This window comes from Halorubrum ezzemoulense DSM 17463, assembly GCF_002114285.1.
GTDB classification, from domain to species: Archaea; Halobacteriota; Halobacteria; order Halobacteriales; family Haloferacaceae; genus Halorubrum; species Halorubrum ezzemoulense.
In genome coordinates this window covers 1-82,920 of record NZ_NEDJ01000006.1, presented here as the reverse complement: position 1 = coordinate 82,920, position 82,920 = coordinate 1, and the positions used below count along the sequence as shown (strand labels likewise).

The window sequence follows — 82,920 nt, the reverse complement described above, 5'->3', positions numbered from 1 at the left end:
AAAAAAAAAACTTACAGCCTGACGCCGCCGATATCCGGATCGTAGACGCCGGGCTCGACGGTGACAACGTGTCCCGGACGCAGTTCGCCCGCGCCCGACAGCGACGGCCTCTCGTGGAGGCTCACGCCCACGCCGTGGCCGGTGCCGTGGGTGAAGCCGGCCTCGCCCTCCCCGGCGTTCGGGTCGAAGCCGTAGGCGGCGAGTTCCGCCGCCGCCTCGCCGTGAACGGTCTTCGCCGGGACGCCCGGCTCGACCTCGTCGAGCGCGGCCTCGCGCGCGGCCTCGACCGCGACGTACGCCCGCCGCTCCCAGCCGCCGTCGCCGTCGACGACGAACGTCCGGGTCGCGTCGCCGTAGTACCCGTCGGGACCGCGGGGCGAGACGTCGAGCAGTACGATCTCGCCCGGCCGGACCGGGTCGTCGCCGACGTAGTGAAGGTCGGCCGCCGAGGGACCGGCGCCGATCACGGTGTTGCCCGCGTCGCGGACGCCGCGCGCGGCGAGGGCCGCGTTCACCTCGCGGCGGAGTCGCTCCGTCGTCAGCGGCTCCCCGTCCCACCGGAGCGGGGGTCGGCGGTCGTCGTCGGCCCGCCCGGCCGCCGTCTCCTCGCTCCCCTCGTCGACGGCCTCGCAGTCGGCGAGGACGGCCTCGGCGCGGGCGATCCCGGCCACCGTTGCGCGCTGGACGCGCCGGATGCGGTCCCGCTCCGCCGGCGTCTTTCGCGCCCTGGCGGTAGCGACCGCCTCCGTCGACGCCGGCTCGAACCCCGCCCGTTCGAGGTACACCGCAGCGTCGTGCGGAATCGACGCGGGCGTCAGGCTTCCTTCCCCGTCGCCGCTCGCTCCGCCCGCGAGATCCGCGGCGGCCGCGGCCGCGCGCTCGCCGGCGTGGTCGCCGACGCGCTCCGTCCGGACCTCGCGGGCGACCCCGTCGTGGAAGCCGACCTCGTCGTCGGTCGGCCCACCGCTCCCCGATTCGTGGGACGCCCGCGCGCTCGCGACGAACTCGCGTTCGGCCTGCTCGCCGAACAGGGCGGGCGCACAGAGGACGGCGCGGCCGACGGTGTCGGCGGTCGCTTCGCCCGTCGGGACGACGACCAGCGCGGAGGGCCTGTCCGGGCCGGCGAAGCGGGAGAGGTAGCGCAGGTCGCCGTCGAAGCGGTCGCCGACGGCGACGAACGCGGCCGCGTCGGCGTCGCGGACCGCCTCGACGATCGGTCGGAGGTCGGTCCGGAGCGGGCGGGGATTTTTTTCGCGGTCGGTGGCGGTCGCGTCGTCCTCGCTCACGGCTCGGGCTCTGGCACCGCCAGCTCCGCCTGGACCTCCTCGACGAGTTCCTGGGCCGGCTCCTCCCGGAGCTCGTTGAACAACAGGACGCTGATCGGCAGCGTCGGCGCACCGCTGATGAGGCTCTCCATGATCACGAGCCGCTCGCGGGCGCGGGACATTCCGACGTAGAAGACGCGGCGCTCGTTGTCGGTGAGGACGGGCACGGGACTCGTCGACTTCGTGAACTCCTCGACGCCGTCGACGTCGGTCGGGTCGTCGATGGAGGCCGCCATCTGCTCGACGACCTTCTCCGTGAGGTCGGTAGCGACGAACACGTGGTCGGCCTCGCGGCCCTTCGCCGAGTGGATTGTGCCGACGCGGACGCGGGTCGGGTCAGTGCCCTGGTACTCGCCCTCGAAGTACGCGCCCATCGACTTGCGCTGGAAGCTCGTTACCTTCCGGACCATGTCGTCGGCGCTGGCGGTGTCGGGCATGAACGGGATGTACTCGTCGAGCGTGTCGGCCGCGATGTCGATGTCGGCGACATCGTCGGAGTCGGCCGCCTCCTCGCGGTCGTCGAGGAAGTCGTAGAACTCCTCGCGGTCGTGGGTCCCGAACGCCGACTCCTGGAGCATGTCCGCCAGCCGCCGCGCCTCCAGCCCGGTGACCGGGTCGCCGGCCTCGGCCTTCTCGATCGCGCTGACGTAGTCCTGGACGCGGTCGGTCCACATCCGCCCGTCGGTGAGCATCGTGAACGGGATGCCGTGGTCGATGAACTCGTCGATGAAGTCGAACATCTGGTACCGGGCGCGGAACAGGCACATCACGTCGCCCTCGTCGTCCTCGACGGTGTACCGGACGTTCCGGACGAGCTCGATCATCGACGGCGACTCGATCGCCTCGACGGAACCGCCCTCCGTGCGCGGGTGGAGGTCCTTCTCCTGCCGCTTGTCGATGTGGCGGATCTCGGCGTTGACGACGTTGAGGATCTCCGAGGGGAGCCGGTAGGAGTTCGGGAGGACCACGTCCTCGTCGACGTCGGTGTCGAGGAGGAGGTCGGGGTCGGCCCCCTGCCACGCGTAGACGACCTGGTCGTCGTCGCCGGCGATGAGCACCTTCTCCATGTGCGGGCGCCACTCCTCGAAGACGTTGTACTGGAGCGTCGTGATGTCTTGGAACTCGTCGATGATCAGGTAGTCGACGCTGGGGACGAGCGAGCGCTGCGCGACCCGTTCGAGCATGTCCGCGAAGCCGACGAGGTCGTTTTCCCCCTTGTACGTCCGCCACGCCCGGATCGTCTCGGGGATGTCGATCCGGTCGTCGTCGGAGGGCCACGTCGGCGTGTACTTGTTCCCCTGCTGGGCGTTGGGGTCCTCCTCGGGCGGGAGCCGGACCTCCTCGACATTCCACTGGAAGGGCACGTCGTACCAGTCGGCCACGTCGCGCTCGGTGCGCTGGAGCCACTGCGAGGTGGCGATGATCTTGTTGCCGATGGTCGTCGACCGCGCGGTCCGGCGACCGGCGCCGCCGTGCTGGTCCTCGAACTCGATGCCGTACTCCTCGCAGAACGCCTCCTTGTCGTCCTCGCCCACCACGTCGCCTCGCGAGAGGTCGAGCAGCTCGTACGCCTTCGCGTGCATCGTGCTCACGTTCCCTTGGAGGCTGCGCGGGGAGATGTCGAGCCGCTCGGCGAGCCGTTCGCGGATCTCGGCGGCGGCCGCGCGCGTGTACGAGACGACGAGCACGTCGCGCACGTCGGCGCCCTCCTCGTCGAGGATCTCCTCGACGCGGTCGAGGAGCGCGGTCGTCTTCCCGCTCCCGGGCCCCCCGAACAGCCGCGTCACCGTGGTGTCAGTCATTATTACCTCCAGATTCCGGTTCTCCTTAAACGCCGTGGCTCGGTTGCCCTCGATGCGCGCGCCGGACCGCGGCGGCAGAGCGTCGCGTCATCGTCCGGTCGGTCCGTCAGCCGCTCCGCGTCGCGCGCGCTTCCCGCACGTCGGCGCCGTCGCGGACCAGGTCCTCGCAGGCCGGACAGACGCGGGGCCGATCGACCTCGTTCGGGGTGAACACCCGAACGTAATCTGTCGTGACGAAGGAACCGCAGTTCTGACAGGTCGGCATGATAGTCACTATCGAGTAATTCCACATAATACTACCGGGGGGTATGACGGAAAGAAAATTCGCGGAACGCGGCGCGCGTCAGTTCGGCCGCCAGTCGCAGACCGAACACGTCGCGGTTCCTTCCTCGTGGAGCGCACCGCACTCGGGACACTGGAGCTTGTTATAGGATCGCTCCCAGCCTACGATCTCCGTCTCGTGGCCGCGGTCGGAGAGGAACTCGTCGAACACGTCGTCGTCCGAGCTGGGTGCACTACTAGACATGCGTGTCATCGTATGCCACACCAATATATATGTCTTTCTGCCGTTCTCGTCGCTGCGAATTACGCGGACAATCGATCAACAAGAGATACAAAAAGAGTCGAAACCAAACATCAGGGCAGACCGAACGCCGCGGGCGGAAGCGTAGCGTCGCTCACCACGGCTCGTTTTTGACTCCGAGCGCGTACGCGCCGACGTTCGTGACGACGTGGAGGACCGGAGTCATCACGAGGACGACGGCGAGGACGCCCGGTGTGAACGCAGCGAGCGCCCAGTCGGTGTCGACGAGGAAGACGAGCCCCAGCGCGCCGACGACGAAGTCCAGCTGGTCCAGACCGGGGAACGCGGCGCCGCGCTCGCGGCCCGAGCGACGCTTGAGGAACGAGGCGCCGATGTCGCCGCACATCGCGCCGAAGGCGAGCGCGAACGCCGCCGGGAGCGCGAACGTCGGCAGGTCGCTCCCGAGCGCCGCGCTCGCTGGGGCGGCGAGCGCGTTGAGCGCGAGCGCGAGCAGGACGCCGACGAGAGTGCCGACCGCGGTGCCGCGCCATGTCTTCCCGTCGCCGAGCAGCCGCGCCCCGCGCCACTCGCGGCCGCCGTCGATGGGGCGTCCGCCGCCGGCCAACACCGCGGCGTTGTTCGGGACGTACGCCGGGAGCATCGCCCAGAACGCGGTCGCGACGAGCGTACCGATCATGTCCCCACGGGCGGCGCGCGGCGTGTTATAAACCCCGGATCCGTCGCCGCCGGTCGCCGCACCGCACACGCGATTGCGGTCGTCGCCGCCGACTCGACAAAGGTAAAGTTCGCGCCGGCCGGAACGCTCAGTATGATCCCCCCAGTCGCTAGCCGGTTCGTCGCCGGCGAGAGCGTCCCGGCGGCCCTCGACCACGTCCGCGCCGCGAACGAGGACGGCGTCGCGGTCATTCTGAACCTGCTCGGCGAACACTACGACGACCCCGCGGACGCCCGCGCGGACACCGACGCCTACCTCGGGCTGCTCGACGACATCGCCGACAGCGGCCTCGACGCCTGCGTCTCGGTGAAGCCCTCGCAGATCGGGATGGACGTCTCGACCGACCTGTTCGAGGAGCACTACCGAGAGATCGTCGCTCGTGCCCACGAGGTCGACGCGTTCGTCTGGTGCGACATGGAGGACGCAGACACCACCGACGCCACCCTCGACGCCTTCGAGTCGATCGCCGCCGACTACCCGTGGAGCGTCGGGCAGTGCGTCCAGTCGAACCTCAGGCGCACCGCGGACGACCTCGACCGCCTGATCGACGTTCCGGGGAAGCTCCGGCTCGTGAAGGGGGCCTACGACGAGCCGTCCTCGATCGCGTACACCGACAAGGCTCGCGTCGACGAGGCGTACCGCGACGACCTGACGACGCTGTTCGAGCGGCGCGACCGGGGGATCGCGGTCGGCAGTCACGACCCCGAGATGATCTCGCTCGCCGACCGGCTCGCCCGCGACCGCGGCGCCGACTACGAGGTCCAGATGCTCATGGGGGTCCGCGAGGACGCCCAGCGCGACCTCGCCGCGCAGGGGGTCGACGTCCACCGGTACGCGCCCTACGGCGACAAGTGGCTCTCGTACTTCTACCGCCGCGTCCGCGAGCGCAAGGAGAACCTGACGTTCGCGGCGCGGGCGGTGCTGGGGCAGTAGTCGACGCGACGCCTCGCGACCTCGCCCGCGCCGCCGGCGCGTGGAAGCCCTCTTAAGGATTGCCGACACATACCGATCCGATAGATGTCCACGTGGAAACGCGACTTCGCCAGCGGGCTCATCGTGCTGGCGCCGCTCCTCGTCCTCCTGTTAGTCCTCCGCTGGATCTACCAGTACATCGCCTCGATCCCGCTCATCGAGGGGCTCCAGCCCGAGGTCATCCCGGCGCCGCTAGAGCCCGTCTCCCGCGTCGTCATCGCGTTCGCGGTGTTCGCGACCGTGGTGCTCGCGGTGGGGTACTTCATGCGGACGACGCTGGGTCGGCTGGCGGAGTCGGCGGTGGACGACGCGATCAACCGGATCCCGGCGCTCCGAGTCGTGTACAACGCCTCGAAGCTCGCGATCGAGACGGCGATCTCCGGCACCGACGAGCTACAGAGCCCGGTGTACATCGAGACGTGGCCCGGGATCCGGATGACCGCGTTCCGGACGGGGAAGAAGACCCGAGACGGAAAGATCGTCCTGTTCATGCCGACCGCCCCGAACATCACCACCGGCTTCGTTATCGAGGTCGAACCGGACCGGGTCGAGGAGACCGGCGAGACGGTCGAGGAGGGGATGACGCGGGTCCTCTCCGCCGGATTCGCCGAGTCCGCTCATCAGGTCCCCGTCCACGAGGAGGCGCCCACGGAGGGCGACGGTGACGGGACCCCGGGCGGCTTCGGACGCGTCCGGACGGACGGGACCCCGAGCGACGGCGAGGGGTCGGCGACCGACGGGAGCGGTTCGAGCGAGTAGCGGCTCGAGCGGCCGGCAGTTCGAGTGACTAGCGGCTCTTCGCGCGCGGCGATTTAAAAAGATCGAGAGAAAGCAGGCGAGGCGAGCTACAGGTAGGTGAACCACTCGTCGTGGTCGTCGGTCCGCCGCTCGACCAGGTCGAAGAACGCGTCCTGAAGCTCCTCGGTCACCGGGCCGCGGCTCCCCGAGCCGATCTCCGTGTCGTCGACCGAGCGGATCGGGGTGACCTCGGCCGCGGAGCCGGTGAAGAACAGCTCGTCGGCGGTGTACAGCTGTCCGCGGGAGATGACCGCCTCGTCGTGGACCTCGTAGCCGCGCTCCTCGGCGAGGGCGATCACGGTGTCGCGGGTGATCCCCTCGAGGATCGACTGTGCGGGGCCGGTGGTGTATATCTCGCCGTCGTTGACCATGAAGATGTTCTCGCCCGGTCCCTCCGCGACGTTCCCCTCCTTATTCAGGACGATGGCCTCGACGTAGCCGTTCCGGCGCGCCTCCTCGCCCGCCAGCATGGAGTTGACGTAGAGCCCGGTCGTCTTCACGTTCGTCGGCACCTGCGAGGAGGCGTGCTTCCGCCACGAGGAGACCATCACGTCGACCCCCTCCTCGAGGGCCTCCTCGCCGAGGTACGCCCCCCACGGCCACGCGGCGAGGACGAGGTCGGTCGGGCAGCCCTTCGGCGAGACGCCGAGCGAATCGTACCCGTAGTAGGCGATCGGTCGGACGTACGCGGAGTCGAGGTCCTGCCGATCGAGGAGTTCGAGGGTCGCCTCGGTGATCTCCTCGCGCGAGTGCTCGATGTCCATGTCGTACATTTTCGCCGAGTCGAACAGCCGGTCGAGGTGTTCCTCCCACCGGAAGATCGCCGGCCCCTGCTCGGTGTCGTAACAGCGGACGCCCTCGAACACGCCGCTCCCGTAGTGGAGCGCGTGGGTCAGAACGTGGGTCGTCGCGTCCTCCCAGTCGAGGAACTCCCCGTTCTTCCAGATCGTGTCGACGTCCATCTCGTCGAATCCCATACTCGGTAGTTGCGGCCGGCGGGCTTAAAACTGTGACAACCGGTCGGGGTTGTCGGGACGGACCGAGTTTCGATTCCTCTGACGGGACAACGACAACCACTTACAAAGCCCCAGCCGCTCGGCGAAACAGAGACGATCCCGACACGAACACCGCCAGAGCCCCAGCCGTGAGGGCGACGTACGCTCGCTGCGCGCTTCACTCGGTCGCTCACTGCGTTCACTCCTTCGTTCCAGTGCTTGCGTCGCCTACGTCGCCCTCACGGCTGCCCCTTTGAGTCCCACCCCGCACCGCTCCGTACAGCACCTCTCACCTCCCCAGCCTCGTCAGTCGCCCCCGCTTCGCTCCGGCGACTGACTCCCTCGCACGCGCTGACTCGCGGTCGCCGAGGGCGACCGCTCGCAGGCGCGCGCCGACAGTAGCGGCGGTCGATTATTTCAGCGCCTCGACGAGGGCCGCGCCCTCGACGTACGGGATGTCGCGGCGGGCCGCGTAGGCGGCGGCGTCCGCGGGCGAGAGCGCGTCGCCCGTCTCGTCGTCGAGCATCTCGCAGACCACGGCGGCGGGCGCGGCGCCCACCGCCTCGGCCATCGCGAGGCCGAGTTCGGTGTGACCGGTGCGCCCCGAGAGCCCGTCGCGGTCGCCGCGCAGGACGTGAACGTGACCCGGCGCGCGGAACTCCGCGGCGAAGTCCTCCGGGCCGTACCCGCCCGGGTCGCCGCGGACGCGGCCGGCCGCGTTCGCCACCTCGGCGATGGTCTTCGCGCGGTCCGCGTCGGTGATCCCGGTGAACGTCTCGCGGTGGTTCACGGGCAGCGAGAACGAGGAGCGGTCGTCGTAGTCCGGGTCGTCGTCGACCGCGGGGTGGTCGAGCGCGTCAGCGAGGAACGGCAGGTCGAACGCGTCGCCCACCGCGTCGCTCACGGCCACGCAGATCAGGCCGCCCGCGTCGTTGCGCATGTGCGCGACCGCGGCCTCGTCGACCGCGCCCGCGGGGTAGACGATGTCTGTCTCCCCCTCGCGGTCCGCGAAGTCGTGGACGCAGACGGGGTCGCCGGCGCGGAAGGCGTCAAGCGCGCGCTCGACCGCGTCGGCGTCGTCCGCGGGCTCGGTCCCCTCGGTGGCGTCGGCTGATTCAGCTCCGCCCGCGCTCGCCTCCGGGTCGGCGTCGACGTCGGCGCGCATCAGGCGACCTCCGTCTCGGCCGCGACCGATCCGGGCTCGTCGGCCCGGCTCGTCGGCTCGACGCGGACCTCCACCGCGTCGCCGTCGGCGAGGTCGAGCGCGTCGCGCAGCCGGTCCGGCGCGATCAGTTCGAGCTGGTCGTCGTCGTGGTGGGTCCGATCGGGGACGATGGCGTGGACCTCCTCGTAGCGCTCGTCGCCCGCGACGAGGGTGACCCCGTAGCAGGTGGCCGCGCCGTAGGTGCGCTCCTCGCTCTCCCACGCGTCGATGGGCACGGCGTCGATACCGGCCATCTCGCCGCGTCGGCGGACGCTCTCCTCGGTGAGGTCGACGTTGAGCGTGCCCGGGAACGGGTCGTAGCCGAGGCGCTCGCGGAACTGCTCGGCGTAGCCCGAGAGCGTGATGTAGTGGCGCCCCTCGCCCATCCCGCCGGTGACCGACCCACGGAGCGAGAGTCCGACGTCCGACTCGAACAGCCGGCGGTAGTCGGCGTACTCCGCGCGGAGCGCGGCTTCGCCCGCGTCCGTCACGCGGACCCACTGCCCGTCACTGACCACGTCGCGCTCGACGTAACCCGCGGATTCGAGGGTCTGGAGGCGCCGAGAGGCGGTCTGCGTTGAGGCGTCGAGCCGGTCACCGAGCGCCGCACACGACACCTTCGTCTCGGAGAGCCCGCCGACCAGCCCGACGTGCTTGAGGGCCGCGAGCGCGGCCGAGTCCACGTCGGTGTCCGCGTCGGTCGCCGTCGCGTCTGACATACCTTACAGTCGGTCGTCCGCGGGCAAAAGAGTAACGAATGTGGTACGCATCTCAAAAACGTTATGTGGTCGTAGAGCCGACCAAGAACCGTAGGATCAAACAGTTCGCCCGCTGGACATGTAACCCCGTCGGTGCCGGCCGGCTTCGCGATGTTTCGGTTCCTCGACCGAACCGATTCGGCCGCCGGATGCGAGCGACTCCCGCACGGGTCGTCGAAAGGTAAGGTACAAATACGAACGGCGATTGATTCGTCATGAGGGCTCGTAGATCAGTGGCAGATCGCTTCCTTCGCAAGGAAGAGGCCCGGGGTTCAAATCCCCGCGAGTCCATGTTTTCCGCCGCGAGCAAGGTCGCGAGCGGCGCAACCCGCGCAGCTCGCTCGGTCCCGTTCGTTGATCCTCACGAGACCCCTGTGAGCCCCCTCGACTCCCGTTTCGGTCGTTCCGACCCGGTTCGCACGCTGGATCTCTCCCGTTGGAAGCGATTAAATACCCTCGGCGAATCCGTCGGCGTATGAGCGTCTCTGAGATACTCGAGGGAACCAACCTCACGCACCGTCAGATGGGGGTAATCATGGTCGGGTGGATCCTGTTGGTCTCGGTGATCGCCGTCGGTCTGCTCCTGTACACGTCGACGCTATAACCGGCTTCCCGACCGGTCCGGCGGGCGCGGCCCGAGTGCGAGGCGCTTTCTGCGTCCCGTCAGACCTCTCGGAACAGCGTTCGTCGTCGTTGTCGTCGTCCGCCTTGGGACGCCGCCGACGCCCCGCACTCTCGGCAACCGCGGCGGGTACCCCCGGGGTTATGAACGGACCCGCCGAACCCGCGACTCACATGGACGCCGCCGAGCGACGGATAGTCGGATTCACCGCGGGATCGCACGGGCTCGTCCACACATACGAGCTGTCGATCCCCATCCTGTTGACGGTGTGGGTGGGTGAGTTCTCGACGACGGCGGCCGCGCTCGGCGTCGTCGTCACGCTCGGCTACGGGCTGTTCGGGGTCGGTGCGCTGCCGGGCGGTATCCTGGTCGACCGTTTCGGGTCGAAGCCGCTCATCCTCGCCTGCCTCGCCGGGATGGCGGGCTCGTTCCTCGCCGTGAGCCTCGCGCCGACGCTCCCCGTCCTCGCCGTGGCCGTCGCGATATGGGGACTCACTGCGAGCGTCTATCACCCCGCGGGGCTGTCGCTGCTCTCGACCTCGGTCGACCAGCGCGGGACCGCGCTCGGCTACCACGGGATCGGCGGGAACCTCGGGATCGCGCTCGGTCCGCTGGCGACCGCGCTGCTGCTCTTGGCGTTCGACTGGCGGCTCGTCACGGCCGCGCTCGCGCTCCCCGCGGTCGCCGTCGCCGCGTACGGCGTCACCGTCGACGTGGACGCGGCGCTCTCGTCCGCGGACCCCGAGCCGGGAGCGTCGGCCGCCGACGGGGGTCCGAACGGGGACTCGACCGGCGGCGCGAGCGGCGAGGTCTCGCTGTCGTCGGTCGCGACGGACACTCGGATCCTGATCGCCGGGGGGTTCCTGCTCGTGTTCGCGTTCGTCACGTTCAGCGGGCTCTACTACCGGACGTTCCTCACGTTTCTGCCGGACCTCCTCGGCGACGTGCTCGGCGGGCTCGTCGACCTCCAGTTGGTCGACCCGGAGAGCCCGTACGCCGATCAGTTCGACGCGGGACGGTACCTCTACGTGGCGGTCCTCACGGTCGGCGTGTTCGGCCAGTTCCTCGGCGGTCGGATCGCCGACCGCGTGCCGCCGGAGCGCGGGGTGATGGCGCTGATGGGTATTCTGTCCGCGCTCGCGCTGCTCTTCATCCCCGCGACGGGGACGATCGCCACGTTCGTCGCGGTGTCGCTCGCGCTCGGCGTCGCGCTGTTCACCGTCCAGCCGCTCTCGCAGGCGACGGTGGCGGCATACTCGCCCAGCGAGGCGCGCGGCATCTCGTTCGGCTACACGTACGTCGGGATCTTCGGGATCGGCGCGCTCGGGTCGACGCTGGCCGGAACGATACTCACCCGGGCCGGCCCGTCGGAGCTGTTCGTCGTGCTGGCGATCATCGCGGCGCTCGGCGCGGTGTCAGCGACGGCGGTGTCACGCTTTGCGACGCGACGGGCCTGATCCGGGGCGCCGCTGGTCAGTCCGCGCCCCCGTCGCGGTCGCCTTCGTCCTCGGCTGAGTCGTCGTCGCGCGCCCGTTCGCCGGAATCGTCGTGATCGTCCGCCCCGTGGCCGTTCGCTTCTCCTCCCCCGTCGTCCGCCTCGCCCTCCCCGTGGTCGCCCGCTTCTGCCGCTTCGTCGTCCGCCTCGTACTCCTCGTGATCGCCTCTTTCCCCTCCGTCGTCCGCATCTCCGTCGTGCTCTCCCTCCGACTGGACGTCGATCGTGACGGGCCCGCTGTCGGTCTCGGTCGCGTCCGGATCGGCCTCCGTCGTCTCGCGTCCGGCTTCGTCGTGCTCGAACGGCTCGTCCTCCGCCGACTCCATCTCGCTCAGTGCGTAGCCGACGGCGTAGCCCGTCGACCCGCCCAGCAGCGCGCCGATGCCGGCGCCGACGGGGCCGCCCCGAGCGCCGAGGACCGCCCCGGTGAAGCCGCCGACCGTCGCCGCGCGCTCCGCGTCGCGCTCGGGATCGCCGGTCGGTTCGAGCGGGTCCCCTTCGTGCCGGTCCGCGTTGTCGTGGTCGTGTGCGTCCATACCACGCTTTGCGGCCGCACAGGTCTATATCTCTCGCCGCTCAGGCGGTGTGTTTCGCTTCCTCTGAATCCTCGACGATCTCGACGCCGCGGTTGTTGACCGCGTAGGGGTCGAGCCCCTGTTCTTGGAGGAACTGCTTGTACAGCCGCTCTGCGGTCTCGCCGTCCTTTTGCTTGTCGCTGGCGTGGTCGCAGAGTTCGACGAGGGTCTCGGGCACGTCGTTCTCGTGGACTATCCAGTGGTTGATCGTGTCCGACAGGCGGCGGATCGGCGAGGTGAAGTGGCCGTAGATGTCGAAGTTGAGCGCGTGGTGGCCACCGAACGGGTCGTTCATGTACTTCGCGCGCGGCATCACCTTCAGCACGGCGCGCTGGATCTTGTTGAGCTGGCGCTCGGGCGACTCCTCCAAGGCGGCGTTGACCGCCTTCCGGGGGTCGTCGCCCCACGCCTCGCCCGGGATGGAGACGCCGTCGAGCTCCTGGATCTCTTTGAGCGCCTCGTTCCACTGGTCGGGGGTCGGCTGCGGGTGGACGCGGTACATCGCCTCGACGCCGCGGTCCCACATCAGCGTGTGCGTCACCGCCTTGTTCGCCTTCAGCATCGACTCCTCGATGATGGTGTGCGCGCGGTCGCGCCGGGGATTTAAGACGAGCGAGCCGTCCGCCTTGCGCTGCTCGTGCATGCGGTCGGCGAGCTCGAAGGCGAGCGCGTTCTCCTCGCCGAGGGGGAGCGAGGGGTCCTCCAGCCGGTTCTCGCACTCCTTGTAGGTGAGTCGCTCGTCGGAGTTGATGACGGACTTGTAGATGTCGATGTCCTCGAAGGATAGCGTCTCGTCGTCGATCTCCATCTCGACGGTGTGCGCGAGTCGGTCCTCGTTCGGGACGAGCGAGCAGACCGTCTCGGCCAGCACCGGCGGAAGCATGTGGATCGTGTAGTCGGGCAGGTAGACGGTGTTGGCGCGCTCGACCGCCTCCTCCCACATCGCGGTGTCCGGGGTGACGTAGTGGGTGACGTCGGCGATGTGGACCCACAGCCGGTAGGCGCCCTCCTCGCGTTTAATCGAAATCGCGTCGTCAAAGTCCTGCGCGTCGACCGGGTCCGTGGTCCACGTAGTGAGGTCACGGAGGTCCTCGCGCTCGTCGATCTCGGCCTCGATTTCCTCGTAGACGCCCTCGGTCCGCGCCTCCGCCTCGCGGAGGACCTCGCTCGGGAACTCGTCGCGGATCTCGAACTCCTCGAACAGTTCCTCGCGCTTCTCCGCGAGTCGGTCCGCGAGCTCCGGCGTGATCGTCACGGGGCCCTGGTCCTCGGCGGACCCGGGCTTCGGCTCGTCGTCTGACATACCTCCACCAACGCGGGTCCGTTAGAAAGGCCTGTCGGGCGGGCTGACGGGGACTCGATCCGGCGACGGGGCTACCGGTCTCGGTCGCGGTCGCGATCGGAGCGCCGCCTGTCCGACTGGCCGCGGTCCGAGCGCGCACCCGATCTGTCCTCGTCGGTGCGGTCACCGTCGCCGCTCGTCACCGCCTCGACGTAGCGGTCGAGGAACTCCTCGTCGGTGAGCCCGTCCGCCTCGATGGAGCGCAGTAGCGATTCGAGCCCGTCGCGGGGCTGGTGACAGATCTCGTCGTCGCAGTCGGCACAGAGGTACTCGAACTCCTTGTCGCGCCGGCTCCAGCGGTCGCCCTCCTTGTCGTACTCGCGGGCGTCCTCCCGCAGCACCGAGTCCCCGCACGCGATACAGACGACCGTTCGCCGGTCCCGACTTCCCCGGGAGCCCCACATACCGCGCATCTCGTTCCCGCCCCACTTAGCGTTTGGTGCGCGGCCGACGCGCGTTCGACGCGGGTGGGACTCGGGATGACCACCCGCGGCGAGTTCTCGCTGATCATCGCGACTGTCGCGGTCACCGGCGCGAACGCGGGGACGTTCGACCCGGCGCTCGCGGGGACGATCAACGCGTTCGCGGTCGGCTACGTCCTCGTGATGGCGGTGCTGGGCACGACGCTGATGAGCTACTCCGCGCCGTTCGAGTCGATCGCGACCGCGTGGCTGGACCGCGACGGAGCGGACGGCAGTGGGGTGAGTGGATAGGATTTCGGCGCAGCGGGCGTTTATTTATAAACAGTCGGCTCTGTTGAAACACTGTTCTTCAGATACGTTTTCGCCTGAAACAGCCGATCGCTGAAGAGTGCGAACGTATCGGCTATTCTCCGCTACGGCTGCGCTCGTGGACGTAGCTGAAAATCAGGCTGAGTGGGACGGCTATCCAGATCGTCCACACGACCACTGTCAAGACGGTAAGGGGGTACAGCTCGAAGAACGCTCCGAGGAACTCGGTGAGCGAGGTCGGCGGGTCGGCCCCCACGTACGGGTTCAAAACCTCGTAGCCGTACACCGGAGCCAGTAGCAACCACACGGCAGTCCCGGCGAGGTAGTTCCCGACGACCGTGACCAGCGCTGCGACGGCCCTGTAGTACGGGACACTTGACGACAGGAAGCGCCACGTGAGCGCCCCGACCACGAATCCCGTGGCGAGGTACACCGGGATCGCAGACAGAACCACCCCTGCGGAAGCCGCCGTACCCGAAACCAGCGTACTCACCGGAGCAAACACGATTCCACCGGCGAGGACACCGGCCGCCATACTGTAGCCAGCCCCCACGTCTTGTCGGTCTCCGAGCGGCAACCGTGACGGTCCGTATCGACCGTACAGCCGCACAACTCGGTCCAGCCTGGCTACCATGACACTTACCCCCTGATAAATCGTATCTGAACGTACTTCGTTCCGCCGGCTGGACAGTGGCTCGCTGTCCATCTCCTTATCTGGGGCAGCCTCGACTCCGGGATAGACCAGATACACAGGTAGAACAGTCTACTCGCCGAATAATCGAAGACAGCTCAGTCGACATATTTCGACTCTGTACTTGGCGAAACCGGGTGAGTACATGTTATTTGTCGAGGATTTCAACAGAGCCAAATAGCCGATTTCAAACCGGTGGCGAACACCTCCAAAGCCCCAGCCGCTTAGTTATAAACAGTCGATTGCTGATCGACCGATGAAACTGCCAAAGTCCCCGTCGCTCGTTTATAAATAACTGACTGTGGATCGACAGCAAACACTTCTAAAGCCCCGGTCGTGAGGGCGGCGTACGCTCGCTGCGCTCCTCACTCGGTCGCTCACTTCGTTCGCTCCCTCGTTTCGGTGCTTACGTCGTCTACGCCGCCCTCACAACTGCCCCTTTGAGTCCCAGCCCGACCGCAACCGCCCCGCACCTCACGCCGCCCCAGCCTCGTCGGCCTCCCTCTGGTCGGCCGACTCCCTCGCGCGTGCTGGCTCGCGGCCTATCGGCCGCTCGCAGGCGCGCGCCGACCGCCAATTTATAGGCGTCCCTCCTCGTCTCAGCTGCTGTTTATAAATAGGTCCGGCGCGCTCGACGCCTACTCGGTCGCGACCGGGCCGCGGCCGACGACGTCCTCGACCGCCTGGACGAAGTCGCTCCGGCTCTCGAAGAGGGGGACCTCGCTCTCCGCGAGCACCTCGTCGAGTTCTCGGGGGCCGTCCGGCGTCCGGAGTTCGGCGTCGCCCTCCTGTTCGCGGACGTCGCTGCGCGTCGCGGGCCAGGTGAGCCGCGACGCCACGCGGGCGACCGGCTCGCCGGCCACGTCCGGCCCGTCGCCGAGTTCGACGGCCGGCTCCGCTTCCGCCTCCTCGTCTTCGTCCGCATCGGTGTCGCTCATGCCCCGCGGTTCCGCTCGGGCGACACTAATGGTTTCGATGCCGCTCGGGCCGCGCGGGGACGGTCCGCGCGTTCGGTCCGCCGGGTGAAATACACCGAAATAATTCGGTGATACTGTTATGTTATCCGGCCGTAATTTCCGGTTGGGGGAATAGCACACGACTCCCGAATCTGCGATTCGACGCTCGCAGCGCCTGTCGCTGCGCTTTTCCGACGCGTTCTCCCTGACGACGAGGTGTTCCGCCGCCGGCAGCCGGGACACCCTCGCCCGTCACTCCCAGCCGCGGTCGGTCCGGTTCAACCGCTCGCAGCCGTCCTCGGTGACGACCACGAGGTCCTCGATCCGGCAGCCGAACCGTCCGTCGAGATAGATCCCGGGCTCGACGGAACACACCATTCCCGGCTCCAACTGGCGGTCGTTTCCGGCGACGAGGTACGGCTCCTCGTGGACGTCCAAGCCCACACCGTGGCCCGTCCGGTGGACGAACGCGTCGCCGTACCCGGCCGCCTCGATCACCCCCCGCGCCGCGCGGTCGACGGCGGACGCGGGGACGCCGGGCACGACCGCCTCGACCGCGGCCGCCTGCGCCTCGCGCACGACCTCGTGGACCCCCGCGTACGCCTCGTCTGGCTCCTCGCCGAAGACGAGGGTCCGCGTCTGGTCGGACGGGTAGCCGTCGACGCGCGTCCCGAAGTCGAGGACGACCGGCCCGCCCGCGCCTATCTCCCGGTCGCCGTGGCCGTGGTGGGGTTTCGCGCCGTTCTCGCCCGCCGCGACGACCGTCTCGAAGCTGACGCCGCGGCCCCCGCGCTCGGCGAGTCGGTCCGCGCTCCACTCGGCGAGCGCGGCCTCCGTCATGCCCACCGCGCCCGGGCCCAGTTCCCGGAGGTCGCCGACGACCGCGTCCGCGACCCCCGCGGCCTTCCGCAGCGCCGCCACCTCGGCCTCGTCCTTCCGAACCCGGAGGTCGGCGAGCGCCTCGCTCGCGAGCCCCCACGTCGCGTCGGGGGCCGCCGCCCGGAGGTCCTGCGAGAACCGCGCCCACATGGTGTCGTCGACGAGGAGCCGCCCGCCGTCGAGCCCCCGGTCCGCGAGCAGCTCGCGCGTCGCCGCGACCGGGTCCTCGCCGTCGGCCCACGTCCGGACCTCACTGACGGTCGTCGCCTCGCGGACCTGCGTCTCGTACAGCGCCGGCACGAGCAGCGCCGGCTCCGGGTCGGCGGCGCCCGCCGCCGGCACGACGAGGAAGAAGTGTCGCTCGCCCGGCTCCTCGGCGAAGCCGGTGAGGTATTCGAGGTTGCGGCTCGGGAACGCGACCAGTCCGGCCGCGTCGACCGCGTCCAACCGGCGCGCGGTCCGCCCGCGTCGTCGCTCGTGCGGGCGGGTCGACCTCTCCGCTCCCGCCCCGCCCGCGTGTGCGTCGTCGGTCACGCGCCGACGTTCGGACTCGGTATATAAGTAGGGTGGCGTTGACGGGGCAGCAAGCGGCGCATAACTACTGGTGAGCGGTTGTTACGTAATACCATGTCGACCGAGAACGCGGCGACGTTCGACTGCCCCGAGTGCGACGTGAGCGCGCCCTCGACGTCGGTCCCGTACGACTCGCTCGGCTACGTCGTCTGCCCGGTGTGCGGCTACGCGGCCACGCCGGAGCGGTCGTCGAGCGCGGACCGCTCGCCGAGCGCGGGCGACTGACTCGCGGGGACACAGGCTTCCAAGTCGGGACGCATCCGCGCCACCGCCCCGGAACCGCACCGCTTTCGCCGCGGGGCGCGTCGGGTCCGATATGGGCTGGTCGCTGGAGCGCGACGACGGCACGGTCACCGAGTGGGCGCGATCGGACGGGTACGCGACCGTCAGGCTCCGGGAACGAACCGACGGGGAGTTCGTCGTCCGCCTCGACGTGATGGAGCAGGCGGCCGACGACTCCGCCTACGAGCGGGAGCGGTTCGACGACCGCGATGCCGCCGAGGAGCGCGCGGTGGCGTGGCGCGACGCCCGCGATCCCGACGCCTGACGCTGGCCGCTCCGACAACCGAGCGCGGTTCGCCTGCTCTCCAACTTACTCGATGTCGACTTCCTCGTCGAGAAACACCTGACACTCGACGGTCCGGCCCTCGGGGTCCTCGGCGAAACACTGGTAGATGTCGTACGTCTCGTTCTCACGCGGCGGCGTCACGACCGCGTCGCCGAGCCGCTCGCTCGCGGCGTCGACCGCGTCACGGTCCGGGTAGACGAACGTGAGGATGCCGCAGTCGTCGACCTCGTCGCGCTCGCAGAACCCGAACAGGAAGCCGCCGAACGCCAGGATCGTACAGTCGGGCTGTTCGACCCGCACCGTCGCGCCCAGTCGCTCGCGGTAGAACTCGACGACCGCCTCGCGCCGCTCCGTCGCGTGGAAGACGATTCCGGTCACGTCGGCCCGCTCGCGCGGCGAGCACTTTATCGCTCCGGGTGGGTCGGCGCGTCGAACCCGCCCCGGACGAGTGGCTTCGCGACGTGTCGGCGCGCGCTCGGCGGGACCTCGTACCAGCCGGCCTCGAGGTCGCGCTCGATCGGCTCCGCGACCTTCCCCGGCGCCTCAGTCCCGCAGTCGCGGCACCGGTACCCCTGATCGCTCCCGGCCGACGACATCGAGCGACCGCAGTCCGGGCAGGTCGGCACCGCGGGCGCGGTCCGGACGAGGTCGCGGACGGCGAACTTCTCCAGCTTCAGGGTGCTCGCCGGCTCGTCCGCGTTGTCCCGGACCTCGTGCTCGCCGCAGAGCGTGACCCGGTCGCCGGGGCGGAGCGCCCGGACGCGGTCGCGGAACCGGCCCGTCGGGGCGAACGCGACGGCGCGGAGGCGGTCGGCGTCGGTCTCACCGTCCAACCCCACTCCGGCGGCGTCGCTCGCGACGTCGACGTGGACGTGGCCACCCCGCTTCGTCTCCGGCGCGCTCGCCACCGCGCCGGCGACCCGATAGCCCGCGCCGTCGCGGAGGTCGCCGATCCGGCTGGGTGCGAGGTGGGCGTCGGTGCCCTGATTCGTCAGGAACGTCGCGGCCCGCTCGGTCGGCTCGCCGTCGACGGCGGCCGCCACCGCTCGACACGCGGCCGCGTCGTCCCCCCGGATCCCGTAGAGGATCGGGCCGGGCGCGTTCGGCACGCAGACGGTCTTCCCCGTGCCGCGGTCGACCGTGTCCCACACCGCCGGATACCCCTCGTCGGCGGCGGCGAAGACGCTCTCGGCGTCGACCTCGCGGGGCGTCCCGCAGCGGTCGAGTTCGCGGTAGGTGATGCGCTCGAACGTCCAGTCGTCGAACGCGGCCGGCGCGCCGACCGCGGCGAGCGCGCCGATCCGCCCCCGGCCAGCGACCGCGTCCGATTCGCCCGCGCCGCCCGCCGACCCGACCGCGACGTGTCGGAACCCGTGTTCGTCGGCCAGCCCGACGGCCTCGGCGACCGAGAGCCGCTCGCGGAGCGCGCGCCGCGCGAACGCGGCCACCGCGTCGGGGATCGGCGTTCCGGTCGGATCGAAGGGGTCGCCGGCGACGTCGAGGTCCGCGACCACTACGCCGGGCGAGGTACGCGGGTCCGCGGCCGCGGCGAACGCTTCGACCGCCTCCGCCGCGACCGACCCGGCCGACTCCGCGTCCGTCCCGGTGACGTGGAGCGCGACCGCGGCGTTCCCGCGTGTCTTGTGTTTCACGGCCGGATTGAGGCGGACGAGCAGCCGGCGCCGGACCCGAGCCCCGGCGTCAGCGAGGCGCTCCGCGATCTGCGTCGCCACGTAGGTCGTACACATCCCGCGCTCGCGGGAGTCGGTGTCGTCGACGGCGACGATCGGCATGTCGCGACGTTCGCGTCGCCGAGGCAAGCCCCTTTCGAGGCCGGTCGAGGCTGCTCCGGGCCGGCTGAGGCGATACAGCGACCGCTCGGGTATATAACCGTTTCCCGCCGCGGGAGGAAGAAATCGCCCGCGGGCGGTGGGTTCGCCGGCGAACGGGCGACACAACGCATATATACGGCGAGACGCTTGTTCCGGCTATGTCCCGGACTGCGCTCATCGGGAACGTCACCGCGATGCTGGAGGACGCAGGGTTCCTCGTCAGCGACCGGTGTGCGGTCCGGCCCAAGAGCTTCGACGTGGCGGCCCGCCGTAACGAGGACCTCCTCCTCCTGAAGATCCTCGGCAACGTCGACGCGCTCGACGCGGAGACCGGCGCGGAGATGCGCCGGCTCGGCGAGTACCTCAGGGGGACGCCGATGGTGATCGGGATCCGGACCCGCGACGAGGAACTGAAGCCCGGCGTCGTCTACTTCCGACACGGCGTCCCGGTGATCAACCCGGACACCGCCTACGACCTCTTCGTCGAGGGGATGCCGCCGCTCATCTACGCCGCCCCGGGCGGGCTGTACGTCAGCCTCGACGGCGACCTCCTCGCCGACGAGCGCGAGGAGCGCGGCTGGTCGCTCGGCCGGCTCGCGAACGAGCTGGGCGTCTCCCGGCGCACCGTCTCGAAGTACGAGGACGGGATGAACGCCTCCATCGAGGTGGCGATCCAGCTGGAGGAGCTGTTCGACCAGCCGTTCTCCAGCCCGGTCGACGTGCTCGACGGCGCGGACGAGGTCCGCGACTCGGAGCCGACGCCGTCGGCCCCCGAGGCCGACCCGGACGACGAGCACGTCCTCCACGTGCTGACGAGCGCCGGGTTCACGGTCCACCCGACCGCCCGCGCCCCGTTCAAGGCCGTCTCCGAGGACGAGGACAGCCCCGAGACGCGCGTGCTCACCGGCCACTCCGCGTTCACGGCCGCGGCCGAGAAGCGCGCCCGGATCATGTCCTCCATCGGCGAGGTCGCCCGGACCCGATCGGTGTACTTCACCGAGGAGAAGGAGAAGCGCGAATCGGTCGACGGCACCGCCTTGGTCTCCTGCGAGGAACTCGCCGACGTCACCGACCCCGAGCAGATCCGCGAGCTGATCCGCGACCGGGCCCGCGCTCCCTCGGAGGCCTGACGAGCCGCCGCGCTCCGCTCAGCGACCGAGTAGCCGACTGAAAAATCCGCCGTCGCCCTCTTCCTCCTCCTCGTCAGCGGACGACGCGTCGGCGTCGTCTGTCGCCTCTCTGCCGGCGTCGCCGTCCGGCTCGTCCTCGTCCGATAGCACGGTGTTCATCGTCCCGGTGTCGTCGTCGCGGAACGGGATGCTCCCCGCGAGTTCATCGTCGATGTCGTCCGCCGCCGGGTCGGCGCTCGTGGTCCCCTCGCCGTCCGCCTCTCCGCGCTCGGTGGCCGCCTCGCGTGCCGTCTCGTCCGCGTCGGGGATCGCGTCCGGCTCCTCCTCCGTCTCGGCCTCGGGGCCGGTGGCCTCGAGCTCGGCGGCCGCCCTCCCTCCAGCCATGGACTCGTCACCGGCGTCGGTTCCGCCGGCCTCGTCGTCGCTCGCCGCATCGCCGACGGCCTCGCGAGTCGGCTCGTCGTTCTCGACGCGCTCTTTCGGGTCGCCGCGGGCGTCGCGTGTTTCCCCGTCGGTATCGTCGCTCACGTCTCCGTCCGCGCCGTCGTCACCGCCTTCCTCCGTATCGTCGCCCACGTCTCCCTCCGCGTCGTCGCTCACCTTTTCGTCCGCGTCGCAGTCCGGCGGTTCGCTCTCGCTCGCGACGATGATGTCGTCGCCGTCGCCCGGCTCGGCCACGCCGCTCGCGTCGGGGTCCGCGACGATGATGTCTTCGTCCGACTCGGGCTCCGTGCCCTCGTCTTGGTCCGCCTCGGCCTCGGCGGCCGCGTCCCCATCCGTTTCCCCGGCAGCGTCCCGCTCGCTCACCTCGCTCGGGCCGCCGTCGTCCGCGTCGTCCGCCGCCGGTCCGTCGTCGACGATCACGGCGTCGTCGTCCGTCGCGGTCGGCTCGCCGTCGCCCTCCGCGTCGTCCGCCCCGGCTCCGCTCGCGGCGCCGGCCGCGGACCCGTCGAGTCCCGCCCCCTCCACCTCGGCGCCGGTCAGCGCTCGGGTCAGGTCGCGGTAGGCCCGCGTCGCCGGCGCGTCGGGCGCGGCCTCCGGCAGGGACCGGCCCGCCGCCGCGGCCCGGGCCACGGCCTCGTCTTCGGGGATCCGTCCGAGGACGGAAGCGTCGAGCAGCGCCGTGACGACCTCGTCGGCGTCGGCCGTCACGCGGGTGATCGCGGCGCCCGCGACCGTCCCGCCGAGTCGCTCCGTCAACTGCCGCGTCTTCTCGGTGTCGCCGAGGGCGCTCCGCTCCGGCGTCGAGACGAGCAGCGTCTCGTCGGCGATCGCGAGCGGGAGCGTGGAGTCGTGCGACAGTCCCGCGCCCGCATCGACGAACACGTAGTCGGCGCCGTCGAACGCCTCGACGACCCCGCGGAGCCTGGAGGGGTCCGCGGCCGCGTACGCGTCGAGGTCGGCCGCCCCCGGCACGACCCGCAGCCCGGACGGTCCCTCCCGGACCGCCGCCGCCGGGTCCGCGTCGCCGGCGAGTACATCGTGAATCGTGATCTCGCCGGGCGTCACCCCGACAGCGTCCGCGAGGTTCGCCATGCCGAGGTCGGCGTCGATCGCGACGACGTCGGCGCCCGAGTCCGCCAGCACCGTCGCCAGCGCGGCGGTCGTGGTGGTCTTCCCGACGCCACCCCTCGCCGACGCGACCGCATACACCGTTGCCATACGGTGACGGTCCGGCGACTGCTACTTAAATGTAGGCGGCGGCGCGCGACTGCGGCCGACGCGTTCGGCTCGAAGTACCGCCGAATCGCCTCAGAATCCGGTCGCACCCCCGCGGGCTTTCGCAAACACCTTATACGTCGCTTCTAGAGTTTCAGGCGATTAGTAGCATGGCGAGACCAGAGGTGCTCGAATCCATCAAGCAGGCCGAACGGGAGGCGGACGAGATCGTCGCGGAAGCGGAGTCCGACGCCGAAGAGCGCCTCGCCGAGGCTCGAGAGCGCGCGGACGAGATCCGCGCCGAAGCCGAGGAGGAGGCGGAGTCCGAGGCCCAAGAGCGGCTCGACACGGCCCGAGCGGAGATCGAGGAGCGGCGCGAGGAGATCCTCGAGTCGGGGCGTGCCGACCGCGACGAGCTCGAACGCGAGGCCCGCGACCGCGTGGAATCGGCCGTCGACTACGCCGTCGAGCGGTTCGAGGCGGCGGTTCACGAGCAGGCCGAGGAGGCGGTGGATGCTCAGGCCTGAGCAGATGAGCCGGGTGTCGGTGACGGGCTCGAAGCGCGTCATCGACGACGTCATCGAGGCGGCGTACGCCCACCACTCCCTGCACGTCACCGACTACGACGACCGGTACGAGGGGTTCGACCCCGGAACGTCGCTCAACGGGGCCGAGACCGTCAACGAGCGGCTCGTGACGGTTCGGTCGCTGGAGAGCATCCTCGACGTCGACGAGGACGACGCCGAGGTCGCGCGGTCGCTTGACGACGACGAGCTCGAAGCCGAGCTCGACCGCGTCCGCGACCGCGTCAACGAGCTCAACGACCGGCGCGACGAGCTACAGGGCGCGATCCGCGACCGACAGGAGGAGATCGACCGGATGGAGCCGTTCGCGGAGCTCGGGATCGACCTGGACTACCTGCGCGGCTACGACTCGGTCGAGGTCGTCGTCGGCGAGGCGAAACCCGCCGCCGTCGAGGCGGCGCTCGGGGACGCCGAGACGGTCGACGCCTTCGACGTGTTTGTCGGCGGCGACGTGCTCGCCATCGTCGCGAGGCCGACCGACGGCGACGCGGAGGGCGTCGTTCAGGACGCGCTCGTCGGCGTCGACATCGCGCTGCTCGACGTGCCGGACGCCGACGCGAGCCCGGAGGAGTACGTCGCGGAGCTGGAGGCCGAGCAGGCCGACCTCCGCGACGAGCTCGACGGCGTCGAAGCCGAGCTCGACTCGGTGAAGGAGGAGGCCGCGGGCTTCCTGCTGCGCGCCGAGGAGAAGCTCACGATCGAGGCCGAAAAGAAGGAGGCGCCGCTCTCGTTCGCGACCACCGAGAACGCGTTCGTCGCGGAGGGGTGGGTGCCGACCGAGTCGTACCCCGACTTCGAGGCGGCGGTCGTCGACGCGGTCGGCGACCACGTCGAGGTCGAGGAGCTCGAACGCGCCTCGTTCACCCCCGACGGCGACCACCACTCCGAGCCGGTCGACAGGAGTGGCGGCACCGAGTCGCCGTCGGCCGACGACGGCAGCGCGTCCGCCGAAACGGAAGCGGCGGTCGCTACCGACGGCGGCCACGCGGCGCACGGCACCGACGACCCGCCGGTCGTCCAGGACAACGGGAGCGCGGCCGGCCCCTTCGAACTGCTCGTCCAGGCGTTCGGGCGGCCGAAGTACTCCGAGTTCGACCCGACGCTGCTCGTGTTCCTCACGTTCCCGGCGATGTTCGGGTTCATGATCGGCGACGTGGGGTACGGCGTCCTGTACGCCGCCATCGGGTTCTTCATGTACTCCCGGTTCGACGGCGCGTTCCGCGAACTCGGCTCCGTCGCGATGTGGGCGGGCGGCTTCACGATACTGTTCGGGATCTACTTCGGCATCGACCTGTTCGGCTACCACGCCTACCAGCTGCTGCCGGGCGATGTCCACTGGCCCGTCGCCGGGAAGGGGCTCTCGCCGGCCGACCTCGACTGGGGGCTCTCGTTCCTCGTCGTCAGCGTGGTGTTCGGTATCGTTCACCTCAACATCGGCCACGTGCTCTCGTTCGTGAGCACGCTCCAGCAGCACGACGTGAAGCACGCGCTCTACGAGGCCGGCTCGTGGCTCCTGATCCTCAACGGCGCGTGGATCTGGATCTTCAGCCAGCACGTCCCCGGCCCGAAGCCCGACTTCCTGTTCGAGTCGGTGTCGCTCCTCACGTTCGGCACGGTCTCGTTCAGCGGCTTCCCGGTCGTCGTCGGTATCGCCGGCGCCGTCGCCGCGGGTCTTGGGCTCGTCCTGCTCGGGCTCGGCGAGCCGCCGGAGCTCGCGGAGTTCCTCTCGCCCATCGTCAACGTCATCTCGTACGCCCGGATCATGGCCGTCCTGCTCGCGAAGGGCGGGATGGCGCTCGCGGTCAACCTGCTCGCGTTCGGTGCGTACATCGACAAGGGGGGCGAGGGGAGCTTCCACTTCATCTTCTCCGCGGAGCACCTCCATCACGTCCAGGAGACGCCGAGCGAGGAGCTGGTCTTCGCGGGGATCACCACCGCGTTTGACCCCGCCTCGATCGGTCTCGTGGGCATCGTCGCCCTCGTGGGCGGCATCGTCGTGGCGCTCGTCGGCCACCTCGTCGTCCTGCTGCTCGGCGTCACGTCCGCCGGCATCCAGGCGGTCCGCCTCGAGTACGTGGAGTTCTTCGGGAACTTCTACGAGGGCGGCGGGCGGGCGTACCTCCCGTTCGGCCGCGACCGGAAGTACACCCGCGACGACTGACGGTCGACCCGACCGTCCGTCGTCCGCCGGTCTCGCCGCTTCGCAGCCGGTTGAAACGCGACGGTTCCGTCGGGTTTCGACGCGATAGCGTCCGCTCTCGCCTCCGTTCTTCCGTCTTCTGTCCGGTCGTTTTGGGAAGCTTTATGACTCCTCTGGGGGCAAATAGCAACCGTTCGGAGACGAGCAACCGCAACTACTACCAATGCTTGAAGCTACCAACGAACTCGGGAACCTCGTACTGTCGACTGGTGGAACGCTGACTGACCCCAACGCCGCGGCGGCGCTGGCCGTCGGGCTCGCGGCGCTGGGCGCGGGCTACGCGGAGCGCGGTATCGGGTCGGCCGCCGTCGGGGCGATGGCCGAGGACGACGACCTCTTCGTCAACGGGCTCATCCTGACCGTCCTTCCCGAGACGATCGTCATCCTCGCACTCGTCGTCGTCTTCATCGTCTAAGCGGTACTTCCTTCCACACCAATGAGTTTGGAAACCGTCGTTGAGGACGTCGAAGATGAGGCCCGCGCGCGTGCGGAGGAGATCCGCGAACAGGCCGAGGCGGAGGCCGACGAGATCGTCGCCGAGGCGGAGGCCGACGCGGAGCGCATCCGCGAGGAGCGGCTCGCCGAGGTCGAAGACCAGATCGACCAAGAGCGCGAACAGACGCTCTCCTCGGCGAAGCTCGAGGCCAAACAGGAGCGGCTCGGCGCTCGACGTGACGTCTTGGAGGACGTCCACGACGACGTCGAAGCGGCCATCGCCGCCCTCGACGGCGACGATCGCCGCGAGCTCACCGAGGCCTTACTCGACGCGAGCCTCGCGGAGTTCGACGACGACGAGGCCGTCGCCGTCTACACCCGCGCCGAGGACGTCGACCTGCTCGAAGACCTCGTCGCGGACCGCAACGCCGAGGTCGACGGCGAGGTCGACTGCCTCGGCGGCGTCGTCGCGGAGAGCGACACCTCCCGCGTTCGCGTGAACAACACGTTCGACTCGGTCCTGGAGGCAGTCTGGGACGACGAGTTGAAGAACATCTCGGAGCGGCTGTTCGACCAATGAGCGCCGCCGGCAGCCCGAACCCCGAGTACGTCGTCGCGCGGGTTCGTGCCCGCCGCGGCAGCCTCTACGGGGACGAGGAGTACCGCAAGCTCACCCGGATGGGCCCGGCCGAGATCGCCCGGTTCATGGAGGAGTCGAGCTACGGCGAGGAGATCAACGCGCTCGGTAGCCGCCACGGCGGCGTGGACCTGATCGAGTACGCGCTGAACCGGAACCTCGCCGAGCAGTTCGACGCCATCCTCGACTGGAGCGAGGGGTCGCTGTACGACCTGATCGCCCGGTACCTCCGGAAGTTCGACGCCTGGAACGTGAAGACGGTCATCCGCGGCGTCTACACCGACGCGGAGCAGTCGGCCGTCGAGGTCGACCTGATCCGCGCCGGCGAGTTCGACGACCGCCGGATCCGTCGCCTGCTTGAGGCGGACTCGATCGACGGCGTGATCGAGGTCCTCGAAGACACGATCTACGGGGAGCCGCTGCGGGAGGCGTACGCCGAGTTCGAGGAGACGGACGTGCTGGTGCCCTTAGAGAACGCGGTCGACCGCGCGTTCTACGAGCGGCTCCTCTCCGGGCTCGGCGGCGACGAGCCGACCCGGCAGTACGAGTCGTTCCTGGTGGCGGAGGTCGACTTCCGGAACGCGACGAACGCGCTCCGGCTCGCCCGCTCGGGCGCCGACATCGACCCCGCCGCGTACTTCATCGCGGGGGGCGACCTGTTCACCCGCCCGTCGCTCGCGCGGCTGGCGCAGAACCTCGACGAACTGGTCGAGTACATCGGCGACAGCCAGTACGGCGAGGAGCTCGGGCCCGCGCTGCGCGAGCTCGAGGAGGCGGACAGCCTCATCGCGTTCGAACACGCGATCGACGGCGCCCTGCTGGCGTACGGCGACCGGCTCGGCACGATCCACCCGGTGTCGGTCACCCCGGTCATCTCGTACATCCTCGCGAAGGAGCGCGAGACGGAGAACATCCGGGCGATCGCCCGCGGCAAGGAGGCCGGCCTCTCGGCCGACGAGATCGAATCGGAGCTGGTGATAACATGAGCCAGGAGATAGCGGTCGTCGGCAGCCCGGAGTTCACGACCGGATTCCGCCTCGCCGGCGTTCGGGCGTTCGAGAACGTGCCGGACGACGAGAAGGACGAGAAGCTCGACGACGCCGTCGAGCGGACGCTCGACGACGAGGGCGTCGGCATCATCGTGATGCACGACGACGACCTCGACCACCTCTCGCGGGGGACCCGCGAGGCGGTCGAGGGCAGCATCGAACCGGTCCTCGTGACGCTCGGCGGCTCCGGCGCCGGGAGCGGCGGGCTGCGCGACCAGATCAAACGCGCCATCGGCATCGACCTGATGGAGGAAGACGACTAATATGAGCAAAGCAGACACAACCGACGCCGTCGAAGACAGCGGCGTCATCCAGAGCGTGAGCGGTCCGGTCGTGACCGCCCGCGATCTCAACGCCCGCATGAACGACGTCGTCTACGTCGGCGACGAAGGGCTCATGGGGGAAGTGATCGAGATCGAGGGCGACCTCACGACGGTTCAGGTGTACGAGGAGACCTCCGGCGTCGGCCCCGGCGAACCCGTCGAGAACACGGGCGAGCCGCTGTCGGTCGACCTCGGCCCGGGGATGCTGGACGCCATCTACGACGGCGTTCAGCGCCCCCTGGACGTGCTGGAGGGCAAGATGGGCAGTCCGTACCTCGACCGCGGGGTCGACGCGCCCGGCATCGACCTCGAGGAGGAGTGGGAGTTCGAGCCCGAGGTCGAGGCGGGCGACGTCGTCGAGCCCGGCGACATCGTCGGCGTCGTCGAGGAGACGGTCACCATCGACCACAAGGTCATGGTGCCGCCGGACTACGAGGGCGGCGAGGTCGTCGCCGCCGAGTCCGGATCCTTCGACGTCACCGAGACGGTCGTCGAGCTCGACAACGGCGAGGAGGTCTCGATGCACCAGGAGTGGCCGGTGCGCGAGGCGCGCCCCGCCAACGACAAGAAAACGCCCCGGACGCCGCTGGTGTCCGGCCAGCGCATCCTCGACGGACTCTTCCCCATCGCGAAGGGCGGGACGGCCGCGATCCCCGGCCCGTTCGGCTCCGGGAAGACGGTCACGCAGCACCAGCTCGCGAAGTACGCCGACGCGGACATCATCGTCTACGTCGGCTGCGGCGAGCGCGGCAACGAGATGACCGAGGTCATCGAGGACTTCCCCGAGCTCGAGGACCCGGCCAACGGCAACCCGCTGATGGCCCGCACCTCGCTCATCGCGAACACCTCGAACATGCCGGTCGCGGCGCGTGAGTCCTGTATCTACACCGGGATCACGATCGCCGAGTACTACCGCGACATGGGGTACGACGTGGCGCTGATGGCCGACTCCACCTCGCGGTGGGCGGAGGCGATGCGCGAGATCTCCTCCCGGCTGGAGGAGATGCCCGGCGAGGAGGGGTACCCCGCGTACCTCGCCGCCCGGCTCGCGCAGTTCTACGAGCGCGCCGGCTACTTCGAGAACATCAACGGGACGGAGGGCTCCGTCTCGGCGATCGGCGCGGTGTCGCCGCCCGGCGGCGACTTCTCCGAGCCGGTCACCCAGAACACGCTGCGGATCGTGAAGACGTTCTGGGCGCTCGACGCGGACTTGGCGGAGCGGCGCCACTTCCCGTCGATCAACTGGAACGAGTCCTACTCGCTGTATAAAGACCAGCTCGACCCCTGGTTCGAGGACGAGGTCGCCGACGACTGGGCGGAGCGCCGCCAGTGGGCGGTCGACGTGCTCGACGAAGAGACGGAGCTCCAGGAGATCGTCCAGCTCGTCGGGAAGGACGCCCTGCCCGACGACCAGCAGCTGACGCTGGAGGTCGCGCGCTACCTGCGCGAGGCGTACCTCCAGCAGAACGCGTTCCACCCGGTCGACACGTTCTGTCCGCCGGAGAAGACGTACCTGATGCTGACGACGATCCAGACGTTCAACGACGAGGCGTTCGACGCGCTCGACGCCGGCGTCCCGGTCGAGGAGATCATCGACATCGAGTCGGCCCCGCGGATTAACCGTATCGGCGTCCAAGAGGACTACGAGGAGTACGTCGAGGATCTCAAGTCGGAGATCACCGAGGAGCTCCGGAGCCTCTACTGATCATGAAAGAGTATCAAACCATCACCGAGATCAGCGGCCCCCTCGTGTACGCCGAGGTCGACGAGGCGATCGGCTACGACGAGATCGTCGAGATCGAGACGGCACAGGGCGAGACGCTGCGCGGACAGGTGCTCGAATCCTCGGAGGACGTGGTCGCGATCCAGGTCTTCGAGGGGACGAGCGGTATCGACAGAGACGCGTCCGTCCGCTTCCTTGGCGAGACGATGAAGATGCCCGTCACCGAGGACCTCCTCGGGCGGGTGCTCGACGGCTCCGGCCGCCCGATCGACGACGGCCCGGAGATCGTCCCCGAGGAGCGACAGGACATCGTCGGCGCGGCGATCAACCCGTACTCCCGGGAGTACCCCGAGGAGTTCATCGAGACGGGCGTCTCCGCCATCGACGGGATGAACACGCTCGTCCGCGGGCAGAAGCTCCCGATCTTCTCCAGCTCCGGCCAGCCGCACAGCGAGCTGGCGATGCAGATCGCCCGGCAGGCTAGCGTGCCGGAGGAGGAGGAAGGCGGCGACGACGAGGAGGGCTCCGAGTTCGCCGTCATCTTCGGCGCGATGGGGATCACCCAGGAGGAGGCGAACGAGTTCATGGAGGACTTCGAGCGCACCGGTGCGCTGGAGCGCTCCGTCGTCTTCATGAACCTCGCGGACGACCCCGCCGTCGAGCGGACGGTCACCCCGCGCATGGTGCTCACCACGGCCGAGTACCTCGCCTTCGAGAAGGACTACCACGTCCTCGTCATCCTGACGGACATGACCAACTACTGTGAGGCGCTCCGCGAGATCGGGGCGGCCCGCGAGGAGGTGCCCGGCCGCCGCGGGTACCCCGGGTACATGTACACCGACCTGGCGCAGCTGTACGAGCGCGCGGGCCGGATCAAGGGCCGCGAGGGCTCGGTCACGCAGATCCCGATCCTCACGATGCCGGGCGACGACGACACTCACCCGATCCCGGACCTGACCGGGTACATCACGGAGGGGCAGATCTACGTCGACCCCGACCTCAACAGCCAGGGCCTCCAGCCGCCGATCAACGTCCTCCCCAGCCTGTCGCGGCTGATGGACGACGGGATCGGCGAGGGGCTCACCCGCGCCGACCACGCCGACGTGAAAGACCAGATGTTCGCGGCGTACGCGGAAGGTGAGGACCTCCGCGACCTCGTGAACATCGTCGGTCGCGAGGCGCTGTCGGAGCTCGACAACAAGTACCTCGACTTCGCGGACGCGTTCGAGTCCGAGTTCATCGACCAGGGCTTCGAGACGAACCGCGACATCGACGAGACGCTCTCGATCGGCTGGGACCTCCTCTCGATGCTGCCGAAGGACGCCCTCAACCGGATCGACGAGGAGTTCATCGAGGAGCACTACCGCGAGGACGACTCCGAGCGCAAGGTCGTCGAAGCGGCCGACTGATCCGCCTCGACTCACCTTTTACCCGCGGTCGATACCCCTCGCCAGCGACCGCGCCGCGGTGACCGCGCTCGGGGGCCGATCCGCGGCGGCTGCCCGGCCGATCCGGCGCGTCTGAAAAGAATTAACCGCCTCGGAGCGGAACCTACCCTCAAGATGGCCAAGGACGTCAAACCGACGCGCAAGAACCTGATGGCGATCGAGGACCGCATCGAGCTCTCCGAGCGCGGTCACGACACGCTCGAACAGAAGCGCGACGGGCTCATCATGGAGTTCATGGACATCCTCGACCAGGCGCAGGACGTCCGGTCGGAGGTCTCCGAGAACTACGAGACGGCCCAGCGGAAGATCGACATGGCCCGGGCGATGGAGGGCGACGTGGCGGTCCGCGGCGCGGCCGCGGCGCTGAAAGAGCACCCGGAGATCACGACCCAGTCGAAGAACATCATGGGCGTCGTGGTCCCGCAGATCGAGTCCTCGAAGGTACAGAAGAGCCTCGACGAGCGCGGGTACGGCCTGCTCGGCTCCTCGGCGCGGATCGACGAGGCGGCCGACGCCTACGAGGAGCTGCTCGAGTCGATCATCCTCGCCGCCGAGGTGGAGACGGCGATGAAGAAGATGCTCACGGAGATCGAGACCACGAAGCGCCGCGTGAACGCCCTGGAGTTCACCCTGCTCCCGAGCCTCTACGAGAATCAGGAGTACATCGAGCAGAAGCTCGAAGAGCAGGAGCGCGAGGAGATATTCCGCATGAAGAAGATCAAAGCGAAGAAGGAGGAAGAGGAGGCTGCCGAGGAGGCCGAGGCGGCCGCGGAGGCCGCGGCCGCGGAGACCGAGGAACCCGAGCCCGCCGACTGACCGTCCACCGCGCGTCGGCCGTTCTTTCTGTCGATCGCTCTGTCCGTTTTCCCTCGCCGCTCTCGCCGCACCGAAGACGGCCGCGTTTAAGTTTCGAGCGCCGCCTATCTCCGGTCGTGCCCTGTCCTCACTGCGACGCCGACGCCGTCGGGTTCGCCGTGCCGCCCTCGATCCGCGAGTACGCGCCGGCCGACGCGGTCGCGATCTGTACTCGGTGCCTGCGGGTCGTCCCGGCCGCGGAGGCGGGGGTCGCGGGCGACGCGCCCGTCGACCCGGACCTGTCGGTTATCGATCCTGCCTTCCCCTCCGGCGAGGCGGGCGTCGCGCTGGCGCTCTGCTGTGGCAAGCTGGAGTCGTTCGCGCTCAACCGTGCGGCGATCGAGGCGCTGATCGGCCACGCCGAGCGCGCCGGCGCCGACGCGTTCGCGTTCTTCGACCGGCTCGACGCACCTGACGCCGCGTTCGACCTCGACCGTCGGCGAACGGCGCTCCGCGACGCGATTTAGTACTGGTACGATTGATCGCTTCTGTCGAACGGTGACGCCGACCGTAACTAAATCGTGGCGAGTACATCGGCAGCGAAACCCGCTAAAGCCCCGCGGCTGCCCTTTTGACTCCCGCCCCGCCCAGTACGGCACCGCACACCTCCCCAGCCTCATCGGTGATTGCGTACCGTCTCACTCACCGCCGTCTCGGTACTGACCGGGGCCTGTCCCGATCGTCCCGTCAGAGGTCGACGCCGTCCGGGTCGTTCCACTCGTCGTCCGCGTCGTCACCGTCGTCCGCCTCCGTCCCCGCCGGGCCGAGCCGCTCTTCGCCCTGCCGCGACTCGTGGACGGCGAAGCCGCCGGTCCGCCCGTCGCTCCCGCCGGCGTACGGGTCGGTGTCCGGATCGTAGTCGCGCTCACCCCGCTCGAAGACGTACGCGAAGAAGCCGAACAGCGGGACGACGAACGAGATGAGCGCCCACTGGCGCGGGTCCATTCCGTACTTGGGCGCGTCGACGTACGCGTAGGCGGCGAAGCCGACGAGCCACATGAGCGGGACGCCGACGAGGATGACGGCGACGAGCGGTCGCATACCGACGCTTCGCCCGCGCGGTAATAAGGCTGCGGGCGGGCCGGCGCCTCTGCGGCCGGACGCCCGCAGACGGGTCGCCGCTCGGTCGCGAGCTAGAGGAACGGCCGCCAGTAGTACGGACTGACGAACCCCTCGATAACGGCGGCGACGGTGATCAGAATCCCGATCCCGACGGTCACCCAGAACGCTGTCTCCAAGGCGTCGGCGAACCGCTCGCGGCTCGCGCGGCCGCGAAACGTCCGCCACGAGACCGCGCCGAGGCGGACGCCGAGCGCGCCGGAGACGACGAGCGCGGGGATCTCGAAGATCCCGTGCGGGACCACGAACGCGACGAGCGCGGAGAGGTTCTCCTCCAAGGCCGCGGTGGCGCCGAGCGCGAGGCCGTTGAACGCGAGCGACGAGAGCGCGGGGAGGGCAAGCCCGACGCCCGAGAAGGCGGTCGCGATCGCGACCCCCCAGTTGTTCCCGAAGTACGTCAGCGCCGCTACGGGCGGGATCTGTCCGGCGATCCGACCCTCGATCGAGGTCGGGGCCATCTCCGCGAACGGCGCGGCGGCGACCCACCCGAGCGCGCCGAACCCGACGGCCACTCCGAGCGCGAGCGCGTGGGAGCCCGGCGTCGACCGGACGAACCCGCGCAGCTCCCGCCACCCGCGTCGGAGGCCGCCGCCGAGCTGGGCCCGGAGGCCGGCCTCCGTCGGCGAGAGGGGGTCGACCGTCCCGCGGTAGTCGCCGTAGAGGACCGTCTTCAGCAGGTCGAGCGCGGGCGCGACGACGACGGCGCTGGCGAGCGCGACGACGGGGCCCCCGCCGACGAACGCGATTCCGGAGGCGACCGACGCGACGGCGACCAGCGCGCCGATCGCGACCACGAGGTACGCGGCGGCGTCGACGGGGTTCGAGCGAACGAAGCCGCCGGCGCCCTCGACCCCGCCGACGACGCCGGCGTCGTCGACGACGACGGCCGCGGGCGCGAACGCGAAGAGGATCCGAACGAGCGCGAGGGCAACGAAGCCGGCGAGCAGGGCGCCGATCGCCACCGCCGCCCCGAGGAACGGGTTCGCGAGGAACGCCGCGCCGACCGCGATCAATCCGAGCGCGACCACGCCGATCCACAGGATGAGTTCGGCGACGTACAGCCCGAGGAACGTGAGCCACGGGGATCGGGCGCCCGCGATCCCGGCGACGAGCCCGCGGTCGTCGCGGAGGCTCGCGGCGACCGCCGAGAGCTGGCCGGCCGAGACGACGGCGTACGCGAGGACCGAGAGGGCGACCGCGAGGAGGACGCCCCCGGCGAAGAGGACCACGACGGTCGGCGTGAGCAGCGGTTCGAACGCGGGGCCCAACCCCTCGGCCCACGCCTGAAGCGCCTCGGGGTCCTGCGTCTCCGGCGGCGGCTCGACCCCGGCGAGCGAGTCGCGGGCCGCGGCGAGGCGGCCGTTCAGTTCGAGGTGGAGGTAGATCCCCGCGAGCGCCGCGAACGGGCCGAGCCGAGCGATCGCCGGCACCGCGGTGCCGAGGAGGTAAAAGGGGAGGACGTCGGCGGGGCGTCGACGGAGGGTCGCAGTCGTTGCCGTGACGGCGGCGGAGAGGTCCATACGGTCGGTTCGGTCGTCCGCAACTTAAAAACGGGAGTCCGGACGGGGGAGCGGTTCGGCGCGGTCCGGGCCGCCGTTGGTCAGTCCCAGAACGACTGCGTGCGCGCGTACTCGCGCTCCTGGCGGAGCACGTCGCGGTAGAACTCGTCCTCATCCTCGCGGAGCTTATTGATGATCCGCGCGGCGTTGTGGGGCCCGACACCGCGCGCCGCGAGGGCTATCACCGCCCGCTTCCCGTGCGTCTGGACGAGGCTCGCGGCGCGGTGCGCCCGCTCGGTGCGGCGCTCCTGCTCGTCGTCCTTCTCGGCCGCGCGCACCGCGGCGACCGTCTCGTCGTCCCACGGGTTGAGTGCCGCGACCCGGGTGGACCCGCACTCGGGGCACTCGGGCTGGCCGCGGACGCGCCGGACCTTCGTCGTGTGCTTCCAGTCCGTACAGTGGAGACAAAAGAGGATCACTCGGTCGTCCCGGATGCGCTCTTTGACCGTCTCGATCACGTCGGCGTCGGCGTTGTCGGGGACGAGGAACTCCGTGCCGGCGGAGCGACCCGCGGTGCCGAGCGGGGTGCGCTCGCGGGCGATAGTGAGGTCGAGCGGGCCGTCCCGTCCCCCGTCGTCCGGCTGGAGCGCCGCGAGCAGGTCCGCGGTCTCCGGCACCGCGAGGTCGGCGTGGAACACCTCACGGAGCGCCTCGTCGTAGACGGGAGTGTCTTCGAGGGCCGCGAGCAGGCGGTCGCCGCCGAATCGGCCGCGCCCCTCCTTGTACCGCTTGACGGCGCCGAACTTCGCCGCGACCTGCGCGAGCGTGAACTTCAGCGCGTCCGACTTCTTCACGGCGAGTTCGAGGTACGCCTCCAGCCGGTCGGGGTCCGTCGTCTCCAGCACCTCGCGGAAGGTTCCGGGACTGACGCCGTTCGGCACCTCGAACTCGATCCGGTACGGGTCGACGTCCATCCCGACGGACGAGCCGGCGCGCTGGCCGACGAGCGCAGCGAGCAACCGCGCGAGCGTCTCGTTGACCTCGTGGCCGAAGGCGGCGTTGACCGCGACGGTGCGGGCGCTCCCCTCGATCACGATCCGCTCGTCGGTCGGGACGGGGTGGCCGGCGTCGACGTGGTCGACGACCGCCTTCAGCGCGGCCGCGACCGTCTCCTCGTCGGTCGGGTAGCGCTCGGCGAGGTCGGCGGCGACCGCCGTCGGCGTGGAGCCGGCCGCTAGGGCGGCCGCGGCCTCGCCTCGGATCCGGCCGACCTCCTCGGCGACCGGCTTCGGGACGGGGATCTCCTGGCCCACCCACGAGGGGACCTCGCCGGTCGGGTCGGGGATCGGCGTGACGTTCACGCGCTCCTCCTCCTCGTCGACCTCGGTGATCCGCCACATCTCGCCGCGCTGGACGAACGTCTCGCCCGGCCCGGCGAAGTTGACGACGAACTGCTCGTCGAGGGTGCCAATACCCCGCCGCGAGGACATGTCGTACACCTCGTAGGTGGACTCGTCGGGGATCATCGAGAGGTTCGCGTAGAAGTACTGCCAGGTGCCGCCCGACTTTTCGAGAGTGTCCGTCTCCTCGTCGAGCCACAGCAGGCGGTTCCCGTCGAGCTCGCGGACGACCTCCTGGAACTCGGGCTCCGAGAGGTCGGCGAACGGGTAGGCGTTCGTGATCGTCTGGTACGCCTCCCGGGCGTGGACCTCGCCCTCGTCCATCACGAGCCCGACGATCTGGTTGGCGACCGTGTCGAGGCTCCCGTGGTGGATGTTCGCGGGCTCGACGAGCTCCTCGCCGGCGCGCCGCGCGATGGCCATCGCTTCGAGCGTGTCGTCGCCTCCCTGCGTCACGACGGTCCCCTCCGAGACGAGGTCGCGGCGGTGGCCCGCGCGGCCGACGCGCTGGAGCAGCCGGGCCACCTCGCGGGGGCTCCCGTACTGGACCACGTGGTCGACGCGCCCCACGTCGATCCCGAGCTCCATCGAGGAGGTGCAGACGAGCCCGTCCAGACCGCCCGACTTGAACCGGTCTTCCACGTCGACCCGGACCTCCTTCGAGAGCGATCCGTGGTGGAGCTCGATCTCGGTGGGGTCCGCGGCGTCGTCCCGCCCCTCGCGTTCGGCGGCCTCCCGCTCGTTCTCGGCGAGCGTCTTGAACCGCGAGCCGAGCGCCTCCGCGGTCTGGCGCGTGTTGACGAAGATCAGCGTCGACTCGTTCTCGGCGACGATCTCGCGGATCGTCCGGACGTGGCTCGCGGTCGTCTCGTCGACCGCGAGCTCGCCGGCGAGCGTGGTATCGCGGTCCGTGATCGCCGGATCGAGGACGCGCACGTCGGTCCGCGTCCCGGCCGCGACCTCGACCGTCTCGAACGCGCGGTCGCCGGGGCGGTCGGGGTCGCGCTTGCCGGTGCCGACGAGGAAGCGCCCGACCTCCTCGGGGTCACCGACCGTCGCGGAGAGGCCGACGCGCTGGAACGGCCCCGCGACGCGGCGGAGGCGCTCGAGGCCGACCGTGAGCTGGGCGCCCCGCTTCGCCGCGGCGAGCTCGTGGACCTCGTCGATGACGACGTGCGCCACGTCCTCCAGGGCGACCCGCATCTTCGAGCCGGTGAGGATCGCCTGGAGGCTCTCCGGGGTCGTGATGAGCACGTCGGGCGGGTCGTCGGCCTGCTTCGACCGCTCGTACTGCGTGGTGTCGCCGTGGCGCACCGCGACCTCGACGCCGAGGCGGTCGCCCCACCACTCAAGCCGGTCCATCATGTCGCGGTTGGGCGCGCGCAGCGGGGGGATGGACAGCGCGGAGATACCCTCCCGCGGCGGGTCGCCGGGCGCGTCGCGGGCCGCGACGATCGCGTCGAAGACGGGGAGCATCGCCGTCTCCGTCTTCCCGGTCCCCGTCGGCGCGAGGACGAGGGCGTTCCGCCCGTCGGCGAGCGGCGGGATCGCCTCGCGCTGGGGCTCCGTCGGCGTGGAAAAGCCCCGGTCGGAGAGCGCCTCGCGGATATCGCTCCCGAGGTGCGCGAACGCGTCCATGCCCGACGATTCCGCCATTGTCTGATCGTCGGACCTTGGGCGCTCGGGCGATTAAGCCCGTCGCCCCGCGCGACGCGCACGGTCGACGTGAGGCGGCGGCGACGCGCGGCGACGGCGACGCGCTGAATGGAGACGCGCGGGACGGCGACGCCCTGGATGGAGACGCGCGGCGACGGCGACGCGCGGCGACGGCGACGCGCGGGACGGCGACGCACGGCGCCCGCCTCGCGCGCGCCGATCAGTTCGCGAGGGGCAGTTCGACGGCGAACACGCTCCCCGTCGGCTCGTTGTCCTCGACCCACACGTCGCCGCCGTACTTGTCGACGAGCGTCTCGACGAGGTACAGACCGATCCCCGTCCCGCCGCTCTCGAGCCCCTTCGCGCCCTCCTGGAAGATGTCCTCCTTGTGGTCGTCGTCGATCCCGGGGCCGTTGTCCGCGATCGACACGCGCACCGAGTCGTCCGAGACGCGCGTCGAGACCGTGATCTCGGCCCTCTCCTTGTCGTTGTGGACGACCGCGTTCGTCAGCAGGTTCCGGAACACCGCCTCCAGCAGGTCGTCCGCCGCCACCGTCACGTCCGGGATCGACTCGCTCACGGTAACCGTCGCCCGGTCCTGCTCCGACCGGACCTGTTCGATCTGTCCGTTGAGCTCGGCTCGGAGGTTCATCGGCGTCAGGTCGGAGCCGGCCTGTAGCAGCACGTCGGTGACGTCCCTGGCGGTCTCCGTGATGTCCGCCGCCTGCTTCGCCGCCTCGATGACCGTCCGCGCGTAGGTCCGGCTCTGGTCGTCGACGAGCGCGTCCTCGAGGAGTCCGGTGTACGACTCGACCACCATCAGCTGGTTTCTGATGTCGTGGCGGACGACCTGATTGAGCAGCGTGAGGTTGTCCCGCTGCTCTTCGAGCGTCCGCTCGTACTGCTTGAGCTCGGTCACGTCGCGGGCGTATCCAAGGACGGCGTCTTCGCCCGTCTCGGCAACCTCGTAGGGTATCTTCGTCGTCTGGAGGATGCGCGTCTCCCCGTCCGCCGTGGTCAGCGTCTCCTCGTCTATCGTCCTCGGCTCGCCCGACTCGATCACGGCGAGGTCGTCCTGCCTGAACGCCTCGGAGTCCTCGGCGCTGGGGATGATCTCCGCCTCGGACTTGCCCTCTACCTCCTCCGGCGTCTTCCCGTACGCCGCCGCGGTCGCCTCGTTGGCCAGCAGGTACTCGCCCTCCCGGTTCTTCACGAACACCAGGTCGGGCACGAGGTCGATGATCCGCCGGAGCTCCTCTCGCGTCGCCTCGATGGCCCGCTCGTACTCCTTCCGCTCCGTGACGTCCTGGAACAGCCCCAGCACCCCGACGACGTTCCCCGCGTCGTCGTACTGCGGATCGCCGATCGCCCGCACCCACTTGGTCCGATCGGACTCCGTCACGATGCGGAGTTCGAGGTCGTACGACTCGCCCGCCTCGGTCAGGCGGTCGAACGCCGCCTCGATGGCGTCGCGGTCGTCCGGGTGGTAGAAGCTGAGCCCGTCCTCTAGGTGGATCGTGTCGTCGGGCGGAACCTCGTGGATCCGGTACACCTCGTCGCTCCACGTGAGCGAGTCCTCGACCAGATCGGCCTCCCACCAGCCGATCGACGCGCTCTCTTGGGTGCGCTCGATGACCGATCGCGTGCGTTCCAGTTCCGCCTCCCGGCGCTTTTGGTCGTCGATGTCGAGGCGGACCCCGACCGCGCGGACCGGCTTCCCGTCGTCGTCGCGCTCGACGACCTTCCCGACGTCCCGGATCCACTTCCAGTCCCCCGCCGCGGTGCGCATCCGGTGTTCCGTGTCGTAGAGCTCCGTCTCGCCGGCCATGTGGCTCGACAGGGCGTCTTCGACGGGCCCGAGGTCGTCGGGGTGAACGCGCCGCTCCCACGCGTCGAGGTGCGGTTCGATCTCGTCGGGCGCGTGGCCCAACATCCGGGCCCACCGGTCGTTGAAATCGACCTCGTCGGTGGCCATGTCCCAGTCCCAGACGCCGATCTGTGCGCCCTCGACCGCGAGTTCGAGGCGGTCTTTGATCTGTTGGAGCGCTCGCTCTCGCTCCCGTTGTTCGGTGATGTCGGTCGACACACCGCACACACCGCGTATCTCCCCCTCCTCGTCGTACACGGGGGACTTCCGCGTCAGCCGAACGCTCTCTCCGGCGGGCGTCGGCACCGTCTCCTCGACTTCGATCCGTTCGCCGTCTTCAACGACCCGGCGGTCGTCAGCGCGGGCCTGCGCCGCGACGGCCTCCGGGAAGAGTTCCTCGTCGGTCATCCCGACGGGGTCCTCGTCGACGTCGAACACGTTGCGGCACGCCTGGTTCATCAGCAGGTACCGCCCCTCGGTGTCCTTCAGGAACACCGCCGCGGACATCGTCTCCAAGACGGTCTGGAACCGCCGGTGCGTGCGCCGGTGTTCCCGCTCCCGCTCCTTCTGTCGCGTGACGTCGCGGGCGACGCCGACGATCTGCGTCACCGTTCCGTCGTCGACGACCGGGGTAAGCTTCGTCTGCCAGTCGGTCGCCCCGCCCGGGAACTCGAGCCGCTCCTCGTACTCGATCGTCGTCCCCCGCTCGACGCAGAGCCGATAGTTCGCCTCGACCGCGGCCCCCTGTTGCTCTCCGAGGAGTTCCCGGGGCGTCTTCCCGAACATCGCGTCCTCGGTCAGCCCGGTCTGTCGCTGGTGTGCGGTGTTGTTCTGCCTGAACGTGAACTCGTACTCGCCGTCCGTCCGCGCCACGTCAACGAGAAAGATCGCGTCGTCAGCCTCCTGAAACATCGCCTCGTAAACGCTCGTCACCTCATCGCCGTCCGATCCGAACCGATCGGCACCGTTCGTAGATGAACCTCTTCCCATGATCTCGCTCTTTTCTCTTTACGTTACTGAGAGTAATAATACTGCGGATGTCAACGCGGGGAACAGACCGCCCGTCGACCCCGCTCGCGGCCCCTCACGGCGCCGCGCCCGCTACGTTACGCCGCCCTCGCCCGTCGCGTACGCCTCGTGGGCCCCCGAGTCGAGGATCGCCTCGATCTCGTCGACGACCTCCAGCACGTCGGCAAAGGAGGTGTAGGGGGCCGCGGGGCAGACCCGCACCACGTTCGGCGGTCGGAAGTCGACGACCGCGCCCCGGTCGTTGAGCGCCTCGCTCAGCCGCTCGGCCTCGGGGTGTTCGAGGGCGACGTGACCGCCGCGCGCGGCGTGTTCGCGGGGCGTTCCCACCGAGACCCCCGGGAGCCGGTCGTCGACGAGGGCGATGAGGAAGTCGGTGAGCGCGAGCGACTTCGCCCGCAGGCGGTCGATCCCGGCCTCGCGCAGGAGTTCGACCGACCCTTCAAGCGGCGCGGCCGAAAGCAGCGGCGGCGTGCCGATCTGCCACGCGCCGGCGGAGTCGGCCGCGGTGAAGGTCATGTTCATCTCGAACTGCGGCGCCTTCTCGTGGCCCCACCACCCGGCCAGCGCGGGGTCGAGCCCGTGGTGGCGCTCGGCGACGAACAGCGCGCCGATCGACCCCGGTCCGGCGTTGAGGTACTTGTACGTACACCACACCGCGAAGTCGACGCCGGCGTCGCCGAACGCGTGGGGGACGGCGCCCGCGGAGTGGGCGGCGTCGAAGCCGGCGTACGCGCCCGCCTCGTGGGCCGCCGTCGCGATCCGCTCGACGTCGAACAGCTGGCCCGAGCGGTACAGCGCGGTCGGCATGAACACGATCCCCACGTCGTCGTGCGCCGCCAGCGCCGCCTCGATGTCCCGGGGATCGATCGTCCGCCCGTCGCGGCTCGGAACGACCCGGAGCTTCTCGTCCGGGTCGATCCCCCGCTGCCGGAGCTGCGCCCGGAGCGCGTAGTGGTCGGAGGGGAAGTCGAGCTCGTTGACGAGGACCGCGGGGTCGGCGTCCGGGTCGCCGTCCGGCGCCCACTCTCCGTCCGCGGCCGCGACGTCCTCGCGTTCGGGCCCGTTCCCGGCCAGCAGCTCGTCGAGGAACGTGCCGATCAGGGTGTGGATGTTCACCGTGATCGAGTTGCCGACGACCACCTCGCTCGGCTCCGCGCCCACCAGCGGCGCGAGCGCGTCGCCGAGTCGTTCGCCGACATCGAACCACGGCGGGTCGGCGTCGGTCCACCCGGAGATGAGCAGCTCGCGCCACTCGTCGACCACGCGGTCGAGGCTCGCGAGGGCGGCGTCGCTCGCGGGGCCGAGCGAGTTCCCGTCCATATAGAGAACACCGTCAGGGACCCGGTAGCGGTCCGCGAACGACGCGAGCGGATCGTCCTCGTCGAGTCGCGCGGCGAGCACCGCGGGGTCGGCGTCCTCTCCGTCGTCGGCGCCGAGTCCCTCGCCCGCGAGGGCGTCGCGCGCGGGAGCGTACGGGTCGTCCATACACGAGGGCGCCGCGCCGGCGACTAAGCGTTTCCGGGGTCCGGCGAGGGCCGCGAAACGGTCGGGTGACCTACTCGACGATGTCGATCGCGGGTCGGCCCGGCTCCGCCTTGCTGACGACGGCCTCCTCGGCGTCCGCGGCGCGCTCGACGCGGACCGGGGCGTCGAACTCGCGCTCGATCAGCCACGCGGCCGCTCGCAGGGCGTCGTGTTCGGCGTCGCCGTCGAGCGTCTCACGGAGCGCCTCGCGGTTCGCCTGGAGGTCCTGCCCGTACGAGGCGGCGTCGTCGCCCCGCTCGCGGATGTGGCTCTCGGCCATCAGCTCGGAGATCAGGTTGTCGGCGTCGCTGTCGATCGCGATCTCCAGCGCGTCGTACTTCCAGTCGGGCGCGACGACCACGTCGATCCGCTCGGGGTCGTCGATCCCGGCGACCTCGACGATGTCGCGCACGTCCTCGCGGGTGTTCTCGACCAGCCGGCGCCGGCGTTCGACCGTCTCGCGGTCGACGCTCGCGGTCGGCCAGTCGGCCTCCGCGACGAACCCGCCGCGGCCGAGCGACTCCCACAGCTCCTCGGCGAGGTGGGGCGCGACGGGGGCGAGCAGGCGGACCGCGACGTCGACGCCGCGCTCGAAGACGGCGGGGTGCGGGTCGGCGTGCTCGCGGTAGCTCCGGAGCGTCCCCACGAGGTCCTGCGCCTCCCGCAGCGCCACGTTGAACGTCAGGTCGTCGTACTCCGCGCCGGCGATGGCGACCGCGGCGTCGGTCTCGTCGGCGACGTAGTCGTCGATTTCATCGCGGTCGGCGTCGGGGTCGGCCGTCGCCACGTCGCCCGCGGCGTGCGCCTCGACGAGGTCGCTGAGCCGGGTCAGGAACCGGTGGGTGGACCGGACGCCCTCCTCGGACCAGTCGAAGTCGCGCTCGGGCTGGGCGGCCTCCATCATGAACAGCCGCGCGGTGTCGGCGCCGTACTCGTCGACGATCCGCTGCGGCGAGACGACGTTCCCCTTCGACTTGGACATCTTCTCGCCCTCCAGCTGGACCATCCCCTGTGCCAGCAGGTTGGTGAACGGCTCGCGGTGGTCGAGGTCCTCCTCGTCGGCCAACACCTTGGTGAAGAACCGCGAGTACAGCAGGTGCATCACGGCGTGTTCGATGCCGCCCACGTACTGGTCGACCGGCATCCAGTCGTTCGCGCGGCCGAGGTCGAACGGGGCGTCCGCCAGGTCCGGCGAGACGTACCGAAGGAAGTACCACGAGGAGTCGACGAACGTGTCCATCGTGTCGGTCTCGCGGGTCGCCGGCCCGCCGCACTCCGGACAGGTCGTCTCCTGCCACTCGTCGGCGGCGTCGAGCGGGTTCCCGGTGGTGTTGATGAACTCGGGCAGCTCGACGGGCAGGTCCTCGTCGGGCACCGGGACCGCGCCGCAGTCGTCGCAGTGGACCATCGGGATCGGCGTCCCCCAGTAGCGCTGCCGGGAGATGCCCCAGTCGCGCAGCTGGTACTGCGTGGCCGGCTCGGCGCTCCTGATATCGTCCGTGATCCGCTCGCGCGCGGTCTCGCTGTCCAGTCCGGTGTACTTGCCGGAGCCGATTAGGACGCCGTCCTCCGTGAATGCGGCCTCCTCCACGTCCGGTGCGTCCGGGACCGCTTCGCCGTCGGGGTCGTCGGACTCCGGCGCGATCACGGGTCGGATCTCGACGCCCTTCTCCGTCGCGAACGCGTGGTCGCGCTCGTCGTGGGCGGGCACGGCCATCAGCGCGCCCGTCCCCACGTCCGAGAGGACGAAGTCGGCGACGTACACCGGGATCTCCTCGCCGGTGGCGGGATTGGTCGCGGTCAGTCCGGTCTCGACCCCGTTCGGCTCGTCGCCGTCGGGGTCGGCCTCGTGGTGGACGAACTCGTGGATCTCGTCGTCCTCCTCGGCCAGCTCCTCGGCGATCGGGTGATCGGGGGCGATCGCGAAGAAGGTCGCGCCGTATATCGTGTCGATCCGGGTCGTGAACGCCGTCACGTCCCCGTACCCGTCGATCGAGAAGTCGACCTCGCTGCCGTGCTGTCGGCCGATCCAGTTGCGCTGCATCTGCCGGACCGAGTTCGGCCACCCCTCTAGGTCGTCGATGGCGTCCAGCAGCTCGTCGGCGTACTCGGTTATCTTCAGGAACCACTGGTCGAGCTCGCGGGTCTCGACGGGGGTGTCGCAGCGCCAGCACAGCTCCGCGTCGCCCTCGACCTGCTCGTCGGCGAGGACGGTCTCGCAGGAGGGACACCAGTTCACCTCCGCGTCGCGGCGCTCGACGAGTCCGGCCTCGTGGAAGCGGCGGAACAGCCACTGGTTCCACCGGTAGTAGTCGGGGGTACACGTGGTGACCTCGCGGTCCCAGTCGTAGCCGAACCCCATCGACTTCATCTGCCCCTTCATCGTGTCGATGCAGTCGAACGTCCAGTCGCGGGGGTTGGTGTCACGCTCCTTGGCGGCGTTCTCGGCGGGCAGTCCGAACGCGTCCCACCCCATCGGGTGGAGCACGTCGTCGCCGCGCATCTGCCGGTACCGGGCGTACGCGTCCGTGATCGTGTAGTTGCGGACGTGACCCATGTGGAGCTTCCCGGACGGGTACGGGTACATCCCGAGGACGTACGTCGGGTCCGAGGCCTCGTCCGGGACGTGGTACACGTCGGCGTCGTCCCACGCCTCCTGCCACCGTTCTTCGACCGCCGCGTGGTCGTATCTCTCCTGAGACATCTGCTTATATACTCGTGGTCGGTTCTGCGTCGTATAGCTTTCCATCCAGTGGTGCGCCGTGACACGGGGCGACGCGGCCGTTGCGCGCGCCCGCGCGAGCGCCGGCGCGCTGGCGGCCTACAGCTTCTCGGCGTTCCTCGCCTGCTCGACCCGCTTCGTCGCCTGCTCGACCCGCTTTCCGGTCGCGTTCGCGAGCCCGGGCGGGAGCCCCTCCCGCGCGGCCGCGAGCCGCTCCTCGATCCGGGCGATCCGGTCGAGCACGTTCGCCAGTTGACGCTCCGTCCCCTCGGCGTCGCCCTCGCGGGCGCGCTCCTCGGCCCGCTCCGCGGCGTCGACCGCGGCCGCGAGGGCGCGTTCGAGCCCGTTGACCGCGTTCGACGGGCCCCCCGAACCGCCGCCGCTCCCGCCGCTGTCGTTTCCGCCGCCGCTCCCGCCGCCCGCGCCGCCGTCTCCGTCCCCGCCGTCGCTCTCGGCCGCCGCGGCCGCGACCGCCGCGCGCGTCTCCTCGGCCACGTCGGCGACGTAGCCCGCGAGCGGGGCCGCCCCGGTCTCCGGGCGCTCGATCCGGATCGCGTCGTCGCCGGCGCCCGGACCGTCTCCCTCGTCGCCGTCGTCTCCCGCCCCCGGCCGGTCCGGGTTGACGCGGTACGCGCCGACCTCGTCGTCGGCGTCGCGGACCTCCGTCGTGTACGCGCCGCCGGCGTGGACGTAGGCGGCGTCGCTCCCCTCGATCGCGGAGTCGTAGATCCGCCCGGCGAAGTCGTCCTCGATCGCGGTCCGGGTCAGGTCGACCTCGCTCTCCGCGTCCGACAGCTCGACCTTCCGCGCGTTCTCGCGGGCGACGAGCGGAATCTCGCCGTCGACGCCGGCGGTCGTCACGGCCTCGTCGGCCGCGACGGTCAGCCGCTCGCTGTGGGGCGCCCGCCCGGCGCCGTTGACCGTGAAGCGGTGATCGCCCTCGGGGACGCCGTTCGCGACCGCGACGCCGCCGGCGAACGTCGGCACCGCTTCCGGGTCGCTCTCGATCAGCGCGAACGACTCGACGCTCGACTCGGTCGTGGTCAACCCCTCGCCGTCGGGCGCCTCGTCGCTCTCGGTCGCCCGCGTGACGCGCGCGACGACGGCGTCGAGCCCCCCGGCGGCCTCGTCGCCGAACGACGGGTCGTCGGCGATCGCGTCGTACCGGTCCGCCATCTCGGACCGGTGGTTCCCCGCAGTGACGTCGAGCGCGGGGTTCTCGTAGCGCGGCTGCTCCCACGGGACGCCGGTGGTCGTGATGTGGCTCGCGACCGCGTCCTCGACGGTCTCGGGCACGGCGAACTCGAAGCTGAGCTGCGGGCCGGTGAACGCGTCGATGTCCTCCAGCTCGGCGCTCTCCACCAGCTCGTACTCGACGACGGACTCGGCGGCCTCGGCGGCGAGCGCGGCGTCGTCGCCGTCGTCGGGGCGCTCGCCGTGTCGGAAGGCGATCCCCGTCTCCCGGAGCGGCAGGTCGGTCGGCGGCGAGCGCAGCGCGTCGAGCGACCGGACCGTCAGCGCGCCGTCGACCAGCGAGGACTCCGAGACCGACGGGAGGTCAGGGTGGTCGTAGATCGGCTCCCCTTCGTACTCGGGGACGACGAACGGCAGTCGGGCCCCCTCGTCGCGGGGCAGACCGTAGGCGATCGGAATCCCGAGCAGGTCCTCGACCGTGTCGATCGTCGTGTTGGTGATGTCGGCGAGCAGGCCCTCCTCGCCGACGCGCCGGAAGCCGTCCGGGATCTCGTTGATCGAGAGCGTGCTGGAGTGCGAGCCGAGTTCGGGGAGGATCCGCGGGACGACCTCGGGGTCGGGGTCGAGGAACTCGTTGTTGGGCACGCTCCGCGAGTGCGAGCTGGCGACGTACAACTGCGGGTCGCCCGAGTTGAGGTCGACGAAGACGTGGAGCACCTCCCAGTCGTGCCAGTGGAAGTTCGCGGTGAACTGGTCGAACGCGGAGTAGAGCCAGAACTGGACGACCGCCAGCGGGGAGTCCTCGTAGCGCATCCCGTTGTAGAAGACGGTCGGGTTCGGCGGCTCGCCCGCCTCGTCGTACCGCTCGTGGTAGCCGTCGAACGCGGCGAAGCCGTCGACGACCGTCTCGCCGTCTGCCTCGCTCGCGTACGGTCGCGGGTCGGTCGGGTACCACGGCTCGGCGCTGTCGAAGTACAGCGTCGGCGCGAACCGCGCCGCGAGTTCGTCGAGCCGGTCCGCGTCGAGATCGGTCGTCGACGCGTCGTCCGGCTCAGGGCCGGAACAGCCCGCGACCGCGGCGCTCCCGGCGCCCGCGAGCGCGCCGAGGACGGTCCGGCGGTCGACGCGACTTGCGGGCGCTTCGTCTGGCCCGCTCCCCCTCGCACCGTCGCCGGCGTCGGCGTCCCGATCCATTTCCTCGGGCGACGTGAGCCGCACGAATAACACTTCTGCCGCCCGCGAACCGCTCGTTCGTCTCGGTTGTCACGGCTCCCGGCGTCCCAGCGAGACGTCCGAGACGACGGCACCGACGCCGTCGACCGACGCCACCGCGCCGTACTCCCGGGCCGAGGCGACCGTCCACGGCAGCACCCGCAGCCCGGCGGTCGCGGCCCGCGAGACGATATCCGTCCGGAGGCACAGCTCGTACCGCGGCGACACCGCCGCACAGCCCAGTTCCGTCGCCGTCTCGACGATCCCCGCCACGTCCTGCGGCGGATACGCCCACCTCGGCAGTCCGACCCCCGCTCGGCTCCCCGGGATCAGCGGCCTGAGCGGCCGCGCCGGGACCGACTCCCGGGCCCCGTAGACGGTCGGGACCGTCGGGTCGGCCGCGTTCGCGGCCTCGATGGCCGCGGGGTCGTCGGCGGCGACGGCGAGCCCGTGGTCGCGTTCCGCGCCGGCCGCGACCGCGTCGGCCGCCACGCCGCGCTCCTTCAGGTCGAGCAGGACCCACGCGTCCGACGGCACGGCGTCGAGCGCCGCGGCGATCGTCGGCACCGGTTCCCCCGACCCCTCGACGGAGAGCTCGGCGAGCCGCCCCGCCGGGGTCCGGCCGACGCGACCGGTCGCGTCCGTCACCCGCCCCAGCGTCGCGTCGTGGAAGGCGACGAGCTCGCCCGTGCCGCAGCGGCGCACGTCGAGCTCGACCCGGTCGACGACGGCCGTCGCCGCCTCGATAGCCGCGACCGTGTTCTCCGGGTGTTCGGCCGCGAAGCCGCGGTGCGCGACGAGCGGAGGGTCCCCCCTACCGGCGGCCGCGCCGGCCCCCGCGGCGTAGCCGTCGTTTCCGCCGGCATCGCCGCTCCCGCGCCCGGCGCAACCGGCGAGGGCGGCCGACCCCGTCGCCGCGACCGCACCGCCCGCGAGCGCCCCGCTCCGCCGAAGCATCGCTCTGCGGGTCGCTTCCGTCCGCGCGTCGGATCCGGGCGGGGCGGCGTCGCACACGGCGGTCTCACCGTCTGACGTTCGGCGCCACGGACAAAAGTCCGGGGGCACGGACCGAACCGCGCGACGCCGTCTCCGGGAGAAGGTATTTGCGGCCGGCAGCCCGATTCCGGGGTATGGACGGGAAGCAGGCCCTCTACTGCGCGGCGATCGCGATCGCGGTGTTGATCGGGGTCGGTATCGTCGTCAGCGTGGTCTCCGCGCTCGTGAGCCTCGTCTGGACGATCGTCTCCGGGGTCGTCTCGCTCGCGGTGCTGGCGGGGCTCGTTTACGTCGCCTACAAGGCCGGCTCGTGGCTGCTCGGCGAGGGCGGCTCGCCGTCGCTCGACTCGATCGGCTCGGAGTCCGCCTCGTCGACCTCGGTCGACGCCGGGAGCAGCCGCCAGGACCGCCTCCGGAAGCAGTACGTCGAGGGACAGATCAGCGAGGCGGAGTTCGAGCGGCGCATCGGCGAGGAGTTGGAGACCGAGGAGGTCGACGAGATCGACCGCGAACTCGAACGGGAGCGGTAGGCGTCGACCACCGCGGGGACTCAGAACCGCTCGCGGAGCTCAGCGCGTAAGTCGTCGACGCCGAGGTCCTTCATCGCGAACAACACGAGCAGGTGGTAGACGAGGTCGGCGCTCTCCGCGGTGAGCTCCTCGCGGTCGTCGTCCTTCGCCGCGAGGATGGCCTCAGTCGTCTCCTCGCCGACCTTCTCTAAGACCGCGTTCTCTCCCTTCTCGTGGGTGAACAGGGACGCGGTGTACGACCCCTCCGGGAGCTCCTCCTTGCGCGACTCGATGGTGGCGAACAGCTCGTCGAGGACGGCCTCGGGGGGCTCGTCCGCGCTCGATTCGCCCTCGGCCGGATCGCTCACGCGACCACCTCCCGCTCGGGGAAGAAGGCGAGGTCGTGGATCCGCGGGTCGTCGGTGAGCTCCGGGTGGAACGCGGTGGCCACGACCGGCCCGTCGCGCACCGCGACCGGGCGCCCGTCGACGGTCGCGAGCGTCTCGACGCCGTCGCCCACGTCGTCGATGGCCGGCGCGCGGATGAACACGGCGTGGAAGGGGTCGTCGAGGCCGGTCACCGGGACCTTCGCCTCGAAGGAGTCCTTCTGCCGGCCGAACGCGTTGCGGTCGACGGAGACGTCGACCAGCCCCAGCGGCTCGACCCGGTCGTCCTTCGCGTCGGTCGAGCAGACGATCAGTCCGGCGCAGGTGGCGAGGATCGGCTTCCCGGCCGCGGCGTGGTCCCGTATCTCCGCGGCGATCCCCTCGCGGTGGATCAGCCGCGAGATGGTCGTCGACTCCCCGCCCGGCATCAGGAGGACGTCGCAGTCGGGCACGACCCCCGACTCTCGGATCTCGACGACCTCCGCGGACTCGTCGTGGGCGGCCGCGGCGTTGCGGACGGCGGCGGCGTGTTCGGCCACGTCGCCCTGGACGGCGATGACGCCTGCTTTCATACGTATCGGTGGGGCGGGCGCGTGGAAAAAGGGCGCGCTACGCGACCGGTCGACTCGGGATCGGTGCGTCGGCAGAACGGGAACGGCGGGGTCGTTACGCGACCGTCAGCGAGAGGATCTGGACGAACACGCCGAAGAGGACGCAGAACGCGAGGACCGTCTTGGGGTCGATCGCGATGGCGTTCCGGTCCTCGTTCTCGAAGTAGCGGACCAGTCCCGCACTGGACATCAGCCCGCCAGAGTTGGAACCACTCATGTCCGCTTCTGGACGGCGACGCGTCCTAAACGTTTCGTTCGTCGTTCGGACCGTGTTCGCGCCACCGTCGCGCGGTCGCCCGGTCGAGCCGCCGCCGAGCGCGCGCACGCACAAGTGGGAAACCCTTATGCGCGGCCCGGCGGTAGTTGACCGCGACTATGACCGTTCGACTGCTGGATTTCCACGCCGAGTGGTGCGGCCCGTGTAAGACCCAAGACCCCATCCTGGAGGAGATCCAGGAAGACCTCGGCGACGCGTTCGAGCTCCAGAAGGTCGACGTCGACGAGGAGCAGGACGTCGCGAACCAGTACCAGGTCCGCTCGCTCCCGACGCTCATCGTCGAGAACGACGACGGCGTCGTCGACCGCTTCGTCGGCGTCACGCAGCGCGAGGACATCGAGGCCGCCCTCTCGGAAGCGGGCGCCTGACCAGGACTTTCGCCGACTAGCCTCTCCTCCCGCGACCGTCGCGGCGTCTCGCAACCTTTTACAGCACCGCCCGCACAGTAGCCGTATGGCCAGTTTCGACGCCGCCGAACGTCGCATGCTCGACCGACAGATCTGTATGCGCTGTAACGCCCGCAACGCCTCCGAGGCCGAGCGCTGCCGCAAGTGCGGCTACACCAATCTCCGCCCGAAGGCGACCGAGCGCCGCGCGGCGTAACCCGGCCGTTTCCGGGTCGTTCACGGCCCTTCTCGCGGACTCTCCTCCTGACCGCCAGCCGCGCGTGTGCCTCGCTCCGCCCCAGCTTCGCGGTTCGCTCGGGGCTCCCTTCGGTCACCCCTCTCTCACCGCGTCCCTCGCACGCGCTCCTCGCGGCCGCCGAAGTCGGTGGTCGGTCTCGCAGTCACTCGGTTTTAAACCCGGCTCCCGCTCACCCGTCGGGGTATTTCGGCTCGCGGCGCTCGGCGCGCTCCGTCGCGCGCTCGATCACCTCGCGGAGGGTCTCCGGGCCGTCGACGGCGCGGTAGATGTCGCCGTGGCCGGGGAACAGCGCCCTCGTGGAGTCGGGCAGCCGGTCGAGGATCTCGCGGAGACTCTCGATCAGGCGCTCGCGCGACTGGCCGGCCATGTCGGTCCGGCCGAACGAGCCGTCGTCGAAGGCGCCGTCGTTGTACACCACCACGTCGCCCGAGTAGAGCCGCTCTGCGCCGACGAGCGAGACGTGGTCGTCGGCGTGTCCGGGGGTGTAGACGACCTCGCAGGACTCGTCGCCGACCACCACCTCGTCGCCGTCCCCGAGCGCGGCGTCCCGGAGCGGGTGATCGGCGTACGCGAGCACTTCCGCGTCGAAGCGCTCGACCACCGCGCCGAGCTCGCCCACGTGGTCGCGGTGCTGGTGCGTGATCACGACGCGGTCGAGGCCGTCGACGCCGGCGTCGGCGAGGGCGTCGGCGACGGCGTCCTCGACGCCGGGCATCGTTCCCGCGTCGACGAGCGCCGTCTCGTCCCCAACGACGAGGTACGCGTTACAGGTGAACTCCTCCGCGTCCGCGGTGACGGTGATCGGCTCCATGCCTCCACTCGCTCGCGGAGCGACAAAAGCGTACAGTCGCACCCCAGCGAGCCCCTCGGGTCCGCTGGCGGCCGTGGATTTATGACTCACCCCCTGTTAGTGTCACACACAAATGGGCTTCGGCAGCTACGACGAGTCCGAACAGGAGAATCAGGACCTGGACGCGGACTTCGACGACGACGACGGCGTCCGGGCTGCCCAGGAGACCCACCAAGGGTCCGTGGACTACGAACCCGGCGCCTCGAACGACGAGCTTCTCGACCGGCTCCAGGAGATAAAGTCCGAGGACGCGTGAGTGACCACGCCGAGCCGCGCGCTCGGCGTCGCTTTCTCTGACGCCCGCGACGCGAGCCACGGGGCCGGCGTCGTCGTTCGCGCCGACGGGACCCCCGACGGCTTCGCGTTCGCGCGGTGTACCGTCGGCGGCACCGACGCGACCGACGCGGTGATCGACTGCTGGCGCACGCTCGCCCGCGAGGACGTCCGCCACGTGGTCTGTGCGGGGGTCGCGCCCGCGTGGTTCAACCTCCTCGACCTCGACGAACTCGCCGAGACGCTCGACCGCCCGGTCTACGCCGTGAGCTACGAGGCGAGCCCCGGGCTCGAACCGGCGCTCCGGGACGCGTTCGACGGCGAGGCCCTCGCCGACCGGCTCGCCGCGTACCGGTCGCTTCCGCCCCGCGTTCCGGTCGGCGACCCGGACTCGGATCGGCCCCGATTCGTCCGCGCGGTCGGTATCGAACCGGAGCGCGCCGCCGCGGCGATCCGGGGACTCACTCGCGACGGCTTCCGGCGCTGTGAGCCCCTCCGGATCGCGGCGCTCGCCGCGAGCGCGCACCGTGAGGCGGCGACGGCCGAGTAGGCGGGGCTCGGCGTGCGGCCCGTTCGACCGACGCTACTTAGACGACCGCGCCCGGAGCCGTGGGCATGAGCGAACACGGCGGCGACGGCTCCGCGCTCGACGAGGACCTCCGAGTGCCATCCTGCGAGCGGTGCCCGGCGCTGGTGGAGTCGCGGAGCCGGATCGTCGACGGCGTCGGCCCGACGAACGCGGACCTGCTGTTCGTCGGCGAGGGGCCGGGCGCGACCGAGGACGAGGAGGGCGAGCCGTTCGTGGGGCGGTCCGGCGACGTGCTCGACGAGGCGCTGCGCGACGCGGGGCTCGCCCGCGCCGACGTGCGGATCACGAACTGCGTGCGCTGCCGACCGCCGGACAACCGCGACCCGACGACCGAGGAGCTGGCGAACTGCCGCGGGTACCTCGAAGGCGAGATCGACCGACTCGACCCGGAGCTGATCGTGACGCTCGGGAAGGTGCCGAGCGAACACCTCCTCGACCGCTCGGTCGCGATCACCGGCGAGTCCGGCGACGTGGTCGACGCGCGGCTCGCCGGCGTGTCGCGGCGCGTACTGTTATCCGTCCACCCCGCAGCGACGCTGTACGACCGGAGTCAGCGCGACGGCTTCTTCGAGACGATCGCCCGGGCGGCCGAACTGAGCGGCGTCAGCGACCGGGGAGAAAACGGCGGCGACGGCCAGTCGCGGCTCGGCGAGTTCTGAGTCGGCTCAGTCGCGGCGGTCGCCGACGCCGAGCCACTTCTTCGGGTCGAACAGGCCGCGGATCGCTTCGATGAGCCCCTTCCCCTCGTGCTCGCCCGGCCGGAGCCGGGCGCGGATGCGCGAGGAGATGAGTTCGATGCCGAGGACGACGATGAACACCATCACCAGCCCCGCGGCGGTCTGCTGGAACTCGAAGAGGTCCTGACTGTTCCGGATCATCAGTCCGAGCCCGCCAGCGCCGACGACGCCGAGCGAGATCGCGATCCGGGTGTTGATCTCTACGATGTACAGCGTCCACGCGATGAAGGAGCGGGAGACCTGACTCAACATCCCGAAGCTCACGGTCTGGGTGCCCGACGCACCGGTCGACCGGATCGCCCCGATCGGCCCCTCCTCGATCTCTTCGAGGTCGTCGGTGAACAGGCGGCCGAGGTTCCCGATGCTGTCGGTCGCGATCGCGAGCACCGCCGTCACCTGTCCCGGTGGGCCGATGGGGATGTACAGGAAAATCCAGACGATGGCGGGGATGGCGCGGATCCCGCTGAGGGTGCCCCGAAAGATGAAGTTGAACGGGAACGGCGTGACGCGCTCGCTCCCGAGGACCCCGAGGACGAGCGCGAACGGGAAGGCGAACACGGTGCCCATGATGCCGAGCAGGAGCGTCACGAGGCTCGCCTTCACCAGCGACTGCCGCGACGACTGGAAGCTCTCGATGATGTGGGCGCCGCCGTCGCCGAAGCTCGCGGGGATCGCTTGTAGCCCGCTGATCCCTTGGTCTTTGGTGTAGATCGTGAAGTTCTGGAAGTCCGGCGGGAAGAAGCCGGTCGAGATGAACTCGTACATCCCCGGGAGCCGCCCGGCGACGACGTTGGGCTGGAACCCGATGAAGCCGAGACCCCAGTAGGTGACGCCGAGAACGGCCGCGAGCAGCCCGGCCCACAGGAGGTATTTGAGTCGGCGGAGCCGTTCGAGCGCGCGGAACTGGTCGTCGATCGCCGAGTCGGGCGAGCTCACGCCCGCTCACCCCCGTCGGCGGCGGCGTCGACGTCGGCGTCGCTCCCGCCGAGTTCGTCGCCGCTCGTTCCGGTCGGAACCGTCTTGCCGCCTTGGGCTTCGCCGTAGTAGATCCGGTCCATCTCGTCCATGGTGAGGTCGTCGGCGTCGCCGTCGAAGATCACCTCGCCGCCGCGGATCCCGAGGAACCGGTCCCCGAACTCTCGCGCGATGTTCACCTGGTGGAGGCTGGTGATCGTGGTGAGGTCCTGCTCGGTCGCCGCCTTCTTGAGGTAGCGCATCACGTCGCGGGCCGCCTTCGGGTCGAGGCTGGCGACCGGCTCGTCGGCGAGGACGATCTCGGGGTTCTGGACGAGTGCGCGGGCGATCCCGACGCGCTGTTTCTGTCCCCCGCTCATCGACTCGGCGCGCTGCCCGGCCTCGTCGAGGAGGCCGACGGTCTGGAGTGCCTCCAGAGCGGTCCGCTTGTCCGCGTCGTCGTGCATGCCGAGGGCGCTCCGGAGGAGCCCGTTCCGCGAGGGCGCCCCGGATAGCGCGTTGCCGAACGCGGTCTTGCTCTCGATGAGGTAGTGTTCCTGGAACACCATCCCGACCCCGCTGCGGTTCCCTTGAAGCTCTTCGCCGCCGATGCGAACGGACCCCTCGGTGGGTTCCGTGAGCCCGTTCAACACCCGCAACATCGTCGACTTGCCGGCACCGGAGGGACCGAGCAGAATGACGAACTCCCCCTCGTCGATGGTGAACGACACGTCGTCGAGGGCGACGGTGTCCTCGTCGTATATTTTACTGACGTTTTCGAATTCGATCGTTGGCATGAGGTGTGAGTTTGTTCAAAAACAGACCGATCGTGTGAAAAACGATCCGAAGTTGGGGGACCGTGAGGGATCTACTGATTGAAGATGTCGGTTCCGACGCCGAGCTCGTCGGCGACGTCGATGACGGACTGGTAGTCGTCCTGGGTCGCCCCGCGGACGCGGCTGAACCAGAGGTCGTCTCCGGTGCCGTCCTCGCCGTCCGCGCCGTAGTAGATGCTGTCCGGGCCCTCCAGGAACGCCTCCTGGATGGCGCTTTTCACGTCGTCGTCGAGCTCGGGCGAGACCACGATCGGTGCGCGCGGGAGCCCCTCGTCCTCGTGGAGGGTAGTCGCGACCTCCTGCCACTCGTCCGGCGTGGGGCCGGTCTTCGTGTCGCGGACGAAGCCGCCCATCGCGGCCGCGTCGACCTGGCCCTGTTCGAGGAGGGTGTACGAGCCGACGTGGCCGCCGGCGAAGCGGGCGTCGAACTCGGCCTGCGACCCGTTTCCCTCGGGGAGCTCGCCGACGTCGAGGTCCCCCTGGCTCGACATGCTGTACAGCGGGTACAGCGCGCCGCTGGTGGAGAGCCGGTCGGAGAACGCGACCGTCTTCCCGGAGAGGTCGGACAGCTCGGTGATGTCGCTGTCGTTCGGCGTCGCGATGATGCTCTTGTACGTCCAGCCGCCGTAGCCGTACCGCTGGAGGATGACCTCCGCGTTGCCGGTCTTCACGCCGAGGGCGGCCGCGAACGGCCCGGTCTCGGCGATGTCCAGCGTCCCCTGGCCGAGAGACTGGATGATGGCGCTGTAGTTGCTTCCGATGGTCCCCTCAACGCTGAGGTCGCTGGGGACATCGTAGTTCTCCCGGAGGTAGCTCCCGATGTGCTCTTCGAGCGGGGAGTACTGTACGTTGAGGTCCTCCTGCGGGACGGACGGCGAAATGCCGAAGTCGATCGTGCCGTCGCCGCCGAACGTCATCTCCGGTTCGCTGTCCGACCCGTCGGAGCCGTCCGACCCGTCAGAGCCGTTCATGCCGTCGGAGCCGTCCGACCCGTCGCCGCCGCCGCTACAGCCGGCCAGTCCAACGATGCTTGCCGCACCCGCGATCTTGAGGAATTGGCGTCGTCGCTCCATGAGGAGTACGTGTGTGGGTTTTACTGTTCTATCAAAAGTGTTGCTGTTCAAATATACGTACGGCTACGTACCGCTATGCAACGCCTCACGGATGGAAACTGACTTCCACCGCGGTCGCGAACCGGAACCATGGACGAATCTCCACCGGACCGCGACGTGTCCGTCGCGCTCGTGGACTACGGGCTCGGGAACCTCCGGTCGGCGACTCGGGGGTTGGAGCGCGCGGGCGCGACCGTCGAGATCACCGACGATCCCGAGGCGTTCGCCGCGGCCGACGGCGTCGTTCTCCCGGGCGTCGGCGCGTTCCGCGAGGGGATGGAGAACGCCGGCCCGCTGCGCGAGGCGTTGACCGACCACGCCGAGGCCGGTCGCCCCCTCTTCGGGATCTGTCTCGGGATGCAGATGCTCCTGACGACGAGCGAGGAGGCCGACCACGAGGGCGAGGGCGAGGTGACCGGACTCGACCTGATCTCCGGTACCAACGTGCGCTTCGAGGTGGACCGGAAGGTGCCGCACATGGGCTGGAACGAGCTGGAAGTCGAGCGGGAGCACCCGCTGGTCGAGGGAGTCGACGGCGAGTACGCCTACTTCGTCCACTCCTACTACGCCGAGCCGGACGACGCCGACGCGGTCGTCGCCACCGCCGACTACGGGGTCGACTTCCCGGCGGTCGTCGCCAACGAGGCCGGCAACGTGTTCGGCACGCAGTTCCACCCCGAGAAGAGCGGCGAGACGGGGCTGACGATCCTGCGGAACTTCGTCGACTACTGCGCGGAGCGGTAGCCCCCGTTCCCTTCTACAGCGCGTCGTACGGCCCCGGCTTGGCCGCGGTCAGCCGGTCGACCTGCTCGTCCGACAGGTCGATCGTCGCCGCCGCGAGGTTCTCGCGCAGCTGGTCGACCGTCCGGGCGCCGACGATGGGCGCGGTGACGCCGTCGCGGTGCGCGAGCCACGCGAGCGCGGTCTGCGCGGGCGACGCGCCGACCTCGTCGGCGACCGCGTCCAGCTCGTCGTGGACGTCGAAGTTCTCCTCGGTGAGGTACGCCTCCTGGAAGCGGCTCGACTCGGCGGCCTTCGAGTCGTCGGGGAGGTCCGCGTCGCGGTCGTACTTCCCCGTCAGGAAGCCCTGCCCGAGCGGGCTCCACGGGGAGACGGCGAGATTCTGCTGGCGCGCGAACTCGAGGTAGTCCCCCTCGATCTCGCGGTCGACGAGGTTGTACCGCGGCTGGAGCACCGTGAACGGCTCCCACCCCTCGCTGCGGGCGATCGCGTTGGCGCGGGCGACCTTCCAGGCGTTCGGGCGGAGCGTGGAGGCGCCGAGGTAGTGGACCTTGCCGGACTCGACGAGCCCGTTGAGCGTCTTCATCAGCTCGCGGGCCGGCGTCTCGTCGTCCCAGCGGTGGATGTAGAGGACATCGATGTAGTCGGTGTCGAGCCGGTCGAGGAGGGCGTCGACGCGGTGGCGGACGTTCTTGCGGTTCGTCCCGCGGCTGTTCGGGTCGCCGTCGCGGATCTGCCAGTACACCTTCGACGCGATCGTGTAGCGCTCCCGGTCCCGCTCGGCGAGCCAGTCGCCGATCCAGCGCTCGCAGTCGCCGCCGCCGTACACGTCGGCGGTGTCGATGTACCGCCCGCCGGCCGCCTCGTAGGCGTCGAGCAGCTCGTGGGCGCGCTCCTCGTCGATCTCCACGTTCCCCGCCTCGGTCACGCGGCCGAACCGCCACGTGCCGAACTGGAGCTCGCTCGTCCGCAGGCCGGTTCGGCCGAGCGGCACGGTTCCCAGGTCGATCTCGTCGAGTTCGGGCGTCATCGCCGAACGGTTGTCGCGGTCGACTCAAAAAGGCACAGCAAGCGGACGCGATGTGTCAACGAGTGTCGATCGCAGGGTCCCAGCGGCGGCTACTCACAGGTCACGGCGAAGTGCTCCTCGGCCGCGGCCGCGGTACACACCGGGCAGCCGGTGTCGAGGATCGTCTTTCGCATCGCGTCGTTGACCTCGATAGTCTGGTCGCAGTCCGGACAGGTGAAGTGAACGGTGGTCAACGGCCTTCCTCTCGGTTCACGGATGCGCGGGCTGTGAACATAAATGAACGGTTCCGAACCGCGGCGCCGACGCCGCCTCGGAGGCGAGCCCTCACTCGGTGCGCGGGACCGCGTACGCGCCGACCGCGAGGAAGACGGCCGCGAGCGCGGTCAACACCAGCAGGTCGCCGGTCCACGCGCCGCCCTCGAAGGTGATCGCCCGGGTCCCCCGCGCGAAGTACGTCAGCGGCGAGGCCGCGACCGCGGGCCGGAACCACGCCGGCAGCAGCGACGGGGTGACGAACGTCTCGGAGAGGAAGAGGAGCGGGAGCGCGACCGTGTTGCTCGCGGCGATCACGCCGTCCTGCGAGTCGGCGAGCGCGCCGAGGACGGCCCCGAGCCCGCAGAACAGCGCGACCGCGACCGCGACGAAGACCGGCAGGACGGCCAGCGCGGGCGAGAGGATGAGCGTCGCGTCGGTCACCGCCAGCACGAGCCCGAGGATGAGCAGGCTCGCGGCGCCGATGATCCCGACGTTGACGAGCGTGTGCGCGAGCAGCCACTCGGCGCGGGAGAGGGGCGTCGTCGCGAGCTTCTCGAACCGCCCGCCGTCGCGGTGGCGCGCGATCTCGGACCCGACGCGCGACAGCGGCGTGAACAGGACGACGACCGCGAGGTAGCCGGGGATGTAGTAGCCCGCGGGCTCGGCGAAGAGGCCGCCGCCGGTCGGCTGGGTCCGCACCAGCGCGCCGAAGATGACGACGAGGATGACCGGGAAGAAGAAGGTGAAGAACACCGCCGTCCGGCGGCGCGTGAACGAGCGCGCCGCCGCGACCGCCTCCGTCCGGACCCGCCCGAGGCGGCTCATCGCTCCCCTCCGTCGGTGACGGCCTCGGTCGCCTCCGCCGCGCCGCCCCGCCGCGCGTACTCCTCGCCGGTGAGCCGCAGGTACACGTCCTCCAGCGACGGCTCGGACCACGAGAGCGAGTCGAACGCGACGCCGGCCGCGTCGACCGCGTCGACCGCGTCCCCGATCGCCTCCGGGCGGACGCCGCGCACCCGGAGCCCGCCGTCGGTCGCCTCGACGGTCGGGTCGTCCCCGAGGCGCTCGCGGACGCCGGCCGCGACGCGCTCGACGGTCTCCTCGCCCGTCGCCGTCGCGGTGTCGGCGTCGAGGCGGGGCGCGCCGCCGTGCTCGGCGACCAGTCGGTCGGGGGCTCCGCTCGCGACGACCCGCCCGTCGCGGAGCAGCGCGACCCGGTCGGCGAGCCGCTCGACCTCGTCCATCGCGTGGCTCGTGAGGAAGACGGTCGTCCCGCCGGCCGCGAGCCGCTCGATCAGGCGGTGGATCGCCCGGCGGCCGGCCGGGTCGATCCCCGTCGTCGGCTCGTCGAGGAAGAGGAGGTCGGGGTCGTTGACGACGGCGGTCGCGACGCAGGTGCGCCGCTGCTGGCCCCCGGAGAGCGTCTCGTACCAGGCGTCGGCGTCGTCCGCCATCCCCACGTCGTCGAGGACGGACTCGGTGTCGCGGGCCGCGTCGTACAGCCCGCCGTAGTAGTCGACCAGCTCCCGGGCCGTGAGCCGCGCGGGCGGGTCGAACGACTGCGGCAGCAGCCCGATCCGGGCCGGGTCGACCGCCGCCGGCGCCTCGCCGAAGACGCGCAGGTCGCCCTCGGCCTCGGTGGTCCCCGTGAGCGCGCGCACCAGCGTCGTCTTCCCGGCGCCGTTCGGTCCGATGAGCCCGAACACCTCGCCGGCCGCGACGTCGAGGTCGACCCCGTCGAGCGCGACGACCTCGCCGTACTCCTTCCGGACCCCCTCGCCGGCGACGACGGGGTCGGCCGCGGCCCCGTCGGCGGCCGTTCCCGCGGCGGCGTCGGCGGTCGCTGTCTCGTCCATGCGATCGACTGCGGCCGCCGCGCGCGTAAGGGTTACTTTTCGGTCGACGCAGGGGTGTCGGCCCCTCCGGCGCGGTCGTGGTCACCGCGCCCGCCCTCCCGGTCAGGTCCGTTACGTCTAAGCGACGCGCCGCCGACTCACGGGACATGCACTACCACGAGGCGGCGGCGTTCCTCTTCGACCTCCGCCGCTTCTCGGTCAAGCCCGGCACGGATCGGGTGGAGGCGCTGCTCGCGCACCTCGGGGACCCGCAGGCGGACGTTCCGTTCGTCCAGATCGCCGGCTCGAACGGGAAGGGCAGCGCGGCGCGGCTGACCGAGTCGGTCCTCCGGGAGGCGGGGCTGTCGGTGGGGCTGTACACCTCGCCGCACCTCTCCGCGCTCGCCGAGCGGGTCCGCGTCGACGGCCGGCAGATGACCGAGTCGGCGATCGCCGACTTCGTCGAGGCGGTGCGCCCGTGGCTGATCGACCGGGCGGCCGCCGGCGAGCCGCTCACCTTCTTCGAGGTCGTCACGGCGATGGCCGTCGGCGAGTTCGCGCGGCGCGACGTGGACGTGGCCGTCCTGGAGGTCGGCCTCGGCGGCGAGTACGACGCGACCAGCGCGGTCGACCCCGTCGCGACCGCCGTGACGAACGTCTCGCTCGAACACACCGACGTGCTGGGCGACACGATCGCCGAGATCGCCCGGACGAAGGCCCGGATCGCCCACCCCGACGCGCCGCTCGTCACCGCCTGTGAGGGCGAGGCGCTCGACGTGGTCCGCGAGGTCGCCGGCGAGGCGGGCGCGCCGGTGACGCGAGTGGTCGGAGACGGCGCGTCGGAGGCGGCCGATCCCGATGATAGCGACGAGGACGCCGAAGCCGACGATAGGGACGAGGACACCGAAGCCGACGATAGCGACGAGGACGCTGAACCCAACGAGCGCGACGAGGGCGCCGACCCCACCGATAGCGACGCCGAACCCGACGACCCGCCGGCGTTCGCGGCGAGCTACGAGGGTCGCGTCAGCGCCACCGACGCCGAGGTCGCGCTCGCCGGCGAGCGCGAGGGCACCTACCGAATCCCGCTCGTCGGGCGCCATCAGGCGACGAACGCGGCCGTCGCCGTCGCGCTCGCGGACCGGACCGCGGCAGCGTTGCGAACCGACCTCGACGACCGCGACGTGCGCGACGGCCTCGCGCGGGCGACGTGGCCCGGCCGGTTCGAGGTGGTCGACACCGCGCCGCTGACCGTCCTCGACGGCGCGCACAACCCCGCGGCCGCCCGCACGCTCGCCGCGACGCTCGCCGAGTACGACTACGACGACCTCCACCTCGTGTACGCGGCGATGCACGACAAGGACCACGCCGAGACGGCTGCGGCGCTCCCGGACGCGGCGACGGCGGTCACCTGCCGGCCCGCCATCGACCGCGCCGAGGACCCCGCGGTCCTCGCGGCGGCGCTGCGCTCCGCCGGCGTCGACCGCGTGACCGCCGGCGACGACGTGGCGGACGCGCTCGCGGCGGCGGTCGACCGCGCCGAGGCGGGCGACTGCGTGCTGCTCGTCGGCTCGCTGTTCGCCGTCGCCGAGGCCCGGGCGGCGCGGATGCGAACGGTCCGCGAGCGGACGGTCCGCGGCGTCGACGGCGCGGCCCACGCGCTCGACACGGCCGGCGTTCAACCAGACGGGATCGCGGCGCACCGGGACGGCGTCGACCACCGCACCCTCACGCTCCGGCTACGAGGCGATCGGGCCGAGCGCGTCGCGGCCGCGGCGCGGATCGTCGGCGGCGACGCGGCGCTCGGGGGGCTCGGCGCGAACGAGGACCGGGGGGCCGGCGGCGAGCACGTCCCCGTCACCGTCGCGGGAACGGTCGCCGAGCTCCGCGCGCTCGTCGACCGGCTCGCCGCGAGCGACGGCGGCGGGCTCGGGGGTGTGGCGGCCGACCTCGCCGCGGCCGCCGGGATCGAGGCGCCGGACGGCGGTCGGAGCTCCGAGGGCGACGAGCCCGCCCCGGAGTTCCCGTGGAGCGACCGGACCGCCGTGATGGGCGTGCTCAACGTCACGCCGGACTCCTTCCACGACGGGGGGCGCCACGCCGACCTCGACGACGCGGTCGCGGGCGTCGAGCGGATGGTCGACGCCGGGGTCGACATCGTCGACGTCGGCGGCGAGTCGACCCGTCCGGGCGCGGACCCGGTCCCGGCGGACGAGGAGATCGAGCGCGTCGTCCCGACGATCGAGGCGATCCAGTCGGTGCCCGCGGTCGGGTCCGGGGACGTGCTCGTCTCGGTCGACACGCGCAAGCCGGCGGTCGCCCGGGCGGCGCTGGAGGCGGGCGCGGACATCATCAACGACGTGACGGGGCTGGAGGACCCGGCGATGCGGTCGGTCGTCGCCGACGCCGACTGCCCGGTGATCGTGATGCACAGCCTCGACGCGCCGGTCGACCCGGACGCCGACCCCGAGTACGACGACGTGGTCGGCGAGGTCGTCGACGCGCTGCGCGAGCGCCTCGCGCTGGCCGACACGGCGGGCATCGACCGCGACCGCGTCATTGTCGACCCCGGAATCGGCTTCGGGAAGTCGCCCGCGGAGGACTTCGAGCTGCTCGCGCGCTGCGGCGAGTTCGCGGCGCTCGGCTGCCCGGTCCTCGTCGGCCACTCCCACAAGTCGCTGTACGGCGCGGTCGGGCGCGACGCCGACGACCGCGAGCACGCGACGGTCGCCGGCACCGCGCTTGCGGCCGACCGCGGCGCCGACATCGTCCGGGTCCACGACGTGGCCGAGAACCGCGCGGCGGTCGACGTCGCCGCGGCGGCGAACGGCGCGCTCCGCGCCGGGGAGGACCCGGAGTGACTCGGCATCGGCGCCCGCTCGGCCCGGGAGCGGCCCCGCGCCGCGCCGACGGCAGCGTTTTGCCTCGCGATCCCCTCGCGCCGGTATGACCCGGCGCCTGCTGCTCGGCTGTAGCGCGGTCGGGAACGCGCTCGTCGAGCGCGCCCGCGAGGAGCGCGGCGACCGCGACGACCTGGTGGCGATCACGGACGACACCGGCTGGGTGTCGACGCTGCGCGACCGCAACGTCGCCACCGTCGAGGCCGACCCCTCCGACCCCGCGACGTATCCGGACTCGGCGGCGGTCGTGCTGGTCGCGAGCGACGACCCCGAGCGCAACGTCGCCGCCGCGCGCGCCGCTCGGGACAGGTACCCGGACGCGATGATCGTCGCGCACCTCGGTACGGCGCCGACCGAGGAGCAGCGGGCGGCGGTCGAGGCGGTCGCCGACCGCGTGGTCGACCCCGTCGAGGCGGTCGTCGATCGGGTCTCCGAGGCGATCGGACTCGCCGACGGTCGCGGCGCCTCCCCCGGGGCGGCCCTCTCGCGCGCCAATGCCGACGACGGCGAGAAGCCGGCCCGGCTGCTCGCGACGCTCCGGGGGTTCTCGGGGCCCCTGTTGGTCGTCGCGCACGACAACCCCGACCCGGACGCCATCGCCAGCGCGCTCGGGCTGGCGCGGATCGCGGAGTCGATCGGCGTCGACGCCGACGCCTGCTACGGCGGCGACATCTCCCATCAGGAGAACCGCGCGCTGGTGAACCTCCTCGACATCGGGCTCCGGTCGTTCGACGGGGTGGACCTCGACGAGTACGGCGGCGTCGCCCTGGTCGACCACTCCCGCGCCGGGATCAACGACAGCCTCCCCGAGGGCCACCCGGTCGACGTGGTCGTCGACCACCACCCGCCGCGGGGGCCGGTCGCGGGATCGTTCGTCGACATCCGGCCCGACGTCGGTGCGACGAGCACGCTCATCGCCGAGTACCTCTCGCGGTACGGGATCGCGCCGGACCGGGAACTCGCCACGTCGCTGCTGTACGGCATCCGGATCGACACGAAGGACTTCACCCGCGCGACCGCGACCGACGACTTCGAGGCGGCCGCCGCGCTGCTCGCGCACGCCGACGAGTCGACGCTCGAACGCGTCGAGAGCCCGAGCGTGAGCCCGGAGACGCTCCGCGTCCTCGCGGCCGCCATCGAGAACCGCGACGTGCGCGGGTCGGTCGCGGCCTCCTGCGTCGGCGAGATAACCGACCGCGACGCGCTCGCGCAGGCGGCCGATCGGCTTCTCGACCTGGAGGACGTGACAGTGACGTTCGTCTACGGCTACACCGACGGCGTGATCTACGGCTCTGCCCGCGCCCGCGGCGCCGAGGTCGACGCCGGCGAGTTGCTGCGCGACGCGCTCGATCCCGCGGGGTCGGCCGGGGGCCACGCCTCGATGGCTGGCGCGCAGGTCCCGCTCGGCATCCTCTCCGCGGTCGACGAGTCGGAGTCGCTGCCCGAGGTCGTCGAGGAGTTCGTCGCCGGGCGCTTCTTCGAGGCCCTCGACGACGCGCCGGCGCAGCCGACCGGGCTTCCGCCGGAGTTCCCGACGGACTGAGGCGCCGTCGTGCGAACCGGTCCCGAGGCGGCGTAAGACACTCATCACCGGGCGCCGAGATAGCGCCTGTTCCCGCCATGTCCGACGGCCTCTACGACGAGCGCCCGCGGCTGTACGACGCGATCCAGTCGGAGTGGGACTACGACCGCGACGCCGGCTTCGTGTTCGACGCGCTCGCCGACCGCGGCGTCGACCCCGAGCGTCTGCTGGAGGTCGGCTGCGGAACCGGCGAGCACACGCGCCGGTTCGCGGCCCGCGGAGTCGACGTGACCGCGATCGACGTCCACGAGGGGATGCTCGCGGTCGCGCGGGAGAAGTGCCCCGCCGACGCCGTCTCGATCTACCGGACCGGGCTCCCGGAGCCGGACCTGCACGACACCGAACCGTTCGACGCCGCCGTCGCCATCCGCGGCGTCGTGAACCACCTCGGGCCCGGCGACCTCGACCCCGCGCTCGCCGCGCTCCGGGACCGACTCCGGCCCGGCGGCGTCCTCGTCTTCGACAATTCCCCGCTGCCGTCCGACGGGAACTCCCCGGGTCTCGACGTTGGCCACGACGCAAATGGGGAACTCCGGTACGTCCGCGTCGCGCACCACGTCGCGACCGACGACGGCCGGCTCGACTGGCGCGCGGTGACGTTCACCCCCGACGGCGACCCGTTCACCGGCCGGCGCCGGATGACGCCGTTCGCCGACGAGCGGATCGGCGACGCGCTCGCAGATGCCGGGTTCGACGACGTTGACGTGTCCTCGGGGTACGGCCCCGGCGACGACCGGAGCGTGTTCGTCGCGGTGCGGTGAGCGGGTCCGCGGCAGTTCGTCGAGCGGGTCCGCGGCAGTTCGTCGAGCGGGTCGGTGGTGGTCCGGCGGGCAAGTCCGCGGCAGCATCGGCGGGGCGGTCGTGCGGGAATCGCGCAACGGTCGCAACGTACATAGGACGCGGCGGCCAACTGTGGGTAATGACCGACGACATCGTCGAACACCGCCGACTCATCATCGCCGGCACCGGTATCTCGGGTCTCTCCGCGGCCATATACGCCGCGCGCTCGAACAACGACCCGCTGCTCGTCGAGGGCGACCAGCCGGGCGGCCAGCTCACGCTGACGACCGACGTGGAGAACTACCCCGGCTTCCCCGAGGGGATCTCCGGGCCGGGGCTGATCAACGACATGAAAGAGCAGGCGCAGAAGTTCGGCGCCGAGACCCGAAACGGCGTCATCGAGGACGTCTCGAAGGAGCCGGCGGGCCACTTCCACGTCGCGCTCACCGACGGCGACGTGTACACCGCCGACGCCGTCATCGCGGCGTCGGGCGCCAGCGCGCGGACGCTCGGCGTCCCCGGCGAGGAGGAGCTGATGGGTTACGGCCTCTCCACCTGCGCGACCTGCGACGGCGCGTTCTTCCGCGACGAGGACATGCTCGTCGTCGGCGGCGGCGACGCCGCGATGGAGGAGGCGAACTTCCTGACGAAGTTCGCGGACACGGTGTACATCGCGCACCGCCGCGAGGAGTTCCGCGCCGAGGACGTGTGGATCGAGCGCACGATGGACGCCGTCGAAGACGGCGAGATCGAGCTCCTCCTCAACACCGAGCTCACCGAGATCCACGGCACCCCCGAGGACGGCATCGACCGCGTGACCCTCGTCGAACACCCCGACGGCCACCCGAAGGAGAAGCTCGACGACCCCGCGACCGCCGACGCGGTCGACGAGTACGACTTCGACGTGGGGGCCGTCTTCTACGCCATCGGTCACACGCCGAACACCGACTTCCTCGAAGGCACCGGTATCGAGACCGACGACGACGGCTACCTGCTCACCGAGGGCGGCCGCGGCGGCGGCCAGACCCGGACCGGCGTCGAGGGGCTCTTCGGCGCGGGCGACGTGGTCGACTTCCACTACCAGCAGGCGGCCACCGCCGGCGGGATGGGCGTGAAGGCCGCGCTCGACGCCGACGAGTACCTCTCCGAGCGCGAGCGCGCCGGCGAGCTGTACGAAGGCGAGCTCGACGCCGCGGCCGCGGACGACTGAAGCGCGGTCCGTCGGTTCCGACGCGTTCGATTCGTCGTCTCGACGGCTCCGTCCACACCCGTGACGCGATCGGTGACGCAAACCCCTCTTTGAGTTATACGCGGTACTATCTCCGCCTCTCCCGTCGTTGGAAACGTGATGAACAGACGCGGTCTGGTCGTCGTCGCCGCTGCGCTCGCGTTGTTCGTGACCGGTAGCGCCGTCGCCCTCGCCGGCCCCGTGTCGGGAGGGCCCGGCGGCCTCCTCGGCGGGGCGAGCGATCCGCCGGCGCTGCTCCACTTCGATACCGACGAGGTCCGCTGTCCCGACGACTTCTCGGCGAACAGCTCGACGTCGGTGGTCGCCGGCGCCGAGAACACGGGGATCACGTACTCCAGACACGTCTCGCTGCCGGGACCCTCGCACGCGATCGGCGGCCCGACGTTCGAGCGGGTGAACGAGTCCGCCTACGTGCTCGACGTTCCGACCGAGGAGACGGACGCGGCGCCGCGGTCGTGTTCCGGCGTCGTCCGCTACAACGGCACGGTGCGGATTCCCGCGGCCGACGACCCGTGGACCCTGATCGTGAAACAGGACGGCGAGACGGTCACGACGCTGCGCGGCGACTCGGACTCCTCGCTCCTCGGCGGGTCGACGAGCGTGAGCGGCAGCGTGTCGGCTCCCGATTCTGGGAGCAACTCGACGGACTCGTCGGAGTGAATCGGGCGAGCTATCGTAGCCGAACTCCCAGTTGCTCGCTTATGAACAACTGACAATCGACCGGCGGTGGCCGCCTCCAAAGCCCCAGCAGAGGGGCGGGCGCACGCTCGCTGTGTCCCTCAGTCGCTCGCGCTGCTCGCTCCTTTCGGTGCTTGCGTGGCCTGTGCCCGTCTCTCGGCTGCCCATTTGAATCCCACCCCGCACAGCAACCGCACCTCACACCTCCCCAGCCTCGTCAGTCGCCCTCCGCGTTGCTCCGGGCGACTGACTCCCTCGCGCGCGCTCCTCGCGCCCTCCAGGCGCTCGGAGGCACGCGCCACCGTAGTTCTATTTGTAAATGGTCGCCATCGCCGACCGATTCAGGACAGAATCTCCACGTCGTACCCCTCCGCTTCGAGTGCGTCGACGATGTCGGCGGCGTGTTCGGCGTCGTCGGTCTCTAATTCGAGTTCGAGTTCGGCGGCGTTGACGGCCACGTCCCGCGAGGTTCGGTCGTGGTGGACCGCGTACACGTTCGCGCCGGTGCGCGCGACGATGCTGGAGACGCGCTCCAGTTCGCCGGGTCGGTCCTTCAGGTCGATCGTGATCTTGAGGTACCGGCCCATCTGGACGAGCCCGCGCCGGACCACGGTGCCGAGGCGGTTGAGGTCGATGTTACCGCCGCAGAGCGCGGCGACGACCGTCTCGCCGTCGTCGTACTCGAACGCCTCCGAGAGGACGGCGGCGAGCGCGACCGCGCCCGCGCCCTCCACGAGCGTCTTCGCGCGCTCCAAGAGCAGCGTGAGGGCCAAGGCGATCTCGCGGTCGTCGACGGTGACGACCTCGTCGACGTACTCGGCCATGACCTCGAGGGTCTCCTCGCCGACTGACCGCGTCGCGATCCCGTCGGCGATCGTGTCGACGCTGTCGATCTCCGTGACCTCGCCCGCCTCGAGCGACTTCGCGGCCGACGCCGCACCCTCCGCCTGGACCCCCACGACGCGCACGTCCGGCAGCTGCTCTTTGATCGCCACCGCGATGCCCGAGATCAGGCCGCCGCCGCCGATCGGGACGACGACGGTGTCGAGGTCGGGGCAGTCGTCGACGATCTCCAAGCCGAGGGTCCCCTGTCCGGCCATCACCACGGGGTCGTCGAACGCGTGGACGTAGGTCCGGTCCTCCTCGCGCTCCAGCCGGTGCGCGTACGCCTGCGCTTCGTCGTAGTCGACGCCCTCCAGGCGAACGCTCGCGCCGTACCCGCGGGTGGCCTTCACCTTCGAGACGGGCGCGAACTTCGGCATCACGACGGTGGCGTCGACGCCAGCGCGGCTCGCCGCCAGCGCGACGCCCTGCGCGTGGTTCCCGGCGCTCGCGGTGACGACGCCGGCCTCGCGCTCCGCCTCCGAGAGCGTCTGTATCCGGTTCATCGCGCCGCGAATCTTGAACGCGCCGGTCCGCTGGAAGTTCTCCAGTTTCAGGTGGAGGTCCGCGCCGCTCATCTCGGAGAACGAGCGCGACCGCTCAAGCGGCGTGTGGCGGGCGACGCCCGAGACCCGCTCGCGCGCCTCGCGGATGTCGGCAAGACTGAGCATGCCACCCCGTCGCCGCGCCGCCCGCTAATCGGTTCCGGTCGGGGGCGACCGTCCACGGGACGGTCGACGGCACCCGCCGCGGTCGCCGTGTGCCGACTGCCTGCCGCCGGGCGGCCCGGCACGCCGAGCCGACGGCTCGCGGTCGGTGAAAGGGGGAATGCACGCGTGTGACGTGCGAGTGAAACGATGCGACGGAAATACAAAAAGGTGGGGCTACCAGAGCGAAAGTGAAACCGCACGACAGCGGCGCCGTCATCCGCCCGTCAGACGGTATCTCGGGGGGTCAGTCGCACCCGCACGTCGCGGGCGTCGAGGACGGAGCGCACTCGGTTGGGGAACGGGCCGGATCCGGGCCACGTCGCGTCCGCGTCGAGGCGCTCGGGGTCGCCGACGTACACCGCGGCGGCGTCGGGGTAGTCGGCCGGCGCGTCGAGCGGGACGGTCTCGCGGACGTACAGTCCGCCCCCGACGTCCTCGTAGGCGTCGAGCGCGTCGACGGCCTCCGTCCGGAGGAGTCGGCCCCCCGTCTCGCCGCCCGGCGCGAGCGTCGGGTACCGCCCCTCCACGAGCCGGAGGCCGTCGAGCGTCGCGGAGCCGACGAAGACGAACGAGTCGACGACCTCGGCGACCCGCTCCGGTTCGGTCAGCGTCCCGTACACGAAGACGTCCATGGGTGCCGTGGGTCGCTCGCGGCTTTCAACGTTCGGACGGCTCCCCGCGGCGTCTCTCTCGCCGCGCTGCGGCCGGCCTCCCGACGAATCCACAACCGTTTTACTCGCTTCCGCGGTCGGATTCGTAATGTCTACGCTGCGCGGCCACCGCGCCGTCTCTCTGATCGGAGCCGGCCTCCTCGTCGCCGCCGCGGTCCACCACGGCGCCGAGATCGGCGCCATCGGGAGCTCCGCCGGGCCGCTGCTGGCGTTCGCGCTCGACGGCGGGATCGCGGTCGCGGTCCTCGTCGCCGGCCGCCGGATCGCTCGCCGGGACCTCTCGCCCGCCGAGGAGCAGCGCGTCGCGCGGTGGACCGCCACCGGAACCGTCCTCGCCGTCGCCGCCTTCGCCGCGACGCTCGCCGTGCGCGCCTTCGAGGGCCGTCCGCTCGTCGAGCCGGCCTTCCCGATGCTCGTCGCCGCCGGCGTCGGGAGCCTCGGCGGCGCGATCGCGGGGTACTACGCGGTCCGGCAGTCGGCGGAGGCGCGCCGGGCGCGGGACGCGGTCCGCGCCGTCTCCTTCGTCAACCACCTCCTGCGGCACGACCTCCGAAACGACCTCTCGACGATCCGCGGCTACGCCGACCTGCTCGACGACCCCGACGGCTCCGGTCACGCCGAGACCGTTGCGGCGAAGGCGAGCGAGGGGCTCGAACGCATCGAGGCGACGAGCGCGGTCGCGGACGCGATCCTCGGCGACGCGGACTCCAGCCGCGTCGATCTCGCGGACACGACCCGAGACGTGCTGGCGGGGGTCGCCGACGGGGAATCGGCGGCGATCGAGACCGACCTCCCGGACGCGGCCCCCGTCGCCGCCAACGACGGCGTGCGGTCGATCGTCCATAACCTCGTCGAGAACGCGGTCGAACACGGCGGTCCGGGCGTCACCGTCCGCGTCGCCGTCCGCGCCGACGGTGACGAGGCGGCGCGCCTCGGGGGCGACGACGGGGTCGCGCTGGTCGTCGAGGACGACGGTCCGGGGCTTCCCCCGGAGGTACGGGACGGGTCGTTCCTGACCGACGAGGCGGTCGGCGGGGCGAGCGACGGCGGCGTCAGCGGCCTGCGGCTGGTCGCGACGCTCGCGGAGGCGTACGACGGGTCCCTCGACACCGGCGAGTCGTCGCTCGGGGGAGCGCGGTTCACGGTGACGCTCCCGCACGCACCGGCCGACTCGGCCGGCTCCGATACGTAGAAACCGCGGGCGCTCGTCGGGACCGACGCATGGACCTCCCGCGGCTGCGGCGCGTCTGGAAGCGCGTGTTCTCGCTCGCGTGGCCCGTGATGGCCGAGCAGACGTTCCGCACCGCGATGCGGACGACCGACATCCTGGTCACCGCGCTGTTCTCCCCGGCCGCCGTCGTCGCGATCGGCCTCGCCGACCTGTACGCCCGGTTCCCGCTGCGGATCGGGCTCGGCCTCGGCGGCGGCGCCATCGCGCTCTCCTCGCAGGACACCGGCGCGGGCGCCGCTGAGAACCGCGACGAGGCGGTGACGCAGGCGATCGTACTCGGCGCGCTCGCCGGGATTCCGTTCGTCCTCTTCGGGGTCCTCTTCGGCGAGCTCGCGATCGACGTGTTCGGCCGTCTGGTCGGCGAGGGGACCTCGCCCGCGGTCGTCGACCTCGGGTCGACGTACCTCGCGATCGTGTTCGCGACCGCCCCCGCGCGCCACGTCGCCCTCGTCGGCGCCCGCGCGCTCCAGGGCACCGGCGACACCCGCACGCCGATGTACGTCAACATCGCCGCCAACTCCGTCAACATCGCCGGTTCCGTCGTCCTCGGTCTCGGCCTGTTCGGCTTCCCGCGGCTGGAGGTGTTCGGCGTCGGTCTCGCGACCGCGACCGCGAACGTGCTCACCGCCGGGCTGCTCTGTTTCGCCATCTGGGGGTCGTGGACCGACGCGGACTTCGCGTGGCCGCGCGACCTCACCATCGCGAAGCAGCTCCTCGTGGTGAGCGCCCCGCGCGTGCTGGAGGGGTTCGGCTCGGAGATCGCCGAGTTCCCGTTCAACGCGCTCCTCCTCGGCTTCGGCGAGTCGGTCAACGCCGGCTTCCAGATCGGTCGCCGGGTCTACCAGCAGGTGACCGGCCCGCTCTCGCGCGGCTACAACGTCGCGGCGTCGGTCCTCGTCGGCCAGGCGCTCGGCGAGGGCGACCCGGCGGGCGCGCGGTTCGACGGCTGGGCCGTCGCCGGGCTCGGCGTGCTCACGGTCGGAACGATCGGGCTCGGGCTCGTGATCGGCGCGCCGCGGATCGTGCCGATCTTCACCGACGACGCGGCGACGGTCGCGTCCGCGGTCGACTTCGCGCGGGTGTACGGGCTCGCCGGCGCGGCCCTCGCCTGCTTCTCCGCGCTCTCCGGGTCGCTCCAGGGCGCGAGCGAGACCCGGATCCCGCTCGTCGCGCGCGTCTCGGCGATGTTCGGGCTCTTCCTCGGGCTCTCGTGGCTGCTCGGACGCACCGTCGGGCTCGGCCCCACGGGCGCGTACGTCGGCGTGTCCGCGGCCTACGCGTGGATGGCGCTCGTCGTCGTCGCCGGCTTCCGCTACTCGGGTTGGGCGACCCGCGCCGCGGACATGATGGACGCGCGCGGGTCCGGTCCGGACGCCGACCCCGACCCGCAATCGGGCGCCGAATCGGACCCCACGCCGAGCGAAAAATCGTCGTAGCCGCCGCGGTCGCCTCCAAACCCGCTCTTACGGCTCGCCGCCGAGCGACTCCTGCTCCGACCCCGCGTCGCCCCTGAGCCGGCGGCGGCGCTTGTCGTAGGCGGCCTCCAGTTTCGCGTTCGTCGCCCGCGAGACGAGGTAACAGTCGGCGTCGCCGTCGTCGCGGGGGTGCGCGCTCGCGACCCAGACGTGTCCGTCGCCGGCCGACAGGTCGTCCGCCCAGCGCTCGGCGGCCGCGCGGCTCTCGAAGGTGTGGCTGGGACCGTCCTCGAAGACGAGCCGTCCCACCTTCGCGTTCCGCTTGCGGGCCGAGGGTTTGATCGCGACGACGACGCTCACACCCGACGATCGACCGCCCTCGAATAAAAACCTCGTCAGACGCCGGCGCGCTCAGTCGTCGGCGACGGCGCTCGGGTCGGCGTCCGCCGCGTCCGCCTCCGCCGCGAGCAGCCGGTCGAGCCCGTCGACCATCCCGACGACGCTCGCGCGGGTGATGTCCGCGTCCGACGCCGAGACGCTCACGGAGCGGTCGCCCCGCGAGAGGTCGACCTCGACCGTGACGACCGCGTCGGTGCCGCCCGTGATCGCGTCGACGTGGTAGGAGTCGAGCTCGAAGGCGACGTCCGCCTCGGCGCCCGCGTCCCCGCCGCGCCCGCCGTCGTCGCCCGCGAGCGCCGCGCGGACCGCTTCGAGGCCGGCGTCGACGGGACCCGCGCCGGTGCCGGAGGCGACGCGCTCGTCCTCGCCGACTCGGAGCCGCACCGAGGCGGTCGGGAGGTTCCCGCCGGAGGTCGCCGAGAGGTCGACGAGCTCCACGTGGCGCTCGCGTTCGCGCCCGCGCACGTCGTCGGCGATCGCGAGCAGGTCGGCGTCGGTGACCCGCTTGCCGCGCTCGCCGAACTCCTTGACGCGGGCGACGACCTCGCGCAGCTCGCCGTCGTCGACCGCCACGTCGTGCTCGGCGAGCGCCGCCTTCACCCCCGCGCGCCCGGCGTGCTTCCCGAGGACGAGCCGGCGCTCCCGGCCGACGGTCTCGGGCGGGTACGGCTCGTACATCGTCCCGTCCTTCAACGTGCCGTCCGTGTGGATCCCCGACTCGTGGGCGAAGGCGTTCGCGCCGCAGACGGCCTTGTTCGGGGGGAGCGCGACGCCGGTCGCCTCTGAAACGGCCCGGCAGAGCCGATAGAGCCGAGATAGCTCGACCGTGTCGACGTCGTACGACTCCCCGAGCGCGATGGCGACCTCCTCGAGCGCGACGTTGCCGGCGCGCTCGCCGACCCCGAGGACGGTGCCGTGGACGGTGTCGGCGCCGGCCTTCAGCCCCGCGTGGACGTTCGTCAGTCCGAACCCGAGGTCGTCGTGGGTGTGGAGGCTCGTCGGGCCGAGGTCGGCGAGCCGCGAGACGACGCGGGCGGTCCGTTCGGGGTCGGCCGCGCCGACCGTGTCGCAGTAGCAGATCCGGTCCGCGCCGGCGTCGAGCCCGGCGCCGAGCAGGCGTTCGAGGTAGTCGAGGTCGGCGCGCGAGCCGTCCTCGCCGAGGACCTCGACCCACAGACCGTGATCCGTCGCGTACTCGACGAGTTCGACGGTCGTCTCGACGACCTCGTCGCGGGTCGACCCCACCTTCGTCTCGACGTGCTTGTCGGAGGCGGGGACGACGAGGTTCACCCCGTCGACGCCGCAGTCGAGCGCGTGGTCCACGTCGGCCCGTACCCCGCGGGCGAAGCTCGTCACGGTCGCGTCGACTCCCTCGTCGGCGACGCGGCTGATCGCCTCGCGCTCGCCCGCCGAGGTACACGCCGAGCCGGCCTCGATCAGGTGGACGCCCGCGGCGTCGAGCTCGCGGGCCACGTCGACCTTCTCGCCGGGGGTCATCGAGACGCCCGGCATCTGTTCGCCGTCGCGCAGGGTGGTGTCGAGTAGCTGTACCTCGTCGAGGTCGGTGAGTGGTGTTCGGGTCAAAAGGGAGTCCGTCGGCTCTGCGGTGGTCTCGGGGTCGGTGCCGCCGCGGGGCGGTCGTGCCCCGGAGTCGTTATCGTCGGAGAATTTCGCGGCCAGCCGCCGCGAGGCGACTTCCTCTATCCTCCGAACGATCGCGAGTGTCTCGCGTCATTCGTACCCGTGCGAACAACGCACACACGTATAAACTGCCGGGTCGCGTCAGGTTTGGCCGAGCGATCCTCGCCGCGACCCGGGGTATCGCTGAGGGATCCTCGGCGCGGGTCGGCGAGAGCGTCACACGCCGGCGGTTTCACACGCGGCCGGCGACAGGATTACGACCCGCCCCCGAGAGCGACGCCCATGGAGCGAGCCGCGATCGACGACGTCGACGTCGTCACGAACCCGATGGGCGTTCACGACATCCGAAAGCCGGTCTCGCGCGCGCTCGGCGCCGACCACGTCGCGATGAACTACTTCGAGCTCGCACCCGGCGACGCCTTTTCCGGCGGCCTCCACACTCACGGCGACCAGGAGGAGATATTCTACGTGCGCTCGGGCACCGCCACGTTCGAGGTCGGGCGCGAGCGCGAGCGCGTCGAGGTCGGCCCCGACGAGGCGATCCGCTTCGCGCCCGGCGAGTTCCAGTCCGGATTCGTCCCCGAGGACGCCGACGAGGAGGTGATCGCGTGGGCGATCGGCGCGCCGGGCGCGCGCCACGACTGGGACCGGATCGAGTCGATCGTCGAGTGCCGTGACTGCGGCGAAGAACGGGTCCACGACACCGAACTCACCGACGAGGGCCGGTTCCGGTTCACCTGTACCGAGTGCGGCACGTCGTTTTCGCCGTGAGGATCGTTTGCGGCGCTCGGTGACCACCGCCCGCGCCGCCTCAGCCCAGCAGCGACCGGAGCGACCGCCGCCGCGTGCCGCACTCGGCGGCGTAGTCGCAGGTCGAACAGCGGCCGTCGTCGACGCGCGGCGGGGGCCCGTCGATCGACCGCGCCGCGCGGAGCGCCTCGCGGTACGCCGCCTTCTTCCGGAGCGTGAGCCGGACCTCGCGGACGACCCCGACGGCCGGGTACTCGACCAGCGCGCGCGGTAGCTCGCGCTCTCGCTCCCACGCCAGCGCCTTCGCGATCCCGACCGCACGGACCGCCTGCGGCTCCCACACGCCGTTCTCCGGCGGCTCGCCCGACGAGACCAGCGTCGGAATCGGCGGGGGAGACTGTTCCGTCTCGTCCGGGTCCTCCGCCCCTCCGCTCGGTTCCAGCACCTTGTGAACGGTGCCGTGGCAGTCCTTGCCCGAGAGGAACCCGCGCTCGCTCGCGGGGTCGACGAGGGAGCCGTACTCCTCGCGCTCTCGGAGCCGGTCCAGATTCCGGCGGTAGGCCGCGGGCGATCGGTGAAGCGGAAGCTGCCGGAGCGCCCGATCGGGCGCGTCGACGAGTTCGTCGTACCGGAACGCCAGTCCGATGCGCTCGCGCGCCTTCGGGGGGACGCTCCGCTCGTCGTCGCGCCGAACGTAGTAGAGTTGGCGGGGACAGTACGCCGCGCGGGCCAAGTCGCTGAACGGGACGAGGGTCACGCGAGCCGCTGGCCGCGGCTTCGCTTATAAATGAACGACGGCGCGTGCCTCCGAGCGCCCACCGGGCGCGAGGAGCACGCGCGAGGGAGTCGCTGGCCCCGGAGCGAAGCGAAGGGTGCCAGCGACGAGGCTGGGGAGGTGTGAGGCTGCGGTGCTGTGCGGGGCGGGACTCAAAGGGGCAGCCGCGAGGACGAAGCACGGCGACGCAAGGACCGCAAGGAAGGAGCGTCAGCGACTGACTGAGGACCGCAGCGAGCCGCGCGAGCCCTCGCGGCTGGGGCTTTGGAGGTGTTCGTTACGGATCCGTCAGCATCCATTTATAAGCGAGCGGCTGGGGCTTTGGAGGTGTTCGCCGCCGCTCAGTCGTCGACTATTTATAAGGATACGTCCGTCTCGATGTCTTCGGTCGCCTCGCGGAGGCCGTCCTCGCGGGCGTCGCTCGCGAGCGATCCCTCGATATCGGCGTCGGTAAGGAGGTCGCGGAACGCGTCGCGGACGCGGTCGTTCGCTCGCGTGGAGGCGATGTCGGTGCGCGCGACGGCGGCGTACCGGGCGACCGTGTCCGGCGCGGCGTCCAGTTCCTCGGCGCACTCGACGATCGAGTTCCCGGCGGCGGTGAGCCGCTTCAGGTCGGCGTACGCGAACGGCGGGTCGGCGCCGTCGTCGGTCCCGACCTTACGGTCCGACTCGCGGACGAGGTGGAGGTCGAGACGCGCCTTCCGGACGGTCTCGGCGTCGATATCGTCCGGATCGACCTCGGCGTCGCCGTCCTCGCGATCGCCGAGTTCGTCGCGGATCGCCGCCGCGACCGCCGCGTCGCTCTCGTCTGCGAACCGGCCGCGGGCGACCAGCGCGTAGGCGGCGTCGTCGAGCGGCGTCGAGAAGCCGTACCGCTCCCGCATCGCGGCGACGAGGTCGCGGACCCCCTCGCTGGCGTCGTCGCGATTGACGAGGGTCCCCCGCTCCGCCTCCTGGCGTTCGGTGACCGTCTCCGAGCCGGTGGCGTCGACGAACAGGTCGCGGAGTTCGGCGGTCTTCTCGTCCATGGGAGCGGTCCTACGCGGGCACGGCTGAAAAGCCTCGTGTCGGCGCGGCGTCCACACCGGTATCGCTCCGGCCTCACACCAACCCACCCACGGTGAACACCACGTAACAGCACGCCACCAGCGCGCCCGAGTGGAGCAGCGCGGCGTACCGCCCTCGCGCGGCGGTCCCGGCGAACCACCCGGACGCCAGCACGGTCGCCTGCGTGACGACGTACAGTCGGAACCGCTCCAACTCGGGGTATACCCCCTCCGGCTCCGTCACGGCCTCGGACGCGGCCGCGAACTCCGCGAGCCGCGCGGCGTCGACGACCTGCGTGTTGACGACCGCGACGACGCCGGCGACGAGGACCGCCGCGGCCCAGCCGACGGCGATGTACGGCTGCATCGACGAGCGGAGCGCGCGCTGCTCGCTGTACAGCCGCCCGACCTCGATGCGGAGCGTCTCGAAGACGGCGTCGGCGTCGCTGCCGGCGTTTAACGCCCCCGTGACGAGCCCGAGCGTCCGCGCGGCGAGCGGCGTGTCGACGCGGTCGACGAACCGCTCGATGGCGGCCCCGCGGAGGTCGACCGCGGTCGGCTCCTCCGGTGAGCCGGCTCCGGGCTCCGAACGGGCCGAGTCGGCGGGCGCGGTCGTCGACCGCAGCGCGAACGCGAGGTCGGCCACGTCGTCGTCGAGGACGCCGAGGTCGGCGTCGCGCGCGACCGCCGCCACCGCGGCCTCGAGGGGGCGCCCCTGCGCGACGTGGCCCGAGACGGCGTGGACGAAGTCGGCGAGTTCGCGGTCCTTCGCGTCGTCGATCCGCGTGCGGCGCGCCGCGACGAGCCCGACGGGCACCGCGAAGGCGGCGTAGCCGACGAGGGCGACGTTGACCAGCGTGTAGCCCGCGACCGCGAGCCAGAGCGCGAGGGCGACCGCCGGCCCCGCGGCGACGACGGCCGTGCTCGCGGGGTTGCGCCCGGCGGTCGCGAGGACCGCCCGCGGGCTCGCCGGCGCCTCGTAGCTCGCCCGCTGGCTCGGCGGGCGGAGCGTACCCACCGCGACCGCCGCCGCGAGGCCGAACGCGACGAGGAACGCGACCGCGCCGTAGAGGACGACCGCCCGGGTCGGGACCACGCCGACCGGCGTCGAGACCGGCGGGAGCAGCTCGGGGATCACGACCGACAGCGCGGTCGCGCCGATGACGAGAAGCGCCGGCAACACCAACACGGCGACGAACAGCTCCGTGAGCAGTTCGAGGAACCGCCGGGCTCGCTTCCGGGCGCGGTCCTGCCGGTGCGAGAGCATCCGGCGCTCGGTCGCGAGGAACTCGGAGAGCGCCTCGTCGCCGGTGGCAGCGTGTTTCCGGAACTTGAGGAGGAACGGCGCGAGCAGCTCCCGCGACGGGGTGTCCCGCGCCACGCGCCGGAGCCCCTCGTCGAGGCTCCCCGCGAGCCGGGCGGCGTTGAGCGCCTTCCGGAACGAGGTCGCGGTGCCGCCGTACGCGTCGCCGTCGGCCGCCTTCCGGAGCATGGCCCGCGGCTCGTCGCTCCCCGAGGAGAGCAGTTCAAGGTAGCGCACCGCCCCCGGGAGGGTGCGCTCGATGTCCGTCCGCCGCGTCGCGACCACCCACCGCAGGTGGAGTCCGGCCACCGCGACCGTCGCGCGCTTGGCGAGGAGCGCGACACCGGTAGCGACGAGCAGCGCGGCCCGGTCCGTGCGGAGCGGGCCGACCGAGTCCGGCGTCGGGGCCGGCGTCGCCGTCGACCCTGCTGCGAGCAACGCCGCGCCGAACCGCGCCTCGACCGCGGCCGCGACCGCGGGCGCCGCGCCCGCCGCGACGACCAGCGCGGGCAGGAAGGCGGCGGCCGCGACGATCCACGAGAGCCCGTACGCCCCCGAGAGGTACGTCTCGAACCCGGTGTCGAGCGCGGTGCCGCGGTACCGCTTCCGGTCGGCGTCGTGCCGCCGGTCGCTCGCGTGGCGCGCGAACAGCGCGTAGCAGACCCGGCCGACGACCGCGAACCGCCCGCCCGCCGCGACGGGGTCGTCCGCGCCCGTCTCGCCTGTCGCGTCTACACTCGCCGCGTCCGCTCGGTCCGCGTGCGCCGCGTCCCCTCTGTGCGCGTGCGCCGCGTCCGACTGGCCCGCGCACGTCCCGGCCGCGCTCGCGCCGTTCGCCTCGGAGCCGACCGTTTCGGTCGCGCGACGCCGGCTCACGGCCGCCTCCGTGCCGCTGACTCGTCTCGGCTCTCGCCCCCGTCGTCGCGGTCCATCATCCGCGCGGCGCGCTCGACGGTCGCGGCCTCGTCGGTACGCAGGTCGGCGAGGAACTCGAACAGTTCGTCCGGGTCGTCGACGCCGTCTCGCACGAGGAACTCCACGTACCGACGCTTCGACGCGAACTCGGCGGCGACTGCCTCGCGGTCACGGTCGGTCCGGCTTGCGATCTGGTCGAAGGCGCGGAACAGCGGGTCGCTGTCCCGACCGCCGCCCGGAGCTTCGCCCGCCGCGGTCGCGCTCGACGCCGCCCCGTCCGCGTCGCCGCCCGGCGCGCCGGGGAACCGGAACGTCCCGTCGCCGTCGCGCCACGCGACCGTGTTGTACCGGACGGACTCCCCGCCCGCCTCGACGACGCCCGCACCGCCGCGCTTCGGGTCGCCGGTCGGGCTCCGCGTCGCCTCCGGGCCGAGGCCGTCGTACGCGGCCTCGGAGAGCGGCTCGATCGCCCGCGAGACGTACCGCTCGCCGTCGACCCGCCGCGGGAAGACGACGAGGTCGACCTCCCGCAGCAGGCGCGCGGGCAGGTCGCGCTCGCGCAGGCGGTTCGCCAGCGCCTCGATGTCCTCCGCGTGCGTCGTCCCGATCACGCCGTGGCCGGTGTTCAGGCTCTCGGCGAAGGTCTCGAAGCTCTCCGGGGTGTTGATCTCGGCGATGATCTCGACGTCCGGGTTGAGGTAGTTGGCCTCGGTCATCAGCTCGGCCATTCCCACCGACTTGTAGGCGTCCTCGTGGTCGCGCGTGGTGAGCGAGACGCCCGTCTCGTGGGGGAGCCGGACCTCGCGGGAGCCCTCGTCGACGGAGACTGGTCGGGCGTCGAACGGGATGAACGGCGCGTGAGCGTTGAGCAGCGTCGTCTTGCCGACCCCCGTCGGTCCGGCGAAGAGGACGACCCCGCGGTGTTCGTACAGCAGCCACAGCAGCGTCACGAGGTCAACCGACAGGGTCCCGCGCTCGATCAGGTCGACCGGGGTGAGCGCGTCTGCGCGCTGCTTCCGGATCGAGACGTGCGGGCCGCACTCAGAGATGACCGGGAGCGCCACCGCACACCGGATCGTCTGCGGCACGCCGTCGAGTTCGAGGTTCACCTTCGCTGAGGGCGTCGAGGCGTTGAGCTCCGTCCCGTCGCGGGCGGCGATCCCCGTGACGACGTCGACGAACGTCGTCTCGTCCTCGAACGCGAGGTTCGTCGGGATCCGAGAGCCGACCGCCGGGGCCTCGCCGTCACCCCGGCTCGCGGCGGCGGAACGGCCCGTCTCGTCCGCCGCGCCGGAGAGGACGGACGCGCGCGGGACGACCTTCACGCGCTCTCCGACCCGGTTCGCCTCCACGTCTTCGAGGTGCGGGTCGCGGATCGGGACCGTGAGGATCCCCTCGCCGACGAAGTCGCGCAGCACGTAGTACGCGAGGTCGTCGAGCCGGTCGCGGGCGAACCGCGAGTCGACGGGCGGCGCGACGAGCCCCCGGTCCGCGAGCGCCGACCTCGCCCGGTACGCGGCGGCGTCGAGCCACACCCGGGTGTTGCGCGCGGTCAGCCGCCGCGAGAGGAAGCGGCGGGCGCGGGCGGCGACGAACGACTCCCGATCCTCGATCACGTCGCTGACGGTCGTCTCCCAGATCCGCGACTTACACTCCTCGATGAGCTCCTCGTCGCCGGGCAGAAGGTCCGGCTCTAGCACGGCGTACTTCGTCTCGAACGCGTCCGAGCCGAGCAGCCGCTCGCGGTAGAGGACCACCTCGACCGCGAGCCCGGCGAACTCGACGGTGTACTGCGCGAGCCGCTCGGCCGCCACGCGTTCGACGTAGTCGGCGTCGGCGTCGATCCCCGTCTCCAGCGGCGCGAACGTCTCGGTGTGGACGACAAGCTCGCGGTCGTCGCCCACGTCGGCCACCTCGATCCGGTCGTCCAAGGCGATCGGCGTGAGCGCGCCGAGCAGCCGGAACTCCCGCAGCGCGTGGTAGTCGATCCGTCGACGCGCGGCGGCGCTCGCGTCCACCAACCGGTCGATCGCCTCCGCGTACTTCGGCTCGAACCCGGCCTCGGCGCGCTCGACGACCCCGACCCGGGTGAGCGGGCGACGGTGCCGCACCGCGGAGAAGCGGTCCCGGACGCGGTCGAGCGCGCGCTCGTCCCCGACCGACAGCGGCGGTTCGCGGGCGTCGTAGCCGAACCGCCCGCCGTCGCGCTCGCGGGCGGTCGCCACCACGCCGGGGGCGGCCTCGTACTGCGCCCGGACGTCCGGGGCGTACCACGCCTCGGGGTCGTCCGGCGGCACCGGCGCGGGGACCGCACCGCTCGACCCCTCGTCGGGCTCGTCGACGATCCGGAGGGTCGCTCCGTCGCTCACCGCCCCGTCCTCCGGCTCCGCCGGTCCGCAGTCGCCGTCTCTCCGCTTATCGCGTCTATCGCGCCCGGCGGGCGCGTCGCCGTCCCCGAGACGCCGCGCGCCGCGGTCCCGAGATCCCGTGTCATCGTTCGATCCGCGGGTGATCTACGGGTCCGTTTAACCGTTTCTTTTCTGTCACTGTCCATTCATTTCACGCCGCGAAAACGTGCGCTCGTCCGGTCGGATATCGAAGGTGTGGTACCCGCTCCGACCCGCTCCACGACGGTGACGATCGATCATCACTATCGTGACGTGTGAAAACGCATTTATTCGTCTCCCCGTAACCCGCGTTCCACGCCTCAATGAGCACGTCACTGTCGAGCGACGTTCAGCGCGCCTTTCTGCGCTATCAGCACGTCTTCGTCTTCCTCGCCCCCCTCGCGTTCGTCGGGGGCGTGTACGCCTTCGCGCCGACGCCCGCCGACGCCGGCGTCGGCTACTGGACCGAGTACTGGTGGCTGTTCGCGGTCTTCACCGCCGGCGCCACGATCGTCAACACCGTCGGGATCAGCGGGTCGGCGCTGTTCGTGCCGTTCCTCATCTTCGCCTTCCCGCTGGTCGCCTACCCGCTGGAGCCGACGACGCTGGTGAAGATCGGCCTCATCAGCGAGTCGTTCGGGCTGTCGAGTTCGTCGCTCGCGTTCATCCAGTACGGGCTCGTCGACCGCCGGCTCTCACTCTCGCTCGTGTTGGGCGGCGTCCCGTTCGTCGTCGGCGGGGCGCTCCTCTCGTTCGTGATCCCCGAACCGGTGTTCCACGCGCTGTTGGGGGTCGCGCTTCTGGCGGCCTCGTACCTGCTGTTCAAGGCCAACTTGGCCCACGGCGACCCCACCGAGAGCGGGGGTGACGAGGAGGTCGCGACCGACGGCGGCTCGTCACCGGATCTCCCGGACGACGACAACAAGCTCGGGCCGGCAGGCGTCGACACCGACGAGTCCGGCACCGTCACCCGGGTCGACCGCGACGGCGACGACTACACCTACTCCCGCGGCGGCTACCTCGAACGGTTCCTCAACTACAGCGTCGGCGGGGTGTTCCAGGGGCTCGCCGGCTTCGGGATCGGCGAGCTCGGGATCATCTCGATGCTCCGGACGCAGGTCCCGGTCCGCGTGGCGATCGGCACCAACCACATCGTCGTCGCGACGACTGCCGTCTTGGCGTCCGTCGTCCACGTGTTCGGCGGCGGACTGGTCGGCGGCCACACGATGGACCTGGCGACGACGCCGTGGAACATGGTCGTCTGGACGGTCCCGGCGACGACGCTCGGCGGGCAGATCGCCCCGTACGTCTCGACCGCGCTGGACACCGGGACGATCAAGGCGGGCGTGGGCGGCCTGTTCGCGGTCATCGCAGCCGCGCTGTTCGCGATGGCCGCCGGCGGGATCTGAGGGCTGACGCCCCCCGCTGCCGAGCGGTCGTATCGCCGCCGGCGTCAGCTTCTTGATCGTCTCGACCGGAGCGTGTTCCGATGACGGACACCATGCGTGCCGCGGTCGTGCCGGAGCCCGGAGCCGAGTTCGAACTCGTGGAGCGCGACGTGCCGGAACCGGAACCCGGCGAGGTCCGGGTCGCCGTCGAGGCGTGCGGGATCTGCCGCAGCGACGAGTTCGTCGTCGAGGGCGGCTATCCCGGCGTGGACTACCCGCGCGTCCCCGGCCACGAGATCGCCGGGCGCGTCGACGCGGTCGGCGCCGATGTCGACGCGTGGGAGCCGGGCGAGCGCGTCGGCGCGGGGTGGCACGGCGGCCACTGTTTCACCTGCGAGCCGTGTCGCCGCGGGCAGTTCCTTCAGTGCGAGAATGCCGAGATCACCGGGCTCACGTTCGACGGCGGCTACGCCGAGTACGCCACCGTCCCCGCCGAGGCGCTGGCGGCGATCCCGGACGGTCTCGACGCTGTCGACGCCGCCCCGCTGCTTTGCGCCGGGATCACCACCTACAACGCCCTGCGTAACTCCGACGCCCGCGCCGGCGACCTCGTCGCCGTCGTCGGCGTCGGCGGGCTCGGTCACCTCGCGGTCCAGTACGCGCACGCCGCCGGCTACGAGACGGTCGCGATCTCGCGTACCCCCGAGAAGGAGCCGCTCGCGAGGGACCTCGGGGCCGACCACTTCGTGAACGCCGCGGAGTCGGACCCGGCCGCGCGGCTCTCGGAGCTGGGCGGCGCGAGCGTCGTCCTCACGACTGCCCCCGCGAGCGACGCCATCGAGTCGGTCGTGGGTGGGCTCGGGATCGACGGTTCGGTGATCGTCGCCGGGATCCCCGGCGAGCCGGTGTCGGTCGACTGTCTCTTCTACACCGCTGACGC

At 71.0% G+C, this 82,920-nt stretch carries 79 protein-coding genes, 1 tRNA gene and 1 pseudogene; 36 read left to right on the top strand and 45 right to left on the bottom strand.

Annotated features, from left to right (window positions below):
• Nucleotides 1–11: 11 nt before the first annotated feature.
• From B9H04_RS03430 to B9H04_RS03415, 5 genes are all read right to left on the bottom strand, one after another.
• Nucleotides 12–1,286 carry a M24 family metallopeptidase gene (locus B9H04_RS03430; protein WP_085682454.1) on the bottom strand — a complete coding sequence of 425 codons (1,275 nt, stop codon included), beginning with the start codon at nucleotides 1,284–1,286 and terminating at the stop codon, nucleotides 12–14.
• Nucleotides 1,283–3,127 (bottom strand): UvrD-helicase domain-containing protein, encoded by a 1,845-nt coding sequence (locus tag B9H04_RS03425; protein WP_049931748.1) that lies wholly within the window; start codon nucleotides 3,125–3,127, stop codon nucleotides 1,283–1,285. Before B9H04_RS03425 ends, B9H04_RS03430 begins: the two co-directional genes overlap by 4 nt.
• 106 nt (nucleotides 3,128–3,233) lie before the next feature.
• Complete coding sequence (locus B9H04_RS18540) at nucleotides 3,234–3,392, bottom strand: DUF7563 family protein (protein WP_006111597.1); 159 nt, start codon at nucleotides 3,390–3,392, stop codon at nucleotides 3,234–3,236.
• A 78-nt stretch (nucleotides 3,393–3,470) separates the two neighbouring features.
• Nucleotides 3,471–3,653, bottom strand: coding sequence for an HVO_0416 family zinc finger protein (locus tag B9H04_RS03420; protein WP_049931749.1), 183 nt, complete (start codon nucleotides 3,651–3,653; stop codon nucleotides 3,471–3,473).
• A gap of 151 nt (nucleotides 3,654–3,804) precedes the next feature.
• The gene (locus B9H04_RS03415; RefSeq protein ID WP_049931752.1) at nucleotides 3,805–4,347 is read right to left on the bottom strand and encodes a CDP-2,3-bis-(O-geranylgeranyl)-sn-glycerol synthase; all 543 of its coding nucleotides are present in this window, start codon (nucleotides 4,345–4,347) and stop codon (nucleotides 3,805–3,807) included.
• Nucleotides 4,348–4,479: 132 nt separating this feature from the next.
• Here B9H04_RS03415 and B9H04_RS03410 point away from each other — a divergent pair, with 132 nt between their 5' ends.
• Nucleotides 4,480–5,319 carry a proline dehydrogenase family protein gene (locus B9H04_RS03410; protein WP_049931754.1) on the top strand — a complete coding sequence of 280 codons (840 nt, stop codon included), beginning with the start codon at nucleotides 4,480–4,482 and terminating at the stop codon, nucleotides 5,317–5,319.
• Between the two features lie 84 nt (nucleotides 5,320–5,403).
• Nucleotides 5,404–6,117 carry a DUF502 domain-containing protein gene (locus B9H04_RS03405; RefSeq protein ID WP_049931755.1) on the top strand — a complete coding sequence of 238 codons (714 nt, stop codon included), beginning with the start codon at nucleotides 5,404–5,406 and terminating at the stop codon, nucleotides 6,115–6,117.
• A gap of 86 nt (nucleotides 6,118–6,203) precedes the next feature.
• Here the strand turns inward: B9H04_RS03405 and B9H04_RS03400 are convergent, their stop codons facing one another.
• The 3 genes from B9H04_RS03400 to B9H04_RS03390 all read right to left on the bottom strand — a co-directional run bounded on the left by B9H04_RS03400 (nucleotide 6,204) and on the right by B9H04_RS03390 (nucleotide 9,074).
• Entirely contained in the window at nucleotides 6,204–7,133 is a 930-nt protein-coding gene (locus B9H04_RS03400) for a branched-chain amino acid transaminase (protein ID WP_049931757.1), read from the bottom strand.
• Between the two features lie 430 nt (nucleotides 7,134–7,563).
• The gene (gene ribB, locus B9H04_RS03395) at nucleotides 7,564–8,316 is read right to left on the bottom strand and encodes a 3,4-dihydroxy-2-butanone-4-phosphate synthase (protein WP_049931758.1); all 753 of its coding nucleotides are present in this window, start codon (nucleotides 8,314–8,316) and stop codon (nucleotides 7,564–7,566) included.
• On the bottom strand, nucleotides 8,316–9,074 hold the full coding sequence (locus B9H04_RS03390; RefSeq protein WP_049931759.1) for a DUF120 domain-containing protein: 759 nt from the start codon (nucleotides 9,072–9,074) through the stop codon (nucleotides 8,316–8,318). Before B9H04_RS03390 ends, ribB begins: the two co-directional genes overlap by 1 nt.
• A gap of 258 nt (nucleotides 9,075–9,332) precedes the next feature.
• Between B9H04_RS03390 and B9H04_RS03385 the strand changes: the two genes are divergently transcribed.
• The 3 genes from B9H04_RS03385 to B9H04_RS03380 all read left to right on the top strand — a co-directional run bounded on the left by B9H04_RS03385 (nucleotide 9,333) and on the right by B9H04_RS03380 (nucleotide 11,192).
• Nucleotides 9,333–9,404: transfer RNA gene (locus B9H04_RS03385), tRNA-Ala, on the top strand.
• 184 nt (nucleotides 9,405–9,588) lie between these two features.
• On the top strand, nucleotides 9,589–9,717 hold the full coding sequence (locus B9H04_RS19405; protein ID WP_255375966.1) for a hypothetical protein: 129 nt from the start codon (nucleotides 9,589–9,591) through the stop codon (nucleotides 9,715–9,717).
• Nucleotides 9,718–9,908: 191 nt separating this feature from the next.
• Nucleotides 9,909–11,192 (top strand): MFS transporter, encoded by a 1,284-nt coding sequence (locus B9H04_RS03380; RefSeq protein WP_049931761.1) that lies wholly within the window; start codon nucleotides 9,909–9,911, stop codon nucleotides 11,190–11,192.
• Between the two features lie 16 nt (nucleotides 11,193–11,208).
• Here B9H04_RS03380 and B9H04_RS03375 read toward each other — a convergent pair whose 3' ends face one another.
• The 3 genes from B9H04_RS03375 to B9H04_RS03365 form a co-directional block, all read right to left on the bottom strand.
• Complete coding sequence (locus tag B9H04_RS03375) at nucleotides 11,209–11,766, bottom strand: hypothetical protein (protein ID WP_049931762.1); 558 nt, start codon at nucleotides 11,764–11,766, stop codon at nucleotides 11,209–11,211.
• Nucleotides 11,767–11,806: 40 nt separating this feature from the next.
• Nucleotides 11,807–13,108: an RNB domain-containing ribonuclease gene (locus B9H04_RS03370; RefSeq protein ID WP_049931763.1), complete on the bottom strand. Its 1,302-nt coding sequence runs from the start codon at nucleotides 13,106–13,108 to the stop codon at nucleotides 11,807–11,809.
• A 71-nt stretch (nucleotides 13,109–13,179) separates the two neighbouring features.
• Entirely contained in the window at nucleotides 13,180–13,551 is a 372-nt protein-coding gene (locus B9H04_RS03365; protein WP_049931765.1) for a DUF7562 family protein, read from the bottom strand.
• 51 nt (nucleotides 13,552–13,602) lie between these two features.
• On the opposite strand from B9H04_RS03365, the pseudogene B9H04_RS03360 reads away from it, so the two are divergent.
• Nucleotides 13,603–13,860 (top strand): annotated as a pseudogene (locus tag B9H04_RS03360) (cation:proton antiporter); the annotation flags it as partial.
• A gap of 112 nt (nucleotides 13,861–13,972) precedes the next feature.
• Here B9H04_RS03360 and B9H04_RS03355 read toward each other — a convergent pair.
• From B9H04_RS03355 to B9H04_RS03345, 3 genes are all read right to left on the bottom strand, one after another.
• On the bottom strand, nucleotides 13,973–14,431 hold the full coding sequence (locus B9H04_RS03355) for a hypothetical protein (RefSeq protein ID WP_233125214.1): 459 nt from the start codon (nucleotides 14,429–14,431) through the stop codon (nucleotides 13,973–13,975).
• A 776-nt stretch (nucleotides 14,432–15,207) separates the two neighbouring features.
• Nucleotides 15,208–15,507 (bottom strand): DUF5789 family protein, encoded by a 300-nt coding sequence (locus B9H04_RS03350; RefSeq protein WP_049931770.1) that lies wholly within the window; start codon nucleotides 15,505–15,507, stop codon nucleotides 15,208–15,210.
• Between the two features lie 270 nt (nucleotides 15,508–15,777).
• A complete protein-coding gene (locus B9H04_RS03345) occupies nucleotides 15,778–16,938 on the bottom strand; it encodes an aminopeptidase P family protein (RefSeq protein ID WP_085682453.1) in 1,161 nt (386 codons plus the stop codon).
• A gap of 93 nt (nucleotides 16,939–17,031) precedes the next feature.
• On the opposite strand from B9H04_RS03345, the gene B9H04_RS18535 reads away from it, so the two are divergent.
• Together B9H04_RS18535 and B9H04_RS03340 are read left to right on the top strand one after the other, a co-directional pair.
• Nucleotides 17,032–17,202: a hypothetical protein gene (locus B9H04_RS18535; protein ID WP_167373102.1), complete on the top strand. Its 171-nt coding sequence runs from the start codon at nucleotides 17,032–17,034 to the stop codon at nucleotides 17,200–17,202.
• Nucleotides 17,203–17,293: 91 nt separating this feature from the next.
• The gene (locus B9H04_RS03340; RefSeq protein WP_085682452.1) at nucleotides 17,294–17,524 is read left to right on the top strand and encodes a DUF7543 family protein; all 231 of its coding nucleotides are present in this window, start codon (nucleotides 17,294–17,296) and stop codon (nucleotides 17,522–17,524) included.
• Nucleotides 17,525–17,569: 45 nt separating this feature from the next.
• Here B9H04_RS03340 and B9H04_RS03335 read toward each other — a convergent pair whose 3' ends face one another.
• Both B9H04_RS03335 and B9H04_RS03330 read right to left on the bottom strand, forming a co-directional pair.
• A complete protein-coding gene (locus tag B9H04_RS03335; protein WP_049931776.1) occupies nucleotides 17,570–17,923 on the bottom strand; it encodes a VOC family protein in 354 nt (117 codons plus the stop codon).
• Between the two features lie 26 nt (nucleotides 17,924–17,949).
• Nucleotides 17,950–19,338 (bottom strand): tRNA(Ile)(2)-agmatinylcytidine synthase, encoded by a 1,389-nt coding sequence (locus tag B9H04_RS03330; RefSeq protein WP_049931778.1) that lies wholly within the window; start codon nucleotides 19,336–19,338, stop codon nucleotides 17,950–17,952.
• A gap of 197 nt (nucleotides 19,339–19,535) precedes the next feature.
• Between B9H04_RS03330 and B9H04_RS03325 the strand changes: the two genes are divergently transcribed.
• Nucleotides 19,536–20,507 (top strand): transcriptional regulator, encoded by a 972-nt coding sequence (locus tag B9H04_RS03325; protein WP_049931780.1) that lies wholly within the window; start codon nucleotides 19,536–19,538, stop codon nucleotides 20,505–20,507.
• An 18-nt stretch (nucleotides 20,508–20,525) separates the two neighbouring features.
• Here the strand turns inward: B9H04_RS03325 and B9H04_RS03320 are convergent, their stop codons facing one another.
• Nucleotides 20,526–22,169, bottom strand: a complete 1,644-nt coding sequence (locus B9H04_RS03320; RefSeq protein WP_085682451.1) for a nucleotide-binding protein — start codon at nucleotides 22,167–22,169, stop codon at nucleotides 20,526–20,528.
• Nucleotides 22,170–22,336: 167 nt separating this feature from the next.
• Between B9H04_RS03320 and ahaH the strand changes: the two genes are divergently transcribed.
• The 10 genes from ahaH to B9H04_RS03270 all read left to right on the top strand — a co-directional run bounded on the left by ahaH (nucleotide 22,337) and on the right by B9H04_RS03270 (nucleotide 31,887).
• The gene (gene ahaH, locus B9H04_RS03315; RefSeq protein ID WP_049931783.1) at nucleotides 22,337–22,693 is read left to right on the top strand and encodes an ATP synthase archaeal subunit H; all 357 of its coding nucleotides are present in this window, start codon (nucleotides 22,337–22,339) and stop codon (nucleotides 22,691–22,693) included.
• A gap of 4 nt (nucleotides 22,694–22,697) precedes the next feature.
• The gene (locus B9H04_RS03310; protein ID WP_085682458.1) at nucleotides 22,698–24,911 is read left to right on the top strand and encodes a V-type ATP synthase subunit I; all 2,214 of its coding nucleotides are present in this window, start codon (nucleotides 22,698–22,700) and stop codon (nucleotides 24,909–24,911) included.
• A gap of 202 nt (nucleotides 24,912–25,113) precedes the next feature.
• Nucleotides 25,114–25,365 carry an ATP synthase subunit K gene (locus B9H04_RS03305; protein ID WP_049931785.1) on the top strand — a complete coding sequence of 84 codons (252 nt, stop codon included), beginning with the start codon at nucleotides 25,114–25,116 and terminating at the stop codon, nucleotides 25,363–25,365.
• Between the two features lie 21 nt (nucleotides 25,366–25,386).
• Entirely contained in the window at nucleotides 25,387–25,965 is a 579-nt protein-coding gene (locus B9H04_RS03300; RefSeq protein WP_049931787.1) for a V-type ATP synthase subunit E, read from the top strand.
• Entirely contained in the window at nucleotides 25,962–27,008 is a 1,047-nt protein-coding gene (locus B9H04_RS03295; protein ID WP_085682450.1) for a V-type ATP synthase subunit C, read from the top strand. The genes B9H04_RS03300 and B9H04_RS03295 overlap by 4 nt, the downstream gene beginning before the upstream one ends.
• Complete coding sequence (locus tag B9H04_RS03290) at nucleotides 27,005–27,334, top strand: V-type ATP synthase subunit F (protein ID WP_006629423.1); 330 nt, start codon at nucleotides 27,005–27,007, stop codon at nucleotides 27,332–27,334. Before B9H04_RS03295 ends, B9H04_RS03290 begins: the two co-directional genes overlap by 4 nt.
• A gap of 1 nt (nucleotide 27,335) precedes the next feature.
• Nucleotides 27,336–29,099 carry an ATP synthase subunit A gene (locus tag B9H04_RS03285; RefSeq protein WP_049931790.1) on the top strand — a complete coding sequence of 588 codons (1,764 nt, stop codon included), beginning with the start codon at nucleotides 27,336–27,338 and terminating at the stop codon, nucleotides 29,097–29,099.
• A gap of 2 nt (nucleotides 29,100–29,101) precedes the next feature.
• The gene (locus B9H04_RS03280; protein ID WP_049931791.1) at nucleotides 29,102–30,526 is read left to right on the top strand and encodes a V-type ATP synthase subunit B; all 1,425 of its coding nucleotides are present in this window, start codon (nucleotides 29,102–29,104) and stop codon (nucleotides 30,524–30,526) included.
• 153 nt (nucleotides 30,527–30,679) lie between these two features.
• Nucleotides 30,680–31,381 carry a V-type ATP synthase subunit D gene (locus B9H04_RS03275; protein WP_049931793.1) on the top strand — a complete coding sequence of 234 codons (702 nt, stop codon included), beginning with the start codon at nucleotides 30,680–30,682 and terminating at the stop codon, nucleotides 31,379–31,381.
• Nucleotides 31,382–31,497: 116 nt separating this feature from the next.
• Nucleotides 31,498–31,887 (top strand): DUF6276 family protein, encoded by a 390-nt coding sequence (locus B9H04_RS03270; protein ID WP_049931795.1) that lies wholly within the window; start codon nucleotides 31,498–31,500, stop codon nucleotides 31,885–31,887.
• A 220-nt stretch (nucleotides 31,888–32,107) separates the two neighbouring features.
• On the opposite strand, the gene B9H04_RS03265 is transcribed toward B9H04_RS03270, so the two are convergent.
• The 8 genes from B9H04_RS03265 to B9H04_RS03230 all read right to left on the bottom strand — a co-directional run bounded on the left by B9H04_RS03265 (nucleotide 32,108) and on the right by B9H04_RS03230 (nucleotide 47,656).
• A complete protein-coding gene (locus B9H04_RS03265) occupies nucleotides 32,108–32,461 on the bottom strand; it encodes a hypothetical protein (protein WP_085682449.1) in 354 nt (117 codons plus the stop codon).
• 92 nt (nucleotides 32,462–32,553) lie between these two features.
• A complete protein-coding gene (locus tag B9H04_RS03260; protein ID WP_085682448.1) occupies nucleotides 32,554–34,059 on the bottom strand; it encodes a stage II sporulation protein M in 1,506 nt (501 codons plus the stop codon).
• An 80-nt stretch (nucleotides 34,060–34,139) separates the two neighbouring features.
• Nucleotides 34,140–37,094 carry a DEAD/DEAH box helicase gene (locus B9H04_RS03255; protein ID WP_211277035.1) on the bottom strand — a complete coding sequence of 985 codons (2,955 nt, stop codon included), beginning with the start codon at nucleotides 37,092–37,094 and terminating at the stop codon, nucleotides 34,140–34,142.
• A 220-nt stretch (nucleotides 37,095–37,314) separates the two neighbouring features.
• Entirely contained in the window at nucleotides 37,315–39,951 is a 2,637-nt protein-coding gene (locus tag B9H04_RS03250; protein WP_049931801.1) for a PAS domain-containing protein, read from the bottom strand.
• 111 nt (nucleotides 39,952–40,062) lie between these two features.
• On the bottom strand, nucleotides 40,063–41,475 hold the full coding sequence (gene kynU, locus B9H04_RS03245; RefSeq protein WP_085682447.1) for a kynureninase: 1,413 nt from the start codon (nucleotides 41,473–41,475) through the stop codon (nucleotides 40,063–40,065).
• A gap of 70 nt (nucleotides 41,476–41,545) precedes the next feature.
• Nucleotides 41,546–44,218: a leucine--tRNA ligase gene (leuS, locus tag B9H04_RS03240; RefSeq protein WP_049931804.1), complete on the bottom strand. Its 2,673-nt coding sequence runs from the start codon at nucleotides 44,216–44,218 to the stop codon at nucleotides 41,546–41,548.
• Nucleotides 44,219–44,335: 117 nt separating this feature from the next.
• Entirely contained in the window at nucleotides 44,336–46,624 is a 2,289-nt protein-coding gene (locus tag B9H04_RS03235) for a hypothetical protein (RefSeq protein ID WP_049931806.1), read from the bottom strand.
• A gap of 69 nt (nucleotides 46,625–46,693) precedes the next feature.
• A complete protein-coding gene (locus tag B9H04_RS03230; RefSeq protein ID WP_249025091.1) occupies nucleotides 46,694–47,656 on the bottom strand; it encodes a glycerophosphodiester phosphodiesterase in 963 nt (320 codons plus the stop codon).
• Between the two features lie 116 nt (nucleotides 47,657–47,772).
• Between B9H04_RS03230 and B9H04_RS03225 the strand changes: the two genes are divergently transcribed.
• Nucleotides 47,773–48,168: an SHOCT domain-containing protein gene (locus tag B9H04_RS03225; protein ID WP_085682446.1), complete on the top strand. Its 396-nt coding sequence runs from the start codon at nucleotides 47,773–47,775 to the stop codon at nucleotides 48,166–48,168.
• 20 nt (nucleotides 48,169–48,188) lie between these two features.
• On the opposite strand, the gene hisE is transcribed toward B9H04_RS03225, so the two are convergent.
• The 3 genes from hisE to B9H04_RS03210 all read right to left on the bottom strand — a co-directional run bounded on the left by hisE (nucleotide 48,189) and on the right by B9H04_RS03210 (nucleotide 49,361).
• On the bottom strand, nucleotides 48,189–48,515 hold the full coding sequence (gene hisE / locus B9H04_RS03220; protein ID WP_049931812.1) for a phosphoribosyl-ATP diphosphatase: 327 nt from the start codon (nucleotides 48,513–48,515) through the stop codon (nucleotides 48,189–48,191).
• Nucleotides 48,512–49,105, bottom strand: coding sequence for a pyridoxal 5'-phosphate synthase glutaminase subunit PdxT (pdxT, locus tag B9H04_RS03215; RefSeq protein WP_049931813.1), 594 nt, complete (start codon nucleotides 49,103–49,105; stop codon nucleotides 48,512–48,514). Before pdxT ends, hisE begins: the two co-directional genes overlap by 4 nt.
• A 94-nt stretch (nucleotides 49,106–49,199) precedes the next feature.
• A complete protein-coding gene (locus B9H04_RS03210; RefSeq protein WP_049910744.1) occupies nucleotides 49,200–49,361 on the bottom strand; it encodes a preprotein translocase subunit Sec61beta in 162 nt (53 codons plus the stop codon).
• Between the two features lie 158 nt (nucleotides 49,362–49,519).
• Between B9H04_RS03210 and B9H04_RS03205 the strand changes: the two genes are divergently transcribed.
• Together B9H04_RS03205 and B9H04_RS03200 are read left to right on the top strand one after the other, a co-directional pair.
• Nucleotides 49,520–49,789 (top strand): thioredoxin family protein, encoded by a 270-nt coding sequence (locus B9H04_RS03205; protein ID WP_006111654.1) that lies wholly within the window; start codon nucleotides 49,520–49,522, stop codon nucleotides 49,787–49,789.
• A gap of 85 nt (nucleotides 49,790–49,874) precedes the next feature.
• Nucleotides 49,875–50,024, top strand: a complete 150-nt coding sequence (locus tag B9H04_RS03200) for a 50S ribosomal protein L40e (RefSeq protein WP_017342016.1) — start codon at nucleotides 49,875–49,877, stop codon at nucleotides 50,022–50,024.
• 211 nt (nucleotides 50,025–50,235) lie between these two features.
• On the opposite strand, the gene B9H04_RS03195 is transcribed toward B9H04_RS03200, so the two are convergent.
• Complete coding sequence (locus B9H04_RS03195; protein WP_085682445.1) at nucleotides 50,236–50,877, bottom strand: MBL fold metallo-hydrolase; 642 nt, start codon at nucleotides 50,875–50,877, stop codon at nucleotides 50,236–50,238.
• A 112-nt stretch (nucleotides 50,878–50,989) separates the two neighbouring features.
• Here B9H04_RS03195 and B9H04_RS03190 point away from each other — a divergent pair, with 112 nt between their 5' ends.
• The 3 genes from B9H04_RS03190 (at nucleotide 50,990) to B9H04_RS03180 (ending at nucleotide 52,437) form a co-directional block, all read left to right on the top strand.
• Nucleotides 50,990–51,172, top strand: a complete 183-nt coding sequence (locus tag B9H04_RS03190) for a DUF5786 family protein (RefSeq protein WP_007995123.1) — start codon at nucleotides 50,990–50,992, stop codon at nucleotides 51,170–51,172.
• Complete coding sequence (locus tag B9H04_RS03185; protein WP_049931817.1) at nucleotides 51,173–51,739, top strand: endonuclease dU; 567 nt, start codon at nucleotides 51,173–51,175, stop codon at nucleotides 51,737–51,739.
• 65 nt (nucleotides 51,740–51,804) lie between these two features.
• Nucleotides 51,805–52,437 carry a uracil-DNA glycosylase gene (locus B9H04_RS03180; protein ID WP_049931819.1) on the top strand — a complete coding sequence of 211 codons (633 nt, stop codon included), beginning with the start codon at nucleotides 51,805–51,807 and terminating at the stop codon, nucleotides 52,435–52,437.
• A 6-nt stretch (nucleotides 52,438–52,443) separates the two neighbouring features.
• On the opposite strand, the gene B9H04_RS03175 is transcribed toward B9H04_RS03180, so the two are convergent.
• The 3 genes from B9H04_RS03175 to B9H04_RS03165 form a co-directional block, all read right to left on the bottom strand.
• Complete coding sequence (locus B9H04_RS03175; RefSeq protein WP_085682444.1) at nucleotides 52,444–53,451, bottom strand: PhnE/PtxC family ABC transporter permease; 1,008 nt, start codon at nucleotides 53,449–53,451, stop codon at nucleotides 52,444–52,446.
• On the bottom strand, nucleotides 53,448–54,266 hold the full coding sequence (locus tag B9H04_RS03170) for a phosphonate ABC transporter ATP-binding protein (RefSeq protein ID WP_085682443.1): 819 nt from the start codon (nucleotides 54,264–54,266) through the stop codon (nucleotides 53,448–53,450). Before B9H04_RS03170 ends, B9H04_RS03175 begins: the two co-directional genes overlap by 4 nt.
• A gap of 71 nt (nucleotides 54,267–54,337) precedes the next feature.
• On the bottom strand, nucleotides 54,338–55,378 hold the full coding sequence (locus tag B9H04_RS03165) for a phosphate/phosphite/phosphonate ABC transporter substrate-binding protein (protein WP_049931825.1): 1,041 nt from the start codon (nucleotides 55,376–55,378) through the stop codon (nucleotides 54,338–54,340).
• Between the two features lie 129 nt (nucleotides 55,379–55,507).
• Between B9H04_RS03165 and hisH the strand changes: the two genes are divergently transcribed.
• Nucleotides 55,508–56,161: an imidazole glycerol phosphate synthase subunit HisH gene (gene hisH, locus B9H04_RS03160; protein WP_049931826.1), complete on the top strand. Its 654-nt coding sequence runs from the start codon at nucleotides 55,508–55,510 to the stop codon at nucleotides 56,159–56,161.
• Nucleotides 56,162–56,174: 13 nt separating this feature from the next.
• On the opposite strand, the gene B9H04_RS03155 is transcribed toward hisH, so the two are convergent.
• The 4 genes from B9H04_RS03155 to B9H04_RS03145 all read right to left on the bottom strand — a co-directional run bounded on the left by B9H04_RS03155 (nucleotide 56,175) and on the right by B9H04_RS03145 (nucleotide 59,299).
• Nucleotides 56,175–57,188 (bottom strand): aldo/keto reductase, encoded by a 1,014-nt coding sequence (locus B9H04_RS03155; protein WP_049931828.1) that lies wholly within the window; start codon nucleotides 57,186–57,188, stop codon nucleotides 56,175–56,177.
• Nucleotides 57,189–57,277: 89 nt separating this feature from the next.
• On the bottom strand, nucleotides 57,278–57,421 hold the full coding sequence (locus tag B9H04_RS17860) for a DUF7560 family zinc ribbon protein (protein ID WP_129452291.1): 144 nt from the start codon (nucleotides 57,419–57,421) through the stop codon (nucleotides 57,278–57,280).
• A gap of 91 nt (nucleotides 57,422–57,512) precedes the next feature.
• On the bottom strand, nucleotides 57,513–58,268 hold the full coding sequence (locus B9H04_RS03150) for an ABC transporter permease (protein WP_049931830.1): 756 nt from the start codon (nucleotides 58,266–58,268) through the stop codon (nucleotides 57,513–57,515).
• Nucleotides 58,265–59,299, bottom strand: coding sequence for an ABC transporter ATP-binding protein (locus tag B9H04_RS03145; protein ID WP_049931832.1), 1,035 nt, complete (start codon nucleotides 59,297–59,299; stop codon nucleotides 58,265–58,267). The genes B9H04_RS03150 and B9H04_RS03145 overlap by 4 nt, the downstream gene beginning before the upstream one ends.
• Before the next feature lie 146 nt (nucleotides 59,300–59,445).
• On the opposite strand from B9H04_RS03145, the gene folP reads away from it, so the two are divergent.
• From folP to B9H04_RS03120, 5 genes are all read left to right on the top strand, one after another.
• Nucleotides 59,446–62,139, top strand: a complete 2,694-nt coding sequence (folP, locus tag B9H04_RS03140) for a dihydropteroate synthase (protein WP_085682442.1) — start codon at nucleotides 59,446–59,448, stop codon at nucleotides 62,137–62,139.
• Between the two features lie 85 nt (nucleotides 62,140–62,224).
• Nucleotides 62,225–63,721 (top strand): DHH family phosphoesterase, encoded by a 1,497-nt coding sequence (locus tag B9H04_RS03135; protein ID WP_049931836.1) that lies wholly within the window; start codon nucleotides 62,225–62,227, stop codon nucleotides 63,719–63,721.
• A 77-nt stretch (nucleotides 63,722–63,798) separates the two neighbouring features.
• Complete coding sequence (locus tag B9H04_RS03130) at nucleotides 63,799–64,521, top strand: class I SAM-dependent methyltransferase (protein ID WP_049931838.1); 723 nt, start codon at nucleotides 63,799–63,801, stop codon at nucleotides 64,519–64,521.
• A 158-nt stretch (nucleotides 64,522–64,679) separates the two neighbouring features.
• Nucleotides 64,680–65,750, top strand: a complete 1,071-nt coding sequence (locus B9H04_RS03125) for an NAD(P)/FAD-dependent oxidoreductase (protein WP_049931841.1) — start codon at nucleotides 64,680–64,682, stop codon at nucleotides 65,748–65,750.
• A 138-nt stretch (nucleotides 65,751–65,888) separates the two neighbouring features.
• Nucleotides 65,889–66,449, top strand: coding sequence for a hypothetical protein (locus tag B9H04_RS03120; protein ID WP_085682455.1), 561 nt, complete (start codon nucleotides 65,889–65,891; stop codon nucleotides 66,447–66,449).
• A gap of 359 nt (nucleotides 66,450–66,808) precedes the next feature.
• Here B9H04_RS03120 and ilvA read toward each other — a convergent pair whose 3' ends face one another.
• A complete protein-coding gene (ilvA, locus tag B9H04_RS03115) occupies nucleotides 66,809–68,020 on the bottom strand; it encodes a threonine ammonia-lyase (RefSeq protein ID WP_049931845.1) in 1,212 nt (403 codons plus the stop codon).
• Between the two features lie 263 nt (nucleotides 68,021–68,283).
• Entirely contained in the window at nucleotides 68,284–68,691 is a 408-nt protein-coding gene (locus tag B9H04_RS03110) for a gamma-glutamylcyclotransferase family protein (RefSeq protein WP_049931846.1), read from the bottom strand.
• Between the two features lie 127 nt (nucleotides 68,692–68,818).
• Between B9H04_RS03110 and B9H04_RS03105 the strand changes: the two genes are divergently transcribed.
• The gene (locus B9H04_RS03105) at nucleotides 68,819–69,922 is read left to right on the top strand and encodes an ATP-binding protein (RefSeq protein WP_049931847.1); all 1,104 of its coding nucleotides are present in this window, start codon (nucleotides 68,819–68,821) and stop codon (nucleotides 69,920–69,922) included.
• A gap of 29 nt (nucleotides 69,923–69,951) precedes the next feature.
• A complete protein-coding gene (locus B9H04_RS03100; protein WP_049931848.1) occupies nucleotides 69,952–71,397 on the top strand; it encodes an MATE family efflux transporter in 1,446 nt (481 codons plus the stop codon).
• A gap of 27 nt (nucleotides 71,398–71,424) precedes the next feature.
• Here the strand turns inward: B9H04_RS03100 and B9H04_RS03095 are convergent, their stop codons facing one another.
• Complete coding sequence (locus B9H04_RS03095; RefSeq protein ID WP_049931849.1) at nucleotides 71,425–71,736, bottom strand: hypothetical protein; 312 nt, start codon at nucleotides 71,734–71,736, stop codon at nucleotides 71,425–71,427.
• 51 nt (nucleotides 71,737–71,787) lie between these two features.
• Nucleotides 71,788–73,359 (bottom strand): alpha-isopropylmalate synthase regulatory domain-containing protein, encoded by a 1,572-nt coding sequence (locus B9H04_RS03090; protein WP_211216866.1) that lies wholly within the window; start codon nucleotides 73,357–73,359, stop codon nucleotides 71,788–71,790.
• Between the two features lie 339 nt (nucleotides 73,360–73,698).
• Here B9H04_RS03090 and B9H04_RS03085 point away from each other — a divergent pair, with 339 nt between their 5' ends.
• Nucleotides 73,699–74,187, top strand: a complete 489-nt coding sequence (locus B9H04_RS03085) for a cupin domain-containing protein (protein ID WP_049931851.1) — start codon at nucleotides 73,699–73,701, stop codon at nucleotides 74,185–74,187.
• 40 nt (nucleotides 74,188–74,227) lie between these two features.
• Here B9H04_RS03085 and B9H04_RS03080 read toward each other — a convergent pair whose 3' ends face one another.
• The 5 genes from B9H04_RS03080 to B9H04_RS19400 form a co-directional block, all read right to left on the bottom strand.
• A complete protein-coding gene (locus B9H04_RS03080; protein ID WP_049931853.1) occupies nucleotides 74,228–74,923 on the bottom strand; it encodes a CRISPR-associated protein Cas4 in 696 nt (231 codons plus the stop codon).
• Nucleotides 74,924–75,297: 374 nt separating this feature from the next.
• A complete protein-coding gene (locus tag B9H04_RS03075; RefSeq protein ID WP_085682441.1) occupies nucleotides 75,298–75,969 on the bottom strand; it encodes a hypothetical protein in 672 nt (223 codons plus the stop codon).
• A 73-nt stretch (nucleotides 75,970–76,042) separates the two neighbouring features.
• Nucleotides 76,043–78,166: a type II secretion system F family protein gene (locus B9H04_RS03070; RefSeq protein WP_248648655.1), complete on the bottom strand. Its 2,124-nt coding sequence runs from the start codon at nucleotides 78,164–78,166 to the stop codon at nucleotides 76,043–76,045.
• A complete protein-coding gene (locus B9H04_RS03065) occupies nucleotides 78,163–80,574 on the bottom strand; it encodes a type II/IV secretion system ATPase subunit (RefSeq protein WP_085682440.1) in 2,412 nt (803 codons plus the stop codon). The genes B9H04_RS03070 and B9H04_RS03065 overlap by 4 nt, the downstream gene beginning before the upstream one ends.
• A complete protein-coding gene (locus B9H04_RS19400; protein ID WP_276327502.1) occupies nucleotides 80,571–80,699 on the bottom strand; it encodes a hypothetical protein in 129 nt (42 codons plus the stop codon). Before B9H04_RS19400 ends, B9H04_RS03065 begins: the two co-directional genes overlap by 4 nt.
• A gap of 216 nt (nucleotides 80,700–80,915) precedes the next feature.
• Between B9H04_RS19400 and B9H04_RS03060 the strand changes: the two genes are divergently transcribed.
• Both B9H04_RS03060 and B9H04_RS03055 read left to right on the top strand, forming a co-directional pair.
• Nucleotides 80,916–82,001, top strand: a complete 1,086-nt coding sequence (locus B9H04_RS03060) for a sulfite exporter TauE/SafE family protein (protein ID WP_049931858.1) — start codon at nucleotides 80,916–80,918, stop codon at nucleotides 81,999–82,001.
• Between the two features lie 92 nt (nucleotides 82,002–82,093).
• The coding region (locus tag B9H04_RS03055; protein ID WP_139835025.1) for an alcohol dehydrogenase catalytic domain-containing protein at nucleotides 82,094–82,920 on the top strand (827 nt) is incomplete at its 3' end.

What these genes read in the sequence shown, in the direction of transcription:
- B9H04_RS03390 (WP_049931759.1), bottom strand. Translation starts at nt 9,074, where the DNA reads ATGTCAGACGCGACGGCGACCGACGCGGACACCGACGTGGACTCGGCC.
- B9H04_RS03260 (WP_085682448.1), bottom strand. Translation starts at nt 34,059, where the DNA reads ATGGACCTCTCCGCCGCCGTCACGGCAACGACTGCGACCCTCCGTCGA.
- B9H04_RS03100 (WP_049931848.1), top strand. Translation starts at nt 69,952, where the DNA reads ATGGACCTCCCGCGGCTGCGGCGCGTCTGGAAGCGCGTGTTCTCGCTC.
- kynU (WP_085682447.1), bottom strand. Translation starts at nt 41,475, where the DNA reads ATGGACGACCCGTACGCTCCCGCGCGCGACGCCCTCGCGGGCGAGGGA.
- B9H04_RS03210 (WP_049910744.1), bottom strand. Translation starts at nt 49,361, where the DNA reads ATGAGTGGTTCCAACTCTGGCGGGCTGATGTCCAGTGCGGGACTGGTC.
- B9H04_RS03295 (WP_085682450.1), top strand. Translation starts at nt 25,962, where the DNA reads ATGAGCGCCGCCGGCAGCCCGAACCCCGAGTACGTCGTCGCGCGGGTT.
- B9H04_RS03300 (WP_049931787.1), top strand. Translation starts at nt 25,387, where the DNA reads ATGAGTTTGGAAACCGTCGTTGAGGACGTCGAAGATGAGGCCCGCGCG.
- B9H04_RS03410 (WP_049931754.1), top strand. Translation starts at nt 4,480, where the DNA reads ATGATCCCCCCAGTCGCTAGCCGGTTCGTCGCCGGCGAGAGCGTCCCG.
- B9H04_RS03145 (WP_049931832.1), bottom strand. Translation starts at nt 59,299, where the DNA reads ATGGACGAGACAGCGACCGCCGACGCCGCCGCGGGAACGGCCGCCGAC.
- B9H04_RS03280 (WP_049931791.1), top strand. Translation starts at nt 29,102, where the DNA reads ATGAAAGAGTATCAAACCATCACCGAGATCAGCGGCCCCCTCGTGTAC.
- B9H04_RS03425 (WP_049931748.1), bottom strand. Translation starts at nt 3,127, where the DNA reads ATGACTGACACCACGGTGACGCGGCTGTTCGGGGGGCCCGGGAGCGGG.
- B9H04_RS03305 (WP_049931785.1), top strand. Translation starts at nt 25,114, where the DNA reads ATGCTTGAAGCTACCAACGAACTCGGGAACCTCGTACTGTCGACTGGT.
- folP (WP_085682442.1), top strand. Translation starts at nt 59,446, where the DNA reads ATGCACTACCACGAGGCGGCGGCGTTCCTCTTCGACCTCCGCCGCTTC.
- B9H04_RS03405 (WP_049931755.1), top strand. Translation starts at nt 5,404, where the DNA reads ATGTCCACGTGGAAACGCGACTTCGCCAGCGGGCTCATCGTGCTGGCG.
- B9H04_RS03195 (WP_085682445.1), bottom strand. Translation starts at nt 50,877, where the DNA reads ATGGAGCCGATCACCGTCACCGCGGACGCGGAGGAGTTCACCTGTAAC.
- leuS (WP_049931804.1), bottom strand. Translation starts at nt 44,218, where the DNA reads ATGTCTCAGGAGAGATACGACCACGCGGCGGTCGAAGAACGGTGGCAG.
- ilvA (WP_049931845.1), bottom strand. Translation starts at nt 68,020, where the DNA reads ATGCTCAGTCTTGCCGACATCCGCGAGGCGCGCGAGCGGGTCTCGGGC.
- B9H04_RS03235 (WP_049931806.1), bottom strand. Translation starts at nt 46,624, where the DNA reads ATGGATCGGGACGCCGACGCCGGCGACGGTGCGAGGGGGAGCGGGCCA.
- B9H04_RS03350 (WP_049931770.1), bottom strand. Translation starts at nt 15,507, where the DNA reads ATGAGCGACACCGATGCGGACGAAGACGAGGAGGCGGAAGCGGAGCCG.
- B9H04_RS03225 (WP_085682446.1), top strand. Translation starts at nt 47,773, where the DNA reads ATGGACGGGAAGCAGGCCCTCTACTGCGCGGCGATCGCGATCGCGGTG.
- B9H04_RS03120 (WP_085682455.1), top strand. Translation starts at nt 65,889, where the DNA reads ATGAACAGACGCGGTCTGGTCGTCGTCGCCGCTGCGCTCGCGTTGTTC.
- B9H04_RS03110 (WP_049931846.1), bottom strand. Translation starts at nt 68,691, where the DNA reads ATGGACGTCTTCGTGTACGGGACGCTGACCGAACCGGAGCGGGTCGCC.
- B9H04_RS03375 (WP_049931762.1), bottom strand. Translation starts at nt 11,766, where the DNA reads ATGGACGCACACGACCACGACAACGCGGACCGGCACGAAGGGGACCCG.
- ribB (WP_049931758.1), bottom strand. Translation starts at nt 8,316, where the DNA reads ATGCGCGCCGACGTCGACGCCGACCCGGAGGCGAGCGCGGGCGGAGCT.
- B9H04_RS03075 (WP_085682441.1), bottom strand. Translation starts at nt 75,969, where the DNA reads ATGGACGAGAAGACCGCCGAACTCCGCGACCTGTTCGTCGACGCCACC.
- B9H04_RS03285 (WP_049931790.1), top strand. Translation starts at nt 27,336, where the DNA reads ATGAGCAAAGCAGACACAACCGACGCCGTCGAAGACAGCGGCGTCATC.
- B9H04_RS19400 (WP_276327502.1), bottom strand. Translation starts at nt 80,699, where the DNA reads ATGACACGGGATCTCGGGACCGCGGCGCGCGGCGTCTCGGGGACGGCG.
- B9H04_RS03085 (WP_049931851.1), top strand. Translation starts at nt 73,699, where the DNA reads ATGGAGCGAGCCGCGATCGACGACGTCGACGTCGTCACGAACCCGATG.
- hisH (WP_049931826.1), top strand. Translation starts at nt 55,508, where the DNA reads ATGGACGAATCTCCACCGGACCGCGACGTGTCCGTCGCGCTCGTGGAC.
- B9H04_RS03340 (WP_085682452.1), top strand. Translation starts at nt 17,294, where the DNA reads ATGGGCTGGTCGCTGGAGCGCGACGACGGCACGGTCACCGAGTGGGCG.
- B9H04_RS03420 (WP_049931749.1), bottom strand. Translation starts at nt 3,653, where the DNA reads ATGTCTAGTAGTGCACCCAGCTCGGACGACGACGTGTTCGACGAGTTC.
- B9H04_RS03365 (WP_049931765.1), bottom strand. Translation starts at nt 13,551, where the DNA reads ATGTGGGGCTCCCGGGGAAGTCGGGACCGGCGAACGGTCGTCTGTATC.
- B9H04_RS03205 (WP_006111654.1), top strand. Translation starts at nt 49,520, where the DNA reads ATGACCGTTCGACTGCTGGATTTCCACGCCGAGTGGTGCGGCCCGTGT.
- B9H04_RS03200 (WP_017342016.1), top strand. Translation starts at nt 49,875, where the DNA reads ATGGCCAGTTTCGACGCCGCCGAACGTCGCATGCTCGACCGACAGATC.
- B9H04_RS03180 (WP_049931819.1), top strand. Translation starts at nt 51,805, where the DNA reads ATGAGCGAACACGGCGGCGACGGCTCCGCGCTCGACGAGGACCTCCGA.
- B9H04_RS03155 (WP_049931828.1), bottom strand. Translation starts at nt 57,188, where the DNA reads ATGACGCCCGAACTCGACGAGATCGACCTGGGAACCGTGCCGCTCGGC.
- B9H04_RS18540 (WP_006111597.1), bottom strand. Translation starts at nt 3,392, where the DNA reads ATGCCGACCTGTCAGAACTGCGGTTCCTTCGTCACGACAGATTACGTT.
- B9H04_RS03190 (WP_007995123.1), top strand. Translation starts at nt 50,990, where the DNA reads ATGGGCTTCGGCAGCTACGACGAGTCCGAACAGGAGAATCAGGACCTG.
- B9H04_RS03105 (WP_049931847.1), top strand. Translation starts at nt 68,819, where the DNA reads ATGTCTACGCTGCGCGGCCACCGCGCCGTCTCTCTGATCGGAGCCGGC.
- B9H04_RS03330 (WP_049931778.1), bottom strand. Translation starts at nt 19,338, where the DNA reads ATGCCGATCGTCGCCGTCGACGACACCGACTCCCGCGAGCGCGGGATG.
- B9H04_RS03130 (WP_049931838.1), top strand. Translation starts at nt 63,799, where the DNA reads ATGTCCGACGGCCTCTACGACGAGCGCCCGCGGCTGTACGACGCGATC.
- B9H04_RS18535 (WP_167373102.1), top strand. Translation starts at nt 17,032, where the DNA reads ATGTCGACCGAGAACGCGGCGACGTTCGACTGCCCCGAGTGCGACGTG.
- B9H04_RS03325 (WP_049931780.1), top strand. Translation starts at nt 19,536, where the DNA reads ATGTCCCGGACTGCGCTCATCGGGAACGTCACCGCGATGCTGGAGGAC.
- B9H04_RS03290 (WP_006629423.1), top strand. Translation starts at nt 27,005, where the DNA reads ATGAGCCAGGAGATAGCGGTCGTCGGCAGCCCGGAGTTCACGACCGGA.
- B9H04_RS03275 (WP_049931793.1), top strand. Translation starts at nt 30,680, where the DNA reads ATGGCCAAGGACGTCAAACCGACGCGCAAGAACCTGATGGCGATCGAG.
- B9H04_RS03415 (WP_049931752.1), bottom strand. Translation starts at nt 4,347, where the DNA reads ATGATCGGTACGCTCGTCGCGACCGCGTTCTGGGCGATGCTCCCGGCG.
- B9H04_RS03135 (WP_049931836.1), top strand. Translation starts at nt 62,225, where the DNA reads ATGACCCGGCGCCTGCTGCTCGGCTGTAGCGCGGTCGGGAACGCGCTC.
- B9H04_RS03380 (WP_049931761.1), top strand. Translation starts at nt 9,909, where the DNA reads ATGGACGCCGCCGAGCGACGGATAGTCGGATTCACCGCGGGATCGCAC.
- B9H04_RS03400 (WP_049931757.1), bottom strand. Translation starts at nt 7,133, where the DNA reads ATGGGATTCGACGAGATGGACGTCGACACGATCTGGAAGAACGGGGAG.
- B9H04_RS03320 (WP_085682451.1), bottom strand. Translation starts at nt 22,169, where the DNA reads ATGGCAACGGTGTATGCGGTCGCGTCGGCGAGGGGTGGCGTCGGGAAG.
- ahaH (WP_049931783.1), top strand. Translation starts at nt 22,337, where the DNA reads ATGGCGAGACCAGAGGTGCTCGAATCCATCAAGCAGGCCGAACGGGAG.
- B9H04_RS03370 (WP_049931763.1), bottom strand. Translation starts at nt 13,108, where the DNA reads ATGTCAGACGACGAGCCGAAGCCCGGGTCCGCCGAGGACCAGGGCCCC.
- B9H04_RS03165 (WP_049931825.1), bottom strand. Translation starts at nt 55,378, where the DNA reads ATGGAGCGACGACGCCAATTCCTCAAGATCGCGGGTGCGGCAAGCATC.
- B9H04_RS03265 (WP_085682449.1), bottom strand. Translation starts at nt 32,461, where the DNA reads ATGCGACCGCTCGTCGCCGTCATCCTCGTCGGCGTCCCGCTCATGTGG.
- B9H04_RS03150 (WP_049931830.1), bottom strand. Translation starts at nt 58,268, where the DNA reads ATGAGCCGCCTCGGGCGGGTCCGGACGGAGGCGGTCGCGGCGGCGCGC.
- B9H04_RS03250 (WP_049931801.1), bottom strand. Translation starts at nt 39,951, where the DNA reads ATGGGAAGAGGTTCATCTACGAACGGTGCCGATCGGTTCGGATCGGAC.
- pdxT (WP_049931813.1), bottom strand. Translation starts at nt 49,105, where the DNA reads ATGAAAGCAGGCGTCATCGCCGTCCAGGGCGACGTGGCCGAACACGCC.
- B9H04_RS03060 (WP_049931858.1), top strand. Translation starts at nt 80,916, where the DNA reads ATGAGCACGTCACTGTCGAGCGACGTTCAGCGCGCCTTTCTGCGCTAT.
- B9H04_RS03170 (WP_085682443.1), bottom strand. Translation starts at nt 54,266, where the DNA reads ATGCCAACGATCGAATTCGAAAACGTCAGTAAAATATACGACGAGGAC.
- B9H04_RS03255 (WP_211277035.1), bottom strand. Translation starts at nt 37,094, where the DNA reads ATGGCGGAATCGTCGGGCATGGACGCGTTCGCGCACCTCGGGAGCGAT.
- B9H04_RS03125 (WP_049931841.1), top strand. Translation starts at nt 64,680, where the DNA reads ATGACCGACGACATCGTCGAACACCGCCGACTCATCATCGCCGGCACC.
- B9H04_RS03310 (WP_085682458.1), top strand. Translation starts at nt 22,698, where the DNA reads ATGAGCCGGGTGTCGGTGACGGGCTCGAAGCGCGTCATCGACGACGTC.
- B9H04_RS19405 (WP_255375966.1), top strand. Translation starts at nt 9,589, where the DNA reads ATGAGCGTCTCTGAGATACTCGAGGGAACCAACCTCACGCACCGTCAG.